The organism is Nocardioides zeicaulis, from assembly GCF_042432345.1.
Lineage (GTDB): Bacteria > Actinomycetota > Actinomycetes > Propionibacteriales > Nocardioidaceae > Nocardioides > Nocardioides zeicaulis.
Window position 1 is genome coordinate 340,588 of sequence record NZ_JBHLXH010000001.1, and the last position, 86,874, is coordinate 427,461.

Consider the following 86,874-nt stretch of genomic DNA (forward strand, 5'->3'; position numbering starts at 1 on the left):
GTGGCCCCGAGCTGCTCTGTCTGGGTGCCACCCCGGATGAGGCGGTTACCGAGATTTTGCGTGTCGGCGATGGTGTTGGCCACCTTGCCCTCGATGTTCCACTCCTTGCCGCATCGAAGACATGACGCCCGCACCTCTGCCGCTCGCGTCATGTAAGCAAGGCCCCGCCACCGCGCGACGGGTACGACCTTCAGTGCGACCTTGGCCGCTTCCCGCTCCTTGCGCGCTTTCTCGGAGATCGCTCGGCTTTCGGCACGTTCATCGGCTCGTGCCGCCTTCGTCTTGAACGGCCGTTGGAGCACCGGCACCACAAAGATGTACGGGATAGCGCCGACAACCAGCCCGATCACGAACAAGAATATGGCCCCGAACGCCCCCGCGCTAGAAGTAGACGCAAGCCACCCGGCCAGTCCCAGAACGGGGACGGCGCATACCCACGCGATACCCGTGGCCACAGTGGCGGCCGCGGGTGAGCGGTAGATCTCATCAGGCACCCTGGCAATCCCCCTTCGACGCAGCGGACAACCCGCTGGCTCCCGTGCATTTAACAGCACCCAGCCATCCTCGCCGCCGTTAGGCGATGAGAGTTCGCGCGTGCTCCCATCTCGCGCGATGAGTGCGGCATTCCGCCGCGTGCCCTCTTTACCGTCACGCTGACGGTAGGACCCTTGCGAGTTCGCGGTGCACTCGTTCGATGGACTGAGCGTCGAGTGTCCCGGGTGACGTGAGGGTCGATTGCAGTCGCTTAGGCCAGAGGACCTGGACGTCGCGTGTGGTGAATGCCCCGCCGATCAGCGGCCAGTCGGCGTCGACGAAGCAAAGGACGCCATGGACCGGGGTCTGGTCACCGATGGTGGTGCTGACCATTCCGACTTGCTTGAGTACTCCGTCGACCAGCTTGGTGCACTCCCGGCGGCCGACGATCAGTCGTTCTACCCGTGGGCGCAGGAGCCCGCCCTCGACCCGAAGCTGCGGGCGTCCGCTGTACCTCTTCGCGTCGATCACGTAGACGCCCGTGGGTGTCACAGCCAGGTGGTCGATGTTCGCGCGGCTGCCGGGTACGCGTCGGTCGTGGAGGACCAGGCATGTCTCGGACTGCAGGGAGTTCAGGCGGCCACCGAGGCGTTCTTCGCCGACGGCTCCGGTGGCCCACGCTGTCGTGGACTGCGGATCGTCGCTGAGGGCCAGGATGAGACCGCCGAGCTTCGGATGCTTGGCTCGGATGCGCTTCTCGCGGCCGGCCTTGCGACGATCGAACTCGCGTCGCGCGGAACTCCCAGCCTCACCGATATCAACCTCGGTGTCCGGCTCCGGCGCGTCGCGTTCGTGGGTCAGGCAGCGGACGGTTCTGCTCTCTCGGTCGTAGACGGCTTCAGTCTTCGCAGGCAGCGTCGCGTCGCAGACCCGGCACGCGCCGGCGTACCGCAGACGCATGCGCTTCTCGGCTGAAGCCGTCGCGTCGTCCACGCCTGGACCGTAGCCGCCGACCGCCGACTAGGTCCGCGCATTGCCGAAGGTGGCAGCGCTCGTCAAGCCTTTGCGGTCTTAGCGTCGGGCAAGTGCCTCGTCCTCGTTCGGCGGACCAGGGGCGAGGCTTGGCCGATTCCGCCAGGTGCCATTCATGAACACGCTTCTGCCGTTCCAACCCGATGCCATGACGCCAGCCCAGCTCGCTGCGGTGTCGTACCTTGCCCGCTACTCCGGGCACACCCACACGTTGTACTCCTCCCAACTGCGGCGCTGGTTCGCCTGGTGCGAGACCAACGCACTCGACCCGCTGATCGGGATCCAGCGCGCCCACATCGAGCTCTACATCCGACACCTCGGACAAGCCGGGCTAATGGCGTCCTCCGTGGTCACCTCGATGCACGCCGTCCGCGGGTACTTCAGGTACGCCCACATCGACGGACTCATCGTCTCCGACCCGGCCGTCTACGCGCGCCTCCCACGAGTTCATCGCGACGAATCGCGCACCCAAGGGCTGGACCGCCTCGAGCTCATTCGCTTCCTCCAAGTCGCCCAGACCCTCACCGTCCACCACGGCGCGCTGGCGTTCCTCCTCGGCATCAACGCCCTGCGCGCATCCGAAGCGGCCGCGGTCCGGATCGAGGACTACGCCGAAACCCTCCGCGGACACCGAGTAATCCACCTCGTCGGGAAGGGCGACAAGCCCGCCACCATGCCCATCACCGTTCCTGTGCTGCGGGTCCTCGAAGCCTGCCGAGGTGATCGGGTGGAGGGCCGACTCATCCTGCGACCCGTGTCCGGCAACCCCATCGATCGCCGCGACGTCTACCGGATGGTCGCCCGCATCGCGAAAGCAGCAGCCATCCCACGCCACGTCAGCCCACACTCGCTACGCCACGCCGCCATCACCAACGCCCTCGACGCCGGCGTCCCGCTACGCGATGCGCAGATCCTAGCCCGGCACTCCGACCCACGTACCACCGAGCACTACGACCGCGCCCGCGGCAACCTCGACCGCCACGGCGTCCACTTCCTCACCGCGTACGTCGCCGGCGTCTGAATGATCGGACGCAATGCAGCCGAAGCGAACGCGACTGCCTCGATTGCGGCGCCGTAAGGGGGACGGCTGGCCGGGCAGCGTGCGCGTGCTTGTCGTGCGCTCCCAACGGTCGCTGGTCGTCATGGTTCACTGCGATTCATGGAACAGTTCCCTGCCCCGCACGCAACTGGTACCGAACTTCAGGTTCCGAAGCTTCTTTACCACTACACCAGCGCGCGTGGACTCCTTGGAATGCTCGGCCATGGAGAACTGTGGGCGACACACTGTGCGTTCCTGAACGACTCGCAGGAGTACCTATTCGTGTTTGACCTCGCGGCCCAAGCGTTGGGCGTCCGAGACCCGAGGCGACTGGGCACTCACAGGAAGCTGGACTCGTTGCGGAAGCATTCACCAATCTACGAGCAGATCGCAGCGGCCATCGATGCTCGACTGAACAAAGGTGCGCCAAACATCTTTGCCGCGTCCTTCACTCCTCACGGGAATGACCTAAGCTTGTGGCGTGGCTACACAAGGCCCGGAGATGCGTACTCTATTGCCTTTGACACTGCGACCTTGACCGAGAAGGCGCACCAAGACGGGTGGTCGCTTGCGCCGGTCACGTATGGCACGGATGTGGCGGACTGGGTAAACGGGCTGATCGACTCGCTCGTGCGCCGAGCTGGCGCGAACAAGGACTCTGCCGACGACCAAGCGCAACTTCTGGCTTCCCGGTGGATCGACCATCTGACCAAGCACGCACCGCTTATGAAGCATGGCTCTTTTATGGCCGAGCAGGAGTGGCGCCTCGTTAGAGAAGAGCGAGATGGTACCCACGCGGTGTGGGAATTCCGCGAGGGCACCAGCTCGCTGATTCCCTATGTCAAGTTCCGCTTCGCCATCGACAGGATGGATAGTGCTGCAGTCCACGCGATATGCGGCCCTACCTCAGATCAATCGCTGGCCACGAAGGCACTCGGTCTTTTCGCGTCGTCACGCCTCAACACGGTCTCCCACGGCGTCAGTCCCGGCGACGGCAGCTACCGTGCCTGGTGACGCACCTGAGAGCGAATTGGTGAATTTGCGTCCGCTGCCGTCCGGCGGCTAGTGAACAAAGGTTGTGGCTGAAGCACTCAGATCCCTTTCCACTCGTTGGGCTTCTGCGCCTGGACCGCGGACGCCGTGTCCGCGCGTCACACCGTCGCCTGCCGACGTCTTGGATGACGAGCAGGGTCGACCACACCTACAGCGACCTCTGATCGGCAGTCAGTCGACCAGTGTGGCCGCGGTGTCGATTAGGGCCCGCTGGTCGCGGAGTGACCGACGCAGTTCTTCAGCGATCTGACGCATGGCAGCAGGGATGGGCGAATTCCGAGCCGGAGCAAGGCCCGCAGGGACGTCGAAACGTGCGCCCATGGCGTTACCTGTGGTGAGGGCGACGTAGGTAGGCGGTAGTTCATCAATGTGCGAGCCGCCGTCCTTGTGGGCGAGCCAGTCCATGAGGTCGTACCTCGTAGCTGCAGGACCCGAGGTTGGAAACATCGCCGGCTCGCGCCACCACTCTTCGAACCGCGTCATGCGCAACTCGTCTGATGTCGACGGTTCTAGTCCGTGCGGGACGTAACGCGTTCCCTGGTCTCCCATCTCGACGATCATCAAGCCTCCCATGAACGCAGGTATCGCACCCGCTGCACGGAAGGCCGAGATCCGCTCTCGCTTGGCGGCGATGGAGTCGTGAAACCAGAGACGGTCCTTGGCCTGAAGCAGCGCAAGCAGGCTTCTGCTCCTGCCGGTGTCGTGCACCAACGTGCGGACGTGAGTGGCTAGCCGCTTGCACTCATATTCGATTCCGTCATCAAAGGCGCTGCAGGATGCGTCGATGAACGCAAGTTGTTCGTCTAGGTGATTGAGCAACTCGGGGACGGTTTGCGGCATGTCCAAAGCGTAGATGTGAGAACGTCTGGCACATGCAAGTCACCCCGGTGGCCGTCGGGGCGCTCTTCGTTGCGCTCGGCAGCACAATCCAAGCCGTGAGGTGGCTATGGGTGGAGAGCGGTCGACTGAGAGCCCGCGCGACGGCAGCATCGAAGCGGAGCGAGCGAGTGGCAGTCGAACGCGACGGCCGTGCCGACCTCGATATTCTCGCTTGGGTCCTCATCAGCGTTGGTCGCTGGTACACCTTCGCAAGTTCGATCTAGCTATGGTTCCGTCGGCGCTCATCGACCTGCAGGACCGAACCATTTTCGCTATCACCGCCAACTAGCCCATTCCGCCGCGTGAGCGTGCCCCACACCATCGATCAGTCCCGTTGTCTCAGCCGATGCCGATTACTAAGGCACTTGACTAGCCAAGCGTCGCACCTTTCCGTCCATTGCAGGGCTCGCACAGGAGTTGCAAGTTGCGCATGGTGCTGGAGCCCCCCATCGAGAACGGGATGATGTGGTCGAACTCCAGCGATTCGTTCGAGCCACACTCCACGCACCGGCCCCCATCTCGTTGCCAGACGTTAATCTTGACCTCACTTGGAATTGACGGCCTGGTCCTTCGGGAGTCTCCGCCCTCGACCAATGCGCTAGCCGCGTGTGCCTTCGCCAACCTCAATCGCCGCCGGTTCGCCGACTCGTTGACCAGCGCGAGAACGTCTTGGCTACTCAAGGCATGGTCTGTACTCGTGAAGACGCGGCCCTGATAGATCCAGACATCCGTCTTGTGGTTCCCGCAGACCCTCACTGGCTCCAGCATCGACAGTCGCATGGTGTCGTCACGGAAATAGCAGCTGGACCCACCCGCAGACACGTGGAACAGGGTTCCGGCATCCATGAGTGCCTCGATCTCTTCGAACGCAAGGTCGGCGGCACCCACACGCGTAGGCTCTGGCGGCTCAAAGTCGGCGCATTCATCCGGATCGAGGCCAAGTTCTTGCGGCAGGTAGCCCATGTCACGCATCCCGCCGTAAGGGTCATAGAACTCGCCGCGACGAACAGTCGAGATGCCGACGCCCTGCGCTTCCTTGAGTAGTTGAGCCATGTCCGAACCGTAGGCGCAGTTTTGTCCCGAGCGGTCGGAAACCGACAATCGGAGCCGCTACCAACGTCCCGGCCGGGTGTACCTAGCCCATTGCGCCGCGATCACGCGCACAGTCAGCTCTGGCTGAAACGGCGCCCACGGCGACGTGAGATGTCGCGCAGCGGGCACCGCTCCGAAGCCTCACACGAGCTTTTCAAACACCATGGTCGCTTGGATGCGGTCCCCGCCACCGAAACCACTGCTTTTCGCCGACGAGGTGGTGATTGTGTGCAGCCGGTAGCCCTTCGACGCTTGCTTGTTGATCGCGCCTTCAAGCTCAGGCAGATTGCCAGACCCAGTGCCAAGGAACTTCTCTTTGAGCGTGACTTGAATGACGACGTACTCCATGTGCGTGTCTCCCCTGTCGTGACGTTGCCGCACGGCGAGTGCCGCTGGGCCGACACTTTCTACACGGTTGTGATGGAGGCCGCAGGCCTTTCAGGTGTCAACAGGCCACGCCTGGTCGACGATCTTCCATCGCGCGCCGCACCTGGTCCGCTTGAGGTCCGCAGACATACCGCCATTCGTCAGGCGCCGCGGTCCCTGCGCTGGACTTGACCAGACCTGCGTCAAACCGCCGCGTCGGGGGTAGCGGATCTGGACGTGGGGCCGGAGAGCATCGATTGCGATGACTTCGAGGGTGGGAACGGTCGTTCTCACAACGACCGCGATCCACAGTCGAGAAGCGTCGCCCGGTGAGCTGTGCCCAATGCCCTATGCACTGATGTTCAGCGGAACTGGATCGCTCACAGAGAGATCACAGCGGGTCCACCGGAACCTCCAAACCGCACTGCCTACGTTTCCGGCATGACTTCTGAACCTCCACTTGCCCGACGTTCCTTGTCCCGGCGCTGGGTGCTGGGTGGACTCTCCGCAGTCGCGGTCGCCACCGTGGCCGGATGCGCCTCTGACTCCGGCTCGACCACGTCGTCCAGCCCTTCTACGACGTCCGGCAGCGCCTCGGCGTCGTCGTCGGCGACCGCTACGGGTACGGCGGCTACCGGTTCGGTCGCTGCTCTGGCGCAGGCGTTCTACGACACCCTGACCGACGACCAAAAGGCCACCACTCTGCTCGACTACAGCCTCGAGAACGCAGCGAAGTGGTCCAACCTCCCCCAGGGTCTGTTGGCTGGCGGCATGGGCGGTGGCCCGGGTGGGGGCAACGGCGCCCGCGTGGGTTTGAGCATCGGCGAGCTCGACGACGACCAGACCAGCGCACTGAACGCCGTCCTCAAGGCTGCCACCGGATCGGCAACCGGCCTCGGGTACGACCAGGTCGTCGCCCAGCTCGCGGCCGACGACTACCTGGCAGCCAACGGGGGCGGTGACGACTACGGCCGCGCCAACTACTACGTCGCGCTGCTCGGAAGCCCACAGGACTCCGGCACCTGGGAGTTCCAATTCGGTGGCCACCACCTCGCCGTCGCCAACACCTACGTCGACGGCAAGCTCGTGGGCGCCACACCGTCCTTCCGAGGTGTCGAGCCCAACGGCGACTTCACCCAGGACGCCACCAGCTACGACGTGATGGGCGTCAAGGAGGCCGCGTTCGAGGCGATGCTCGCCGGACTGTCGGGCGACGCGCTCACCTCCGCGCAGCTGTCCGACGTCTACAGCGACCTGGTCCTCGGTCCCGGCCAGGACTGGGCCTTCCCCACCGACAAGCTCGGAGTCCAAGCCGTGAACCTGACCAGCGCCGAGAAGAAGCTCGTCCTCGCCGCCATCGCCACCTACGTCCAGGACATCGCCGACGACGACGCTGAGACCATCCTCGCGACCTACGAGTCCGAGCTCGACGACACCTACGTCGCCTACTCAGGCACCACCGCGCTCACCGAACAGAACGACTACGTGCGCATCGACGGGCCGTCGGTCTGGATCGAGTTCTCCATGCAGCGCGGCATCGTCCTCTCCGGCAACCACCCCCACTCGGTGTGGCGCGACCGAGTGACCGACTACGGCGGGACCCAGGGTTGATGCTTTGGCTGCGTCGCACGCTGGTCGGGGCGTTCGCTTGCATCGTCGCGGTCTTGGCGCTCGCCGTACCGGCCTCAGCACACGTCGTACCCACCTCGACGATCGAGCTCGCCGTCACCGACACGAACATCGTCGCCACAGTCGAGATCCCTCTCGACGACCTCGCGGCCGCAGCCGGCATCGACCTGGGCGACGAGACGCAGGCAGACGTCGACGCCGCCGCGACCGCCATCGAGGCCTACCTTCTCAAGCACTTCACCCCGACCAGCAACGACGGCACCGCTTGGACCGTCACGGAAGGCGACCTCGTCGTCGAGACCACCGGCGACACCGCGACCACCGGGACCTACCAGGCGCTCGAGACGACGTTCACCCTCTCCCCGCCTGCCGGCAGCGACACCGCCGAGGAGGAGAGCTCGTTCAACCTCGGCTACGACGCCGTCGTCGAGAAGGTCGCGACCCACGTCACCATCGTCACGATCGAGTCCGACACCACCGACGACGACTTCAGCGGCGCCTACGAGGTCGGCACCGTCCAGCGGAGCACCGTCACGAACACGGTCGAGGAGCTCCACGTCGACCTCACCTCCGGCACCAGCCGCGCGGCGTTCCTCGACATGGTCCGCCTCGGGATGCAGCACATCAAGGACGGCACCGACCACCAGCTCTTCCTGCTCACCCTGCTGCTCCCGGCGCCGCTGCTGGCGGTACGCCGGCGCTGGGGCCTATTCGTGCCGACCAGCACCGCCGTGCGCCGGATCGGTGCGATCACGCTCTCCTTCACGCTCGGCCACTCGCTGACCTTGGCGCTCGGCGCGCTCGGACTCCCCGCCCCACAACGTCTGGTCGAGGCCGCCATCGCCCTCAGCATCCTCGTCGCAGCCATCCACGCGGTTCGCCCGATCTTCCCGGGGCGCGAGGCGCTGGTCGCAGGCGCATTCGGGCTGGTGCACGGGCTGGCGTTCTCCGAGACCCTGCGCGCACTGGACCTGTCCGGGCCGCACCTCGTGCTGGCCCTCCTCGGCTTCAACGTCGGCATCGAGGCCATGCAGCTCATCGTGGTCGCGCTCGTGCTGCCGCCCCTGCTCCTGCTCGCCCGCACCAACAGCTACCAGCGCCTGCGCGTCGTAGCTGCCGCAGCGACCGGCACCGCCGCACTGGGATGGCTCGCCGCCCGCCTCGGGGCCACCAACCCGATCGGCAACCTCGCCGACGAGCTCGGCACGCTCTCGATACCGCTCGTCGTCGCACTGTGGCTCCTCGCCATCGCCAGATCCATTGCAGCGCCAGGAAAGCGAGCACCCCGGAGAAGCAGTCAGCGCGCCTCCCGAACCCGAGGTCGACTAGCGGGCAACGTGCCAGATCCAGCGGCTCACGCGCTTGGAACATCCCACCAACCAGGCGACCCTTACGCCCCGAAACATCAACACCAGATCTGACGCGACGACTGCGTCTATCCGCCGCCTGTCGGTGTGGGCACAAGGAGCTGCGCGGCTTGTCAGTGTCGTCCCTATGGTGTTGCCATGGCTGACGAGTACTGGCTTCGCGCAACACGCGAGTCGTACGACCGAGTGTCGGTTCGCTACGCGGATGTCGTGGCTGAAGGACTCAAGGGACAGGCATTCGAGGACCGTCTTCTGGACTACTTCGCCAATGACATCCAACGCTCGGGTGGCGGGCCCGTTCTCGATGCGGGATGTGGTCCAGGAGTGCTGACACGCGACCTCAGGTCCAGGGGCCTCGATGCCTACGGCTTTGACGTGTCCACGAGCATGCTCAAGCTGGCGGCGGGTGACGATGGCAGCGCTCGCGTGTTTGGTGCAGCCCTCACCGCGATTCCACTTCAGTCCGCATCGATCGCGGGCTTGTTTTGTTGGTACGTGTTGCATCACGTGCCCGATCAGGACTTGCTCGGAAGCTTGACGGAACTCGCCAGAGTGACGAGGCCCGGTGGTCTCATCATGATTGGCGGACACACCGGCGAGGGCTCGTACATCAAGACCGCGGGGTACGGCGGAACTCCAATGAGGGTCTGGTTCGTCCGGCGGCCTGCAAAGGAGTACGCAGATCTGCTGAGTCAATGTGGCTTGCAGATGGAGGCGACCGTCGAGCTCGGTGCCGAACAACCGGCGACAAACGCTGTGTGGTTTGCGCGCAAACCAGAGTGACCTTGAGCTTGGGTCGAAGCCGCGTTGCGTCCTTTCGCCGCCTAGCGTGTAGTGCCGGGCCGCGAACCGATCTCTTCCTCGGGCCAGCGGCCATAAGTAAGAGACGGCCGACCCCGCTTCATCTCGAGACGGTTCTGGTAGGGATCGACGACCCACGTTGACCTTCGAGCTAGCGGACGTCGGTCGCCATTCGCACCCACTTTCGCGGACAGATCAAGTAGCCGCGGGAGAGGATCTGGTGCGCATACGTGAGCGATCCTCGGCGGGTCGCCGTCTGGAACGAGGTCTCAGTGGTCGGAACCATCTTCATAGTGCTCTTCGTCGGGTTCTGTTTTTGGGCCGCGTATGCAACTTCACGTCCCGAGTTCAAGCAGCAGCAGGCCGAGCTCAACGCGCAGAAGGAGGCTGCTCGTCGGGCTGAGATTGAGAAAGAGGTCAAGAAGCTCTTCCTCAAGGGTCCCGATTGGATGCTAAAGGTTGCCAGCCGGGACAAGGTGAACGTGGTCGCTGGGCGACGCGCTGTGACGGCAGTGACGCTCACGAACTTCGCTGGAGGTCCGGCGATGTTCGAGGTCTCCATGATCTTGGCGGACGCAGACAGTGTCCGGGTGGGGACTGTCTCGACACTGTCTGCGACGTTGGCCGATCGAGAACAGGAACTCTTGACGCTACAGGGCCCGATTAGCCCGATGACCACCAAAACCTTCGGTCGTATCGACTACCAGGTGCGTCGGATCCGTTGACGATCTCTCGCCGGCAAAGGCCCAAGACGATCGAGGTCTCGCTCGTGACCGACTCTGACACGCGGCATTCCGCCGCCATGGTGGTCGCGGTGCATGCCACAACAGGTCGGTGCGTGGTCGTGGCATTCGCCGTACGGCTCACTCGTACAGGTAGTCGTACCGGTTTGGGTCCAGACCCCTTGCGCGGAGAGCCGCATCGATCTCTTCGGTCGTGGTGACGCCGTCAGCGACGATGTCCTCCCAAGTGAGGTCGGCGATGATCTCGGCAAGCGTCCGCTCGGAAGCTTCACCCGGGTCATCGAACTCGCCAGCCATTGGACCGAGGATACAACTGGGTCCGCCCGTCGATATTGCCTCGAGGATGTGGCAGTTGATCCGCAACTGTCTCGAACAGCGTCAAAACGCCGCGAGCCGCGTAGCCCGAGATGCCCCAATCTCCAGCGCTCATGGACCGCCCGCGACATCATGTGCTGGTCAATCTCGAGCGAAGGTCCACAGATGATCAAACGCATCAAGAGAGCCTTCGCGGTTCTCCTTGTTTGCACGTTCGTCGTGTCGAGCTACATAGCTTGGTCAGGCTTCACCGGTCGCGAACCCATACCGATCCCCGACGCGCTCGGAGGAGGCGGGGCGGGGACCGTTAGCGGCACCGACTCCGACTTCAGCGACCTGAAGGTCCAACAAGGGGATGCCGGCAAGTTCGCCGGCACGATCTCGATCGACAACCCGAGCGCCACGTATCAGGACGTCCTGGTGACGGTGGATCTGTTCAAGGGTGACCAGAACGTTGGTGAGCTGTTCGGCAGCGTGACTGTCAAGCCCGGGACCTCATCGTCCGTCGAGCTAATGTCAGTCGACTCTTATGTCTCGTGGACCGACGCTCACGTGGACTTGTTGCGTTCCTGACGGTGACCCACTCCGCCGCCATCTACCCGATCGTCCTGCTCATACTGCCCGGCACGTGGCCACTGTCTTGGGGAACTCGATGCCCTTGTCGGGAGTGCGGCTCGGGCATCCACGCATCTACGAGCTGCGTGACCACGTGTGGAGCACCTGCCGGAGTCGTCCGGGTGTCGCCAGAATCTCAACGAGGTAGAGCAGGGGCAGGAGTCCGATATCGTGCGGAACGTTGCCGTCGTGCTGGGCGAGGAGCGCTGCAGTCCGGTCGCGCGCGTTGGCTTTGTTGGACCCGTGGCCGTGGGTCGCATCGCGAAGAGCCTTGACGTAGAACGCAGTGGCGTCGTCCTGGTCCATCGCGAGCGTCGACCCGTCGCCGTAGACGAGTCGCAACTGGCTAGATCCGAGAAGCTTGTGCACGAAGAATCCGTCGCGAAGCTCGTGCAGCGCTTGCACGGAACGACCCGCCGCATCCAGTAGCACTTCGGCACCGGCTGATGGCAGCTCGTCACGCATCCGCTGCAAGGTCTTGGAGGCGTGGCGAGGATCGGCCAGCTTCTCAAGCTTCACCGCCGTCAGCCGGTCAACGGTGTCCAGCGCGGTGAAGGCCAGCACACGCCGGGCATTGATGTCGCGATCTGAGGTGAGCGCCGAGGCAGTACGCCTGAAGAGCTGCTCGACCGTCAGGATGGCTTGCATGTGCTTGTCCGCGCGGTAGATACCGTCGCGGCCAGTGAAGACGGCGAAGTTCGAGAGCACGCCGAACATCCGGTCCAATGCTGTAGCCCACCAGTTGATGGCACTGTGTGCAGCAGCAGGCGCGAGCTGGGGAACCGCCAGTGCCCGGTTGGCTCCCGGAACGCCAATGAGGTGGAGCATCTCTTCGGCCCGGCCGGTAGTCCCCGCCAGGGGTTGGCCGAGCGAATACACGACCGTGCCGAACGTACGCGGGACGGCGAAGCCCCAAACGGACGGGGCTAGGGCACCGAGCAGTGGCCCCAAGTAGGCGTCCATCGAGAAGAGCCCGTCAGAGAGACCTAGTGCCGTTCGGAACGCTGAGTGTTGGGTCTCGAACGCCCGCATCAGGTGGGTGATGTCGCCTGCCTGCATCCGCTCGTCCTGCGAGATCTGGGCCAACATCATGGGCAGCTTGAATCGCCACGTGAGTGCCTCTGAACGCTCCATCAGGTGGACGCCGGCGTTCGCGAAGACCTTTTGGTCCGGATCGCTCTCGACGCCGATTTCGCGAAGATCCCTGAAGTGGTGCTCGACTCGGGCGCCGAGCTCATGTGTTGGCACCGTGAGTGTGTCGATACGGATCAACTCAAGAGCGTGCACCGGATTGCGGGTGCGCTCCAGCTCCTCGTGCCATTTCTGCACCTGCCGATCAGTCGACTCATCGGATAGATGCTCGATCAGGTCCGTGCGCGAACTGAGGTAGGCGAAGTCCTCTTGATGCACCGTCGGACCTGCGATGTGGCGATAGGAAATCAGGTTCGGGTCTTGGCGCAAGTAGCTCTCTGACGTCTGAACCGTCCACTCACCCGTAGCGCGGTCACGACGCACCTCGACGTTCGCCTCGTCCAGCAGGGCGGAGGGGTCTCCTCCGTACAGCCAGGAAGGAAGGACCACGCGCGCGTGCCGGGGCACCTCACTGCTCACCCGCGGCACGGTATACACCGTGACCCACAGGGCCTGGGATCGCGCGCGCCGAGCATCCAGGCCCAGCGGCGATGTGCCGGCGAATAGTGGGTAGACCACTTGCACCGATTGGGTCCGCGTCCTCGTCGACTTCAGCCGCCCGCGACATCGACGTCGCGATCCCCATCAAGCGTTCGCACTTCCCCGACGACGGGTGGGGAGGTAACGAAGTGGTGACACCTGGACCTAGTCCATTCCGCCGCGTGAGCCGTTGCCTGTTTCAGCTTCCGCAGACTGGTCCGTTCCGGTCGAGCAGACTCACCGCATGGACATCGCCGACATGAGTTCCCGCGTACTTCTCCAGACATACGCCTCCATCCTCACGGAGCTCGTCGAGCGTGGGGTGACGCGATCCCGGAACGCACCGGTCGGTGACATCGCTGAGTTCTTGGTGAGCATCGCCTACGACGGTGAGCTCGCGCCACCGTCGGAGAAGAGCTGGGACGTGCGCGGGAAGGATGGGCGGAAGATCCAAGTGAAGTGCAGGCTCGTCGTCCCAGACTCCAAAGGCACGCAGCAGTACTCGCCATTTCGAAGTTGGGACTTCGACGTGTGCGTCTTCATAACGTTCGACGCCTATTCGTACGACGTGATGCAGGCGTGGGAGGTGCCTGCGGCTGGTGTTCAAGCGCTAGCCGCGCCAGTCCCTCACGTGGGGGCAACTGCCGCCCGAGTGAACACCAAGACGCGCTTCGCAGATGTAGCTGGGACCATGGACATCACTTCTCGACTGCAAGCTGTGATGGAGCACCTGGACTAGAGCGTGGGTAGCCACTATCGCTACAGCGCGTCATAGCACCGCGAGTCAGGTACACCGGAATCTAGCGCCCTTGTGTGCAAGGGAGGGCTGGGTGAGGGTCTTGCTCGGGCGCAGGGACCTACACCCGGTGGTGTCAGCGGTCGCAGTTACCTACGCCGAGAAGTGATTGGCGGGCACGAACGTCCGCGAGTCGGTGGTCTAGGCGGGGTCGGTGGCTGCAGCGGCTTGGACGTCGCCGCGGTGGGAAGTACCGGATCCGGTATCGGGTGCCAGAGAACGCCGCAGTGCCTCTTCGACCCCGACGAGCGCATAGTCGGGTTCGAGCAGCTCGTGTCGGAACTGATCGTTGCCGCAGACCATGTCGTGGCGCAGGCTGGCAATGAGGGTGACCACCTCGGCGACCGGCATCTGTGCGATCGCGGCGCACGCGCGGCCGACGAGCCTGGTGGGGAGGCCAGGGACGAGGAACCTGCGGCGGCGCAGGCCGGCGACGTCGGCGTACGTGGCGAGGAGTTCGGGGTAGGTGAGAACGTCGGGGCCGCCGACGTCGAGGTGGGTGTTCATGTCGGGTGCCTGGAGGGCGCAGACGATGAGATGCACGACGTCCTCGACTGCAATGGGTTGAATGCGTGAACGCATCCATGCCGGGACAGGGGTCAGGAGCGGCACTCGGTCGCTGAGGCGCTTGAGCAGCTCGTAGGACGTGGACCCGGCGCCAATGACCATGGAAGCCCGCAACACGATCGCTGGCACTGGTGCGTCCAGCAACACCTGTTCGACCTCTTGGCGCGAGCGGAGGTGTTCAGACAGCTCCCCGTTCGGTACGAGCCCGGAGAGGTAGATGACGCGGCGTACCCCGGCCTCGGTGCATGCGGAGGCCATGTCTTCGGCTGCTTGGCGGTCCTTGCGCGCGAAGTCGCCGACATCCATGGAGTGGACGAGGTAGATGACGGCATCAACGTCCTTGACCGCTGCTGCGACCTGCGTGGGGTCGGACACATCCATCTCGCGGGTCTCGACCTCGTCGTCCCACGGATAGTCAGCAGTGCCCGACTCCGACCTGCTCGCAGCCAGGACGATGTGGCCATGCTCGAGCAGCTCAGGAATGAGCCGTGACCCGACGTAGCCCGTGGCGCCGGTGACGAGCACGCGCTTGAGGCGGGGAGCAGCCGCTTCGTCGGTAGGCAGCGACGATGCGGCGGGCGGGGGTGTCATAGACCCCAACGTAGAGGCGGTGTCGCAACAGACTGCTCCGACCGGCGCCGCGAGACCGCAACCCTCCCGTCGTAGAGGCAAGGCGAGGTAGTCCGAATGGACGTAGCTAGCGGCGTGACGATCCGAACTGCGGCGACCAGCGCGTCTTTGCGCCGCTAGCCGGGGTGGCCTGATTCCCAGGACCGATAATGCCCCGGACTCAACGAGAGTGCCCACGCCTGTACGACGTGGGCTCTGATCGAGGGACTTCTCGTTCGTGTCGGCAGGGCCATGGATGGGCGACTGATTCGTCGATGTCAGTGGCAGCGTCGCGCATCTGGGTGTTCAGGCGTTCCCACTCTCGGGGATGAAGGCCGTGTTCCAGTACAGAGGCGACGAGGGCGGCCATGGAGTAGGGCGGTCCTGGGGGGATCTGGTCGAGGGCACACCAGGCGCGGGCTCCGTCTCCGCGGAGCCAGCTGCTGAACGCGAGCAGCATCGATGGCGCCGCGCGGACTGAGTCTGGGGCGCGGCGGGTCAGGTCGCTCCACAGGGCGACGTGCGACGGTGCGTTCTGTCGGGTCATGTTGGACCAGAGCACGTCGCGGGTACCAATGTCTTCGACGGCGACGAGCATTCGTGCACTGTCGGTGTCGGACAGGCGGTTGCCGTCAACATGAAACTGCTGCAGTTGTGCGTGCGCCCAGCTGCGTTCAGCCAGCACCGTGTTCTTCGATGCTGCTGCGCGAACGCCAGTAAGGACCTTGGCCACGGGATCTCGATCGCCGACGAGCGAGGCGGCGAGCGCTTGCCGACTGCTGACCGGTTGTGCGGCCCCGGCGAGGACCATCTGTGCCGCCAGCCGGTCGGTCGCGGAGGTGGCGAGCGATCCGGTTCGGCCGGTGTCGAGGTCGCGCCAGGTGTCTGCGTGTGCGTGCAAGCGCAGCTGAGTCGTCACACCGATGGTCTCGAGGTGGGCGGTCAGGTGGCGGCTCGCGCGTTCGGCGCTTGCGTCGTCGGGGGTGAAGCAGATGAGGGCGACTTGAGCGCCGGGGTGCACGTGACGGTAGAGCCCCTCATGGATGGCTTCCCAGACGTCGGCCCTTGCTTGAGTGGTGGTGGGGAGGTCGACGCGCAGGCTGGGGAGACCCTGCCTGAACGGGACGAGGACGACGGACTCCTCGGGTTGGAAGCCGAGCATGTGTGGGACTGCGGCGAGCAGTTCCTCGGGTGATCGGACGACGAGCTTGACCGGCCCCATGACGTTCACCCGACCTCGACGACTGAGTCGGCACCGAACGACGTCGAGGTCGCGGCGCCGGCGTGAGCCGCAACGACGTGTTGGAGTCCGGAGCAGTGCGGCGTGGGCCTGGTGCACCCAGACGCTGTCCTCCGTGTCGGGCGTGCGCGCCTGTCTCGGCGGCGAGGTCCGGGTCGCGGTCGTCCCTGGGCGTCGCCTGCATCGACGGTGCTTGTGGGGCTCTCTTCTGACGCGGTGGCGGACATGGCGTTCCCTTCGAGTAGCTGGCACCTGGGTTCGGGGTCCACTCCCTAGGTCCGTCGCGTGGTCTCCGGCGATCAGCTCGGCCGGCGTCGCGTGCACGCGCAGATGGGTCTCGTGGTCAGCCGGTCGCTGTCGCAGGTCACTGCCGCGGTGACGGTGTTTCGCGACCGGCGCCCGAAGCGGCTCAGTCGTGGGGGCCCTTGCGGGTGCGGGTCCGTGGGAAGGCGCCGGGCGGGGCGTCGCCGATGATCTCGCCTGTCTCGAGGTCGACCATTCCCAGCCGTGGCGTCGTTGGCATCGGGCCGGAGGATTGGTCGGGCCGTGGGCGGTCGGTGTCGGCTGCGTAAAGGTCGTGGCGACGTTGTGTCCAGGCTGCGTCGGTGTGGTCGTTGTGGCTGGGACGTCCGGGCCAGGGCGAGTGGGTGTCGGTGCAGTGGCCGTTCAGGCGGCTGCGCATGCGGTCGAGGAACGCCGGGAGGCAGTAGCGGTGCCACTCCTCGAGGGCGTCGCTGGTCTTCGCGAGGCTGGCGCGTCGGCGCTGGTCGGCGATGACGGCGAGCTCGTGGACGAGGTGTGGATGTTCGGGCCAGCAGGGCGGGATGAGGGCGGCGGTATCCCAGGTGTATTCGTGGTTCAGCCAGATCACGACTTGGTCGAGCCATCGCCACAGCTCTCGCCGTAGGTCGGGTTGGACGCAGGTGTCGGGCGCCCACGGGCGAGGCAGAAGTGCGTGCGGTCCGAGGGCCTTCTGTTCTTCGGGTGTGCCGTTGGTGGCGGTGTGGATCTCTCGGTAGGCAAGTCGCACCAGCACGCCCGGTTGTGGGAACGGCAGCACGATTGGCGTTCGCGGGAGGGGCTCTCGGTGGACGCTCACGAGTGGTGGCCGCTCTCACCGTGGCGAGTGGCCAGGAGGCTGGAGTGTCCTGCCCCGGGCGCTTCGCCGCGCGTGGCGTCGCCCGCATCGGTGGGCACCTCGGGGTCGTCGTTGAGTCCGAGGCGGCGTGATTCGGCGAGGGCATCGAGGGTGCGTGCCCCGAGGGTGCGGTGGGGTTGACGGTCCTGGGTGAGCCTTGCCCTGTGGTCGCGTTGTCGCGCGAGGAGCGTGGCGCCCTGCTTCCCGTCGACGCAGCGGTCGAGTGTGGCGACGATGGGTTTGCCGTTCTCGGCGATGACGAGGGCCTTGCGTTCGGGCAGGCGGCGGACTTCTTCGGGACGCATGATGGCGATGTCGTCGCCGGAGAAGCTGCGGGCGGAGCCGTGCCCGCCGGAGTTGTGGGTGACGCGTCCGACGCGGACGGTGCCGAGGAGGTCGGAGATCTCTTGGTTGAACGCGACGTCCTTGGAGCCGCCGAAGACGACGAGGACGTTGGTCAGTCCAATCAGGGCGCGGGATTCGTGCTCGCCGAACAGGGAGGTGAGCTGCGCGCGGGTCTGGGCGGCGTAGATGAACGAGAGCCCGAGGGCGCGTTCGTTGGCCATCCGGGTGCGCAGCGTCGGCAAGGGTGCGGTGGACGGGAGCTCGTCGAGGCAGGCGAGCATCGGTGGGCACAGTCGCCCGCCCCACGGTGACTCATGAGCGAGGGCGAGGGCAGTGTCGAGAACGTGCTCGGCGACCGCGGTCATGAGGGGGCTTGCCGAGGCGTACGGGTCTTCTCGGCCGAGGAGGTAGATCGTTCCGCGCCGTCGGATGACGTCCGTCAGGTCGGTGGCGGGTCGGGCAGTGCCGGGGACGCAGCGCCGGCGGGTGGAGGCCTGGAAGAACAGCGACATGGCCTGCTGGACGGTGGTGACGGTGTTGCCGGCGGTTCGGTCGTCGCCTCGCAGCGCACCGTGCAAGAGGCCGTGCCAGAAGGGTTCGGCGTAGGGGTGGCGGCGCAGGATCTCGGTGGGTTCGGTGGCGACCGCGGGGTTGGCGACCCAGCGGAGCACGTCGTCAAGGGTCTTTCCGGAGAGCGCGGCGGCGTGGAGGTAGCCCTGAAGGACTTTGGCTGACTCGGCGGCGTAGAAGCGTGCCGCGTCGTCGCCGGTGCCGCCGTTGACGGCGCCGCTGACGGTGCCGGCGGTGAAGGCCTTCGCACGGCGTTCGGCCACTTGGGGATCGACACATCCGGCCACTGGATCCCACACGAGCTCGCGCACCGTGTCGTCCCACAACCCGTCGGCGAGCCCGAAGGGATCCATCACCACGCACGGCCGGCCGCCGGCGGCGCGGTCGGTGAGGCTGAGCAGCAGGTCCTCGACCTTGGTGAGGGTCACCAGCGCTGCACCGGGCGCGGCGAGGAGCGCAGGTGTGAGGAGATCGAGGGTCTTCCCGGAGCCTTGAGGTCCGATCACGCCGGCGGTGCGGTCCCACGGCACCCACAGCTCGCCGCCGCGCGGCTGGTGGGCGCGACCGATCCGCCACCCCACCTCGCGTGGTGTGACCCGGAGCCTCACCGCACTTCCTCACGGGTGCGACGTCCGAGCCACGACGTCAGGCGATCGTCTCCCTGATCGCTGGGCGGCGGGTGCACCTGCGTGCCGGTTGCGGCCTCCGTCCTGACCGGACCCCGGTCAGGCTGGTCGACCTGACCCGCCACCGACCTCGGTGGTGGTCGCCGGCGCGCGGCCGAGCGCCCGTACAGGTCGGGCCGGACCAGGGACGCCACGCGGCGGATCCGTCGGAGTCCAAGCAGCTGCTCGGCCTCGGCGCGTGAGGCCATGCCTCGCATGCGGCCGGGACCCCACCGCAGGTGGCACTGGACGCACGCCCATGTCGTGGCGCCGAGGATGAGCAGCTCCGTGAGCGCCAGGCTGACCCAGACGAGCCACGGCGGTGCGAGGCCGGGCGGGACCGGTTGAGGCAGCCCGGCTGCGGCGTTGCCGGCGACAATCCCCGGCAGGCTGGTCCAGAACGCGGCGCCTACCGGTGACGGCGTCGGGATCGGCGATGCCGCGGCACCATCCGCCGCCTGCTGCGCGGCGGGCCAGGTGAGTCCAGCTCCGTACGCGAGGTTGGCCAAGGTCCGGGCGACCTGAATCCCCGACACCAAGCCGGTCAGGACGAGGCAGGTGACGGCGGCCGGGATCTCCCACGTCCACGGGTAGGGCGTTCTGACACGTTCACGCTGCATGCAGGTTGCCTTCGTCGTGTGCCGACCGATGTTCCTTTCGACCTACGGCGTGGACACGCGTCCGGGCGGGCACGCTCGTCGGCACCGTCATGCGCTCGGCGTCAGGCCCGGTCGGACCGTCTGCAGTTGCTGCAGGGTCGGCGTGTTCGGCAAGCCAGAGGCTGGGGTCGACGTTGTCGGAGGCGTAGATGGTGCCGTTGTGCTCGTGGACCTCGAAGTGGAGGTGGCAGCCTCGAGCGTTGCCGAGGTCCCCGGTGGTGCCGATCTGGTCGCCGGGCGCCACCCTCTGGCCGCGGCTGATCGTGACGGTCTCCATGTGGGCGTACCAGGTGGCCAGTGAGGTGGGGCCGGTGGTGACCCTGACGAGCTGGGGTCCGGCCCAGGTCTGGGTGGTGTCGATCTCGACCGCGCCGGCGTGCGCAGCGTAGACAGGGGTGCCGCAAGGCATTGAGAAGTCGGTTCCGGTGTGCCAGGACGACCAGTCCGGGCCGGCGTCGTGCCAGTTGTGCCGGTTGGCGTCGATGTAGGCGGGTGGGACCGGATAGACGACGGCTCCGCATGCCGCTGCAGCCGGGTCGGTGTCCTGATTGGCGGTGCCCTGCCTAGTTCTCTGGCTGGTGGTCGGGAGGGCGTTGATGTGGACGTGATCTTGGTGGTTCTCCGTCGGGCTCCCCCGGTCCTTCATGGCCCGCCAGCCCTCGTCCGCTCTCGCGCGGGACCAGATCCGTTGGCGCCAGATGATGTAGTCGATGCCGAGCTCGGTGGCGTGGGCGCGGGCGTACTCGGCGAGTGCGGCGCCCTGCTGTTCCCCCGCCGGGGTGAGGGGCACCATGAAGTCGGCGGCGAGGCCGGCGGGGTGACCGTCCGGGTCGCGGGCGGAAGGGCGGTATCCGCCGACGACTGCGATGTCGAACAGGGGCACGAGGATCGACACGAGCCGTGCGAGCTGGGGCTGCACCGGGCCGAGCTGGTAGGGGTCGGGTTGCTGGGTGCACGCGTTGACAAGGACCGTCCCGAAACGGCTGCAGTCCTCCGGCTGGGTTTCGACGGTCGTCGCGGGCTGTGGAGTGGTTGCGGATGGAGTGGCTTCGGGCGGCGTGGTCGAGGTCGGCGTGACTGTGGCGTTGGGGCCGGCGCCGTTCATGGCGAGTCGGGCGGCGATCCAGGGGTGGTCGGACTGCATGGGTCCGGTCCAGTCGTTGACGAGGGTGACGCCGAGGTGGCGCGGGTAGAAGATGAAGTCGATGGCGATGTCGTGCCAGGCGTAGCCCGCGGCACTCATCTTCGCGGCGGCTGACCAGGGCAGGTCGGTGTAGGTGGCGTGGGTGTTCATGTCTCCCGCGATCACCACGGGACCGTGCGCGGCGAGTGTGGTGGTGAGGGCGAGGAGGGTGTCCATGCCTAACCCGTACTGCTCGGCGCGGGTCAGGGCCGGGGTGCCCCACTGGCGGGGGTACTTGTGCGGGTTGATCATGTGGTGGACCGAGAGCATCGACACCACGGCGCCGTCGGCGCGTTGGAGCATGGTCCAGGTGACGTAGCGGTCCCAGAGGATGGGGTGTCCGTCGTAGAAGCCGTGGTCGCCGTTGACGATGGTGACGCGGCCTCCGGCGACGCGGGTCCAGGTGTCGGTGCGCCAGGCGACGACGTTGCTGAGCGACTCCCGGGCGCTGGAGCCGGGGACGGGGGTGGGGTCGCGGTAGGCGGCGTATCCGGGGGCGGCGGCTTCGATCTGGGTGAGGCTGCGGCCGGCCATCTCGTTGAGGGAGATGAAGTCGGGGCGGGTGGAGAGCACGCGGGGCATGGAGGTGTTGAAGCCGGCGTCGCCGACGCGGTCGGGGATGTTGGCCTGAGCGACGGTGACGGCGCCAATGACTGGTGCGCCGACCGGCGCGTCGGCCGGTAGCCCCTCGACGACCATCGCCCCAGGGGTGACAGGGGCGGTGGTGGGCGCGGTGATGGCCTGTCCGGTGCACGCGGCTCCGGCGCCGACTCCCATGGAGACGATCACGGCTGCCCCGAGCGGCAGGCCGAGCAGCAGGACGAGGACGGCGCTGGCAGGAGCGAGTGCCTTCGTCATGGCGTCCACGGCCGCATCCACGGTTCGAGGGTCGGTGCGAGCGTCACGGCATCTCCCTGGGTTGGTGAGGGATCTTCACAGGCAGCGGCGGGGCTGACGTGTTGGCCGTTGGTCAGGACGCTGTCTCTAGGAACTCAGGTTCGATCGGACGCCCGGAGGCCCTGATCTGAGTTCGTGCAGGTCGTGCCGGTTCGACACTCGTCAGCACTTGAATTGAAGACTCGTCACTCTGGCTGATGGTTTCGATGTACTGTCGACGCATGATCGTCTCGCTTGAAGATGGTGACTGATGGGCTTGGTGGCATTGCCGGGTGGCAGCGCTGCTGGACCGGCACTGATAGGTACGCAGGCGGTCCAGGACTTCGAGCAGGCGCTCGTTGACCAGTACGCACTGGCGATGTCCGCAGCAGGTCTGACGGACCGCCACATCGGGGGGACTCGGGCGATCGTCATCGAGTTCGCTCGCTCGCTGTCGACTCCCCTGTGGGAGGCCACCTGCGCGGACGCGGACGCCTTCTTGGCCCAGCAGCGCCGGCGGGGACTCAGCGTGTCGACCCGCGCGGGCAAGGCCGGCGCGCTGGCGGGCTTCTACGACTTCGTGATCGCCCGCTACGAGGGCACGATCCGCCGCGCGACCGGTGTCTTGGTCGAGCAGCCGATCGATGAGTTCAACCGCCAGTCGGGGGCGTCGCTGGGCAAGGTCCGGGTGCCGCCCTCGGATGAGGAGATCGACTCGCTGTTCACCGCGTGGCGCGGGTCGGTCACGCAGGCGCGCAAGTACCGGCCGGCGGCCCGCGACTACTTCGCCGCCTCGCTGTGGCGCCGACTCGGGCTGCGGATCAACGAGACCGTCATGCTCGACATCCGCGACTGGCGCCCCGATCTGGGTGAGTTCGGCAAGCTCCACGTCCGCCACGGCAAGGGCTCCGGCGGCCGCGGGCCAAAGCCACGGCTGGTGCCGGCGATCAACGGCGCGAACCAGTTGATCGACTGGTGGCTGGCCGAGGTCCGCCCGCAGTACGGCGAGGATTGGGCCGCCCCGGACGCGCCGCTGCTGCCGTCTGAGCGGTTCGACCGCGACTTGGACCGGTGCGGACGTGTCGGCGCGAACGCGCTGCGCCGCGCATTGGGGATTCAGGTCGACCTGTGGCTCCCGGCGTGGTCGGGGCGGATGACGCCACACGTGCTGCGGCACTACTGCGCCTCGTCGCTGTACGCGGCCGGGATGGACATCAAGGCGCTCCAAGAGCTGCTTGGGCACCAGTGGCTGGCAACGACCTCGGGGTACCTCCACGTCCGCAGTGACCACATCGAACGCGCGTGGAACAACGCGAGCGACCGCGTCGAGGCGCGCCTGGGCCTCCATATCGACTGATCGAACTGACCCGACTAGTGCACTGAAGGAAAGGATCCAGATGCAGTGGAGCCTGCGGCTTCGGGCCGCCGAACGAGGGATCTGGAAGTCCGCAGAGCTGCGGCGGATGCTGGCAGATGCCGGGCTCGAGATCTCCGCCGGGAAGATGTCGTCGTGGTGGGCCGGGACCCCGCCGACGATGCGCCTCGAAGAGCTCGACGTGCTCTGCGCCGTGCTCGAATGCACCCCGAACGACCTGATGAAAACCGAGCCGGACAAGGTCGCCGCGCGGCGTCCCCGCAACACCGACGCAGCCAACGGCAACGGCGGAAACGGCCATGGCGATCCGAACGGCAACGGCGGCACGCCACCGGCGGTCACACCGCGGCTCGGCAAGCCCCGCTCGACCCCACCGCTGTAGCCCGCACCCCCACCGCTCACGGACACGACGAGCACGAGACGATCGAGATGCCCGCGCCCGGACCCAACGCCGCGTTGCGGCTGCCGCCCAAGTGCAACGCCTGCCAGAGCAACCGCGTCGCGTGGACGAGCCCCAGGGTCGACTTCTGCTACCAGTGCCTGCCAGGCGGGCCATTCACGGCTCCACCGTGCAACCGCTGCCGCACACGAACCGACTACTTCAGCCAGGGTCTGTGCAGCCGGTGCCATCCCCGCAGCCCCGAGCACATCGGATCCTGCAAGGGCTGCCTGGCCTGGGGCGTCTACCCCCGCCACAACTGGACCTGCTGGTCGTGTCGCTGGTGGCAGAGCCACTACCGGAAAGGCACCTGCGCCTACTGCGGCCGCACCAGCCACGTCAGCGACCGTCAAGCCTGTCGCCTGTGCCTCGAGAATGCCCGCTTCGAACAGGAACCCGGCCGAGCACGCGACGTCGCCGCGGCGAGCAAGGACGGCCAGCAGCTTTTCTTCGCGAACATGGTCTTCAAGCGGCGCGTGACACCGCTGCCCGACTACGTCCGCTGGGACCATCGCTGGTCGACGAAGAACAAGAACCAGCTGCCCTGCCAGCCCGGCACCAGCTTCGACGACCACGCGCTCGAACAGCTGACCCTGTTCGACATGCACCCCGACCCCGAGGTGCTGCGCCAACGCCTCCTGGTCGAGGACAGCGAACTGACCCGGTACTGCGCGGCCATCGTCGCCGATCACGCCCGCCGCTATGGCTGGAGCGTCAGGCAGCGCAATGCCGTGATCCAGTCCCTGCGGCTGCTGCAGGTCCTGCGGCCTACTCCCGCCGCGAAGGTCCGCGCCAGTGACGTCGTGGCGTTGCGCCGCTACGACGGCACCATCACATCCACCCTCGACGTCCTCGCGGAAGCGGGGCTCCTGATCGAGGACGTCCCGACCCGGGTCGAGCGGTACTTCAACGCCAAGTTCATCGCGTCCGGAGCCCTCCCGGACACGATGCGCAATCACCTTCAGTTGTGGCTTCAGATCATGCTCGGCGGATCCCGACAAGCACCACGCCAGCTGCCCCGCGAACCCGAGACCGTCGAGATCCACATCCAAGGTCTCGCGCCCGTCGTACAGGGATGGGTCGAAACCGGGCGCCAGTCGTTCGCCGAGATCAGCACCGACGACATCCTGGCCGCCCTCGCGGCCCTGCCTCCCGGCACCAGCCAACGCCACTTCGCCGAGATCGGCCTGAAGTCGCTGTTCAAGATCCTCAAAGGCCGCCGACTCGTCTTCACCAACCCCATGCGCGGCATCGACCTGACCCGCGTGCCGACGACCCTCCCGCTGCCGCTGGACCCCGCCTTGATCCGCGCCGAGCTCGACTCGCCGAACCCGGCCGTCGCGCTGGCCGTCGCTGTGGTGGCCTTCCACGGGCTGACCGGCAAGCAGGTCCGTGAGCTGCAGCTGAGCGACATCGTTGACGGCCGCCTCCACCTCGATGGCCGCGACATCCCACTCGCCGCACCCGTGAGGACACGGCTGAGCGCCTGGCTCGACCACCGCAACCGCACTTGGCCGGCCACCGCGAACCCGCACCTGCTCATCAACCGACGCACCGCGCCACGTCTCGTCCCCGGCGGTCCGTCCTTTCCCTGGAGGGACAGCCGCATCCGCCCGCGCGCCCTGCGAGAGGACCGCATCCTGCACGAGATCCACGCCACCGGCGGCGACGTACGCCGCATCTACGACCTCTTCGGACTTAGCGTCGAAGGCGCCACCCGCTACCTCAAGACGATCGAGCACCCCGACCTGAGGTATACGGATCACCCCGGAAGCCAGACATGACCATGTCGTTGCGTACCGCGCGGCGTGGGCCGAGAGTCGTCGCAACATCCTCACGCCACGGATAAGCAACCGCGAGGCGCACGAATCGGACACCTTGACGCCACTGACTTTGGTCACGGCCGCAGCGTGGCGGCTCAGCGTCCCCCTATGCGTCCCCCTGGGCCGTCGAAGGGCGGGGGGACGCGGCAGCCCGCGTTACGTTTGCACAGGTCAAACAGCGTCCCCCCGAAATCCAAGGAAATTCCTGAGACCCGGTCGCTCGGACGGTGAAGGAGGAGTCCCGCAAGCGGATGGGCTCGCGGAGCGACCCGATGCGGGATGGGCTCGCGGAGCGACCCGATGCGGGATGGGCGCGCGGAGCGACGAGCCGTTACGGCGAGGTCACCCCAACCCTGAGCCCAAACGCCACGAGGGCCGTGCCGCTCGGTGCCACCCTCCTCGGTTTGAAGATTCCGGACCAAGGACGAGTCACGTGGCGCTGACCAGGCCTGTCAGCAGTCCCCCGACGAGCACCGCTGCCAATCCCAACCGGTAGGGGACGAAGACGGTGATCGGGTGTCCGGCCACGAGGCGGAGTAGCCACGCAATTGATACGTAGGCCACGACGAAGCTCACCGCCGTCGCCACCACGGTGGGCCACCAGCCGACGGTGGTGGAGATCTGCGAGGCCGTGATTAGCCCCTCGTAGGCGCCGGCCGCGACCAGCGCTGGAATGGACAAGAAAAACGACACCCGGGTGGCAGTGACCCTGTCCAGTCCAAGAAAGAGCCCTGCGCTGATGGTGGCTCCGGAACGAGAAACCCCCGGCACCAGCGCCACGCACTGGACAATCCCGATCACCACCGCATCGCGCACGGTGAGGTCGCGGCCCGCTTGCCCGCGCCGCGGGGAAGACCGCTCCGCCAAGACCATGACGAAGCTCCACGCCACGAGTGCGACGGCCACGACCCACAGGGAGCGTAGGGGGCCGGCGACCAGGTCCTTGGCGAGCAAGCCCACGACACCGATCGGGACGGACCCCGCAATGACGCACCAGGCCATCCGGTACTCGGGTCGGTGCCGCTCCCCGGGCACGACAAGTCCCCGACACCACGCCACCGCCAGTGTGCGGATGTCGGTGCGAAAGTAGACGAGAACCGCAGCGATTGCCCCGACCTGAATGAGAGCGGTGAAGGCGGTGACGCCGGGGTCATCAACCGGCAACCCGAGCAGCTCCTCGGCGATCGTGAGATGGCCGGTGCTCGAGATCGGCAGGAACTCCGTGACCCCCTCGACGATGCCCAGCAGCACCGCCTCCCACAAGTTCACCACCCGCTCCCGGAGGACGTGACCCGGAGGAGCAGCAGCCACCCCGCTAGAGCGATGCACAGCCCCAGCAGGTTTCCGGCGACGACATCGCTGAGGTAGTGGACACCCAAGAAGATCCGGTCCACCGAGATCACAAGGTAGACCAGCAGAGCGAGCAGCACGACCAGCTGCCGACTCCATCCCGGACCCATCATCGCCAGCGCCACGAGGATCACCGCGGCCGCGAAGGTCCCTGCCATCGCGGCATGCCCCGAGGGGTAGGACAAACTGTGCTCGACCGCGATCGGCTCGAGCCACTCCGGGCGCGGGCGGCTGAGCAGGAGCTTGGTCGAGGGGGCGATGACGTTCTCGGTCACGGTGACGGCGACGAGCCACGCCGCCAAGCACCAGTTGCGCTTCCGGGCCAGCAGCAGCGGGAGAAGCACCAGCGCGAGAAGCACCAGCACCGCACGCAGGACCATCGGCTGCCCGTAGGTCGCCACCGCGACCCAGAACGAGCTTCGACCGGCGTGGCCCCAGGTGGAGTGGTAGCCCCAGTCAGCGACCGTCTGGTCGAGCCGCGCGAGCTGCTCCGAGCCCACGGCCAACGCGATGGTCAGCACGCACAGCAGGACGGCCGCGACAGCCAGCAGCCATCTCACCCAGCGCGGCCGCGGTCCTCGGACCGGCGTCACCTCGCTCACAGGAGCGCGGCCGTCATGGCGTACCCGCCGGCGCACGCGCCCAGACCGATCGCCAGGCTCGCGAGGCAGTTCAACCCCGCGGCGAGGACCGAGCCTTCCTCGAGCAACCGGACGGTCTCGAACCCGAAGGTGGAGAACGTGGTGAGGGCACCGCAGAACCCGGTGCCGACCAAGGCCAACACCCACGACGGCACCCCAGCGCCGGTCACCGCAGCCGCCGTGACGCCCAAGACCAGCGAGCCGGTCATGTTGACGGTGAAGGTTCCCCACGGGAAGACGCTGTCGTGGCGGGACTGGACGACCAGGTCGGTGAGGTAGCGCAACGGAGCGCCGATAGCGCCACCCAGCAGCACCATCGCAACTGTCATCGCCGGTCCTCCCCCGGGCCGGCCGGGCCGGCTGGTCCTCTGCCCGCGTAGCGGATGACCTCGACCGGCTCCACGATCACCATGCCCTCGAGCTCCAGCCGCTCCAGCTCGGGGAAGCCACGAATCTGCTCGTCGGTGTCCACGATGACCACCGCGACAGGCGGGTCCTTGCGGAGCGACCACACCTGGGGGTGTGGATGTGGTTCGACTTGCCGAACCCCTCGATGCCACGAAAGGCGCTGGCCCCGTCCAGCCCGGCCCGGTGCGCCAAATGCACGATCTCGGTGTAAACGGGATGGTGGTGCACCTGGTCGGACTCCCCCACCATGATCGTCAGCCTGCTCGCTGGACCCCGCAGCGTCATCGGTTCCTCACCTCGTCATCGTCGTGCGCGAACATGGAAGACTCGGGAGGTGCTGGATGTCGGGGTCGTGACCGTCTCGGCCTGAGTGCGATCAACCGTGCGGAGGCGATCCCGGCCCAGACGGCGAGCAGGCCGGCCAGGAGGGACCCTCCTAGATATGCGAACGCGGTGAGGACCTGTCCTTCGCCGAGCAGGAGGCGTGCGTCGAGCATGTAGGTCGAAAAGGTGGTGTAGCCACCGAGGAGGCCGACGCCCAGGAACGGGCGCACGTACCGCTGCGACGGCCACACGTCCAGCACGAACACCATCAGCACGCCGAGCGCGAACCCACCAGAGACGTTCTCAACGAAGGTCCCCCACGCGAACTCGGTCCCGGACCATGGGAGGAGCTCACCGACACCCCAACGTGCCAGGCTCCCCAGTGCACCGCCGGCGCTGATGGCGAGCAGCACGTCCCACTGCGACGTGAATAAGGAAGGCAACCGGTGGACCGTGCCGGTGAGCCTGTCACCGGACGTATCGGGATCGATCGGCAGATCGCCGACGTCGGGGTCACTATTTTCGGGCACACGAACTCCTACCTGTCTCAGGTAGGGACTGTTGGTGGCCTGCCGCCACGGTTGTCGGCGAGCCCCACCGCCATCGTGTGCGCTCATGCTAACCAACTGCGACACTCACCGGCGAACCCGGACACCCCGAACACATCAGCGCGGACCGCCCAGCGTTTGGGATCCCCGACGACCACGCCGAAGGGTCGGGCCATGTTGGGCCAGGTTGGGCGCAGGAGTGCCCGAACCACACGACCCACCCACCGCGGGGTTGGTCGAACCGACCACCACCCCTTGCCCGTCATGCGCCGGTGAGCTGTACGCCGGCGTAGGCGACCCCCGCGACGAGGACCCATGACATGAGGCCGAGCACCAGCGCGCGGCCTCCGGTGCGCCGCAGCACCGGGAGGTGGATCCCGGTGCCCAGACCGACCAGGGCTGCGGCGAGCAAGACCTCCTGGAGGACCTTCGCGCCGTGCAGGACCGGGTCGGGCAGGAGCCCGGTGCTCGCGACGGCGATCGCTGCCAGGAAGCCGGCGACGAACAGGGGAAGCAGCGGTGGGCGGCGCCCCGTCGCCGCCGCGGGAGTGCGACGCCGCAGCGCAACGGCGGTCCCGGCGACCAGCGGGGCGAGGAGCACGACGCGGCTGAGCTTGACGACGACCGCGGTCGTCAGGGCTCCCGGTACGCGGTCGGCTGTCGCGACGGTCTGGCCCACGTCGTGCACGCTTGCGCCGACCCAGCTGCCGAACGCAGCAGGGTCGAGCCCGAGGGGCTCACGAAGCAGCGGGAGCAGCACGATGGCCAGGCTCCCGCACAACGTGACGAGCGCGATTGCGACCGCCGTGTCGTCCTCGTCCCCGCCGGCGACCTCCTCCATCGCGGCGACGGCGGAGGCGCCGCAGATCGAGAAGCCGGTGGCGACGAGCAGGGACCGGGCCGGCGGCACACCCAGCAGCCGCCCAAGCAGGCGCGTTCCGGTGAACGTGACCGTGACGGTGGTGACCACGACGAGGGCACCGCGCGGCCCCAGGTCGAGCAGCTGTTGCAGCCCCAGCTGCAGGCCAAGCAGCACGACGGCCAGGCGCAGGAACCGGTGTGAGGCGACGTGGGTGCCGACGTGCAGGGAGGGGTGGTGCAGCCCGATGTTGACCGCGAGCGCGCCGATGACCACAGCGACGGTGGAGGGGTTCACCGCTGGGACCAAGGCATGCACGCCGAACGCGACGCCGGTGGCGGTTGCGACGGCGAGCAACCCAGGTACCGGACTGCGGTGCCCGGGCTCGGGAGTGGGCGGGCAGGACGGGCGGCAGCGGCTGCCGGTGCGGTGTCGGTGGACAGGGGCTTCGTGGGCCGTGGTCACAGGCATTCTCCTTCGTCGGTACTTCCAGCCTGCGCCGGCAGACGGGCGCTCGGTAGACATCCTGGATCGATGACGTCATCCACCGGACTGATGGCGGGCTCTAGAGTGGGTCGATGACTCTCACCCGGGTGCCCGACCTCGACACCCTGTCGCTGCTCCTCGAGATCGTTGCCAGCGGCAGCCTGAGCAAGGCCGGTGCCTCCCGCGGGCTAAGCCAGCCTGCCGTGAGCGCACGGGTGCGCGGACTCGAACGGCTGGTCGGGTTCGCGGTCCTCACTCGCTCGGCCCGTGGCTCGAACCTCACCCCAAACGGTGCACTGCTGGCCGAGTGGGCACGTGGGGTCCTCGCTGCTGCGGACGTCCTCGAGGCGGGCATCGCGTCCCTGCGCGGCGACCGCATCGCGCGGCTGCGGGTCGCGGCGAGCTTGACCGTGGCCGAGCATCTACTGCCGGGCTGGCTCGTCGTGCTGGCCGCAACGCATCCGGACACCGCCGTCAGCCTGACCGCAGGCAACAGCGACACCACGGCGGCCGCGGTTCTCGCGGGCGACGCCGACCTCGGCTTCATCGAGGGCCCCGACCTTCCCTCCGGCCTGTCCGCTCAGGTCGTGGCGACCGACCGGCTCGTGGTCGTCGTCGCGCCCGCTCACCCGTGGGCCCACCGCCGTAGATCGGTAGAGGCTGAGGAGCTGGCCGGAACGCGGCTGGTGCACCGCGAAGCCGGGTCGGGGACCCGCACCGCGCTGGACCGAGCCCTGACCCCGTTCGGTACCCCCACCCAACCCCTGCTCGAGGTGTCGACCAGCAGCGGCGTCCGCTCCGCAGTCATCGCCGGAGCCGGCCCGGCCGTGCTCTCCGACCTGGCAGTGCACGACGACGTCGCAGCCGGCCGCCTAGTCCAGGTCCCCATTCACGGAGTCGACCTCGACCGCTCGCTACGTGCCGTCTGGCTCACCGGCCAGCGACCGGTCGGCCCGGCAGAGGACCTGCTTCGGCTTGCAGTCCCCGAGAGGCCACGAGCCCGGCGTCTACCCCGGAGCAGAGCGCGAGTTCGTTGAGGATCGCTGGCGCTACCGTGACTCGCGCGAGCTGGTCAACGCGCCACAAACTACTGGTCACACAGAGCGCCACCGCAGCAGGATTGGCTCGCGGAGCGCGCCAGCGCAGGATCGTCACGCGGAGCGTGACCGCAGCGGGAACCCGCAACGGTGAAGCCGCAGGCCAGGCACACCCGTCGCTCCTCATGCGTCCCGGATGCCCCGCCCGGAGGGGTTCCCGGTGACGGCTGCATATCCGGGACGCGAGACGCTTCCCCCACGCACTCTTCGAACCTGAGGGTGCTCCTCGGGTCGAGGCCGTTGCGTACGCTCAGGTTCGTCGCAGAACCGTCAAAATACGCGCGAACTTCTAAAGAGCGGCTGCGATGGCGTCGTTGGTGTAGAAGAGGTCGCGCTCGATGGGGTGCAGGACGGTCTGGACCTTGTAGGCCGAGTCGCCGACGCTCCACAGGGCGCGGCCCTTGCCTTGCATGGCCCAGCCGCTGATCAGGGATTGGGCGATGGGTCCGAGTCCGAGCATCGACTCGAGCTCGTCGGCGACGCGGGGCTTCTGGCCGCCGAGGATCTTGATGTCGGCGAGCTCGAGGAGGTCCTTGGCGATCATGGTGGCCTGGGATCCGGCGTCGCCGACCGAGAGGAGGTCGGAGGGCTTGTGGAGGTTGGCGAACTGGATGTCGCCGCCCTTGCCGGCCATGCCGCGGGACAGGCGCAGGTCGGCGTCGAAGCTCGTCACTGCGGCAACGCCGAGGCGCATCTGCTTCCAGACCTCGTCGCGGACCACGATGCGGAGGTCTCCGGGTTCGGCGATCTCACGGAGCCCGCGTCCCCAGGAGTTGAGGCACAGCAGCGCGATGCCCATCGCCTCGTCGCCGAGGGGGTCGAGCCGCGACAGGCTGAGGGACTGGATGGGGGCGCGCCAGTCGATCTCGATGTTGGTGTGGGCGTCGAAGAGGCCGGCGAGGGTGCCGGTGACGAGCTGCCCGAGGGCGTTGCGCAGCAGCCGGGTCTCGTCGAGGAACTGCCGTTCGGTGTCGTACCGCGACCTCGTCAGCAGGTCGGGTGTGGGGTTGTGCAGCAGCTGCCACAGCTCGGGGATGGTGGTTTCCCGGATCTGGGTGTCGCCGGCGGCGTAGCCGGTGAGGATCTGCAGCCCGATGCGGACGACGTCGCTCTCGTCGGGCCCGAAGGGCACGTGGTCCTGCCCGATGCGCATGCTCCCCACCAGTCCGCGGACGAGGGTGAGCCATCGGCCGAAGATGATGGTCGCGCGGCGTCGGGCTTCCTCCCCCGACAGGGCGTCCCATCCGTGGGCGAGGGGTCCCATGGCGAGCGGGTTGATCCGTGTCGCCATGCCGGGGCCAACAACGAACGGTTCCACGCCGTGGGCGCGGCACAGGGCCTCGTACTCGTCCTTCGGGTCGCCCAGGATCAGGGTGCGGTAGCCGAAGGGCATCATCCGGTTGCAGAAGCTCTTGGTCGTCCCGGACTTCCCGGTGCCGGGTTTGGCGAACTGGAAGATGTTGGGGTTCGTGACGGGGACGTCGTCGCGCAGCACCCACCCGAAGGGATCGCAGTAGAACGACCCGCCGGAGAGCTGGTCGATGCCCATCAACGCGCCCGTGGGCGGGAGCGACGGCGCGGAGATGAACGGCCACAGCACCGGCGCCTGGTCCGAGGTCATCCGCCACGTCGAGGCCGGCGCGTCGGCCGCAGCCCAGCCCCGGCCGCGACGAGGAGCACCGCGCCGTGGTGCGTGGCGCCACAACGCGGGCTCCTTCACCGGCGGTGCGGGGGTCGGCGTGGTGGGGAGGTCGTGGCCGAAGTCGGCCAGCAGCGCGGACACTCCCCTGCTCCCAGACCGCACCGAGCGCCCCGAGCGCCGTCCCCCGGGTTGCTTGGTCGTCGTGTGTCCGGTCCCCCGCGCGCTCGCGTCGCGTCGACGTTGGCGCAGTCGTCGCGGGGTCATCACGCTCCTCCGCTGCGGGTGAGGCTGATGCCCATCGGGACCGTGGATGCGGCGAATCCGACGTCCTGGGCGAGGTCGAGTCGCAGGGGCGCGAACCCGGCTCGTCGCACGTCCGAGTCGAGCCGGCGGCCGTACTCGGTGATCCGGGCGGTCTTCGCGACGGTGACCGTGACGACCGCGTACGGGCGGGTCATGGCGCTGCCGCGCGCGAGCTTGGCGTCGAACCCGCGCGTGGCGTCCTGGGCGTCGCGTCGGGCGGCTCGTGTCTTGCGTCCGAGCTTCTCGTTCATGCCTTGGGCGAGGTCGGCAGCCCACTCGGCGTTGCCGGACTGCCGGTCCGCCTTGGTCGGTGACACCAGCGGGTAGGCGACCAGGAAGGACCGTCGTTCACCAGGTTCGCTCGGCGTGAGGACGGGCGCGAGCGCTCCCATCACCGCGCCCCGGGTGGGGAGCTTGATGGTCGAGCTGATGGAGTTCCACGCGTCGTGGCTGTAGTGCCGCACCGTCGTGTCCGCACCGGACGGCCCGGCCATCGCCCACGGCACGTCAGCGTTGACGCCCGGATGCGTGGCGTGGGCGGCCAGTGCGTCGATGATCCCGGCCCGGTCGCCCGGCGCGAACCCCGTGCGGCATGCCGCGGCGAGCTCGGGGCTCGTCAGCCACCGCACCGAGGTCATGCCCAGCGGACCGGTCAAGTGGGCTCCCACCTCGCCCATCAGCAGGTGCAGCTCGCGGCAACGACCCTCGAGCCCACCGCCCGACTCACGAGCCGACCGCGCGATACGGGCATCGGGCACGACCAGCGTCACGAACATCTCGGTCCGTACCGACGCGAGTGACAGGCCGCGAGCGAGGTCGGCATTGATCTGCTCGGCCAGGACCGGCGCACCGGGCCGGCGATGCCCCGAGACCCACAGATCCCGCTCGGCACCGTCCTCGGGGACCGTGCGCACCACGATCAGGAGCTCGTCGATCTTCTCCGTGCGGGCTGCCACGTCCAGCAGCGACGAGAGCGCCTCGCCCTGCATGCGGCGCGTGTGCGGGTCCATCATCCCCACCCCGGGATGGACCACCGCCGCGGTCACCGTCCACGTGCGGGTCGCGTGGTTCTGGACGATCGCGACCCGCGTCATGTCCGCCCCGTGCGGTGGCCCCTCGTGGACGTCGATGGCCTGCAGCACACCCGGCAGGTCCGGACTGTCGAGGTCGGCTGCACGTCCACGTGCGGCCGCGGACTGGAAGGTCGTCCAGCCCGCCAGTCCGCCAGCGGCGAATCGGGTCGACGCGGCGATCCAGCCGATCGCGGACCTGCCACGAACCGGGACGGCAGTCACCAGCGCCGCGCCCACCCACACGAGCGCGAGAAGCATCGCCGACGCCCAGGCGCCGCGGCTGATCGACCAGAACACCGGAAGGACGGCGACGGCTAGGAACCCCAGTTGGAGTCCCGAGAGTCCGAAGAACCACCCGATCCGATCACGGGTGTAGGAGCTGTAGGACGTACTCACCAGATGTCTCCTTGCTAGGCGACCGGCGGAATCGGGACGACGGCAGCGGAACCGGCCGCACCGGAACCCGCGGCAGCACTTCCGCCCGCTGCAGAGCCGGACCCAGCGGAGCCGGACCCAGCGGACGGCGGCGTCGGCAGCCTCGAGCTGCTCGACGGCCAGCTCACCGGTCCCGCCCCGGCGCCCGGCACGCCTCCCGGCGACGACGGGTTCGAGTTCAGGTTGGGGTCGGGTGGCTGGTGCGGAGACGGTGGCACCGACGACGCAGGACCAGGCCCCGATGAGCCCGACCCACCGCCGCCAGTCCACTCGCCGCTGGACCCGTCGTCACCACTGTCGTCGCCGCCAGCACCGCCGTGGTGAGACATGTGCGCGGCGGGGCCGGGCGTCGTCTGGTGACCGTTCTTTCCAGCGCGGCCGCCGAGTGAGCTGAAGTCGGGTCCGTAGGTGCCTTGCCCGGCGCCGGCTTGGTTGGTTTGGTCCGACATGAGGGAGGCGGCGAGCGCTCCGGCCTTGGTGACGACTCCAATCCCGGCAGCGGCTGCCTGTCCGACGGGGCCGAGAAGTCCGGCGGCGCCTTGGGTGGCCTTGGCGAACCGAGCCCCGGTGGCCTCTTCGGCGCCTTGTTCGCCCGAGGACCTGCCGGTGCCGTCAGCGGTGGAAGCGCCACTCGGCCCACCTGCTCTTGATGAGGCAGTGCCCGTGAGCAGGCCCTGGACTCCGCCGGCGGCGGCCATGCCTTGGCGGAAGGAGGCTCCCGATGGGGTACCGGGGTCGACGAAGGCCAACAGCTTGAACAGCGCCATCGGCGCGATGGTGCTGACCAGGATCAGCATCACCGCAGGAAGTGCTGTCGCGATGGCCTGCTGGGCGCCTGCTGCCATCGATGCGGCGACACCATTGGCGAACTGCACGCCGATCCCGAGGACCAGCACCATCAGTACCGGCGTCAGTGCAGCGGCGTGGAACCAGCGCAGGCTCTTCCAGAACCACGACCTGGTGCTGTCGGCCACCAGACCGGCCGCGGCCACCGGGCCGGTGGCGGCCAGGACCAGCAGAGATGCGGCTCGAGCGAGGTAGACGAGGATGTGACCGATGGCCGCGAGCCACAAGAACACCCCGAGGAATGCCAGCACGGTGGCCGTTCCGGAGTCGGTGATGTCCTCCGCGTCGAACCCGCCAAGCGGGTCGAACTCCGGCCAGGTCTCGATGCCCAGCAGGCTGCCCATCAGCGCCCTCGACAGGGTGCCGCAGGCAGCGACGAGGATCGAGCAGTAGCCGAGCCAGCAGGCGTAGGCGAGGACGAACTGGCCCGCGCCGATCGCCGCGCGGGCCAGTCGCTTGCCCTCGCGGGTGAACGCGGCCTGACCCAGCTGAACGAGCACCAAGATCGTGGCAAGGCCACCGGCCATCCAGAGCGTGAACGCGTAGACGTCGCGGCCCGGACCGTCGGTGCTCAGGTCGGGGGTCAGGAACGCTTCGGCGAAGGTGAGCACCACACGGAGCACGAAGAGCCCCGAGGCCCAGACCGCCATCATGGCCGACGTCCACGCATCGGCGGCGGCCTTGGCGATGACGGAGCCCAGGTCGTCCAACGGGTTGAGATCGGGCCAGTCGATGCCGCGCTGGTTGATGTCAGGCAGCTCAATCGTGGTGGCGGGATCTGCTTCCCAGTTGGCTGGGGAGGTCGGGGCCATGGTGCGTGGTTGGGGTGTGTTGGACGAGGGGGCGGGCGGCGTGGCGGAGGTGCTGCTGACGTGCTTCCAGCGTTGCCACCCTGCCCGTGTCGCGAGGGGGGTGCCCGGCCATGTCGACGGCGCGAGTGCGGGCGGCGTGCCCGGGGCGATCATCCACCGACCACCCGCCCGACCGTCTACACCTCCACCCGCGCCTTCACCCGCGCCTCCACCCGCCGGCCCGTCTACCCACTGCATCCGCTCGCAGTGACCGAGGGCGACCTCGCCGGTGCTTCGGTAGGTGGCACTCACGCGCAGCAATACACACACGGTCGACCAGTCGGATCCGTCAGTTCCCTTGACCAGTGCCGCCGCCGGCTCGACCTGCACCCACGCGGCGGGGTCCTTCGCCGCCCCCATGGACGCAGCGTCAAGGAACGCGCGGACGCTCGCGGTGATCCACCACTCCTCCGGACTAGCGCCGCCCGGGAGTGCCCATGCAGCGTGGACCTCGCGTGCCGTGGCCAGTTCCATGGCTTGCAGGACCGCGATGTCGATCTGGGCGAGCTGTCCGATCGCGCCCTGCGACGTGCGAGGAAACCCGGTCTCGACGAAGGCGGGACCCGGTGTGTGGCCGGCAGGAATCTCGATCGTGGGCGTGCTCGTCGTGCTGGGTGCCGTCTCGCCGGGCCCCGTGTTCTCACCGAATCCACCGAAGCCACTGAGCCCACCGAGCCCGCTGAGCCCACTGGCGTCGGTGGGAGGGTGGGCTGCTGAGGGCGGGGCGTCGAGCATCGGGGCGCCGGCGATGGCATCACGTCGCGCGGGGCCCGTCACATCCAGCGACCTCTGGTCGAGACGCCAGCCGTCCGTCGGAGCCACCGACCGGCTGCCCGTCGTATCGGGTCCTGGCGTGACCGCGCGGTAGACGCCGTAGCCGAACGCTGTCACCAGCAAGGTCGCCGCGAGCGCGGCGGCGGCGAGGATCGCGATGAGCCGCCGCCTGCTCCACACACCGTGCTCGTCTAGGCGAACCGTCAAGTCCGGTGGGACGGTGCGAGGCATCAGATGCATCCGTTCCCAAGGAGGCCGCTGAGCATGCTCGGGAGTACGAGGTAGCCGATGGCGGCCAGGAAGACGACGACCACCGAGATGACGCCGACCTTAGAGGCGTGGGGCATGGCGAAGACACGGCCCACGATGATGGCGCCGATCGCGATGATGATCCCGACCACGAAGAGGATGCCGACTCCCCAGAGCACGTAGCCGGTGATGGTATCGGTGGGCACCTGGGCGCCGGGTGGTGCCTTGGGACAGACCGCCAGCACCGTGACCGACACCCGTCCGGGGAGGTGCTCGACTGCGGAACCCAGACCGGAGGGCGAGGCGGAACCGGCGACCGGGGCGCCGACAGCGACGTACATGGAGTGGGTGAGGGTGGCGAGGTCCATGACGGGACCTCCTTTCTCGATGGTCGAGGTGCACACCGGGGCATGCGGGATTGGGCGCGGCAGCGAGACTGGGATCCTCAGCGGCCTCGTGAAGACGGCTGCGACTGACGGACCGATCCGAAGCTCAGGCGCTCGGGGCGCTGCTCGGGCCGCTGTTCGGCACGCAGGTCAGGGCGGATCTGCGTCCGCTGTTCCGGGATCTGTTCGAGACGCTGCCCGAGACGCTGCTCGTGTGGGTCGAGGCGGTGCAGGACGTCGCGTGCGGCCGACGTCAGCAGTGACGGAACGGGGCGGGAGTCGAGACCTCGTACGGCGACGTCGCGGCAGTGGGGAATCTCGACCAGGGCGCCGTGGGCGAAGAGCCTTGCCGCTTCGGGGCCGGCCTCATGTTGGAGGCTTCGATCCCATCGGCGTTGTGAGGGACCGCGCACCCCGAGCACGATTTGCGTCGTGGGCTGCCCGCGCCCGTCGAGGCGTCCCTCGAGACGTTCTCCGAGACTGCGTGCGAGAGGGGTTGGGTCGGTCAGCAGGTTGATTGCACCGGCCATCCGCCGCATTCCCGCGGTGGTCGCGGGCGTCACGAAGACCAGGACGTCGGCGTTCGCGACTGCGTCCGTGAGCCATCCGCGGCTGCCTGCGAGCTGGGTGGCCTCCCATCCGACGTCGAGGATCGTGAGGGTGTCCGGGGCGGCCGGTGTGGGTGGCAGGACGTGTTCGACGGCAAGGAGCGGAGTGTTCGCCCGTTGCAGGAGGACGTGGTCGCGGCGCCCCTGGCGCCAGCCGTGAGCGTCGACGCCGAGCTCTGCCGTCGCGGCCGCGGCTAGCCCGGATGTGGTGGCGGAGCAGCACTCGACGACGCGTGTCGGACCAGGACTGGACAACGCGGTGGCCAGGGCGAAGGTCGTGGCGCCGGCGGATCCCACGCACCCCACCACGGCGACGACCCGCTCCCCTGCGGCTGGTTCCCAGCCGAGCCTTGGTCCGTACCCGTCGGCGGCGTCCAGGCCGGGGTGGCCGCGTCGCTTGGACAGGCGTTGGAAGTCGCCTGCTGCTACCGAGCGCCATGCCCGCTTCAGCTCGTCGACGTTGACCGTCCGTGGCGTCGGCGCATCCGGACGAGGCATGTCGCCGTGCGGCCCGCTTGTCAGGTTTAGTTCGACGGAAGGGTCCGGGTCGGGGTGGGCGCCGGGGATCATGCGCTGACCCCCCGCACCGTCGCGAGACCAACCGGGACACCAGCCGCGACTCCAGCCGGAGGACCAGCCAGAAGACCGGCCGAAGCGTCGGTGAGCTCACTTGTGAGCTCAGCCCCGAGGTCGTCGGCCGCGGCGTGGCGGCTCTCGACCGCCTCGCGGATCTCCGCAGCCGTCAACCCGGACAGCTCGCGCTTGGCAGCCTGCGCCTCGATCAACTCCTGGAGACACGTCGTGATCTCGTGGATGATCTGCTCCTCACGAGATGCGGTCGCAAGCAGTTCCGTCACCCGACCGGGGTCGCGCGTGCCGGTCGTCTTGCCTGAGCTGTCGGAGCTGTCGGTCCGGCCGGTAGTACGCGGGTCGGGCGGCTCGTCGAGAATCGGCAGCATCAGTTGGCTCGACCGCCGTGCCGCGATCACGCGCGGCGCGTGGATCCCGTCGGGCATGCGGATCACCTCCGCTCCCCTACGTCGACTCGCGCTGGGTTGGCGTTCAGCAGGCATCGCTAAGCGCCTCGGCGGACCTCGGAGCGGCCTGCGCCAGCGCCCGGAGGGTGCGTGACGTGCGACGTCGCACGGTGCTCTCCGAGACGCCCATCTGTGCCGCGACCCGGCGCGAGACCTCGTTGCTCAACAAGCCGCCGCAACCGCGGCGCACGTTGCGTGTCTCGACGTCTGCCGCCGCTTGGAGCACGGCCGTCAGGAGAGTGCCCTCGGACGGAGTGATCACCTCCGCGGTGCCGGCCCAGTCCAGCAGCTCGGTCACCTCCGTGCGTGCCCTGTTCTCCGTCTCGGACTCCCCAGGAGCGCTCTGACCGGTGATCCTGCTCGCGTTCTCGATGACCGTCTCGAACGTGGCCTGCTCGCCTGTCACCGTGGTGTGGGCCCAGGACCGGTCGCGTCTCTCGAGCTGGAAGTGGTCGCCGAGCTCGAGCAGCACGGCTGCGCGGGTGTCGAGCAGGATGTTGGAGGCCACCCGTCGGATGCGTCGCCACCGGACGGTGCGCACCTCGATCCACAGCTGCGAGGCGACCAGCTCGTCGATTGCGCCGGCCGACTGCAGGGCGCCGACCGGCTGGTGGTCGCGGAACCGCTGGCTCCGCTGTTGGCGCTGCAGCCGGGCCGCCAGCTGACACGCGCCGGGGAGCAGGCACTTGGCCAGCACGCTCGCCGCAACGTTGTCGTTGCCGCCATCGGTCGCGCCCAGCTCGGCCAGCGCGAGCAGGACGTCATCGACGTCGTCGTAGTCGGCATGACGAAGCCACGGCCGGAGCTGGTCGAACCCACCAACGGCTGGCAGGCGTTCGTCGCGTGTGCACCAGTCATCCCAGCGCGTGCGAGCGACCTCCAGCAGCTCGCCTCCGTCCTCCAGACCCAGCAGCTTCTCGACAGCACTCATCACGACGACTTCCCTCCGGCTCGCGTTCATCGATGCCGCAGAAACTGGTCGACCGAGGTCCCCGCACCCGTCCCCCGACAGCACAGCCACCACCTAGTCCGGGCCCTGGGGACGGGGTGGGGACGGGGTGGGGGGTGGGTGTGGATATCACGTCGCGGCTGCCATTTGCGCAGGTCAGAGGCCGTCCCCCCGAAAGTGGCGCCGTCCCTTCGTGGTGACGGCGGTCTCCGGAGTTGCGCGGCTTCTCGGCGGACTGGGGTGCGGTTCGTGGAGGGTGTCGCCCGCGGCCGGCTGCGCATTTCGACCGTCGTCGTCTGGCTGGAATGTAGGCCGCGAAGGGGGCCACTACCGGTGACGCGGCGAGGAGTCTGCGGCCGTGGCACGTCACGCGTCCCCGCGAGGTTGAGGCCGCCAGCCGCCGACTACCTGCCGAGCGCTCACCGACCAGGTCGCGTGACCGGCTGGTTCGGGAACGGGGCTGCGGCGGTTCTACCGGGGTGCTCTGGCGGCGCGTCTCTGCCGCTTGGCCCACACCGGAGCTGCGGCGATGGCCGACGCTCGGCTGATGGAGGGCTTCCAGTGCGGTCCGGGCCGCTGTACGAGCAGACCCTCTGCGATGAGGGCAGGTATCGGGAACGGACTGCACCCAACGATGCGCGCGGCCTCCTCCCAGGTGACCCAGGCGTCGGCTTCCGCGGCCCGTTCGGCCTTCACCTTCTCGACCGAGGTGCTGGAGTACACGGCGGCTGGTCGCTGGCCCGCGGGCCTGATCGCGGACCTGGCGTCGAGGTGGCCCGCGCGTGCCAGTCGCAGCACGGAGCTCTCCGAGCAGCCCAGCGCGTCCGCCGCCTCGGCAACGGTCAACCAGTCACCGCTCGCAAGCCCGGTGGCGTCGAGGCGCGGCCAGTTGGCCGCCGCACGTGGCCGGCTCGAGGTGCGCGCGCCCTTCGCTCGCCCACGTGTCGCGCGACGCTCGGCTTTGCCTGCCGCCTCGGTGCGGTGCCAGGCTGCCCACTCCAGGACCGAGGTTCGGTCCAGCGTCGGCCGCGAACCGTGGGTGGTCCGGCGGTTGATGCGGCCGACCCTGACTGCGTGCTCGACGGTCGGCACGGGCAAACCGGTCAGTCGTGCGGCTTCCTCCCACGAAACCCACGTCTCCGAGTCGCTCACGCCGTCATCATGCACCCGTTGCGGCACGTGACGTGGACGAGCGCTGCGGCTCGGTTCGGAGCGTTGCTGTCGGCGTTGCGTGCTCCGACGGTGGAGGACCACGAGGTGGTACCAAGAACCGCCGGCAACGAGGCAGGGCACGAGCAGCTGCATCGCGAGCATGCCCGGTCCAAGCGCGTCGCGCATTGGCCCCACCCCCCGACCGGTGCCCACCCGAACTCCTGAAAACGAGTGACACCGCCTACACTCTCGAACACACGTTCGAGGAAGGTGGTGGGCCGTGGCCGGCGGGATGGGCAGTCGCGACGACGCATTCCCGCGCGAGACACTTGCCGAACGAGTCGCCAACACTCGAGCCCGCCAGGCCGGACGGGGGGTCCCGTCGGACGCACCCATCGCGGCGCACTCCACGGCGGGGTTTAACAGCCGCCACACCGCCTCACCGCCCAAGTCCTGGGCGGCACCGCCCGCCTTGCCTCCCTCACCGACCTCGCCGGCGCCGCTCGTCCGCCACTGCTTCTATTTGAGCCCCGACCACGGACGCCTTCCAGCGCTCTTCCTCAAGTGGCGCCAAACCAGTCAGCGTGGGATGCCGCCGCACTTCGACGGCTTCATCTGCACCATCGCGCTCGACGAGAGCGGCACCTGGTGCCTCACCGAGCTCTGGGTCGATTCCGCCATGCTCGAACCCGCCTGACCAACAGTTCGATCGGGTCACCGGCCCCAGGGCACGAATGGGGTCAGCTTCGCCACTGTGACGCTCTGGAAGCCGCGGATCTTCGGCCTTCCAGCATCAGCGTCGCGAGGCCGCCGACGGTGAATGCGCGAGGCGGCCCGCCCGCCGTAGGTGAGTCGAGGACATTCCAAAGTCGGAACGCTCCTCATTCGCCAACGCGCGTCAGCCGCTTCCTGACAACGTGCTCCGGTCAACATCAGCTCCACCGTGGGGGAACATCATGCTCAAGCACACCGTCAGGGCCTTGGCCCTGCTGCTCGTCGGCCTCGGCCTCTCGACCTGGGTCCAGCTCCCCGCCAGCGCGATCGTCGACCGCGACTGCGGCGACTTTCCGAGTCAGGCAGCGGCACAGAACTTCTTCAACAATGCCGGACCCGGAGACCCGCACGGACTCGACGCCGACAACAACGGCATCGCCTGCGAGTCCAACCCGTGCCCGTGCATCGGACGCGGCAACCCCGGCGGCCAGAACCCGGGCAACACCAACAACCAGCAGAACCAGGGACCGCGCATCTACCGCGAGACCGGCAATGTCGTCCGTGTCATCGACGGCGACACCCTCAAGGTCCGCCTCCGCACGGGTGGCGTCGTTTCCGTCCGGATGCTCGGCATCAACACTCCCGAGCGCGGCCGCTGCGGCGCCGGCGAGGCCACCGACAACCTCAGCGAGATGGCACCCGTCCGCTCGACGGTGCAGCTGGTCTCCGACCCGTCCCAGGCCGCCAAGGACCGCTACGGGCGCCTGCTGCGGTACGTCAAGCGGCAGGGCGGCTACAACGACCTCTCGTTCCGCCAGGCTTGGGAGGGATACACCAAGCGCTACGTCTTCGGCGGCAAGCCGGTCGCCCGGGACCGTGAGTACGTGCGCGGCATCAACCGCGCCCGCCGCGTCGACGCCGGCCTCTGGGGAACCTGCTGGTGAGAGTCCGCGGCTCATCAGCTGCGCGATAGACCTCAGGGCGCCGGACAAGAACGTCGTCCGGCGCCCTGCGCCATGTCTGTCGCGGACCTACTGGGTAAGGACCTGAGCCTCTCCCACGCGAATGGCAGCCACACTGGACAGGTCGAACTCCATCTGACCCGTCATCCCGCCCCCGGCCCACTCCACGATCCAGTACGACGTCGCCGTCACCTGGTACGCCCCGTCCGGTTGGTCGGCGCTGGTCCGCTGGTACCGGTGCCCGCACGTCGGGGAGTCCGACTTCCCGTAACGGTCTGCGTACGGGGTTCCTGCGCCGCACGTGATCGGGTCGGAGCCATCGCCCATGTCCCACACGACCCTGGCTACCGACGCCGTTGCTGTAACGGTCACGCCAGCGGCCGACGCCGATCTCGTGATCGGTCCGAACGTGTTCGGGGCCGGGTTTCCCACCCACATCCACACCGGCAGCCCAATCAGGCCCATCCGATCCTGGCCAGCTTCCGGAACGATGCCGATCCCGATCGGCTCAAGATCCATCGATGCCACCGCACGCGCAGCAAGCTCGCCCGGGTTCACCCACTCCGTCGCAGGACCCTCAATCCAGACCTTCGGAGGCCCGCCCGTGGGAGCGATGTAGGGCGGAGGCGGTGAACAGAAGTACCAGTCACCGTCCTCGTCTGCCTTTCCCTCCGGCGGCGGATCCTGAGGATCCACACGCGTGACCCAGCAATTGTGAGCCGCGCTCCATGGGGCGCCTTGGTTCTCGCATGGAACCTCATTGCCCAGATAGAAGCACTTGACGGTGCCGCCGCCAGCGTTCTCGCCGCCTCCACCGGGTGTTCCCGGGCAGACGATCTTGATCTTGATCTCACCTGTCTTCGGATCCTTGTAGGTGACCTTGTAGCAATCGTCCTCACCCGCGTGGGCCGCACCTGCATTGCCCGCGACTGAAGTGGCCGCAAGAGCCAGCGCCACTGCTGCGATCGTCGCGAGACGGCTCAACACGCAGCCACCTCATTAGGCAAGGACTCTGCGGATGAGACCTTCCATCGACCTCCCGTCAGCTCGACGCGATACACCTGCTCAAGCCGACGCGGGAGCTCTTTCCCCTCGAACTTGATCCAAGGCAGGACTGAGGAATCGGAAACGCGAACGACGTCTACATTGCTGCCGTCTTCGCAGTCGGTCACCAAAGCACTGCCACCTGACTGCATCTCCACGCTGATGACCGCGTGATCCCAAGCGCCTTGGAAGCGCGTCTCAGGAGGAGCGGTCAACTGTTGGACGAACTGCTGCAGCGCGAAGTGCTCTTGGCCGGTCGCGAATCTGTTGAGCTTCTTGCTGATGCGACCTGTGGCGTAAGCCTTGTCGCGAACGTCGAGGTAGCTGAGGAGCGCGGCTGCGGCCTTCTCTTCGTCCGTGGTCGGCTCTGACGTGGTTGGCTCGGTCGGCGTTGGCTCGGTCGTGCCTGAGGCAGTTGTCGTCGGGCTCGGGTCGGTGGGCTGACCGCCGTTGTCCGGAGCCCCGCCGCAGGAAGCGGCGCACAGCAGTGTGCTTACCGCGGCCAGCGCTACGACGGCGCACCCTCGCCGGGGCCGTCGTAGCGTTCGGCTGCGCGTTTGATTGCTCATGCCGCTTCTCCTTCTCGCATCGCCGCTAGCTCGCGAGCCATTGGTGGTTGCGGATGATGGTTTCCGTGCGTTCAGGCAGTTCGGTCGGGGCCTCGTCGCCGTCAGTGCGGTCGCAGACCTGTTCGCGCAAGATCTTCTGCGCGCCGGCTGCGTCGCCCTCGGCTTCGGTGATGCGGACGAGACAGAGCCGGGTGATCTCTTCGTCCGGCGCGGCGAGCATCGCGATCTCCGTCGCGGCCCGGGCTCGTACGAGATCGCCCGTGGCGAGGTAGGCGGTGGTGAGGGTGAAGGCCACGTCGGCGACTGCGACCAGTGCGTACTCGTCGTGCCTTTCACCCTCGAAGAGCCACGTCCAGCCGCCAGGTCGCAGCTGGTCGAACGGTCGCCCGGTCACGAGTCGTAGTGCCGTGGCGAGGTCTCGTTGCCCGTCGGTTCCTCCGCGAGCCCTGCCGCGGAGGCTGAGGCGCTTGAACAGGTCTGCGTCGACGAGCAGTCCGGAGTCCACCTGGTACAGGTTGAGGCCCCGTGCTTGCGCCGCCGGTGACTTGTCGGCGTGCGGGAGGTGCGGCTCCTCGGTGTTGGGGTTGGTTCCGAGCCAGTCACGGACGATGTTGATGTAGTCGCGGCACTTGCCCGGCGAGATGCCGAAGGCGTCGCAGACCTCGTCGCGGGTGACGCCGTGGCGGCGACGTAGGGCGAGGTAGGCCAGCAGTTCGGTGAAGTAGGGCTTCCGCTTCGCCAAGGCGTGGCCATGGGCGCGCGCGCCAACTGGTCCGAGCAGACTGAGTCGCGGCCGGAGGCAGTCTGGGTCGAACCAGTCGTCGACGTCCTGGTCGAGTTGCGGGTCTGCTGTCTCGACATCGGCTCGCAGGCCTGCCGAAACGTTCGGCGCGACGGTCTGGAGGTCGTCCTCGGTCAGCGCACCGGTGCGCAGGTAGTCCTCGTCCCGTCCGTCGAGGAGGCTGACGTAGCCGGATTCGTCGTCCTCGTCGCCGACCTGGTCTGTGTCTCGGGGTTGGGTGTACTCGTCGCGCAGCGCACCGGCCTTGTCGGCGTAGATCTCCCACGCGTCCGCGCCGTCGTCGAGGGCGGGTTCGTCGACGGGAACCGCGATGTCCTCGATGCCTGCGCGCTGGGCGTAGAGCTGTGCGCACCCGTCGGCTTCCTCGGATGACAGCCCGACCGCGGTCAGGTCGAGGCCGGCTTCTTCGAGAGCGACGCGGCCGGTGGAGGTCACGGTCAAGGTGACCACGTGATCGCTCGCGTCGCGGGCTGCCTGATCCGGGTCGTTGAGGACGACCGCGGTGGCGGCTTGGCCGGGGTGATCGACGATGAGCTGGGTGAGGTGCTCGAGAGACCCCAGTGTCGATGGTTCAGTCGAGGCCGCGTCGACGAGCAGGATGCGTGCGGGCCATGTGTCGTCGTCGACGTAGCCGGTCCTTGCCGTGGAGACGTCGGTGGCGTGGGCTTCGGCGCGAGCGATGCTCGCCTCGGCCGCGGTGATCGTGTCCTGGACGAGCGTCTCGACCCCCTCTGCTCCGGCGATGTAGGTCAACCGCTCGTCCATGGACGCGGCCTCTTCGGCGACCCCGACACAGGTCGCGGTGACGCGCGACGACCACGGGTTGACCGCGACTTGGGCGGCGAGGTGTCGGATGAGGTTCTGTGCGGTGTCCCTGTCGCCTGAGATGGTTACGGCTCCGAGCTCCTCGCAGTTCAGCATCCATGTCTCGCCGGTGTCGCTGGTGCCGATGGTGACGAGGAGCGGATACGGCGCCTCGAGGTCCGGCGCGTCAGATCCCGAGCCGGCGGACCGCTCATGACCGTTCTCGCCCGTACTGCTGGGACCGTGGTCAAGACCGCTCAGACCGCTGCCGGAACCCTCGTCGAGATCGGTGCGAGGTCCGTTGATGTGCCAGTGGGTTCGGTCGGACGATCCTGTCCATGGCGACGGGAGGTCGGAGGGTGCGCTGAGGTGCAGCGTCAGCGTTTGGCGGCCCAGTTCGACGGCTGCCAGCGGCGGCATGCTCGATCGCGTTGCGCTGATGCTGGCGGCGAGATGGCGCAGGGCGTGGTCGAGGAACTCGACTGTCACTGCTGCTTCGGTGGCGGCGGCGATGGACTTCTCAACTGGTGCCAGTGCGGAGTCCGGCGCTGGGATCATCCGGCCCGGTCGGCGGGCGCGGAACTGCGATCGACGTCGAGCGCGCAGGGCCATGAGGAGGCCACCTGCCAGGAGCATGCCGCCGCCGGTGAGTCCGGTGATGAACCAAGGCGCCGATACCACGGAGTCCTGTCCACCCTCGTCGTCGGTCTTCACGCGGTCGTCGGTCTGGTCGGCGTGCTCGCCGCGGTCTTTGAAGCTGTCCGGGGTCGGTGAGTGATCTTGACGTTGTGTCGACTGGTCCGAGCGAGACCCTGACATCGATCCCGCCTCGGTGCCGTCGTGACTGGCGTCCGGGTGATCGGCTTGGTTGCCGGGGGTGCCATTGTCTCCCCCGTCTGGTCGCTCCTCGTCTGCTCCAGCAGACCGGCCATCGGCGGCCTCTGAGTGTGCTGGTCTGGATGTCGCTCCGGGGAGCGTGAGGGTCCACCCGGGGCGAATGAGGTCGGGGTCGCTCAGTTGGGATCCGTCGGGTTGCAGGGTGCTGGCGGAAGCGTCAAAGATCTCGGGGAAACGGCTGGGATCACCGAGGTAGCGGTCGGCGATCGCCGTCAGGGTGTCGCCGGGCTCCACGGTGTGGTGTCGCGCACCCGTTCCGTCGGAAACTGGGCCGCTGGCGGCGGCAGCCGTCGTGTTCGCGGGGATGCGGAGCACCCATCCGGGCCGCAGGAAGCTGGGCTTGTCGCCGAGGATGTCGCGGTTGAGGTCGACGATCTCGGTGAATCGGGATCCGTTCCCGAGGTGCTGGGTTGCGATCGACCAGAGGCTCTCTCCTGGCTTCACGGTGTAGTCGAACGCCGGCGGCTGCGCGGGTGTGTGCGGATGCCCGTGGTGGGCGGCTGGGCTCGGTTCTCCCGGGGAGACAATGCCGGTCGCGTGGTCAGCCTGTGTGGCGGCGCCGCTCGTGGAGGTTGGGGTGAGGTGGAGCGGGAGTGCGGCGGCCGGTACTGAGGGTGCGCCGCTTGGGGGTGTTGCCGCTGCGGGAGCGCCGCCGGTGAGGTTGGGTGCGGCCACGAAGAGCAGTGTGGCGAGGCCAAGGAGCGTCCTGGCCATCAGCTGTGAGGTGCCCAGTCCGGGCAGTCGTGGCAATGGAACGCCGCGCAAGCGCGCGGTCAGCTCGGCCAGCAGGCCGGCTGCTGCGTACGCCCATGCCGCCCAGGCGACTACCTCGAGTGTGGCGAGGACGAGGGTGCCGTCGTCGGGGGCGAGGAGCCTGTCGGTCAGGGACGTGAGCGATGGGGAGGTACCGGGCAACGGGGTCGCACCGATGGCCAGCAGCAGCACCGGCAATCCCCCGAGGATCCCGACCACGGCGAGGCTCGCCACGAGCCCGAGGAGTCGCCGACTCGCTCGCTGCTCGAACCGCAGCGAGGAGGGGGCAGCGCGCTCGCCGTGGACCTGGCCCGTGTCCTTGCCCGTGTCCTTGCTCGTGTCCTTGTCCCGGACCCGGCGCGGGTCGTGACGAGTGGGGGTGGCTGGGGTCATGTCCGGCTCCCGGGGGTCTGGATGAGTCGCGCGGATCCTTCGCCTGTGACGCTCATGCGGGTGAGTCCGATGATGCTGAGGAACTTGGGCTCGTAGGTGTCGGTGGTGCGCACCGTGAGGAGTGTGCCGTCGCTGACGGCGACGGTTCCGGTGACGCCGGCGGCTCGGAGGTAGGCGGTGGCTGCTGCGCGAGCGCTGCTGGGGTCGATGGACAGGCCCTGGCCTTTGACGGAGGTGGCGTCGAGTTCTTGTGCTCCGGCGCGTGCGGCCTGCGCGGCCACGGCGCGGGCGTGCTGCTGGGTCTGGACCTGTCCGCCGACATCGACGACGAGGCCCACGAGCACGACCATGATGAAGGAGGTCGTGGCGAACCAGATCGAGATCGAACCGCAGTCGTCGCGACCGCGGCCCTGCGCCAAGTGATCGTCCTTGATGGCGCGGTCGGCAGTGCAGTTTGTCGTGCCCTGGGAGGTGTTGTCGGCTGGGCCGTGGTGCCCGAGCGGCAGGAGGGGGACGGTGGTCATCGGCGCTCCCGGTAGGCATCGACGGGGCTGTAGGCGGTCTCGGTGATGAGTCGGTGGCCGGGGACGCCGGGCAGGGACAGGTCCGCGAGTCCGACGCGGCAGGTGATGGTGACGCCGACGAGCACCGTGGTGCCGAGTGGTGCGTCGTAGCCGCTTGCGTCGACGACCACGCTGCTGGTGCTGCACGGAAGCGCGGCGAGCCTGGTGGCGACTTGAGCGCGAGCAGCAGTGGCGGCGTCGGTGCGGGTGCGTTGCAGTGATGCGGTGCGGGCGCCGTCGTAGGCGGCTGCTTCGATGGCTTGGCGGGTGACCTCGACCCGGCCTCCCATGACGATGAGCGCGATGAACAGTGCGAAGGCTGGTAGACCGACGACGGCCTCGATGGCGACCGACCCGCGATCGTCGCGACTGCGGCGGCAGCGGTGCATGGCTTGGCTGGTGAGCTGCGAGCTCGGCACGGGGCTCATGGGGTGATCCGTTCGACGGGCATGCTCGCCTGCTGGGTCACGGTGCCTCGCCAGCCGGGGATGACGCTGAGCGTCTTGCCCGTGACGGTGACCGTGGCGGTGGCGGCGGTGCGGGTGCCGGAGATGCCGGTGTCGGTCATGACGTCGTCTCCCCCGGCATCGCGCAGAAAGGCCGATGCCACCGCGATTGCGCTGTCGCGGGTGCCGGTCTGTCCGGCCGCCTCGCGCGCGCCTTCCTCGGCGGCGGCGAGGGCGACACTGCGTGCGTGGTAGTACAGGGATGCCTGCACGCCGATGAGCATCACCGCGAACAGGGCAGGGAGCAGCAGCGCCATCTGGATGGCTACCGACCCGCGGTCGTTACGGGAGCGGTGCTGGGTCGGGTCCCTGTGCGGCGACATCGTGGCGGGCCTACTTGATCTTGTCGGCCTGGGTCGTGACGTAGCCGGTGATGGCGGCCACGACGATGCCCACGATCACGATGACGGCGCCGGCCCAGATCACCTGCTCGATCGTGACCGAGCCGCGGTCAGTGCGCCGCCGGCTCTCGTGCAGTGGTGCCGCGACCTCGTCGGTGGTGGCGCGGTCGAGGCGCGAGGTGCTGGCGTTGAGCAGGTGGAGCCAGAGGTAGATCTGGGTCTGGAGGTCGAGGAGAAGCTTCATGGCTGTGTCCTTTCGGGACTGAGGCTGGAGGCGTTCGTGGGCTGGTGGTGCTCCTCGGTGTGAGAGGGATGTGAAGCGATGATTTATGTGCGTGTCAGGTGGTGAATCGGAGGAGTGCGGGGGTGATGAGGATCGCCATGAAGACGATGCCGAGGAGGCTGGCGGGGATGTACATGCGTTCGGAGGCGGCGTTGGCCTTGCCGATCTCGGCGCTGAGCATGGCGGAGCGCAGGGCGGAGGCTCGGGCGCGGAGGTTGGTGTATATCTGGGCGCCGTCCTGGCTGGATTGCTGCATGATGTCGGCGAGGTCGTCGAGCTCGGGGACGCCGAGCTCCTCGGCGAGGTCGTGGAGGGATTCCCACGGGGCTCGTGAGGCATAGCGGGCGCGGCGCAGCTCGGTGGCGATACGGGTGAAGACCCATGAGTCGCCGACGTCGGCGGCGGCGGCGAGCGCTTGGTGGCCGCTGGCGCCGGAGCGGCGTTCGAGGGCGACGAGCTCGATGTATGCGCCGAGCGCGCGGAGGAACTCGACCCGTGCGCGTTTGGCGTCGTCGACGGCGTTGTAGTTGGGGACGAACCAGCCCACGGCGGCGAGGACGAGCGACCCCAGGGTGGGGACCACAAGTGGGATCGGCAGCCCGATCAGCGTCCAGATGGTCGTCAGCGCAGGGAAGAAGACCAGGCCGAGTCCGGCCCAGAGGACCTTCTCGCCGTAGAAGCGGGTCTCACTGATCTGCAGGATGGCCAGGTCCCGGCGCGGTGTGCGGGCCCACGCTCCGCCGGGCAGGGTGCGCATCGCCCACACTCCGAGCCGGTCGGCGAAGGTGGCCGATGCGAGGCCCGCGCTGGCGCTGACATCGCCGTACGCGCTCTTGGCCAGCGGTTCGGGGGCGAGCCGGTCCAGGACGTCACCGAGGTGAGGGTCGGACGGTGCGAGGCGATAGGCCAGCAAGGCACATGCCAGGCCGACCATCAGACCACCACACAGCGCGACCTGGAGGCCGGTCATGAGGCGCCTCCTGCCCCTGACGAGCCGCCTACTGTGACCCCCGATCCGGACCCTCTTCCGGACTGTGCGAGTTGGCGGTTGGCGAGGTTGAGGAAGCGTGGCAGCGGAGCCAGCACCGCCATGCGTCTCAGCCACAGCAACGTCGCGACGTAGGCGGCCAGGAGGAGGCCGAGGACGACCTGGCCGATGGGTGTGCCGTAGGGGGCGATGTAGGTCCCGGTCAGGCTCAGCACTGCGAGCACGGCGAGGGTAATGGCCGTGACGGTGCGGGCGGTAGTGCGCGGCTTGGCCTGGTCGGCGGCGATCTGGCGGCGTGCACGGACGTCGGCGGCCACGGTCTCCGCGAGGGCCTCGAGTGCGACAGACAGGCCGACCTGACCTCTGCCGGAGGCGGCGAGGATGAGGTTGGTGACGACCACGTCGCCGGTGGAGTCGTTGATGTCTTCGGCGAAGAGGCGGAGCACGTCCTCGGTGGAGGTGCTGTTGTCCCACAGCCGTGAGACGAGGAGTCCGACCTCGCGTTCGATCGGTGCGGGCGCCGAGCGCAGGGACCGGATGAGGGCCGAGCGCAGGGACTGGCCCGCGGTGAGCTTCCCGGACAGCGACCTGGCCCATTCCTCGAGGGCCTCGAGCTTCTCGACCTGGGTGCCGGAGGATGGTGGCGTCAGCAGGATCGGGATCCCCACGACGGCGGCCGGCACGACCACGATCGCGATCACCCACCCCGAGACGAGCGCGACCGCCAGCCCGGCCAGCACGCCGACGACCATCAGCCGCGTGGTGCGCAGGCTGGCACCACTCCACGCCCGTCCGACCCGCCCCGGCCAGCCGCGCTGCACGCCCCCGCCGCCCGGACGGCTTCTCCCGCGCGTCCGTGCGGGTCGCTCTGGAGCAGGCTGTAGGGCGAGCACCATGCCGATCAGTCCGGCCACCACGAGAGCACCGGCCATGGCTGCGACGAAGGCGTTCACGACGCAGCTCCGCCGCGGTTGATGGGGCGCGTGCGGGTGGACTCGGCGTTGTAGGCGTCGAGGTCGAAGCCGTGACGGACCAGATCTCGGCACAGTCGGTCCGAGATCTCCCCGGTGGCGACAGCAGCTCCTGCGGAGCCAGTGCCGTCGGGGCGGAACACCGAGGTGGCCGAGTAGCCCATCACCGCGTCGGGGCTGGGTTCGACGACGAGGACCTCGTGGACCCAGCGGCGTTTGCGCTGGGTGCCGTCCGGTTCCTCCACGATGTCGGCGTGCAGGTAGATCACGACGTCGATCGCGGCGGCGATCTTGCTGATGGCGAGCTCGCGGGTGACCTGCGGGCCCGATTCCATCGCGCAGGACACCAGCTTCTCGACCGTGTGCTCGGCGCTGCGCGCATGGGTGGTGCTGATGGACCCGGGCCCGGACTCCATGGCTTTGAGCATCGCCCACACCTCGGGTCCGCGGACCTCGCCGACGATCTGGCGGTCGAGGTTGAACCGGAACGAGTCGTGGATGGCCTCCTCGAGGGTGAACTCCCCCGCTTGGCGTCCGGCGACGCCGATCTCTCCTGACCCGGGGCGGTGCTCCCACGCGTGCACGATCCGGTGCCGGCCGGTCATCTCGTGCAGGTGCAGCTCGAACTCGGTCTCGAAGGTGCCGATCATCTCGTGCGAGGGGATCTGGGAGCACAGTGCGCGCACCCACGTGGTCTTGCCGGACCCCTGGATGCCGGAGACCACGATGCTCTTGCCAGCCCTCACGCAGGCAGAGACGAAGTCGGCGAGCGCGGGACTGCAGGCGCCCCGCTCGTGCACCATCTCATCCATCGACACCTCCACGAGCCGGTGACGCCGAATCACGACCGAGGTGTGGGCGGTGACCCAGGACGCGGCGGCTAGGCGTGCACCGCCGGGCAGCCGCAAGTGAAGGCTCGGTCGTGCTTCAGTGAAGGGACGGTTCTGCCGGGCACCGAGGTCTGCGAGGAACTCGCGCAAGTCGTCCTCGGAATCCGCCACGGGCGGTCCCTCGGACAGGGTGCCGTCAGAGGCCTCAAGCCACACCGTGACCACGGCACCGCGGGCGGTGATGATGATGTTCTCCAAAGACTCATCGTCGACCAGCGGCTGCAGGCGCCCCAACCCAAAGATCGCGTCGTAGAGCGCCTGACGGAGGTGCTCCTCCTGCCCGTCGTTCCAGCCGGGCTGTCCGGACGAGACGCGTTCCTCCGACTCTGCGCGGACCAGCTCAGCGATGACGGCGAGACCGACCTGCTCTCGTTCGTCGTCAGTGAGCCGGCTGCCCTCCTTCTCGAGCCGGGCCGTGAGCCGACTCGAGGCCTCAGTTCGCAGTTGGGCCACCACTTCCCAGCCCACATCACCGGCATCGTGGCTGTCGGCCAGCAAGGGCTCGGGGATCAGCGCGCGCACCGGCGCGGCCCAGGCGCCCTCACCGGCTCCTGGGACCGGGACCTCGTCGGTGTCGGTGGAGAACATCGGGAGATCACTCAGGTCCGGCGGATCAGCGGGTCGGGCAGCGACCGAGGAACTGCCGGGGCTGGCGGGGGCGGCTGGGGAGGCTGACGTTCGGGGCGGGGGTGCCGATCGAGGTTCGCCGCGCAGGTGCGCGAACCGCGACCCGGACCTGTTCGAGGTCTCGGGCAGTTCGGGTGGCGCGGGCGGCTCGGGCACGGCGGCGCCGGACGCAACGCCCAGTTCGCCCGGGTGCCGGTCGGGCGGCTGCGCTTCGGCCCGCTGCTGCTGCTCGGCACTCATGTCCGGCCTGCTGTCGTCGGCGTCAGGATGCTGTGACGGGTGGTGGCGCGGGTGGAGATGTGGCCCGCGATGGCGCCGGACGCTGCCCGGCAGCCGGCCACGAAGACGGACTCGGCGAACTTGCGGGGTGGCCGCGCGCCGTGTGAGTAGACCTCGGCTGCGTCGGGTGCCCACGGAAGCGAGGCCACGACGGGCATCGCGAGCGCCTTCTCGATCTGCCGCGGCGTGTAGGGGCGCACCGACGGAAGCATGTGGGTCTTGGTCGGCCCACGATGATGTTCATCGACCGTCAGGATTCCGAGACGGTCGAGGCCGCCGACCGACGCGAAGTGCTCGCGCAGCATGTCGGCATACGACCGTGACGCCGCCAAGGCTGGCAGCGAGGTCCGGGTCATCAGGAGGGCGAGGTCTGCTCCGACGATCAGCTCGCGGGGCCAGCCGGCGAGGCCGAGCCGGCCGGCGTCGACGATCACGTCCTGGCCGTGGGCGTCCATCGCCCGCAGTTGTTCGGCCAGCGGTTCCCACAGCGGCACCACGCTGGGCGCTTGCCGGTGGTCGCGGATGCCGGCGAGGAACCACACTCCCCCAGCACCTGATCCTGCCCCGTGCCTTGCACCTGGCGCCGCGCCAGCGCCCGGGGATTCGTTTCGCTGCTGGTGTGGTGGCGGGTCGAGAACCAGCGTCTCGTGCGGGAGTGCCTCGGCCAGAGCGCCGTCGCGGTGTGCGAGTGCCAGGCGGATCAGTCCGCCGCCTGGTGTCTGGGCGCCACGCAGGTAGCCCGCGAACACCGCGGATGCTCCGCTGGGGTCGGCGTCCACCAGGAGCACGGGCCGGTGCCACGCGAACGCCAGTGCCAGGGTCGTGGTGCTCACGCCGGGCGATCCGCCGGCGGAGCACACCACGATCAGGGCCATCTCACTTCTCCCGCGTGTCCAGCACGAGTGCAACACCGCCCCTGGCCCCGGCCGCGGCCAGGTCTGCGGCCTCGTTTTCGGCGACGGTCACGTCGACGACCGTGTTCCCGGTCTCGGGGACGTAGGACACGTTGACTACGGCCGCGTCGACGGTGCGCAGCGATTGCGTGTCAGATCCGGCTCCCGCTGCGCCTTCGGGGGTCAGCACGAGCCGCACGTCGTCGCCGGCGTAGAGCGGTTCGGACGGCATCTGGGCACTCGTGAGGCTGACACCCACGAGTGACTGACCGGCGATGGGAACGACGGACTCGGCGACTGAGTCCTCGGTGATCAAGGTGCCCGACCACAAGTCCGTGGCGGCACGCTGCCCCACGATCCGGGACTCGTCGGTTGCCGCGACGGGCGACAGTGCAGGGTCGACGCTGAGGCGGACAACGGCGATGTCCGAGGGTTCGATGGTGGCACCGCGTGCGACGTCGTCGGAGAGGACCAGCACGGCCTGGGTGCGATCGAGTGAGGTGTAGGCGTACGCCGCCAGCAGCCCACCAGCGGCCACCAGGGCCGCCATGAGGGCGAACAGCCACGGGCGACGTTGAGCTCTGATGTTGGGCAGCGGCCTCGAGGCAGCCCCCACCGCCGGCACGCCCGTGCGAGCGTCCGGGCCGGACCTGCGGTCTGCATCCACCGACATCGCTGCTCAGTTCCTCCCGAGTCCTCCGACCACCTACGGATCGGAGTCGAGGCGGAGCGTTCACCGCGCGCCGACTCGTTTCGCAAACTACGACGATTGCGCCGGAGCGAAACGGTTATCCACAGGCACCGGGCAGGGGCGCAAGGAGTCGCACTCTCGAGGGCCTCCCTTACCCGGTGGCGGTCCACTCCCCCGATGAAGTGAGACAAGATCGCCTTGACGCGATTGTGCTCCCAACTGCTCCGCATGAAAAGAGGCACCGGCGACTGCAAACAAGCGGGGTCCCTGCAGCCGGGGTTCCGACCGGTCCGGACGGATCCCCTCAAGACCGAGGTCGCACGCCGGTCAGCTTGGAGATTGCGCTCATCGCGGCGCCGGCTACCGGTGCCGAGGCCTTCACGAGCGGTCGTGCGGGCTACTCGGTCGGCACGAGATACAGACGAGGTCGATCCCCGAGGATGGCGCGCGGCGGCGTCTCGACGGGGTGGGTCACAACCGGCGCGAGTACCCCAACTGTTGGAGAGCCATCCCCGGTGACGCGGCCGTTCCCGACCGCAGCTGTGCTCCGGACCGTCTCGGCCCGCGAAGCCGCTCGTCGAGAGACCTGCCTCTTCGCGGCTGGCACCGCGTAGCTGATCAGCACGACGGTCACGGCCACGAGGCCGCTCCAGGCCCGATGGTGGGCGACGCCGTCGGCCACACAGACTGCGCCGATCACCGCTCGCAACTGCCACGCCACGACGATCGGCTGCCACCTGAACAGCCGGACAAGCAGCGGACGCAGAACGGCTGCCACGACTCGTACGGGGAGCGTCACCACCCATCCGCGGACGGCGCCACGATGCGGCTCGAAATGGTGCTCGGCACGACTGCGGGCCACCTCACTAGCCACCGCTACCGCGGAGATCTGGTTGGTGGCCAAGCCCTGCAGCACAAGAGGCGAGACCACCACCACTGCCCTGCCCGCATGACCCACCTGCGCGGCACGTGAGCGAGCGACTCGCCTCACGAGCAGACGCCGCTTGCTAACGGGGTCGGGGCCAGCGCCGCCTGCCTCGACCAGCGTCTCGATGCCCGTCCAGAGCTCGAGTTCCCGAGGCGACGCAGGGCGTGACCACGACAGTGCTCGCACCACGATCATCTCGGCGCGACCCGCGGCAGGCAGCAACATCGCGACAACTAGAAGCACGAGAACGAGCAGCGCGACGCCAGCCGGCAGGGTCGACAAGACACACAGGTAGATCACGAGGCCGGCCAGCACGGACGGGACATTCAGCAGCAGGCGCAGCGGTCGATCCGGCATTCGCTTCACGTCGGCTCCTTCCGGTTCTCCCTCGTGGGTCCATCTGGGCGGGCTCATCGAGGTGGAAGCTGAGCGCACCCGCGCGGCCTCGGCCCGTAGGTGCCCATGACCAGTGTGTGTTCGCCGCCGGCCCGCCATGGAGTTATCCACAGGCGATCGGATCGCCTTCCGAATCCCACAGACTCACCCGGTCCATCCCACGCAGGTTGTCTCTCCCGGAGCCTGCCGAGATGACTCCACACCCCACCCGTCACGAGGACGAACTACGCGCGATCGGCGAGATCATCGCTCTGCTTGACCGCGCCTACGACCAGACCTGGGCCATCTCGCAGCCAGATCCACCGCGGATGGACCTCGGACTGGGCATCTACCTCGTCCGAGCGCAGCCCTACTTCTCGCTAGGTCCAGCACACCCTGTCGTGCAGCGGGAGCGCGGCGTCCAGGAGGGAGTGCCCGACCTGCTCCGCGCGGCGAAGCAGCTAACGCGCAACCTCCCGCTCGGGACAGCAACGCTTCCCGATGTCGCGGAACTCGCCGTCACCCTGTCGACCTCATCCGCGACGCAGACCGCCTCTCGTGGTGAGCCATGACCAACCCGCCGACGGACCCAACGAACAGCCCTCCACCGCTCATGTACGACCGCGCTGACGTCGAACTGTTCGACGTGGACGGTCTCACCCACACCTCCGATCAGCGCAGCATCGGGGAGTTGCTCTTCGACGTCGACCGGCACGCACGCCTGCTTCTGATGGACGTGTCCGAGCACGACGCCGCACCACTCCTCCATGGCTGGCCCGCCCTGATCTCAGCGGCCAGCAGTTTGTGGCACGCGATGCCCGAACCGCTCCCCACGCCACGTCCCGAGTCCGTGTCGTCACCCACCCCTGCGGCGGCTCGTGCAGCTCAGGCGGCCACGTGCATGGACCGCCTGGACGTAATCAGCGTCGGGGTCTCCCATCGACTCTCCACGAAACGGTGGCCAGGCCCGAACGTGCCGGATCAGCGGCTCATGGAGATGGCGGACACCCTCTCGAAAGCAGCGGACCTCACCCGCCGCTTCGCCCACGTGGGGCCGCTCTCCGCGGCCGGTCGAGACGACCTCGAAGCAGCCCGAGCTCGGCTGCTCCACTCGATCTACGTTGCGACCCACGCCGTCTCCGTAGCCCTCCTCCAACACGGCCGCACCCAACACGCTGCCGCCGCCACACCGCGTCCACTCACTGCGCCGGGCGAGCGCATTCCCTACGCCGTCGCCCCGGTCACTGAGTGGGTCCGCCGCATCGGTGCCGCTGAAGCCGCTGCGGCCAGCTTCGTCAGCCGCCGTCAGTTCACTCACCTCCTCATCGGCGAGCACCATCCCGCGCCGTCGTCCGCGAGCCGACTGAATCTTGCGCTGGCACGTTGGGACGTCGAAGCACATCGCGCTTTGGCGGGACCCGACTGGCACGACAACGTCGTGTTGGTCACCCGGACGCAAGCCTTCATCGCCGGGTCCGCTATGACACTGTTGGATACCGACACTCGGGAACATGCCGGCTACCCCAGTCGCCTCGTCGAAGCCATTGGCCGGTCGGGCGCCGCGTGGAGCGATCTGGGCTGCAGGTGGGACGAACTCACCCCTGCCCACGCGCGACCCTCCGACGTTCTGCTGCTTGCCGCAGCGGAACTACGAGGTGCGGCGCGAGAACTCACCCACGACGGCGCCACGCGAGCCTCGTCGACCGAGATGCTCGCGCGCCCCGGCGCCGTCGAAGGTTTGCGCGCACTCCTGGTCTCGTTGCGCCACTGCGATGAACTCGCCCACGTCGTCGACGAGAAGAGCACAGCCACCGGACTCACGGGCCCCGCCAGAGTCATGTCACGGCGCGCCCACAACGACATAGAAGCCGGCCGCGTACCGATTGCCTTGGACGATGAGGCTTCGTGGGTTTCGCCAGCGGACATCCACGCCAAGCGCACCGTGCCCGCACCCGTTGCCGTCATCGTCGCGCTCCAGGCCTCCAGCCACACCGTCGTTCAAGCCGCGACCGCCGCCGGCGCGATCGCCACCGCAACTGTCGACGTGGTGCCCTCGTCCACCACCTGCGCGCGAAGAAATGAAGACTCTTCGACCCGCTCAACCACTTCCCTCCGTGAAGCTCAGATCACGCCGGCCCGGACCTCGATGGCCTGGGCACCTCATAGGACTGGGCAGTCCTTGGCTCGCTGACTGAAGCGCCCGGTGTCATCGGAGTGCTGATCCCCTCAGACCTCTGTAAGGAGCAGAACACCATCGCTCGAGCTGTCTCAACGCCCATCTGCCACATGCCCACTTGGATCTGTGGAGAACGCGGAGCGCCCAGCTATTCGCTCTACGTTGCTGTCATGGACAACACAGCGCCCTGCGCCACATGCGGGTCACCCGTCACCATCGCGCGAAGGGTCGACGCGGACAGCTTGGGCGAGGCCGGTCCGCGCGTGGAACTGCGCCGCGTCTGCACCGACGACACCTGCCCCACCAATGGTCGACACCGCAGGATCGGCGAGACCGTCTGACCATGCGTACGAGCGCCTGGGCCGAGCGCGCGACGCCTGCCACGCGCGCAGCCCGTCGATGACCTCAGCCGATGTGTCGTGACACGTAGGTCTCCATGACCAGTTGTGTGCCCAGTGAAGTGATGAGGCCTGCCGCCGGACTGGCCGTCGCAATGACTCTGGTCGCGCCGCTTCGGGGTGCGTCATCGCTCGGTGAGCGTGTAGGGCGGGGTGCACGATGACCACGACTAAGCAGTTGCCGGTGTACGTAAGTCTCGACGAGGCTGCCCAGATCATGTCGCTCTCCACGCGGACCATTCGCCGTCGCATCAGCGACGGCACGATCCCGGCCTACCAGTGTGGCACCCGACCGATCCGCATTCGGCTCGACGAACTCGAGGCGGCTCTGAGGCCCATTCCGGCGGTCCGCCGCTGAGATCACCCGCGGCGGCGCACCCCGGTCTGCGGGACGGCCCCCACGGAGGATGAACCGTTGACTCCTTGAGGGCCTGCCGCGTACGTCGGCCCGATAGACCTGACCCTGCTGGCCGCGATCTTCCGGGGGGTCGATCGCGGTAGGGCACCGTCAGGCATGCTGACTGGCGGTGCCGACAGCACCTCACGGCCAGTCTGTCGTCAACGCGGCCCTGGGATTCTGCATGCTCGGACCGCTGACAACCGCTTGGCGAACGCAATCGGCCGACCCAGGTCGTGAGCGCACGGCCATCGACGAGAACCAGGCACAGCAGCGGACGCCGAGTAACCACTGTGCCCACGCCCCCAGAGCAGCAGTCGGGCGCAACGACACCTTTGCACCGGCTCGCAACGGTCACTTCTGATCGGCACACCCGCTCGAGCGTCTCAGCGTCATCCGGACTCGTGTGCGCGCCCGCAAGGGCGCTCACGCCCTCGTGATCCGACACGTATCCGACACGACAGCAATTTCAGAAACGGCCCTGACCTGCGTTTCCGCAGGTCAGGGCCTATTTCTGCTCGGTGGGCGATACTGGGTTCGAACCAGTGACCTCTTCGGTGTGAACGAAGCGCGCTACCACTGCGCCAATCGCCCGAGCTCGGGCAGAACGTTATCCCACGCGTCCCGGGAAGCCGTAATCGGGTGGGGACAGCCGTCAGCGCGAGGCGCCGCCGGTGCTCGAGCCGGACTTCTTGCCGTCCTTGGCCTCGGCCTTCTCCCGCTTGTGGGCCTCGCGGTCCTTCTCCAGCTGCTCGACCGCCTCCGGGTTGTCGTGGAAGCGGCGGTAGCTGTAGACGATGAGGGCGACGGCGATGAACGCCGAGAGCACCTGGGTGACGCCGGTCCACAGCCCGCCGGGCAGCCACCAGGTGTCCGACAGCGGCCACCACCCGGGGGCGTCGGGACGCAGGATCCACAGCACGCCGCAGGCGGCGAGGGCGATCGCTCCGAGCACCGAGAGCGTGATGCGGGGCCAGGTCTCGACGCTCTCCGCAGCACCCTGGAGCGCCCGGAGCCGGGCGGGCTCGACCCGGCGCTCGGCCCAGTCGTACTGCTGGGAGAGCAGGGCGAGGCCGGCGAAGATGCCGAGCAGCCCCGGGCCGGGGAGGAAGATGGCGGCGACGCCGAGCACCAGCAGCAGCCAACCCAGGGATTCGAGCGCGATGCGCTTGGCCGTGCCGGTCATGCGACGAACCCTAGCGGGGCCGGCCCAAGCCCTCCATGACCGTCGGAGTGACCGTGGCGTGTCCGCTGAGCGGTCACTCCGCGGCCGCGGTCTGGACCGCACCGGGCCATATTTCGCCGTTTCGCATCATCGAGGCGACTCCATGGAGTCTCATGATCACACCAGCAGGGAATCTCCAAGGAGACTTGATGAACATGTCCGGTGGCCGCAACACCATGACCGACGTCTCGGTCGACCTCACCGTGGAGTGCGTCGACGAGCGCGGGATCCGCCACGAGATCGACACGGTGCTCGGCTACAGCAGCGCCGACCCGTTCGCGGTCTCGATGACCTTCGTGACGAGCGACGGCGACCTCGTGTGGACCTACGGCCGCGACCTGCTGATGCGCGGCTCGCACACCCCGACCGGCGACGGCGACGTCCACGTCTCCCCCGCGGTCAGCATGACCGGCCAGCCGATGGTGGGCATCGAGCTCAGCTCGCCCGACGGGCACCTCGTGCTCCAGGCCCGCGCCGTCGACGTCGACCGCTTCCTCGCCCGCACCGCTGCCCTGGTCACCCCCGGCGAGGAGTCGGCCCACTTCGACGTCGACGCCCTCATCTCGCAGGTCCTGGCTTCCTGAGGCTCCCCGGGCCTCGGCCCTCGGTCCGCTCAGGACGACTGGCGCGAGTGCTGCGCCACCCAGCTGGCGTGCAGACCGGCGTAGACCCCGCCCTCCTCGGTGACCAGGACGGCGTGCGGACCGCGCTGCACGACCCGGCCGCGGTCGACCACGATCACCTCGTCGGCCGCCTCCGCCGTCGAGAGCCGGTGGGCGATCGTGACGGACGTGCGTGACTGCATCAGCCGCTCGAGCGCCCGACCGATCTGCATCTCCAGCGCCGGGTCGACCGCGCTGGTCGCCTCGTCGAGGACGAGCAGGTCGGGATCGGCCAGGTGGGCGCGCAGCAGCGCCACGAGCTGTCGCTCGCCGGCCGAGAGCGCCTCACCGCGCTGGCCCACGCCGGTCGCCAGCCCGTGGGGCAGCCCGGCCAGCCAGTCATCGATGCCGAGCTCGGCGGCGGACGCCCGGATCTCGTCCTCGGTGGCGCCCAGGCGGCCGTAGCGGACGTTGGCGGCGATGGAGTCGTCGAAGAGGAAGCCCTCCTGGGGCACGAGCACCACGCTCCGTCGCAGCGAGCGCGCCTCGATGCGGCGTACGTCGACGCCGTCGAGCAGGACGGCACCGTCGGTGGGGTCCATCAGGCGGGTCAGGAGCTTGGCGAAGGTGGACTTGCCCGAGCCGGTCTCCCCCACGATCGCCACGCGGGTGCCGGCGGCGATCGAGAGGTCGACGTCGCGCAGCACGGGCGGGCCGCCGGGGTAGGCGAAGCCGACCTCCGCGAAGCGGACGTCGATCGGGCCGCGCGGGAGCTGCTCGCCGTCGGGGCCCGGGTCGACGAGGTCGGCCGGCGTCTCGAGGATGCCGAGCACCCGGCGCCAGCTCGCGATGGCGTTCTGGGCGTCGGTGAGGATCTGGGTGCCCATCTGGACCGGGCCGACGAACAGCGAGACCAGGAACGCGAACGCCAGGACCCGGCCGGGCGTCATGTCACCGGTGAAGCCGAGCAGGATGCCGATGACGATCACGCCGGCGTTGGCGAGGCCGGCGGAGATGCCGCCGAGCGAGAACGAGGTGACCGTGTAGGTCTGGGCGTGGGTGTAGGCGTCCTGCCAGTCGGAGATGGCGGCGTCGATGCGCTCCTGGGTGCGGGCCTCGACGCCGTAGGAGCGCACGACCGCGGCGCCCACGACGGGCTCGGAGATCGCCCCGAGCAGGACGCCGACCTGGTGGCGCACCACGGTGTAGGCGGCCGACAGCTTCTTCTGGAACCAGCGGATCGACAGGAACAGCGGGGCGAAGCACAGCCACACGACCAGCGCGAGCTCCCAGCTGTAGACCACCATCAGCACTGTCGCGACGAGCATCTGGCCGATGCTCACCACGAAGATCAGGCCGCCGAAGACGAGGAACTGGCTGACCTGGTCGACGTCGGAGGTGACGCGCGAGACCAGCGCGCCGCGGCGCTCGGTGTTCTGGGTGAGCAGCGGGAGGTCGTGGACGTGGCGGAACGCCTTGGTGCGCAACGTGGCCAGGCCCCGCTCGGAGGTGGTGAAGAGCCGGCTCGTCATGCCGTAGGAGGCCACGCTGGTGACGGCGATCGCGAGCGCGGCCGCCAGGCCCATCCAGGCGACGTAGTCCAGGCGCGGGCCGCCAGGGGCGTTGAGCCCCTTGTCGAGGGTCTGCTGCACGGCGATCGGCACGACGATCTGGCCGCAGGAGGCGAGGACGGCCAGGAGCAGCGTGAGCCCGAGGCCCTCGCGCAGCTCCGGGGAGTAGCGCATGCCGAGGCGGATGGTGGCGAGCGCTCCGATGTCCTCGCCGGTGTCCATCCGGGTGCCGGCGGGCGCGGTGGTGGAGGCGCTCATGCGGGGGTCCCCTCGGCGTCGGTCTCGTAGGCGTTGACGAGCTGGGCGTAGGCCGGGCTGGTGGCCAGCAGCTCGGCGTGGGTGCCGCGACCCACGATGCGGCCGCCGTCGAGGTGGACCACCTCGTCGGCCAGCGAGATCGTCGCCTTGCGGTAGGCCACCACCACGAGGGAGGCGGCTTCACCCTCGCGGTCCTCGCGCAGCGAGGCGAGGATCCGCGCCTCGACCTCGGGGTCGACCGCGGAGGTCGCGTCGTCGAGGATCAGCAGCCGCGGACGTCGCACCAGCGCCCGGGCGAGCGAGAGGCGCTGGCGCTGGCCGCCTGAGAGCGACGTGCCGCGCTCGCCGAGGCGGGTGTCGAGGCCCTCGGGCAGGGCGGCGACGAAGCCGTCTGCCTGCGCGGTGCGCAGCGCGGCCCACACGTCCTCGTCGGGGACGTCGGCCCCGAGGGTGACGTTGCCGCGCACGGTGTCGTCGAACATGAACGCCGTCTGCGGCACCAGCGCCACGTCGCGCGGCAGCTCGCCGCGGCGCAGGTCGCGCAGGTCGGTGCCGTCGAGGCGCACCCCGCCGGCGTCGGGGTCGACCAGCCGGGTCATCAGGCTGGTGAGGGTGCTCTTGCCGGACGCCGTCGCGCCCACGAGGGCGACCGTGCGACCGGGCTGGACGTCGAACGCGACGCCCTGGAGCAGCGGCGCCGCCTCGTCGTAGGAGTAGTGCAGGTCGTCGACCTCGAGCAGGGCGCCCGACGACACGTCGCGGGGCAGCTCGGCGTCGCCGAAGGCCATCGAGCCGCGGGCGTCGAGGACGGCCTGGGCGCGGCGGTAGCCCACGACCGAGCGCGGGAACTCGCCGAGCAGCCAGCCGATCGCGCGGATCGGGAACGACACGATGGTGAGGAGGTAGGCCACGGTCACCACGTCGCCGGCCTGCGTCGCGCCGCTGGAGACCCGCGAGACACCGACCGACAGCACGACCAGGACACCGAGGCTCGGCAGGCTGGCCAGGGCCGGGTCGAAGACCGCGCGGATCCGTCCGGCGCGGATGTTGACGTCGCGCAGCTCGCGGACCTTGACGCCGAACCGGTCGGTCTCCTCCCCCTCGCGCCCGAGGGTCTTGACCACCATCGCCCCGTCGAAGGACTCGTGGGCGATCTCGCTGACCTCCGCACGCAGACCCTGCGCCCGCGTCATGAGTGGCGAGGAGTAGCGCTGGTAGAGCAGGTTGGCCGCGACCACGGCCGGGAAGACGAGCAGGCCCACGACCGCCATCGCCGTGTCGGCCAGGAACATCTGGACGACCGCGATCACCATCATCACGACCGTGCCGAGCGCCATCGGCAGCGGCATGATCGGCGACCACGCAGCCTCGACGTCGGAGTAGGCGTTGGACAGCAGCTGGCCGGTCGGGTGCCGCTGGTGCCACTCCATCGGCAGGGCGAGGTACTGGCGGGTGACGCTGCGCCGGGTGTGCGACTGCATCCGGTAGTACATGATGCCGCCGCCGAGGCGCCGGGCGACGATGCCCACGGCGCGCAGGAGGGCGACGGCCAGGAAGAGTGCGACCACCCACACCAGCAGCGACGCGCGGACCTCGCCGTCGTCGAACGCCGGGATCAGGACGTGCTGGGTGGACCAGCCGAGCACCCACGCGTCGGCGACGGTGAGCACCCCGAACAGGACCGCACCGAGGGTGGCGACCGTGAAGACGGTGGGCTCGCGACGGATGCCCACCCCCAGCACGCGGAAGCCGTCGAGTGTGGTGCTGCCCTTCAGCCTCGCGTCCTCGCCCACCGGTGTCGCCCGCCTCCTCGTCCTCGCCGCACGGTCGGTTGCCGAGCGCAACCATCCAGCCGGCTCAGGCTAGTCCCCGGCACCGACAGCCCGCGAATTGTTGGGGGGTCGGCCCAGTCCGACAGGGGGACTACGCGCGGATGCGGGACAGGAACGCGCGGGTGCGCTCCTGCTGCGGGTCGCCGAGCACCTGCTCGGGCGTGCCCCGTTCGTGGACCACGCCGTCGTGCAGGAAGCAGACCTGGTCGGCGACGTCGCGGGCGAAACCCATCTCGTGGGTGTTGAGCAGCATGGTCACGCCCTCGCCCTTGAGCTCGGTCAGCAGGTCCAGCACCTCGCCGACGAGCTCGGGGTCGAGGGCCGAGGTGACCTCGTCGAGCAGCATCAGCCGCGGGTTCGCCACGAGCGCGCGGGCGATGGCCACCCGCTGCTGCTGCCCGCCGGACAGGTCGTCGGGACGCGCCGAGGCCTTCGCCGCGAGACCGACGCGGTCGAGCATCGCGAGCCCGCGGGTGCGCGCCTCCTCCGCGCCCACGCGGTGGACCAGCCGCAGCGCCAGCGTGACGTTGCCGATCACGTCGAGGTGCGGGAAGAGGTTGTAGGCCTGGAAGACCATCCCCATCCGCGAGCGCACCTCGTCGCCGTCGACACGAGGGTCGGTGATGTCGCGGCCCTCGAAGGTGATCGTGCCGTCGTCGACCACCTCGAGCAGGTTCACGCAGCGCAGCAGCGTGGACTTGCCGGAGCCGGAGGCGCCGATGAGCACGACGCACTGGCCTGGCTCGACGACGAGGTCGACGTCTCGCAGCACGACGTTGGTGCCGAACGACTTGCGCACGCCCTCGAGTGCCAGGAGTTCCGAGGACTCGGTGAGGCTCACAGGTGGCCTCCTGCTCCGTGGTAGCCCTTCTTGCGGGCGTAGCGGTCGGTGAGCCGGGCCATCGGGATGGTCAGGCAGCAGAACAGGAAGCCGGCGACGACGTAGGGCGTGTAGTTGAAGTCCGAGGCGGTCTCGATCTGCGCGGCGCGGATCGCGTCGATCACGCCGAGCGCGGCGATCAGTCCCGAGTCCTTCTGCAGCGACACCAGGTCGTTCATCAGCGGGGGCAGCACCCGGCGCCAGGCCTGCGGGAGCACGACGCGGCGCAGCGTCTGGCCGTAGGAGAGCCCGAGCGAGCGGCCCGCCAGCCGCTGGCTGGGGTGGACCGACTCGATGCCGGCGCGGAACACCTCGGCGACGTAGGCCGAGTACGACAGCACCAGCGCCGTGCAGCCCCAGAACAGCGCGGAGGTGGGCAGGCCCGAGAGGCTGAGCGCCGGCCCCCCGTAGCCGAGCAGGAAGATCACCAGCAGCAGCGGCAGGCCACGGAAGACGTCGACGTAGGCCGTGCCGACGAGGCGCAGCGGGAACGCGACCGGACCGCGGACGGTCCGCATGACCGCGATCGTGAGGCTCAGCGCCACGATCAGCACGGCGCACAGCGCCATGACCCGGATGTTGAGCCACAGCCCCTCGAGGACCGCGGGGAAGGAGTCGACGGCCTTGTCCCAGTCGAAGTAGGTCTGCTGGACGCGCTCCCAGCCCGGCGAGCTCACCACGACGACCGCGACCGCCCCCAGCGCCAGGACGGTGCTGCCCGCGGCCACCACGGCGCTGCGGACCGTCCGACGTCGCCGCCACGTGTCACGCTCGCGCTGGACCGGTGAGGGCTCCCAGGCGGTGTCCACCTGGTCGGTCATCAGGACAGCTCGGGCGCGCCCTGCTGGGCCAGCCACTGCTGGCCGATCTGGTCGAGCACGCCGTCCTCGCGCAGGGCGTCCACGGCGGTGGACACGCAGGAGGTGAGCGGGCTGCCCTTGGCCAGGACGGCGCCGAACTGCTCGGGGTCGCCGTCGGGCAGCGGGAGCTGCCCGACGATGACGCCGTCGTCGAGCTGGACGGCAGCCATGTAGTAGGCGGTGGGGAGGTCGACGACGATGCCGTCGATCTGGCCGTTCTTCAGGGCCTGGACGGCCTGGTCGTTGGTGTCGAAGACGGCCGGGTCCTGCGACGGCTGGATCTGGTCGGTGATGGCGTCGTAGCTCGTGGTGCCGACCTGGGCACCGAGCTTGGCGTCGGCGAGGTCGGCCAGCGTGGTCGCGCCGTCGAGGGCGCTGCCCTTGTTGGTCACGACCGTCTGCACGACGTCGTAGTAGCCCGAGGAGAAGTCGACGGCCTTGCGGCGGGCCTCGGTGATGGAGACCTGGTTGAGGTCGAGGTCGAAGTCCTTCGGACCGGGCTGGACGACCTTGTTGAACGGGACGGTGACCCAGGTGACCTGGTCCTGGGTGTAGCCGAGCTGCTCGGCGATCGCGTAGGCGACCGCGGACTCGTAGCCCTCGCCGTTGGTCGGGTCGTTGTCGACGAACCACGGCTGGTAGGCGGGGTCGTCGGTGGCGATCGTGAGGGTCCCCGCGGTCACGGTGTCCAGCGCGTCCGGGGTGCACTCGTCGGCCGAGGCCGAGGCCGAGCTGCTCGAGCCCGACGCCGCGTCGGTGCCCGAGTCCGCGTCGTCGGTCGGGGCGCAGGCGGTGAGGGCGAAGGTGGCGGTCGCGAGCGCTGCGACAGCGATGCGGGGGGTCGTGAGCATGGCTGGATCCTACGGCCCCGGCCGTCGTCAGCGGACCGGGTGACCGGCTGTGGACAGCCCGGCCTTGACCTCCCCGACGCTCAGCGTGCCGAAGTGGAAGACCGTCGCGGCGAGCACCGCGTCGGCGCCTGCCTCGACCGCCGGCGCGAAGTGCTCGACCGCCCCCGCGCCCCCGCTCGCGATCACCGGGACGGCGACCTCGCGGCGTACCGCGCGGATCAGCTCGAGGTCGAACCCGTCGGTGGTGCCGTCGGCGTCCATCGCGTTGAGGAGGATCTCACCGGCGCCCAGCGTGGCCGCGCGCACGGCCCACTCGATCGCGTCGAGCCCGGCGCTCCTGCGCCCTCCGTGGGTGGTGACCTCGAAGCCGCTCGCGGTGCCGGCGGCCCGTCGGGCGTCGACGCTCAGCACGAGCACCTGGTTGCCGAAGCGGTCGGCGATCTCGGCCACCAGCTCGGGGCGGTGGATCGCGGCGGTGTTGACCGCGACCTTGTCGGCGCCTGCGCGCAGCAGCCGGTCGACGTCGTCGACGCTGCTCACTCCCCCGCCGACCGTGAGCGGGATGAACACCTCCTCCGCGCACCGGCTGACGACCTCCATGGTGGTGGCGCGGCCCTGGTGGGAGGCGGAGATGTCGAGGAACGTCAGCTCGTCGGCGCCCTCGGCGTCGTAGAGCCGGGCGAGCTCGACCGGGTCGCCTGCGTCGCGCAGCTCGGTGAAGTTCACGCCCTTGACGACGCGGCCCCCGTCGACGTCGAGGCACGGGATCACGCGCACGGCGAGGCTCATCGTCGGGCCTCCCGCTCGCGCCGGGCGGTCAGGGCGACGTCGACGATGTCGGCGCGCGGCTGGCCCTCGAGCTCGGCGAGCGGGACCCACCGAGCGAAGTCGGTGGACCCGTCGACCTCGGTCGTGCCGAGCTCGCCACCGGTGATGGTCGCGTCGAAGACGAAGCGCTGCGAGCGGAACCAGCCGTCGAACGACCGCCCCCGCCCGGTGAAGTAGTGGTCGACGAGGAGGTCGCCGAGCTCGACGTGGTGCCCGGTCTCCTCGAAGACCTCGCGCACCGCGCCGTCGCGGATCGACTCCTCGAAGTCGACGCCGCCGCCGGGCAGCGACCACTCCGGGTCGCTGTGGCCCTCGCCGTTCCACCACGTCAGCAGGACGGACTCCTGGCCGTCGACCTCGTCCACGATCAGCACGTAGGCGGCGAGCCGGACGTGGTAGTCGGTGAACTCCATGCTCAGGCGCCCTTCGTCAGGGCGAGGGCGTCCTCGAGGGTGAACCGGCCCTCGTAGAGCGCCGTGCCGGCGATGGCGCCCTCCACGCCGTCGTCGACCAGTCCCATGAGCGCGCGGATGTCGTCGAGCGTCGTGACGCCACCGCTGGCCACGACCGGCCGGTCGGTGGCCGCGCAGACGTCGCGCAGCAGCGGGAGGTTGGGGCCCTGGAGCATGCCGTCCTTGTTGACGTCGGTGACGACGTAGCGCGCGCAGCCCTCGGCGTCGAGGCGGGCGAGCGTCTCGTAGAGGTCGCCGCCGTCGCGGGTCCAGCCCCGCGCGGCGAGGGTCGTGCCGCGCACGTCGAGGCCGACGGCCACGCGGTCGCCGTAGGTGGCGATGGCCCGCGCGCACCACTCGGGCTGCTCGAGCGCGGCGGTGCCGATGTTGACCCGGCGGCACCCGGCGGCCATCGCGGCCTCGAGGGACTCGTCGTCGCGGATCCCGCCGCTCATCTCGACCTGGATGTCGAGCGTGCCGACGATGCGCGCCTGCAGCTCGCGGTTGTGGCCGTGGCCGAAGGCCGCGTCGAGGTCCACCAGGTGGATCCACTCCGCACCCGCCTCCTGCCAGCGCAGCGCGGCCTCGATCGGGTCGCCGAACCGCTTCTCCGACCCGTCCACGCCCTGCACCAGCTGCACGGCCTGGCCGCCCTTGATGTCGACGGCGGGCAGGAGCTCGAGGTAGGGCTGCTCGGTGCTGGGCATGGGTCCGATCCTAGGAGCCGGGCCGCCCGTCGCCGCAGGCGCCACCGGCTCCCGAGACGGTCACCTCACCACTGCGGGTCGTTGATCCAAGCGGTCAGGTCGGAGAACGATCCGATGCCGAGCGCGGGCGCCAGGACCGCGGGCAGCGCGACCACTAGGACGACGAAGGCGATCGCGCCGAGCCACGGGCGTCCGCGCACGCCGTGGAGGGCCACGCCTGCGGCGGCGGCGGGAACGACGAACGGCAGGGCCGCCGGGAGCTGCCAGGCCGACCACGCCACGATGGCGATGTAGAGGACCAGCCCGGTCAGGCGGACGACGAGCCCGCGCGCCCAGGACCGGCGGCGCCCACGGCTGGCGTGGCGGCGTACGTCGGAGATCGGCAGGTGGCATCCCGGGCAGGACGCCCGCGAGGCGGGCACGTCGACTCGGCACAGCGGACAGGTCAGCGCGGGAGCGACGGTCTCGGGCACCGGAGAACGGTATGTGGCAGACGCCGATCTCGGGCGCGAACGCCGGATCTCGCGGGTTCGTGCGGCAGACGCGCGGACAGAAGTCGGCTCGGTGGCCGCAGTCCAAGCTCGACCACACCCCGGCGTCCCGGCGGTGCCTGCGCGTCTCCGCCCGCCGCCGCATCCCAAGACCGAGGTCACCGATAGCGTCGTCGACGTGATCGGCGACCGGTGGGGCGTGAACGAGCCGGAGGTGGCGCGGGCCTACGGCTGCGACGCCTTCGAGCCGGCGCCGACGATGCAGGCGTGGCGCGGGGTGACCGTGGCCGCGGAGGCGCCGGTGGTGTGGGCGCGGGTGCGGCAGGTGCGGGTGGCCCCGTACTCCTACGACCTCGTCGACAACCTCGGCCGCCGTTCGCCCAGGGAGCTGCTCGACGTCCCCGAGCCGGTTGTGGGCGACCCGTTCACGCGGGCGTTCGGCCGCGACCAGGGCCGCGTGGTGGCCGTCGACCCGGGGCGCGAGCTGACCGCGGTCATCATGGGCGCGCACATGTCGTACGCCGTCGTGCCGGGCGAGGGCGGCACCCGGTTGCTGCTCAAGGTGGTGGCCGCCACGAGCCGGCTGGTCTCGCCCGCCCTGTGCGTCGGCGACCTGGTGATGGCACGCAAGCAGCTGCTCACGCTCGCTGCCCTGGCCGAGGCCGACGCGCGCGGCTAGCGCCAGGTGGGCGCGACCTCGCGGCGGTAGCGCCGGGCGAGGAGGGTGGTGAGGACCGCCACGACCGGGCGCGGCACGGCCGCGCGGAGGCCCTCGAGCTCGCGGGGCCCGGCCCCGTCCTGCATCCAGGCGAGCGCGTTGGCCGCGTCGAGGGTGCTGGCCGGACGCAGCTTCTTGGTGAGCTCCTCGAAGTCCGCGTCGTGCTTGAGGTCGTCCATCAGTCCCTCGACGTCACGCTCCTCGTGCTCGAGGTGGCCTTTGACGACGGTGGCGGCACGCGCCACGTCGTCGGCGACGGCGGTCGCGTGGTCGGCGGTGGGTGTGGCGACGAGCGCGTCGAGCCCGGCCGAGACCGAGGCGAGGGCGGTCTTCATCGCCTGGTGCTCGGCCTCCATCTGCGCGAGGAGCGTGGCGTCGAACCCCCTCGAGGCCAGGAACGGCCACATGTGCTCGTCCTCGGCCTCGTGGTGGTGGGTCAGCTCGCGCACGAGGTTGCGCCAGGCGGTGCGCACCTGGCTGACCCGCGCCGCGTCACCCTCGGCGAGCGCCCGCAGCGCCTGCTCGGTGCGAGCCACGTCGCGGCGCACCGCGGCGTGGATGACCTGGTTCATGCTGAGCGGCGGCATCCACCGACGGTAGCGCCGCCCGGGCCGGGGCCGCGTCCCCCACCTGGGGCACTCCTCAGGACAGCGAGCGCACCCAGTTGCGCAGCAGAGCGGCGCCGGCGTCGCCGGACTTCTCGGGGTGGAACTGGGTCGCGCAGAGCGGGCCGTTCTCGACCGCCGCCACGAACCGGTCGCCACCGTGCTCGGCCCAGGTGACCAGCGGCGCGGCGGTCCGGTCGTTGGTGACCAGGTCCCACGAGCGCGCGGCGTAGGAGTGGACGAAGTAGAACCGCTCGCCCTGCACGCCCTCGAACAGCCGGGTGCCGTCGGGCACCTCGACGGTGTTCCAGCCCATGTGCGGGACCACGTCGGCCTCCAGCCGCGTGACCCGGCCGGGCCACTCGTCGCAGCCCTCGGTCTGGACGCCGTGCTCGACGCCTCCAGCGAAGAGGATCTGCATGCCCACGCAGATCCCGAGCACCGGGCGCCCGCCGGCCAGACGACGGCCGATGATCCGCTCGCCCTTGATCGCGCGCAGGCCGGCCATGCAGGCGGCGTAGGCGCCGACGCCGGGCACGAGCAGGCCGTCGGCGGCCAGCGCGGTGTCGAAGTCGCCGGTCAGCGTGACCTCCGCGCCCGCCCGCTCGACCGCGCGGACGGCGGAGCGGAGGTTGCCCGAGCCGTAGTCGAGGACGACGACCGACGGAGCGGTCACAGCGTGCCCTTCGTGGAGGGCACGCCCTGCTCGCGCGGGTCGAGGGCGACCGCGTCGCGCAGCGCGCGGGCGAACGCCTTGAACTGCGTCTCGACGACGTGGTGGGGGTCGCGGCCGGCCAGGACGCGGACGTGGAGGCCGAAGTGGCCGTGGTGCGCGATCGACTCGAAGACGTGCTGGGTCAGCGAGCCCGCGTAGGGCACGCCCGAGCCGCCGATCAGGGCGTACACCTGCCCGTCCGGCTCCCCGGTGTGCACGCAGTAGGGGCGTCCGGACACGTCCACGACCGCCTGGACGAGCGCCTCGTCGAGGGGCACGGTGGCGTCGCCGAAGCGCCGGATCCCGGACTTGTCGCCGAGGGCCTGGCGCAGCGCCTGCCCGAGCGCGATCGCGGTGTCCTCCACCGAGTGGTGGCCGTCGATGTGGACGTCACCGGTGGTGCGGACCGTCAGGTCGACCAGCGAGTGGCGCGCGAACGCGGTGAGCATGTGGTCGTAGAACCCGACACCGGTCGAGACCTCCGAGCGTCCGCTGCCGTCGAGGTCGACCTCGACCAGGACGCTCGACTCCTGGGTGGTGCGCTCGATCCTCGCCGTGCGGCTCATCCGGTCTCCTCCATCACGTCGGTCAGTGCGTCCCTGAATGCTGCCATCTCCGCAGGCGTGCCGATCGAGACCCGCAGCCAGCCGTCGGGGCCGGTCTCGCGGATCAGCACGCCGCGGTCGACCAGTCCCTGCCAGACGGCGTGGCGGTCGGCGAAGCGGCCGAAGAGCACGAAGTTCGCATCGGAGTCGGCCACCTCGTGGCCCCGCCCGCGCAGCCACTCGACGGTGCGGTCGCGCTCCGCGCGCAGCTCCTCCACCCGGCCGAGCAGCTCGGGGGCGTGGCGCAGGGCGGCCAGCGCGGTCGCCTGCGTGACCGCGGACAGGTGGTAGGGCAGGCGCACGACGCGGATAGCGTCGCAGATGGCCGGGTCCGCGGCGAGGTAGCCCAGGCGGGCACCGGCGAGCGCGAACGCCTTGCTCATCGTGCGGCTGACGACGAGGTTGCGGTGGCGCGGCAGCAGCTCGAGCGCGCTCGGCGTGCCGGTGCGACGGAACTCGCCGTAGGCCTCGTCGACCACCACCAGCCCGCCGGGCTCGTAGGAGGCGGCGGCCTCGCACAGCACCGTGACCGCCTCGGGCGGGAGCGCGGTGCCCGTCGGGTTGTTGGGGCTGGGCAGCAGCACCACCGACGGGCGGCGCTCCAGCACGAGGGCGCGCGCGGCGTCGAGGTCGAGGGCGAAGTCCTCGGCCCGGTGGCCGGTGACCCACTCGGTCATCGCGTCGCGGGCGTACTCGGGGTACATCGAGTACGTCGGCGCGAACGACAGCGCGCACCGACCGGGCCCGCCGAAGGCCTGCAGCAGCTGGAGCATCACCTCGTTGGAGCCGTTGGCCGCCCAGACCATCGCGGGCGTGATGCCCGACCCGCCCGAGGTGTTGAGGTAGGCCGCCAGGCCCTCGCGCAGCGCCGTGAACTCGCGGTCGGGGTACCGGTTGAGCCGCACCGCGGCCTCACCGACGGCACGCGCGATGTCGGCAGCGGCCTCCGGGGAGGGGCCGTAGGGGTTCTCGTTGACGTTGAGCTGCACCGGCACCTGCTCCAGGGACAGCTGGGGTGCGCCGTAGGGCTCGACCCCCTGCAGCTCCTCGCGCAGGGGTGGGAACGTGGCGCTCATCGGCCGGTCTCGAACCGGACCGAGACGGCCTGGCCGTGGCCCGGGAGGTCCTCGGCGCCGGCCAGGGTGACGACGTGGTCGGCGACCTCCGCGAGCGCCTCGCGGGAGTAGTCCACGACGTGCATCGACCGGGTGAAGGCGCGCACCGACAGGCCGCTGGAGTGGCAGGCACAGCCGGCGGTCGGCAGCACGTGGTTGGAGCCGGCGGCGTAGTCGCCCAGCGACACCGGCGCCCACGGACCCACGAAGACGGCGCCGGCGTTGCGGACGCGCGCCGCGACGGCGGCCGCGTCGCGGGTCTGGATCTCGAGGTGCTCGGCGGCGTAGGCGTCGACCACCTGCACGCCCTGGTCGACGTCGTCGACGAGCACGATCGCGGACTGCGAGCCGCCCAGTGCCGAGCGGATGCGCTCCGTGTGGCGGGTGGCGAAGACCTGCTTGTCGAGCTCGACCTCCACCGCGTCGGCGAGGGCCGTCGAGTCGGTGACCAGCACCGAGGCGGCCATCGGGTCGTGCTCGGCCTGGCTGATGAGGTCGGCGGCGACGAAGGCGGGCTCCGCGGTGTCGTCGGCCAGGATCGCGATCTCGGTCGTCCCGGCCTCGGAGTCGATGCCCACCACGCCTCGCACGAGGCGCTTGGCGGCCGCGACGTAGATGTTGCCGGGCCCGGTCACGAGGTCGACCGGACGGCACGGTCCCGCCCCGTGGGCGAACATCGCGATCGCCTGCGCGCCGCCGACGGCGTAGACCTCCTCGACGCCGAGCAGCTCGCACGCGGCCAGGATCGTGGGCGCGGGCAGTCCCCCGCGGGTCTTCTGCGGCGGGCTGGCGAGGGCGATCGACCGGACCCCGGCGACCTGCGCGGGCACGACGTTCATCACGACGCTGCTCACCAGCGGGGCGAGCCCACCGGGGACGTAGAGGCCGACGCGGTCGATGGGCACCTTGCGGTGGGTGACGACGGCGCCGGGGGCGACCGTGCTGGTGACGTCGTGCTCGAGCTCGGCCTCGCAGGTGGCGCGCAGGCGTCGTACGGACTCCTCGAGCGCCGCGCGCACGTCGGGGTCCAGCTCGGCCAGGGCCGTGCGGAGCGCCTCGCGCGGCACGGTGATGTCGTCACGGTCCACGCCGTCGAAGCGGGCCGACAGCTCCACGATCGCCTCCACGCCGCGGGTGCGGACGGCGTCGATGATCGGCTGCACCTGATGCGTGGCGGCCTCGACGTCGAACTCGGCGCGCGGCACGCTCGCGCGGTAGTCGACGGACGCGCGGTCGGCGCCCCTCAGGTCGATGCGGCGGATCAGGGACATGGCTCGATCCTAGGTTCCGCGGCGGGTCGGCCCGAGGTCGGCCGTGCGGGGTGGACACGTCGGGCTAGGTTGGTGACGTGAGCGACACACTGCCGATGTTCCCGCTGGGCACCGTCGTGTTCCCGGGGATGAGCGTGCCGCTCCACGTCTTCGAGGACCGCTACCGGATGCTGGTGCGCCACCTCCTGGCCGTCGAGGACCCCGCCCAGCGGGTCTTCGGCACCGTCGCCATCCGCGAGGGCTACGAGGTCGGCGACCACGGCGCGCAGTCGGTCTACCGGGTCGGCTGCGTGCTGCAGCTCACCGAGGTCGACCGCAACGCCGACGGCACCTTCGACATCGTGGCCGTCGCCCGCGAGCGGCTCCAGCTGGAGGAGATGCAGCGCGGGTCGGACTTCCCGCAGGGGGTGGCCGAGGTGCTCACCGAGCCCCGGGTGGACGTCCCCGCCGAGGTGCTGGAGCGCGCCCGGGCCACCTTCACCGCGTTCCGGGTGGCGATGACCGAGCTGCAGGGCGACCCGTTCAGCGGCTCCCTCCCGCGCGACCCCGACTACCTCGCCTGGACGCTGTCCGCACTGGCTCCCCTCCCCCTGGCCGAGCGCCAGTCGCTGCTGGAGGCCCCCGACACGACCGAGCGGCTCCGGCTGGTGACCCGCCTGCTCACCGAGGAGCTGCGGGCGATCAACGTCATCCCCTCGCTGCCCGCGACCCAGGTCGCGCGCACCGCCTGGTCGCCCAACTGAGACCCGCAGGTGCGGCGAGGGACGATCGATGGCGAAGAAGACCCGGGCGGCCGGCGGCACCCCGGCGACGGCCGCGCTCACCGCGGCCGGGATCGCGTACACCGCTCACCCCTACACCCACGACCCGCGGGCGACGTCCTACGGCCTCGAGGCCGCGGAGGCACTGGGGGTGGAGCCCGCACGGGTCTTCAAGACGCTGCTGGCCCAGCTCGACGGGTCGCTGGTCGTCGGTGTCGTACCCGTCTCGGGCCAGCTCGACCTCAAGGCGCTGGCGCGCGCGCTGGGCGGCAGCAAGGCGCAGATGGCCGAGGTCGCCGCGGCGGAACGGGCCACCGGGTACGTCGCCGGCGGCATCTCGCCGTTCGGCCAGAAGCGCCTGCTGCCGACCGTGCTCGATGCCTCCGCGCTCGAGCACCCGACGATCTTCGTGTCGGGTGGCCGGCGCGGCCTGGACCTCGAGGTGGCCCCGGACGACGTGGTGGCGGCCACCGGAGCGGTGACCGCCACCATCGGGCGCTGAGCCGGGCCGACGTCAGTCGGTGGTCAGCTTCAGCTGTCCGTGCATGACGTCGCCGTCGAGCCAGCTGCTCACGCCGAAGGCGGAGAGCGGCTCGAGGTTCTCGCTGACCTCGGGCATGTCCTCGGTCATCCGCACCAGCCAGTCGTCGTCGGCGTCGAAGTTGACGAAGAACACGGTCTGCGCGTCACCGTCGACGACCTCGGAGTAGTCGTCGCTCCCGCCGAGGTCGCCCCCGGAGGCCAGCGCGTCGCGGTAGTCGTCCTGCAGCGCGAGCACGGCGTAGCCGTCGCCCTCGGTCACCTGCAGGTAGTCGGCGACCTCCGGCGGCACCTGTGCCTTGAGCTTGTCGAGCACCGCCTGGATCTCGTCGGCGTCGCCCCTGATCGTGATGCCGGCCGGGATCTCGCCCGGACCGCCGTTGGTGATGGCCTCGGGGTCGATCCCGCTGCCGACCGACAGGGTGACGCCCTCGCCGAGGAGGGTCTCGACGTCCTCGGGGAACGCCATCCCGGTCTCGCTCTCCATCTGGGCGATGCCGTCGTCGATCGAGGCGGCGTCCTCGGGCAGGGCCGACTTGACGTAGTCCACCATCGCCTGGGCCCAGCCCTTCTCGAGGGAGAAGCCCATCGCCGCGATCGTGTCGTCGGGCAGGTCGCCCACCATCGAGGCGCCCTCGTCGCTGTCGAGGTACTTCGTCACGTCGGGCTGGTAGTCGGACATGGCGTACTCGACCTCGACCGAGCCGTCGTCGAAGCGCACCGTGGCGGCCATGCCGTCGAAGTCGGCGATCATCTGCTCGAGCTCCGGCGGGACGTCGCCCGTGCCGGAGTCGGTGCCCGTGTCGGTGCCCATGTCGGTGTCGGAGCCGGTCGAGTCCTCGGTCGAGGCGAAGCAGGCGTCCATCTCCTCGGTCGTGGTCGCCTGGTCGAAGCACTCCTGGTCGAAGCCGCCCATGGCGTCGCTGCCGGACCCCGTCAGGTCACCGGCGAGCGGTCCGCCGAGCATCGAGCCCATCTCGGCGGCGTCGGCGAGGTACTTCGCGGCGCCCTTGGCGACGTAGAACGTCATGAAGCCGTCGTCGCCGGCCTCGCCGGTCCACGTGCCGAAGGCGGCGTCGTCAGCCAGCGTGCCGGAGCCCGCGCCGTCGACCACCTGCTCGGCGATGTCCTTGGTCTCGGCCAGGACGAGCCAGTCGCCCTCGACGACCCATCCGCCCGCCTCGCCGTCGGCGGCATCCCCGCCGCAGGTGTCGACGAGCTTCTGGACGCCCTCCTCGGCCTTGCCGGAGTCGGTGACCTGGACGACCGCGACCGGCGCGGGCTCGTCCTCGCCGAGCTCGACCGCCGCCATGGCGGCGCGCGAGCCCAGCCACGGCTTCACGTCGGCGTCGTAGTCGAGGCCCTCGCACTCGCCCGACTTCGTGATCTCCTGGAAGAGCCGCTCACGCAGGTCCTCGTCGCTCTCGAGGTCGATCTCGTCGGTGAAGCCGGGGAACCTCCGCAGCGTCTTGATGGCCTCGATCTTCTGGCCGCCGCTGGGGTCGAGGTCGACGCTGGCGTAGGCGATGGTCGAGTCGGGCAGCGCCTCGGCCGGCTGTGCGCCGGTGGCGAAGAAGCTGGTGGCGGCCCAGGCGCCGCCGGCGACGACGGCACCTCCGGCCACGAGCGCGCCGAGCACGACCAGGCGCTTGCGGTTGTCGTCGGCGGGCCCGGTCGGGGCCTGTCCTCCGGCGTCCAGGTACTCAGGACCACCCGGTGTCATGCTCATCGTCTGCTGTCCCCCACTCACGGGGTCCCGCACCGCGCGGGACCACCCAACATGTCGAGGGGGAGCCTACCCGCGCGAGCGCCTGCCGAATCCTCTGCCGGACAAGAGGTACGAGCCGACCAGACCAGCCATCGCGCCCATCGGGAGGGCGAGCAACGCGCTGGAGCGCCAGGGCGTGGAGTCGGCGTCGGGAGCCGTCAGCCCGAGGCTCCCGGGGAGCTTCGTGTAGTCGGGTGAGCCCGCTGCGAGCACCTGGGGGTCGGCGGGGCCGAGGTGGTGCCCGACGGCGTACATCAGCACCGAGGCCAGGCAGGAGGCGACCAGCACGGCCACCACCGTCAGCGTCTCGTGCTCGCGCCACAGCCCGGCCACCACCGCGAGCACGATGCCGAGCGGGAACGCGATGGCCACGAAGAGCCACACGCCCTGGAACGACAGGTCGGGGCCGGCCGGCTCGAGGAACCACGCGCCCTGGTAGGTGAGGCCCACGGGCGCGTCCCAGAGCTGCTCCCAGGCGACACCGGCGACGGTGCCCGCGACGAGGAACGCCAGCACCACGACGAGCAGGCGCAGGGCCACCCGCCGGGCCGTCGGGGTCCCGCTGGGGGCCTCCGTCCCGACGTCCGGGGTCGGCTCGCTCATCCGGCCAGGCACCCCGGGCCGAGCAGCTGCTTGAGGTCGGCGAAGAGCGCCGGGCTCGGCGTGACGCGCAGGTTGTCGTCGAGGCGGAGCACCTTGGTGGACGCGCGCGTCAGCAGCCTCAGCTGGACCTCGGTCATGCCGGGGTGGGTGCCGAGGACGTCGCGCAGCTGGGCGACCACGGGCGGGGTGCAGCGCGTGGAGGGGAGGCTGATCACCACCGGTCCGGCGGGACCCTGCGTGAGGTCGGGGGCGGTGACCTCCTGCGCGCGCAGCTCGGGCTGGTCCTTGTCGCGCGACAGGCTGCCCTTGATGCGCACGATCTGGTCCTCGACCAGCAGCGTCGAGGCGAGCGTGTAGGCGCTCGGGAAGAGCAGCACCTCGATCGCGCCGTCGAGGTCCTCGAGGGTGATCGTGGCCCACGGGTCGCCGCGCTTGGTGATCTTGCGGCTCACCGAGGTGATCAGGCCGCTGACGGTCAGCATCGAGCCGTGCGGACGGTCCTCGTCGAGCATGAGCTGGCCGATGGTGCAGTCGGTGCCCTGGGACAGGACGTGCTCGAGGCCGAGCAGCGGGTGGTCGGAGACGTAGAGGCCGAGCATCTCGCGCTCGTGGCCGAGCAGCGTCATCTTGTCCCAGTCGTCGATGTCGGGGATCGTCACGCTGACCCCGAAGCCGCCCTCCTCGTCGCTGAGGCCGCCGAAGAGCGAGTCCTGGCCGATCGCCTCGTTCTTCTTGAGGTCGACGAACTGGTCGACGGCCGTCTCGTGGACGGCGACCAGCGCGCGACGCCGGTGCTTCATGTCGTCGAAGGCACCGGCCTTGATCAGCGACTCGACCACGCGCTTGTTGCACACCAGCGCCGGCACCTTCTCCATGAAGTCGTTGAAGTCGGCGTAGCGGCCCTTCTCCTCGCGCGCGGCGACGATGCCGGCGACCACGTTGTGGCCGACGTTGCGCACCGCGGTGAGGCCGAAGCGGATGTCCTGGCCCACGGGCGTGAAGTTGGCCTGCGACTCGTTGACGTCCGGCGGGAGCACCTGGATCTTCATCCGGCGGCACTCGTTGAGGTAGATGGCCATCTTGTCCTTGTCGTCCTTGACGGACGTCAGGAGCGCGGCCATGTACTCGGTGGGGTAGTTGGCCTTGAGGTAGGCCGTCCAGTAGGTGATGACGCCGTAGGCGGCCGAGTGCGACTTGTTGAAGGCGTAGTCGGAGAACGGGAGGAGGATCTCCCACAGCTTGTCGATCGCGTCCTGCGGGAACCCGCGCTCGAGCATGCCGGCCTGGAAGCCGGCGTACTGCTTGTCGAGCTCCTCCTTCTTCTTCTTGCCCATCGCGCGACGGAGGTTGTCGGCGGCGCCCAGGGTGAAGCCGGCCAGCACCTGGGCGATGGCCATCACCTGCTCCTGGTACACGATCAGGCCGTAGGTCTCCCCCAGCACCGGCTCGAGCGCCTCGGCCAGGGCCGGGTGGATCGGCTCGATCGGCTCGCGGCCGTTCTTGCGACGGGCGTACTTGTTGTGGGAGTCGGCGCCCATCGGGCCGGGACGGTAGAGCGCGGAGACGGCCGTGATGTCGGCGAAGACGTCGGGCTGCATGGAGCGCAGCAGGGCCCGCATGCCGGAGCCGTCGAGCTGGAACACGCCGAGGGTGTCGCCGCGGCCCATCAGCTCGTAGGTCGGCCGGTCGTCGAAGGGAAGCTCCTCCAGGACGACGTCGAGGTCGCGGTTGATCTTGATGTTGGCCAGCGCGTCCTCGAGGATCCGCAGGTTGGACAACCCGAGGAAGTCCATCTTGACCAGGCCGAGCGACTCGCACATCGGGTAGTCGAACTGCGTGATGATCGCGCCGTCCTGCGGGCGCGCCATGATCGGCACCACGTCGATGATCGGCTCGCTCGACATGATGACGCCGGCCGCGTGCACGCCCCAGTTGCGGATCTGGCCCTCGAGGCCGAGCGCGGTGTGGAAGATCGTGCGGACGTCGGGGTCGGAGTCGTGCAGCGCCCGGAACTCGCCGCCCTCGCCGTAGCGCTTGTGCTCGGTGTTGAAGATGTCCTTGAGCGCGACGCCCTTGCCCATGACGTCGGCCGGCAGCGCCTTGGTGATGCGGTCGGAGATGGCGAAGCCGTGGTCGAGCACGCGCGCGGCGTCCTTGATGGCGGCCTTGGCCTTGAGCCGGCCGAAGGTGGCGATCTGGGCGACCCGCTCGGTGCCGTACTTCTCGGTGACGTACTTGATCACCTCGCCGCGGCGGGCGTCGTCGAAGTCGATGTCGAAGTCGGGCATCGAGGGACGCTCGGGGTTGAGGAAGCGCTCGAAGAACAGCCCGTGCTCGAGGGGGCACAGGTCGGTGATGGAGAGCGCGTAGGCCGCGATCGAGCCCGCGCCCGAGCCGCGGCCCGGACCGACGCGGATGCCGTTGCGCTTGGACCACTGGATGAAGTCGGCGACCACGAGGTAGTAGCCGCAGTAGCCCTTCTGCGAGATGACCGCGAGCTCCATCTCGACGCGGTCGCGGACCTCCTGCGTCAGCCGCTCACCGGGGTAGCGCGCCTCGATGCCACGCCAGACCTCCTTGCGGAACCACGACTCCTCGCTCTCGCCGGCCGGCACGTCGGCCCGGGCCATGTAGCCGCCCGTGGACTCGGTGAACTCGACGTTGCAGCGCTCGGCGATCTCGAGGGTGTTGTCGCAGCCGTCGGGGAACTCCGACCACAGCTCGCGCATCTCGGCAGCGGACTTGATGTAGTAGCCGCCGCCGTCGAACTTGAGCCGGTTGGTGTCGGCGAGCCGCTTGCCGGAGGCGACGCAGATGAGGGCGTCCTGGCCGTCGGCGTCCTCGGGGTTGGTGTAGTGGGTGTCGTTGGTGACGATCGTCGGCAGGCCGAGCGTCTTCGCGATCCGGACCAGGTCCTCGCGCGTGGCCCGCTCGGCGGTGATGCCGTGGTCCATCAGCTCGAGGTAGAAGTTGTCCTTGCCGAAGATGTCCTGGAACTCCCCGGCGGCCCGCAGCGCCTCGTCGTACTGGCCGAGGGTGAGCCGGGTCTGGATCTCGCCCGAGAGGCAGCCGGTGCTGGCGATGATGCCCTTGGAGTACTGCTGGAGCAGCTCGCGGTCCATGCGGGGCTTGTAGTAGTACCCCTCGATGCTCGCCAGGCTCGCCAGGCGGAAGAGGTTGTGCATCCCCTCGGTCGTCTCCGCCCACATCGTCATGTGCGTGTACGCCCCGCCGCCGGCGACGTCCTTGCCGCCCTCCTCGGCGAGGTCGCCCTTGCCCCACCGGATGCGCTTGCGCTCGCCGCGCGGCGTGCCGGGGGTGAGGTAGGCCTCGATGCCGATGATCGGCTTGACGCCGTGCTTCTTGGCCTTGCTGTAGAAGTCGTAGGCGCCGTGGAGGTTGCCGTGGTCGGTCATCGCGATGGCCGGCATGCCGAGCTCGCTGGTGCGCGCGAACAGTCCGTCGAGGAGCGAGGCACCGTCGAGCATCGAGTACTCGGTGTGCACGTGGAGGTGCACGAAGCTGTCCGCGGGACTGACTGTGGAACCGGCCGACATGGAGAAGTCTTCCGCACCTTTCGGGGGTCGCTGACGGTGTCACGAGGACGGGTGGTGCTGACGGGTCAGCAGCGCCCGCACCGGCGGACCGGAGGGGCACTCGGGGGAAGGACGCCAGCCTACGTCAGTGTGCAGGACCCCACCGACAAGGCACGCCGCGCCCTCAGCCGAGCCAGTCGACGGCGTGCCCGTGCCCGTGGCTGAGGGCCATCGGGACCCCGTCCAGCGCGGTCACGAACCTCCCCGCCGGCACCTCGAGGTCACCGGTCACCCCGGGCAGCACCCGCGGCCCCTCGTTGCTCACCCAGTGGCAGCGTCCGTCAGCGACGAGGCCCGTCACGAGGTCGTGGAAGCGCCGCCGGTCGGGCTCGTCGAGGTAGGCCACCACGGCCGAGTGCATCACCACCGGGGTGCCGTGGGCGGCGGCCCGCTCGAGGAGCCCGGGGAGGTGGTCGAGCAGGTCGCCGCGCTCGAGCGCCGGCGGCTCGCGGCGCGCCACCCCGATGGCGGCGCGCAGCCGCTCGCGCCGCTCGTCCTGCTCGGGCCAGACCAGGTTCTCCAGCCAGGCGGTCGCGTCGGGGTCGGTGACGTCGAGCGGATCGAGGTCCACTCCCCCGCGCCACGCCACCTGGGGGTGCGTGGTCGGCACGGGGAGGGCTCCCGTCGCCACCGCGGTCAGCACGGGTCCCCCGGTGCCCCGCAGCTCCCCCGCACCCGGCCAGACGTAGTCGTACCGGTCGGGGAACAGGCACAGCCCGGCGCTCGCGCCGACCTCGACCAGCGACAGCGGCCCGTCGAGGAGCCCGAGCACCGGGACCAGCGTGGCCAGCCGGCCGGCCTCGTTGGTCTGCGTGGCGCGGGCCAGCACCGTGGCGCGGACCTCCGGCTCACGACCGAGCAGCACCTCGCGGAGCCCGGTGTACGGTCCCGGCGCGGGCGCGCCGTGCCACCGCGCGGCGGCGAACACCAGGTTCGGCTGGCGCTTCACCGGCGGGAGCGTGCCGAGCCAGGCCAGCACCTCCTCGTCGCCGGTCACGCCCAGCGCCCACTCCTCGAAGCAGGGCGAGTCCCCGGCCGCGTAGGCGGCGAAGTCCCGGTACTCCTCGACCACGTCGTCGTACAGCAGCACCCGGACATCGTGCCCTCGCCGCCACCGTCGACCGTCACCGGGTGGGCCGCTCCGTGGCCGACGGTGGCCGACGGTGGAGCCCGCGGCCCGACCTAGCGGCCGGTCGCACCACCGTCGCCGCGCGCGGCGTCGAGGGACTCCGCGATGACGACGTCGACGATGCGGGCGACCCGCTCCACGCCGAGCTCGGGGACCACCGCGGCCACGCGGCGGGCGATCTCGGCCTCGCGCTCGGGGTCACGCCGACCGGACGGCTTGACCGCCTGCACGACCCGGGTCAGGGCGGTCCGCCGGGCGAGCACGTCGCCGAGGACCAGGTCGGTCTCGTCGATGAGGCCCCGCAGGAACGCCAGCGGGTCGGCGCCGGGCCACGCCACCCGGATGTCGGGGGCGCGCTCCTCGTTGGCGCTGCCGTCGGTGCGCTCGAGCTCGAGGCACCCCCGGGCGGCGTAGAACGCGCGGGCGGGGTGGTTGGACTCGAAGACCCACAGGCAGAAGCCGTCGGGGCGCAGCGCGGTGACCAGGTCGAAGAGCGCCGAGCCGACACCGCGGCCCTGCCACGCAGGGGCGACGTAGAGGTCGTCGAGCCACGTCGGGGTCGACCGGGCGTAGCCGACCACGGTGCCGCCCGCCGTGGCGACCCGGACGTCGTAGGTCGCCAGGTCCCAGCCGGCGACCCACGCGCGGACCTGGTCGGCGCTGTGGATGCCCCGCGGCATCGCGGGCACCGCGGCGGCGCGGGCGGCCAGGTGCACCTCCGCGACCTGCTCGAGGTCACCCGCGCCCGCCGGGCGCAGGGTCAGCTCAGGCGCCGTCACGCACGACCTCGAGCGCGTGGGCGAGGTCGTCGGGGTAGGTGGACTCGTAGGTCACCTGCTCCCCCGTCTCGGGGTGCTCGAAGCCCAGCCGCATGGCGTGCAGCCACTGCCGCTCGAGGCCGACCCGCTGCGCCAGCACCGGGTCGGCGCCGTAGGTCAGGTCCCCCACGCACGGGTGCTTCAGCGCGCTCATGTGGACGCGGATCTGGTGGGTGCGTCCGGTCTCGAGGTGGATCTCGAGGAGGCTGGCGAAGCGGTGCGCCTCGAGCGTCTCGTAGTGCGTGACGCTGTGGCGGCCGTCGGCCATCACGGCGAACTTGTAGTCGTGGTGGGGGTGGCGACCGATCGGCGCGTCGACGGTGCCGGCGAGCGGGTCGGGATGGCCCTGCACGAGCGCGTGGTAGGTCTTGTCGACGGTGCGGTGGCGGAAGGCGTTCTTGAGCACGGAGTACGCGTGCTCCGACTTCGCGATGACCATCACGCCGGACGTGCCGACGTCGAGGCGCTGGACGATGCCCTCGCGCTCCTTGGCCCCGCTGGTCGAGATCCGGAAGCCGGCACCGGCGAGGTGGCCCACGACCGTGGGGCCGCGCCAGCCGGGCGAGGGGTGCACCGCGACGCCCACGGGCTTGTCGATCACCACGATGGCGTCGTCGTCGTGGATGATCCGGATGCCCTCGACGATCTCGGGCTTCACCTCGAGCGGGTCGGTCTCCACCGGGATGGTCACGTCGAGCATGGCACCCGCCTCGACCCGGTCGCTCTTGCCCACGAGGGCACCGTCGACCTGCACCAGGCCGGAGCTGATGAGGTCGGCGGCGCGGGTGCGGGACAACCCGAACATCCGCGCCATCGCGGCGTCGACGCGCTCCCCCGCGAGGCCGTCGGGGACGAAGACCGTGCGCTGGTCGGCGTGGCTGCTCATCGCGCTCACGCGTCCCGGAGGTCGTGGTCGGCGGTGCCCGGCGCGCGGTCCGGCTCGCCGTCCGACTCCCGGCCCGACTCGTCGCGCGACTCCTTGGCCGACTCGCGGGAGCCGTCGAGCCGGATGCCGCGGAAGGTCTGGAGGACGATCAGCGCCGCCGCGACGTTGATGCACACGTCGGCCAGGTTGAAGACCGGCCAGTTGGGCCACATGAGGAAGTCGACGACGTGGCCGTGGAACGGCTCCGGCGGTCGGACCAGCCGGTCGGTGAGGTTGCCGGACACCCCGCCGAGCAGGAGCCCCAGCGCCAGCGCCCAGCCGGTGCTGGCGACCCGACGGGCCAGCCACAGCACGACGAGCACGGCCACGGCGGCCAGGCACGTGAAGACGATGGTGAAGTCGGTGCCGGTGCTGAACGCAGCGCCCGGGTTGAACGTCAGGTGCAGCGTGAACCAGTCGCCCACCAGCGAGCGGTCACCGTCGGCCAGCGCCGAGAGGGCCCACTGCTTCGTGCCGAGGTCGACCGCGTAGGCCGCGAGAGCCACCACGGCGAGCACCGCACGGGCCCGGGGGCGACGTGCAGAAGGCCGGAGATCGGCCTGGTCGCTGGGGTTCAGCGACGCTCCTCGCGCTGCTTGCATGACATGCACAGTGTGGCATGGGGCACCGCCATCAGCCGATTCTTGCCGATCGCGTTGCCGCACGACTCGCACACGCCGTAGCTGCCGTCGTCGATGCGCCCCAGGGCGCGGTCGATCTGCAGGAGGGCCTCGCGCTCCTTGGCCAGCACGGTGAGCTCGTGGTCGCGCTCGAAGGTCGAGGCGCCCACGTCGGCCTGGTCGTGGCCGGCGCCGTCTCCGGCGTCACGCATCAGGCCTGCGAGCTCGGCCTCGGCGATGGCGACCGACTCGCTCAGCCGCGACTGGTGCTCGCGGAGCTCGGTCACCACCTCGTCGAGCTCGGCCTGGGTCCAGGCGGACTCCTGGTCGAGGACGACGAGGGAGTCGGGGGCGGCCTTGCGGGTCGCGGTCTTCTTCACCGGGGCCTTCTTCACGGGTGTCTGGGCCGCGGGCGCGGCCGTGGTGGAGGGGGTCGTGCGTGCTGCGGACTTCTTCGCCGACGTGTTCGGCGTGCTGGTGGCGGCGGATGCCTTCGTCGCCGGGGCCTTCTTGGCGGGCGCCTTCTTGGCGGGCGCCTTCTTTGCTGCCGCCTTCTTGGCGGGCGCCTTCTTGGCTGCCGCCTTCTTGGCGGGCGCCTTCTCGGCCGGAGACTTGGTCGCCGGGGCCTTCTTCGCGGGGGCCTTCTTCGCGGTCGCCTTCTTGGCGGCCGTCTTCCTGGCCGGGGCCTTCGTCGTCGCAGCCGGCTCCTCGGCCGACGCGCCCCGGCGCCCGATCACCCGCTTCGCTGCTGCCGCAGCGCTTCCCGCCAGCGACCTGCGCGTACTGCCAGCCATCCGAGGGCCTCCAGCTGCATCGGGTGTGGTGGGAACCACACGGTGGCACGGAGGGTAGCCCGTGGGCCCCCGGGACCCAACACCGGCTCGCCGCAGACGCACGGACGGCCA

At 69.4% G+C, this 86,874-nt stretch carries 82 protein-coding genes, 1 tRNA gene and 1 pseudogene; 20 read left to right on the forward strand and 64 right to left on the reverse strand.

Annotation, left to right across the window (positions count from 1 at the left end):
* Together ACFFJG_RS01705 and ACFFJG_RS01710 are read right to left on the reverse strand one after the other, a co-directional pair.
* The coding region (locus ACFFJG_RS01705) for a hypothetical protein (protein ID WP_378516887.1) at nucleotides 1-350 on the reverse strand (350 nt) is incomplete at its 3' end.
* Nucleotides 351-648: 298 nt separating this feature from the next.
* Nucleotides 649-1,467, reverse strand: a complete 819-nt coding sequence (locus ACFFJG_RS01710) for a nuclease-related domain-containing protein (RefSeq protein WP_378516888.1) — start codon at nucleotides 1,465-1,467, stop codon at nucleotides 649-651.
* Nucleotides 1,468-1,621: 154 nt separating this feature from the next.
* On the opposite strand from ACFFJG_RS01710, the gene ACFFJG_RS01715 reads away from it, so the two are divergent.
* Complete coding sequence (locus ACFFJG_RS01715) at nucleotides 1,622-2,527, forward strand: tyrosine-type recombinase/integrase (RefSeq protein ID WP_378516889.1); 906 nt, start codon at nucleotides 1,622-1,624, stop codon at nucleotides 2,525-2,527.
* Between the two features lie 138 nt (nucleotides 2,528-2,665).
* Entirely contained in the window at nucleotides 2,666-3,559 is an 894-nt protein-coding gene (locus ACFFJG_RS01720) for a DUF2971 domain-containing protein (RefSeq protein WP_378516890.1), read from the forward strand.
* Nucleotides 3,560-3,769: 210 nt separating this feature from the next.
* On the opposite strand, the gene ACFFJG_RS01725 is transcribed toward ACFFJG_RS01720, so the two are convergent.
* The 3 genes from ACFFJG_RS01725 to ACFFJG_RS01735 all read right to left on the reverse strand — a co-directional run bounded on the left by ACFFJG_RS01725 (nucleotide 3,770) and on the right by ACFFJG_RS01735 (nucleotide 5,917).
* Entirely contained in the window at nucleotides 3,770-4,438 is a 669-nt protein-coding gene (locus tag ACFFJG_RS01725; protein WP_378516891.1) for a hypothetical protein, read from the reverse strand.
* Between the two features lie 408 nt (nucleotides 4,439-4,846).
* Nucleotides 4,847-5,530 carry an HNH endonuclease gene (locus tag ACFFJG_RS01730; protein ID WP_378516892.1) on the reverse strand — a complete coding sequence of 228 codons (684 nt, stop codon included), beginning with the start codon at nucleotides 5,528-5,530 and terminating at the stop codon, nucleotides 4,847-4,849.
* 180 nt (nucleotides 5,531-5,710) lie between these two features.
* A complete protein-coding gene (locus tag ACFFJG_RS01735; RefSeq protein WP_378516893.1) occupies nucleotides 5,711-5,917 on the reverse strand; it encodes a DUF4177 domain-containing protein in 207 nt (68 codons plus the stop codon).
* A gap of 459 nt (nucleotides 5,918-6,376) precedes the next feature.
* On the opposite strand from ACFFJG_RS01735, the gene ACFFJG_RS01740 reads away from it, so the two are divergent.
* From ACFFJG_RS01740 to ACFFJG_RS01755, 4 genes are all read left to right on the forward strand, one after another.
* Nucleotides 6,377-7,546, forward strand: a complete 1,170-nt coding sequence (locus ACFFJG_RS01740; protein ID WP_378516894.1) for a DUF3500 domain-containing protein — start codon at nucleotides 6,377-6,379, stop codon at nucleotides 7,544-7,546.
* Nucleotides 7,546-8,985, forward strand: a complete 1,440-nt coding sequence (locus ACFFJG_RS01745) for a HupE/UreJ family protein (protein ID WP_378516895.1) — start codon at nucleotides 7,546-7,548, stop codon at nucleotides 8,983-8,985. Before ACFFJG_RS01740 ends, ACFFJG_RS01745 begins: the two co-directional genes overlap by 1 nt.
* A gap of 84 nt (nucleotides 8,986-9,069) precedes the next feature.
* A complete protein-coding gene (locus tag ACFFJG_RS01750; RefSeq protein WP_378516896.1) occupies nucleotides 9,070-9,714 on the forward strand; it encodes a class I SAM-dependent methyltransferase in 645 nt (214 codons plus the stop codon).
* Nucleotides 9,715-9,962: 248 nt separating this feature from the next.
* The gene (locus ACFFJG_RS01755) at nucleotides 9,963-10,457 is read left to right on the forward strand and encodes a hypothetical protein (RefSeq protein WP_378516897.1); all 495 of its coding nucleotides are present in this window, start codon (nucleotides 9,963-9,965) and stop codon (nucleotides 10,455-10,457) included.
* A 138-nt stretch (nucleotides 10,458-10,595) separates the two neighbouring features.
* Here ACFFJG_RS01755 and ACFFJG_RS01760 read toward each other — a convergent pair whose 3' ends face one another.
* On the reverse strand, nucleotides 10,596-10,772 hold the full coding sequence (locus ACFFJG_RS01760) for a hypothetical protein (RefSeq protein WP_378516898.1): 177 nt from the start codon (nucleotides 10,770-10,772) through the stop codon (nucleotides 10,596-10,598).
* Nucleotides 10,773-10,955: 183 nt separating this feature from the next.
* On the opposite strand from ACFFJG_RS01760, the gene ACFFJG_RS01765 reads away from it, so the two are divergent.
* A complete protein-coding gene (locus ACFFJG_RS01765; protein WP_378516899.1) occupies nucleotides 10,956-11,363 on the forward strand; it encodes a hypothetical protein in 408 nt (135 codons plus the stop codon).
* Between the two features lie 117 nt (nucleotides 11,364-11,480).
* Here ACFFJG_RS01765 and ACFFJG_RS01770 read toward each other — a convergent pair whose 3' ends face one another.
* On the reverse strand, nucleotides 11,481-13,016 hold the full coding sequence (locus ACFFJG_RS01770) for a hypothetical protein (protein WP_378516900.1): 1,536 nt from the start codon (nucleotides 13,014-13,016) through the stop codon (nucleotides 11,481-11,483).
* Nucleotides 13,017-13,320: 304 nt separating this feature from the next.
* On the opposite strand from ACFFJG_RS01770, the gene ACFFJG_RS01775 reads away from it, so the two are divergent.
* A complete protein-coding gene (locus ACFFJG_RS01775) occupies nucleotides 13,321-13,815 on the forward strand; it encodes a DUF6998 domain-containing protein (RefSeq protein WP_378516901.1) in 495 nt (164 codons plus the stop codon).
* Nucleotides 13,816-14,013: 198 nt separating this feature from the next.
* On the opposite strand, the gene ACFFJG_RS01780 is transcribed toward ACFFJG_RS01775, so the two are convergent.
* From ACFFJG_RS01780 to ACFFJG_RS01805, 6 genes are all read right to left on the reverse strand, one after another.
* Entirely contained in the window at nucleotides 14,014-15,030 is a 1,017-nt protein-coding gene (locus tag ACFFJG_RS01780) for an NAD(P)H-binding protein (RefSeq protein WP_378516902.1), read from the reverse strand.
* Nucleotides 15,031-15,229: 199 nt separating this feature from the next.
* Nucleotides 15,230-16,270 (reverse strand): DUF4192 domain-containing protein, encoded by a 1,041-nt coding sequence (locus tag ACFFJG_RS01785; protein ID WP_378516903.1) that lies wholly within the window; start codon nucleotides 16,268-16,270, stop codon nucleotides 15,230-15,232.
* 427 nt (nucleotides 16,271-16,697) lie between these two features.
* A complete protein-coding gene (locus tag ACFFJG_RS01790; protein ID WP_378516904.1) occupies nucleotides 16,698-17,159 on the reverse strand; it encodes a hypothetical protein in 462 nt (153 codons plus the stop codon).
* A 224-nt stretch (nucleotides 17,160-17,383) separates the two neighbouring features.
* Nucleotides 17,384-18,769 (reverse strand): type IV secretory system conjugative DNA transfer family protein, encoded by a 1,386-nt coding sequence (locus tag ACFFJG_RS01795; RefSeq protein WP_378516905.1) that lies wholly within the window; start codon nucleotides 18,767-18,769, stop codon nucleotides 17,384-17,386.
* Nucleotides 18,770-18,945: 176 nt separating this feature from the next.
* Nucleotides 18,946-19,626: a hypothetical protein gene (locus tag ACFFJG_RS01800; RefSeq protein ID WP_378516906.1), complete on the reverse strand. Its 681-nt coding sequence runs from the start codon at nucleotides 19,624-19,626 to the stop codon at nucleotides 18,946-18,948.
* Nucleotides 19,616-21,706 carry a VldE C-terminal domain-containing protein gene (locus ACFFJG_RS01805; protein WP_378519437.1) on the reverse strand — a complete coding sequence of 697 codons (2,091 nt, stop codon included), beginning with the start codon at nucleotides 21,704-21,706 and terminating at the stop codon, nucleotides 19,616-19,618. Before ACFFJG_RS01805 ends, ACFFJG_RS01800 begins: the two co-directional genes overlap by 11 nt.
* A gap of 289 nt (nucleotides 21,707-21,995) precedes the next feature.
* Here ACFFJG_RS01805 and ACFFJG_RS01810 point away from each other — a divergent pair, with 289 nt between their 5' ends.
* Genes ACFFJG_RS01810 through ACFFJG_RS01820 form a run of 3 tightly spaced genes read left to right on the forward strand, consistent with a single transcriptional unit; the run spans nucleotide 21,996 to nucleotide 25,322 of the window.
* Entirely contained in the window at nucleotides 21,996-23,081 is a 1,086-nt protein-coding gene (locus ACFFJG_RS01810) for a tyrosine-type recombinase/integrase (RefSeq protein WP_378516907.1), read from the forward strand.
* 40 nt (nucleotides 23,082-23,121) lie between these two features.
* A complete protein-coding gene (locus ACFFJG_RS01815; RefSeq protein ID WP_193671128.1) occupies nucleotides 23,122-23,481 on the forward strand; it encodes a helix-turn-helix domain-containing protein in 360 nt (119 codons plus the stop codon).
* A 47-nt stretch (nucleotides 23,482-23,528) separates the two neighbouring features.
* Entirely contained in the window at nucleotides 23,529-25,322 is a 1,794-nt protein-coding gene (locus ACFFJG_RS01820; protein WP_378516908.1) for a site-specific integrase, read from the forward strand.
* A gap of 468 nt (nucleotides 25,323-25,790) precedes the next feature.
* On the opposite strand, the gene ACFFJG_RS01825 is transcribed toward ACFFJG_RS01820, so the two are convergent.
* The 6 genes and pseudogenes from ACFFJG_RS01825 to ACFFJG_RS01850 all read right to left on the reverse strand — a co-directional run bounded on the left by ACFFJG_RS01825 (nucleotide 25,791) and on the right by ACFFJG_RS01850 (nucleotide 30,016).
* Nucleotides 25,791-26,630 carry an undecaprenyl-diphosphate phosphatase gene (locus ACFFJG_RS01825; protein WP_036491690.1) on the reverse strand — a complete coding sequence of 280 codons (840 nt, stop codon included), beginning with the start codon at nucleotides 26,628-26,630 and terminating at the stop codon, nucleotides 25,791-25,793.
* The gene (locus ACFFJG_RS01830; RefSeq protein ID WP_156887290.1) at nucleotides 26,627-27,271 is read right to left on the reverse strand and encodes a phosphatase PAP2 family protein; all 645 of its coding nucleotides are present in this window, start codon (nucleotides 27,269-27,271) and stop codon (nucleotides 26,627-26,629) included. Before ACFFJG_RS01830 ends, ACFFJG_RS01825 begins: the two co-directional genes overlap by 4 nt.
* A gap of 38 nt (nucleotides 27,272-27,309) precedes the next feature.
* The gene (crcB, locus tag ACFFJG_RS01835; RefSeq protein WP_378516909.1) at nucleotides 27,310-27,669 is read right to left on the reverse strand and encodes a fluoride efflux transporter CrcB; all 360 of its coding nucleotides are present in this window, start codon (nucleotides 27,667-27,669) and stop codon (nucleotides 27,310-27,312) included.
* A gap of 8 nt (nucleotides 27,670-27,677) precedes the next feature.
* Nucleotides 27,678-28,045, reverse strand: a pseudogene (locus tag ACFFJG_RS01840) (DUF190 domain-containing protein).
* Nucleotides 28,042-28,614 (reverse strand): fluoride efflux transporter FluC, encoded by a 573-nt coding sequence (locus ACFFJG_RS01845; protein ID WP_232211550.1) that lies wholly within the window; start codon nucleotides 28,612-28,614, stop codon nucleotides 28,042-28,044. The pseudogene ACFFJG_RS01840 and the gene ACFFJG_RS01845 overlap by 4 nt, the downstream one beginning before the upstream one ends.
* A 280-nt stretch (nucleotides 28,615-28,894) precedes the next feature.
* On the reverse strand, nucleotides 28,895-30,016 hold the full coding sequence (locus ACFFJG_RS01850) for a YeiH family protein (protein ID WP_036491692.1): 1,122 nt from the start codon (nucleotides 30,014-30,016) through the stop codon (nucleotides 28,895-28,897).
* Nucleotides 30,017-30,069: 53 nt separating this feature from the next.
* Between ACFFJG_RS01850 and ACFFJG_RS01855 the strand changes: the two genes are divergently transcribed.
* The gene (locus tag ACFFJG_RS01855; RefSeq protein ID WP_010834973.1) at nucleotides 30,070-31,014 is read left to right on the forward strand and encodes a LysR family transcriptional regulator; all 945 of its coding nucleotides are present in this window, start codon (nucleotides 30,070-30,072) and stop codon (nucleotides 31,012-31,014) included.
* A 349-nt stretch (nucleotides 31,015-31,363) separates the two neighbouring features.
* Here ACFFJG_RS01855 and ACFFJG_RS01860 read toward each other — a convergent pair whose 3' ends face one another.
* The 8 genes from ACFFJG_RS01860 to ACFFJG_RS01895 all read right to left on the reverse strand — a co-directional run bounded on the left by ACFFJG_RS01860 (nucleotide 31,364) and on the right by ACFFJG_RS01895 (nucleotide 41,379).
* Nucleotides 31,364-32,857: a putative type IV secretion/conjugal transfer ATPase gene (locus ACFFJG_RS01860; protein WP_378516910.1), complete on the reverse strand. Its 1,494-nt coding sequence runs from the start codon at nucleotides 32,855-32,857 to the stop codon at nucleotides 31,364-31,366.
* Between the two features lie 122 nt (nucleotides 32,858-32,979).
* Nucleotides 32,980-34,488, reverse strand: coding sequence for an SCO6880 family protein (locus ACFFJG_RS01865; RefSeq protein ID WP_378516911.1), 1,509 nt, complete (start codon nucleotides 34,486-34,488; stop codon nucleotides 32,980-32,982).
* Nucleotides 34,489-34,502: 14 nt separating this feature from the next.
* Nucleotides 34,503-37,229, reverse strand: a complete 2,727-nt coding sequence (locus ACFFJG_RS01870; protein ID WP_378516912.1) for a type IV secretion system protein — start codon at nucleotides 37,227-37,229, stop codon at nucleotides 34,503-34,505.
* Nucleotides 37,229-37,615, reverse strand: a complete 387-nt coding sequence (locus ACFFJG_RS01875) for a hypothetical protein (protein WP_378516913.1) — start codon at nucleotides 37,613-37,615, stop codon at nucleotides 37,229-37,231. The genes ACFFJG_RS01870 and ACFFJG_RS01875 overlap by 1 nt, the downstream gene beginning before the upstream one ends.
* A 77-nt stretch (nucleotides 37,616-37,692) precedes the next feature.
* Nucleotides 37,693-38,811 carry a hypothetical protein gene (locus ACFFJG_RS01880; RefSeq protein WP_378516914.1) on the reverse strand — a complete coding sequence of 373 codons (1,119 nt, stop codon included), beginning with the start codon at nucleotides 38,809-38,811 and terminating at the stop codon, nucleotides 37,693-37,695.
* Nucleotides 38,808-39,266 carry a hypothetical protein gene (locus ACFFJG_RS01885; protein WP_378516915.1) on the reverse strand — a complete coding sequence of 153 codons (459 nt, stop codon included), beginning with the start codon at nucleotides 39,264-39,266 and terminating at the stop codon, nucleotides 38,808-38,810. Before ACFFJG_RS01885 ends, ACFFJG_RS01880 begins: the two co-directional genes overlap by 4 nt.
* A 37-nt stretch (nucleotides 39,267-39,303) precedes the next feature.
* Entirely contained in the window at nucleotides 39,304-40,209 is a 906-nt protein-coding gene (locus ACFFJG_RS01890; protein ID WP_378516916.1) for a hypothetical protein, read from the reverse strand.
* Nucleotides 40,210-40,698: 489 nt separating this feature from the next.
* Nucleotides 40,699-41,379, reverse strand: a complete 681-nt coding sequence (locus ACFFJG_RS01895) for a helix-turn-helix domain-containing protein (protein ID WP_378516917.1) — start codon at nucleotides 41,377-41,379, stop codon at nucleotides 40,699-40,701.
* Nucleotides 41,380-42,335: 956 nt separating this feature from the next.
* Between ACFFJG_RS01895 and ACFFJG_RS01900 the strand changes: the two genes are divergently transcribed.
* Entirely contained in the window at nucleotides 42,336-43,037 is a 702-nt protein-coding gene (locus ACFFJG_RS01900; protein WP_378516918.1) for an excalibur calcium-binding domain-containing protein, read from the forward strand.
* A gap of 87 nt (nucleotides 43,038-43,124) precedes the next feature.
* Here ACFFJG_RS01900 and ACFFJG_RS01905 read toward each other — a convergent pair whose 3' ends face one another.
* The 13 genes from ACFFJG_RS01905 to ACFFJG_RS01965 all read right to left on the reverse strand — a co-directional run bounded on the left by ACFFJG_RS01905 (nucleotide 43,125) and on the right by ACFFJG_RS01965 (nucleotide 56,643).
* The gene (locus ACFFJG_RS01905) at nucleotides 43,125-44,042 is read right to left on the reverse strand and encodes a hypothetical protein (RefSeq protein WP_378516919.1); all 918 of its coding nucleotides are present in this window, start codon (nucleotides 44,040-44,042) and stop codon (nucleotides 43,125-43,127) included.
* Nucleotides 44,036-44,668 (reverse strand): hypothetical protein, encoded by a 633-nt coding sequence (locus ACFFJG_RS01910; protein ID WP_378516920.1) that lies wholly within the window; start codon nucleotides 44,666-44,668, stop codon nucleotides 44,036-44,038. Before ACFFJG_RS01910 ends, ACFFJG_RS01905 begins: the two co-directional genes overlap by 7 nt.
* Before the next feature lie 25 nt (nucleotides 44,669-44,693).
* Complete coding sequence (locus ACFFJG_RS01915; protein WP_378516921.1) at nucleotides 44,694-48,317, reverse strand: LysM peptidoglycan-binding domain-containing protein; 3,624 nt, start codon at nucleotides 48,315-48,317, stop codon at nucleotides 44,694-44,696.
* Nucleotides 48,314-48,841, reverse strand: a complete 528-nt coding sequence (locus ACFFJG_RS01920; protein WP_378516922.1) for a pilus assembly protein TadG-related protein — start codon at nucleotides 48,839-48,841, stop codon at nucleotides 48,314-48,316. The genes ACFFJG_RS01915 and ACFFJG_RS01920 overlap by 4 nt, the downstream gene beginning before the upstream one ends.
* Complete coding sequence (locus ACFFJG_RS01925; RefSeq protein WP_378516923.1) at nucleotides 48,838-49,308, reverse strand: TadE/TadG family type IV pilus assembly protein; 471 nt, start codon at nucleotides 49,306-49,308, stop codon at nucleotides 48,838-48,840. Before ACFFJG_RS01925 ends, ACFFJG_RS01920 begins: the two co-directional genes overlap by 4 nt.
* The gene (locus ACFFJG_RS01930; RefSeq protein WP_378516924.1) at nucleotides 49,305-49,709 is read right to left on the reverse strand and encodes a TadE family protein; all 405 of its coding nucleotides are present in this window, start codon (nucleotides 49,707-49,709) and stop codon (nucleotides 49,305-49,307) included. Before ACFFJG_RS01930 ends, ACFFJG_RS01925 begins: the two co-directional genes overlap by 4 nt.
* 10 nt (nucleotides 49,710-49,719) lie before the next feature.
* Nucleotides 49,720-49,971 (reverse strand): hypothetical protein, encoded by a 252-nt coding sequence (locus ACFFJG_RS01935; RefSeq protein WP_378516925.1) that lies wholly within the window; start codon nucleotides 49,969-49,971, stop codon nucleotides 49,720-49,722.
* 94 nt (nucleotides 49,972-50,065) lie between these two features.
* Nucleotides 50,066-50,980, reverse strand: coding sequence for a type II secretion system F family protein (locus tag ACFFJG_RS01940; protein WP_378516926.1), 915 nt, complete (start codon nucleotides 50,978-50,980; stop codon nucleotides 50,066-50,068).
* A complete protein-coding gene (locus ACFFJG_RS01945) occupies nucleotides 50,977-51,750 on the reverse strand; it encodes a type II secretion system F family protein (protein WP_378516927.1) in 774 nt (257 codons plus the stop codon). The genes ACFFJG_RS01940 and ACFFJG_RS01945 overlap by 4 nt, the downstream gene beginning before the upstream one ends.
* 197 nt (nucleotides 51,751-51,947) lie before the next feature.
* Nucleotides 51,948-53,726, reverse strand: coding sequence for a TadA family conjugal transfer-associated ATPase (locus tag ACFFJG_RS01950; protein ID WP_378516928.1), 1,779 nt, complete (start codon nucleotides 53,724-53,726; stop codon nucleotides 51,948-51,950).
* Nucleotides 53,723-54,640, reverse strand: a complete 918-nt coding sequence (locus ACFFJG_RS01955; RefSeq protein ID WP_378516929.1) for a CpaE/TadZ family protein — start codon at nucleotides 54,638-54,640, stop codon at nucleotides 53,723-53,725. Before ACFFJG_RS01955 ends, ACFFJG_RS01950 begins: the two co-directional genes overlap by 4 nt.
* A gap of 1 nt (nucleotide 54,641) precedes the next feature.
* Entirely contained in the window at nucleotides 54,642-55,208 is a 567-nt protein-coding gene (locus ACFFJG_RS01960; protein ID WP_378516930.1) for an SAF domain-containing protein, read from the reverse strand.
* A 538-nt stretch (nucleotides 55,209-55,746) separates the two neighbouring features.
* Nucleotides 55,747-56,643 carry a hypothetical protein gene (locus ACFFJG_RS01965; RefSeq protein WP_378516931.1) on the reverse strand — a complete coding sequence of 299 codons (897 nt, stop codon included), beginning with the start codon at nucleotides 56,641-56,643 and terminating at the stop codon, nucleotides 55,747-55,749.
* A gap of 221 nt (nucleotides 56,644-56,864) precedes the next feature.
* Here ACFFJG_RS01965 and ACFFJG_RS01970 point away from each other — a divergent pair, with 221 nt between their 5' ends.
* The 3 genes from ACFFJG_RS01970 (at nucleotide 56,865) to ACFFJG_RS01980 (ending at nucleotide 59,584) form a co-directional block, all read left to right on the forward strand.
* On the forward strand, nucleotides 56,865-57,224 hold the full coding sequence (locus tag ACFFJG_RS01970) for a hypothetical protein (RefSeq protein ID WP_378516932.1): 360 nt from the start codon (nucleotides 56,865-56,867) through the stop codon (nucleotides 57,222-57,224).
* Nucleotides 57,221-58,843, forward strand: coding sequence for a hypothetical protein (locus tag ACFFJG_RS01975; RefSeq protein WP_378516933.1), 1,623 nt, complete (start codon nucleotides 57,221-57,223; stop codon nucleotides 58,841-58,843). The genes ACFFJG_RS01970 and ACFFJG_RS01975 overlap by 4 nt, the downstream gene beginning before the upstream one ends.
* 543 nt (nucleotides 58,844-59,386) lie before the next feature.
* Nucleotides 59,387-59,584, forward strand: coding sequence for a helix-turn-helix domain-containing protein (locus tag ACFFJG_RS01980; RefSeq protein WP_378516934.1), 198 nt, complete (start codon nucleotides 59,387-59,389; stop codon nucleotides 59,582-59,584).
* A gap of 561 nt (nucleotides 59,585-60,145) precedes the next feature.
* On the opposite strand, the gene ACFFJG_RS01985 is transcribed toward ACFFJG_RS01980, so the two are convergent.
* Nucleotides 60,146-60,217 (reverse strand) — tRNA-Val (locus ACFFJG_RS01985).
* A gap of 61 nt (nucleotides 60,218-60,278) precedes the next feature.
* Nucleotides 60,279-60,809 carry a PGPGW domain-containing protein gene (locus tag ACFFJG_RS01990; protein WP_378516935.1) on the reverse strand — a complete coding sequence of 177 codons (531 nt, stop codon included), beginning with the start codon at nucleotides 60,807-60,809 and terminating at the stop codon, nucleotides 60,279-60,281.
* 188 nt (nucleotides 60,810-60,997) lie between these two features.
* On the opposite strand from ACFFJG_RS01990, the gene ACFFJG_RS01995 reads away from it, so the two are divergent.
* Nucleotides 60,998-61,432 (forward strand): SsgA family sporulation/cell division regulator, encoded by a 435-nt coding sequence (locus ACFFJG_RS01995; protein ID WP_378516936.1) that lies wholly within the window; start codon nucleotides 60,998-61,000, stop codon nucleotides 61,430-61,432.
* 29 nt (nucleotides 61,433-61,461) lie between these two features.
* Here ACFFJG_RS01995 and ACFFJG_RS02000 read toward each other — a convergent pair whose 3' ends face one another.
* The 9 genes from ACFFJG_RS02000 to ACFFJG_RS02040 form a co-directional block, all read right to left on the reverse strand.
* Nucleotides 61,462-63,279, reverse strand: a complete 1,818-nt coding sequence (locus ACFFJG_RS02000) for an ABC transporter ATP-binding protein (protein ID WP_378516937.1) — start codon at nucleotides 63,277-63,279, stop codon at nucleotides 61,462-61,464.
* Nucleotides 63,276-65,072, reverse strand: coding sequence for an ABC transporter ATP-binding protein (locus ACFFJG_RS02005; RefSeq protein ID WP_378516938.1), 1,797 nt, complete (start codon nucleotides 65,070-65,072; stop codon nucleotides 63,276-63,278). Before ACFFJG_RS02005 ends, ACFFJG_RS02000 begins: the two co-directional genes overlap by 4 nt.
* A 130-nt stretch (nucleotides 65,073-65,202) precedes the next feature.
* On the reverse strand, nucleotides 65,203-65,952 hold the full coding sequence (locus ACFFJG_RS02010) for an amino acid ABC transporter ATP-binding protein (RefSeq protein ID WP_378516939.1): 750 nt from the start codon (nucleotides 65,950-65,952) through the stop codon (nucleotides 65,203-65,205).
* Nucleotides 65,949-66,812 (reverse strand): amino acid ABC transporter permease, encoded by an 864-nt coding sequence (locus ACFFJG_RS02015; RefSeq protein WP_378516940.1) that lies wholly within the window; start codon nucleotides 66,810-66,812, stop codon nucleotides 65,949-65,951. Before ACFFJG_RS02015 ends, ACFFJG_RS02010 begins: the two co-directional genes overlap by 4 nt.
* The gene (locus ACFFJG_RS02020) at nucleotides 66,812-67,702 is read right to left on the reverse strand and encodes an ABC transporter substrate-binding protein (protein WP_378516941.1); all 891 of its coding nucleotides are present in this window, start codon (nucleotides 67,700-67,702) and stop codon (nucleotides 66,812-66,814) included. Before ACFFJG_RS02020 ends, ACFFJG_RS02015 begins: the two co-directional genes overlap by 1 nt.
* A 27-nt stretch (nucleotides 67,703-67,729) precedes the next feature.
* Nucleotides 67,730-68,491 (reverse strand): imidazole glycerol phosphate synthase subunit HisF, encoded by a 762-nt coding sequence (hisF, locus tag ACFFJG_RS02025; protein ID WP_378516942.1) that lies wholly within the window; start codon nucleotides 68,489-68,491, stop codon nucleotides 67,730-67,732.
* A complete protein-coding gene (locus tag ACFFJG_RS02030) occupies nucleotides 68,488-68,943 on the reverse strand; it encodes an NUDIX hydrolase (protein WP_378516943.1) in 456 nt (151 codons plus the stop codon). Before ACFFJG_RS02030 ends, hisF begins: the two co-directional genes overlap by 4 nt.
* A gap of 2 nt (nucleotides 68,944-68,945) precedes the next feature.
* A complete protein-coding gene (priA, locus tag ACFFJG_RS02035; RefSeq protein WP_378516944.1) occupies nucleotides 68,946-69,689 on the reverse strand; it encodes a bifunctional 1-(5-phosphoribosyl)-5-((5-phosphoribosylamino)methylideneamino)imidazole-4-carboxamide isomerase/phosphoribosylanthranilate isomerase PriA in 744 nt (247 codons plus the stop codon).
* A gap of 65 nt (nucleotides 69,690-69,754) precedes the next feature.
* Entirely contained in the window at nucleotides 69,755-70,162 is a 408-nt protein-coding gene (locus tag ACFFJG_RS02040; RefSeq protein WP_378516945.1) for a hypothetical protein, read from the reverse strand.
* 196 nt (nucleotides 70,163-70,358) lie between these two features.
* Between ACFFJG_RS02040 and ACFFJG_RS02045 the strand changes: the two genes are divergently transcribed.
* Complete coding sequence (locus ACFFJG_RS02045) at nucleotides 70,359-70,859, forward strand: hypothetical protein (protein WP_378516946.1); 501 nt, start codon at nucleotides 70,359-70,361, stop codon at nucleotides 70,857-70,859.
* Here the strand turns inward: ACFFJG_RS02045 and ACFFJG_RS02050 are convergent.
* The 5 genes from ACFFJG_RS02050 to hisD are packed head-to-tail and all read right to left on the reverse strand — an operon-like array spanning nucleotide 70,856 to nucleotide 75,203.
* Complete coding sequence (locus ACFFJG_RS02050; protein ID WP_378516947.1) at nucleotides 70,856-71,485, reverse strand: hemerythrin domain-containing protein; 630 nt, start codon at nucleotides 71,483-71,485, stop codon at nucleotides 70,856-70,858. The genes ACFFJG_RS02045 and ACFFJG_RS02050 overlap by 4 nt on opposite strands.
* Before the next feature lie 55 nt (nucleotides 71,486-71,540).
* Nucleotides 71,541-72,179, reverse strand: a complete 639-nt coding sequence (gene hisH, locus ACFFJG_RS02055; protein WP_378516948.1) for an imidazole glycerol phosphate synthase subunit HisH — start codon at nucleotides 72,177-72,179, stop codon at nucleotides 71,541-71,543.
* Nucleotides 72,176-72,784, reverse strand: a complete 609-nt coding sequence (gene hisB / locus ACFFJG_RS02060; RefSeq protein ID WP_378516949.1) for an imidazoleglycerol-phosphate dehydratase HisB — start codon at nucleotides 72,782-72,784, stop codon at nucleotides 72,176-72,178. Before hisB ends, hisH begins: the two co-directional genes overlap by 4 nt.
* A complete protein-coding gene (locus tag ACFFJG_RS02065) occupies nucleotides 72,781-73,899 on the reverse strand; it encodes a histidinol-phosphate transaminase (RefSeq protein ID WP_378516950.1) in 1,119 nt (372 codons plus the stop codon). Before ACFFJG_RS02065 ends, hisB begins: the two co-directional genes overlap by 4 nt.
* Nucleotides 73,896-75,203 (reverse strand): histidinol dehydrogenase, encoded by a 1,308-nt coding sequence (gene hisD, locus ACFFJG_RS02070; protein ID WP_378519438.1) that lies wholly within the window; start codon nucleotides 75,201-75,203, stop codon nucleotides 73,896-73,898. The genes ACFFJG_RS02065 and hisD overlap by 4 nt, the downstream gene beginning before the upstream one ends.
* A gap of 83 nt (nucleotides 75,204-75,286) precedes the next feature.
* Between hisD and ACFFJG_RS02075 the strand changes: the two genes are divergently transcribed.
* Both ACFFJG_RS02075 and ybaK read left to right on the forward strand, forming a co-directional pair.
* Entirely contained in the window at nucleotides 75,287-75,952 is a 666-nt protein-coding gene (locus ACFFJG_RS02075) for an LON peptidase substrate-binding domain-containing protein (RefSeq protein WP_378516951.1), read from the forward strand.
* 28 nt (nucleotides 75,953-75,980) lie between these two features.
* Complete coding sequence (gene ybaK, locus ACFFJG_RS02080) at nucleotides 75,981-76,472, forward strand: Cys-tRNA(Pro) deacylase (RefSeq protein WP_378516952.1); 492 nt, start codon at nucleotides 75,981-75,983, stop codon at nucleotides 76,470-76,472.
* A gap of 12 nt (nucleotides 76,473-76,484) precedes the next feature.
* On the opposite strand, the gene ACFFJG_RS02085 is transcribed toward ybaK, so the two are convergent.
* The 8 genes from ACFFJG_RS02085 to ACFFJG_RS02120 all read right to left on the reverse strand — a co-directional run bounded on the left by ACFFJG_RS02085 (nucleotide 76,485) and on the right by ACFFJG_RS02120 (nucleotide 86,706).
* Complete coding sequence (locus tag ACFFJG_RS02085) at nucleotides 76,485-78,239, reverse strand: DUF3352 domain-containing protein (RefSeq protein WP_378516953.1); 1,755 nt, start codon at nucleotides 78,237-78,239, stop codon at nucleotides 76,485-76,487.
* 66 nt (nucleotides 78,240-78,305) lie between these two features.
* Nucleotides 78,306-78,881, reverse strand: coding sequence for a hypothetical protein (locus ACFFJG_RS02090; RefSeq protein WP_378516954.1), 576 nt, complete (start codon nucleotides 78,879-78,881; stop codon nucleotides 78,306-78,308).
* Complete coding sequence (dnaE, locus tag ACFFJG_RS02095; RefSeq protein ID WP_378516955.1) at nucleotides 78,878-82,438, reverse strand: DNA polymerase III subunit alpha; 3,561 nt, start codon at nucleotides 82,436-82,438, stop codon at nucleotides 78,878-78,880. The genes ACFFJG_RS02090 and dnaE overlap by 4 nt, the downstream gene beginning before the upstream one ends.
* Nucleotides 82,439-82,601: 163 nt before the next feature.
* A complete protein-coding gene (locus ACFFJG_RS02100; RefSeq protein WP_378516956.1) occupies nucleotides 82,602-83,567 on the reverse strand; it encodes a DUF2332 domain-containing protein in 966 nt (321 codons plus the stop codon).
* Nucleotides 83,568-83,659: 92 nt separating this feature from the next.
* Nucleotides 83,660-84,385: a GNAT family N-acetyltransferase gene (locus tag ACFFJG_RS02105; protein ID WP_378516957.1), complete on the reverse strand. Its 726-nt coding sequence runs from the start codon at nucleotides 84,383-84,385 to the stop codon at nucleotides 83,660-83,662.
* A complete protein-coding gene (locus ACFFJG_RS02110; protein WP_378516958.1) occupies nucleotides 84,372-85,310 on the reverse strand; it encodes an RluA family pseudouridine synthase in 939 nt (312 codons plus the stop codon). Before ACFFJG_RS02110 ends, ACFFJG_RS02105 begins: the two co-directional genes overlap by 14 nt.
* Nucleotides 85,311-85,315: 5 nt before the next feature.
* A complete protein-coding gene (lspA, locus tag ACFFJG_RS02115) occupies nucleotides 85,316-85,858 on the reverse strand; it encodes a signal peptidase II (protein WP_378516959.1) in 543 nt (180 codons plus the stop codon).
* Between the two features lie 65 nt (nucleotides 85,859-85,923).
* Nucleotides 85,924-86,706 (reverse strand): TraR/DksA family transcriptional regulator, encoded by a 783-nt coding sequence (locus ACFFJG_RS02120; protein ID WP_378516960.1) that lies wholly within the window; start codon nucleotides 86,704-86,706, stop codon nucleotides 85,924-85,926.
* Nucleotides 86,707-86,874 lie beyond the last annotated feature (168 nt).

What these genes read in the sequence shown, in the direction of transcription:
- ACFFJG_RS01715 (WP_378516889.1), top strand. Translation starts at nt 1,622, where the DNA reads ATGAACACGCTTCTGCCGTTCCAACCCGATGCCATGACGCCAGCCCAG.
- ACFFJG_RS01720 (WP_378516890.1), top strand. Translation starts at nt 2,666, where the DNA reads ATGGAACAGTTCCCTGCCCCGCACGCAACTGGTACCGAACTTCAGGTT.
- ACFFJG_RS01725 (WP_378516891.1), bottom strand. Translation starts at nt 4,438, where the DNA reads ATGCCGCAAACCGTCCCCGAGTTGCTCAATCACCTAGACGAACAACTT.
- ACFFJG_RS01730 (WP_378516892.1), bottom strand. Translation starts at nt 5,530, where the DNA reads ATGGCTCAACTACTCAAGGAAGCGCAGGGCGTCGGCATCTCGACTGTT.
- ACFFJG_RS01735 (WP_378516893.1), bottom strand. Translation starts at nt 5,917, where the DNA reads ATGGAGTACGTCGTCATTCAAGTCACGCTCAAAGAGAAGTTCCTTGGC.
- ACFFJG_RS01740 (WP_378516894.1), top strand. Translation starts at nt 6,377, where the DNA reads ATGACTTCTGAACCTCCACTTGCCCGACGTTCCTTGTCCCGGCGCTGG.
- ACFFJG_RS01745 (WP_378516895.1), top strand. Translation starts at nt 7,546, where the DNA reads ATGCTTTGGCTGCGTCGCACGCTGGTCGGGGCGTTCGCTTGCATCGTC.
- ACFFJG_RS01750 (WP_378516896.1), top strand. Translation starts at nt 9,070, where the DNA reads ATGGCTGACGAGTACTGGCTTCGCGCAACACGCGAGTCGTACGACCGA.
- ACFFJG_RS01760 (WP_378516898.1), bottom strand. Translation starts at nt 10,772, where the DNA reads ATGGCTGGCGAGTTCGATGACCCGGGTGAAGCTTCCGAGCGGACGCTT.
- ACFFJG_RS01765 (WP_378516899.1), top strand. Translation starts at nt 10,956, where the DNA reads ATGATCAAACGCATCAAGAGAGCCTTCGCGGTTCTCCTTGTTTGCACG.
- ACFFJG_RS01775 (WP_378516901.1), top strand. Translation starts at nt 13,321, where the DNA reads ATGGACATCGCCGACATGAGTTCCCGCGTACTTCTCCAGACATACGCC.
- ACFFJG_RS01780 (WP_378516902.1), bottom strand. Translation starts at nt 15,030, where the DNA reads ATGACACCCCCGCCCGCCGCATCGTCGCTGCCTACCGACGAAGCGGCT.
- ACFFJG_RS01785 (WP_378516903.1), bottom strand. Translation starts at nt 16,270, where the DNA reads ATGGGGCCGGTCAAGCTCGTCGTCCGATCACCCGAGGAACTGCTCGCC.
- ACFFJG_RS01800 (WP_378516906.1), bottom strand. Translation starts at nt 19,626, where the DNA reads ATGCAGCGTGAACGTGTCAGAACGCCCTACCCGTGGACGTGGGAGATC.
- ACFFJG_RS01805 (WP_378519437.1), bottom strand. Translation starts at nt 21,706, where the DNA reads ATGACGAAGGCACTCGCTCCTGCCAGCGCCGTCCTCGTCCTGCTGCTC.
- ACFFJG_RS01810 (WP_378516907.1), top strand. Translation starts at nt 21,996, where the DNA reads ATGGGCTTGGTGGCATTGCCGGGTGGCAGCGCTGCTGGACCGGCACTG.
- ACFFJG_RS01815 (WP_193671128.1), top strand. Translation starts at nt 23,122, where the DNA reads ATGCAGTGGAGCCTGCGGCTTCGGGCCGCCGAACGAGGGATCTGGAAG.
- ACFFJG_RS01820 (WP_378516908.1), top strand. Translation starts at nt 23,529, where the DNA reads ATGCCCGCGCCCGGACCCAACGCCGCGTTGCGGCTGCCGCCCAAGTGC.
- crcB (WP_378516909.1), bottom strand. Translation starts at nt 27,669, where the DNA reads ATGGTGCTGCTGGGTGGCGCTATCGGCGCTCCGTTGCGCTACCTCACC.
- ACFFJG_RS01850 (WP_036491692.1), bottom strand. Translation starts at nt 30,016, where the DNA reads ATGTCTACCGAGCGCCCGTCTGCCGGCGCAGGCTGGAAGTACCGACGA.
- ACFFJG_RS01855 (WP_010834973.1), top strand. Translation starts at nt 30,070, where the DNA reads ATGACTCTCACCCGGGTGCCCGACCTCGACACCCTGTCGCTGCTCCTC.
- ACFFJG_RS01870 (WP_378516912.1), bottom strand. Translation starts at nt 37,229, where the DNA reads ATGCCTCGCACCGTCCCACCGGACTTGACGGTTCGCCTAGACGAGCAC.
- ACFFJG_RS01875 (WP_378516913.1), bottom strand. Translation starts at nt 37,615, where the DNA reads ATGGACCTCGCCACCCTCACCCACTCCATGTACGTCGCTGTCGGCGCC.
- ACFFJG_RS01880 (WP_378516914.1), bottom strand. Translation starts at nt 38,811, where the DNA reads ATGATCCCCGGCGCCCACCCCGACCCGGACCCTTCCGTCGAACTAAAC.
- ACFFJG_RS01890 (WP_378516916.1), bottom strand. Translation starts at nt 40,209, where the DNA reads ATGAGTGCTGTCGAGAAGCTGCTGGGTCTGGAGGACGGAGGCGAGCTG.
- ACFFJG_RS01900 (WP_378516918.1), top strand. Translation starts at nt 42,336, where the DNA reads ATGCTCAAGCACACCGTCAGGGCCTTGGCCCTGCTGCTCGTCGGCCTC.
- ACFFJG_RS01910 (WP_378516920.1), bottom strand. Translation starts at nt 44,668, where the DNA reads ATGAGCAATCAAACGCGCAGCCGAACGCTACGACGGCCCCGGCGAGGG.
- ACFFJG_RS01915 (WP_378516921.1), bottom strand. Translation starts at nt 48,317, where the DNA reads ATGACCCCAGCCACCCCCACTCGTCACGACCCGCGCCGGGTCCGGGAC.
- ACFFJG_RS01920 (WP_378516922.1), bottom strand. Translation starts at nt 48,841, where the DNA reads ATGACCACCGTCCCCCTCCTGCCGCTCGGGCACCACGGCCCAGCCGAC.
- ACFFJG_RS01925 (WP_378516923.1), bottom strand. Translation starts at nt 49,308, where the DNA reads ATGAGCCCCGTGCCGAGCTCGCAGCTCACCAGCCAAGCCATGCACCGC.
- ACFFJG_RS01930 (WP_378516924.1), bottom strand. Translation starts at nt 49,709, where the DNA reads ATGTCGCCGCACAGGGACCCGACCCAGCACCGCTCCCGTAACGACCGC.
- ACFFJG_RS01935 (WP_378516925.1), bottom strand. Translation starts at nt 49,971, where the DNA reads ATGAAGCTTCTCCTCGACCTCCAGACCCAGATCTACCTCTGGCTCCAC.
- ACFFJG_RS01940 (WP_378516926.1), bottom strand. Translation starts at nt 50,980, where the DNA reads ATGACCGGCCTCCAGGTCGCGCTGTGTGGTGGTCTGATGGTCGGCCTG.
- ACFFJG_RS01945 (WP_378516927.1), bottom strand. Translation starts at nt 51,750, where the DNA reads ATGGTCGTCGGCGTGCTGGCCGGGCTGGCGGTCGCGCTCGTCTCGGGG.
- ACFFJG_RS01950 (WP_378516928.1), bottom strand. Translation starts at nt 53,726, where the DNA reads ATGAGTGCCGAGCAGCAGCAGCGGGCCGAAGCGCAGCCGCCCGACCGG.
- ACFFJG_RS01955 (WP_378516929.1), bottom strand. Translation starts at nt 54,640, where the DNA reads ATGGCCCTGATCGTGGTGTGCTCCGCCGGCGGATCGCCCGGCGTGAGC.
- ACFFJG_RS01960 (WP_378516930.1), bottom strand. Translation starts at nt 55,208, where the DNA reads ATGGCGGCCCTGGTGGCCGCTGGTGGGCTGCTGGCGGCGTACGCCTAC.
- ACFFJG_RS01970 (WP_378516932.1), top strand. Translation starts at nt 56,865, where the DNA reads ATGACTCCACACCCCACCCGTCACGAGGACGAACTACGCGCGATCGGC.
- ACFFJG_RS01975 (WP_378516933.1), top strand. Translation starts at nt 57,221, where the DNA reads ATGACCAACCCGCCGACGGACCCAACGAACAGCCCTCCACCGCTCATG.
- ACFFJG_RS01980 (WP_378516934.1), top strand. Translation starts at nt 59,387, where the DNA reads ATGACCACGACTAAGCAGTTGCCGGTGTACGTAAGTCTCGACGAGGCT.
- ACFFJG_RS01990 (WP_378516935.1), bottom strand. Translation starts at nt 60,809, where the DNA reads ATGACCGGCACGGCCAAGCGCATCGCGCTCGAATCCCTGGGTTGGCTG.
- ACFFJG_RS01995 (WP_378516936.1), top strand. Translation starts at nt 60,998, where the DNA reads ATGAACATGTCCGGTGGCCGCAACACCATGACCGACGTCTCGGTCGAC.
- ACFFJG_RS02000 (WP_378516937.1), bottom strand. Translation starts at nt 63,279, where the DNA reads ATGAGCGCCTCCACCACCGCGCCCGCCGGCACCCGGATGGACACCGGC.
- ACFFJG_RS02015 (WP_378516940.1), bottom strand. Translation starts at nt 66,812, where the DNA reads ATGACCGACCAGGTGGACACCGCCTGGGAGCCCTCACCGGTCCAGCGC.
- ACFFJG_RS02020 (WP_378516941.1), bottom strand. Translation starts at nt 67,702, where the DNA reads ATGCTCACGACCCCCCGCATCGCTGTCGCAGCGCTCGCGACCGCCACC.
- hisF (WP_378516942.1), bottom strand. Translation starts at nt 68,491, where the DNA reads ATGAGCCTCGCCGTGCGCGTGATCCCGTGCCTCGACGTCGACGGGGGC.
- ACFFJG_RS02030 (WP_378516943.1), bottom strand. Translation starts at nt 68,943, where the DNA reads ATGGAGTTCACCGACTACCACGTCCGGCTCGCCGCCTACGTGCTGATC.
- priA (WP_378516944.1), bottom strand. Translation starts at nt 69,689, where the DNA reads ATGCCCAGCACCGAGCAGCCCTACCTCGAGCTCCTGCCCGCCGTCGAC.
- ACFFJG_RS02050 (WP_378516947.1), bottom strand. Translation starts at nt 71,485, where the DNA reads ATGCCGCCGCTCAGCATGAACCAGGTCATCCACGCCGCGGTGCGCCGC.
- hisB (WP_378516949.1), bottom strand. Translation starts at nt 72,784, where the DNA reads ATGAGCCGCACGGCGAGGATCGAGCGCACCACCCAGGAGTCGAGCGTC.
- ACFFJG_RS02065 (WP_378516950.1), bottom strand. Translation starts at nt 73,899, where the DNA reads ATGAGCGCCACGTTCCCACCCCTGCGCGAGGAGCTGCAGGGGGTCGAG.
- ybaK (WP_378516952.1), top strand. Translation starts at nt 75,981, where the DNA reads ATGGCGAAGAAGACCCGGGCGGCCGGCGGCACCCCGGCGACGGCCGCG.
- ACFFJG_RS02085 (WP_378516953.1), bottom strand. Translation starts at nt 78,239, where the DNA reads ATGAGCATGACACCGGGTGGTCCTGAGTACCTGGACGCCGGAGGACAG.
- ACFFJG_RS02090 (WP_378516954.1), bottom strand. Translation starts at nt 78,881, where the DNA reads ATGAGCGAGCCGACCCCGGACGTCGGGACGGAGGCCCCCAGCGGGACC.
- dnaE (WP_378516955.1), bottom strand. Translation starts at nt 82,438, where the DNA reads ATGTCGGCCGGTTCCACAGTCAGTCCCGCGGACAGCTTCGTGCACCTC.
- ACFFJG_RS02110 (WP_378516958.1), bottom strand. Translation starts at nt 85,310, where the DNA reads ATGAGCAGCCACGCCGACCAGCGCACGGTCTTCGTCCCCGACGGCCTC.